Origin of the sequence: Thermanaerothrix solaris (genome assembly GCF_032334255.1) — a bacterium.
Lineage (GTDB): Bacteria > Chloroflexota > Anaerolineae > Anaerolineales > Anaerolineaceae > Thermanaerothrix > Thermanaerothrix solaris.
This window is the reverse complement of record NZ_JAUHMF010000002.1, coordinates 172219-286434: the sequence shown is the minus strand read 5'-3', so window position 1 is coordinate 286434 and position 114216 is coordinate 172219. Positions and strand designations below refer to the sequence as shown.

At 60.4% G+C, this 114216-nt stretch carries 109 protein-coding genes and 3 CRISPR repeat arrays (2 of these 112 cut by a window edge); of the genes, 58 read left to right on the top strand and 51 right to left on the bottom strand.

From position 1 onward, the window contains the following. The 3 genes in view from QYE77_RS09490 to QYE77_RS09480 are tightly spaced (at most 12 nt apart) and all read right to left on the bottom strand, a layout consistent with a single transcriptional unit that may run on beyond the window. Positions 1-976, bottom strand: partial view of an ABC transporter permease gene (locus tag QYE77_RS09490; RefSeq protein WP_315625161.1) — the start only. 1433 nt of this gene lie to the left of the window's left edge; 976 of the gene's 2409 nt are visible here — the first part of the coding sequence; it begins with the start codon at positions 974-976; its stop codon lies beyond the left edge, outside the window. Then, positions 973-2046 (bottom strand): ABC transporter ATP-binding protein, encoded by a 1074-nt coding sequence (locus tag QYE77_RS09485; protein ID WP_315625160.1) that lies wholly within the window; start codon positions 2044-2046, stop codon positions 973-975. The genes QYE77_RS09490 and QYE77_RS09485 overlap by 4 nt, the downstream gene beginning before the upstream one ends. 12 nt (positions 2047-2058) lie before the next feature. Continuing rightward, on the bottom strand, positions 2059-2802 hold the full coding sequence (locus QYE77_RS09480; RefSeq protein WP_315625159.1) for an ABC transporter ATP-binding protein: 744 nt from the start codon (positions 2800-2802) through the stop codon (positions 2059-2061). 89 nt (positions 2803-2891) lie between these two features. On the opposite strand from QYE77_RS09480, the gene QYE77_RS09475 reads away from it, so the two are divergent. Continuing rightward, positions 2892-3566 (top strand): TetR/AcrR family transcriptional regulator, encoded by a 675-nt coding sequence (locus QYE77_RS09475; protein ID WP_315625158.1) that lies wholly within the window; start codon positions 2892-2894, stop codon positions 3564-3566. A gap of 209 nt (positions 3567-3775) precedes the next feature. After that, the gene (locus tag QYE77_RS09470; RefSeq protein ID WP_315625157.1) at positions 3776-5173 is read left to right on the top strand and encodes an FAD-binding oxidoreductase; all 1398 of its coding nucleotides are present in this window, start codon (positions 3776-3778) and stop codon (positions 5171-5173) included. 75 nt (positions 5174-5248) lie between these two features. On the opposite strand, the gene QYE77_RS09465 is transcribed toward QYE77_RS09470, so the two are convergent. Then, positions 5249-6664 (bottom strand): DNRLRE domain-containing protein, encoded by a 1416-nt coding sequence (locus QYE77_RS09465; RefSeq protein WP_315625156.1) that lies wholly within the window; start codon positions 6662-6664, stop codon positions 5249-5251. 69 nt (positions 6665-6733) lie between these two features. Continuing rightward, entirely contained in the window at positions 6734-8659 is a 1926-nt protein-coding gene (locus tag QYE77_RS09460; RefSeq protein WP_315625154.1) for an outer membrane protein assembly factor BamB family protein, read from the bottom strand. A 366-nt stretch (positions 8660-9025) separates the two neighbouring features. On the opposite strand from QYE77_RS09460, the gene QYE77_RS09455 reads away from it, so the two are divergent. Further along, on the top strand, positions 9026-9622 hold the full coding sequence (locus QYE77_RS09455; protein ID WP_315625153.1) for a DoxX family protein: 597 nt from the start codon (positions 9026-9028) through the stop codon (positions 9620-9622). A gap of 78 nt (positions 9623-9700) precedes the next feature. Here QYE77_RS09455 and QYE77_RS09450 read toward each other — a convergent pair whose 3' ends face one another. The 3 genes from QYE77_RS09450 to QYE77_RS09440 form a co-directional block, all read right to left on the bottom strand. Then, the gene (locus QYE77_RS09450; RefSeq protein ID WP_315625152.1) at positions 9701-10597 is read right to left on the bottom strand and encodes a prenyltransferase; all 897 of its coding nucleotides are present in this window, start codon (positions 10595-10597) and stop codon (positions 9701-9703) included. Between the two features lie 86 nt (positions 10598-10683). Then, entirely contained in the window at positions 10684-11418 is a 735-nt protein-coding gene (locus QYE77_RS09445) for a hypothetical protein (protein WP_315625151.1), read from the bottom strand. Positions 11419-11442: 24 nt separating this feature from the next. Continuing rightward, a complete protein-coding gene (locus QYE77_RS09440) occupies positions 11443-11604 on the bottom strand; it encodes a hypothetical protein (RefSeq protein WP_315625150.1) in 162 nt (53 codons plus the stop codon). 76 nt (positions 11605-11680) lie between these two features. On the opposite strand from QYE77_RS09440, the gene QYE77_RS09435 reads away from it, so the two are divergent. Together QYE77_RS09435 and QYE77_RS09430 are read left to right on the top strand one after the other, a co-directional pair. After that, positions 11681-11833: a hypothetical protein gene (locus QYE77_RS09435; RefSeq protein WP_315625149.1), complete on the top strand. Its 153-nt coding sequence runs from the start codon at positions 11681-11683 to the stop codon at positions 11831-11833. 27 nt (positions 11834-11860) lie between these two features. Further along, positions 11861-12952 (top strand): pyridoxal-phosphate-dependent aminotransferase family protein, encoded by a 1092-nt coding sequence (locus QYE77_RS09430; protein WP_315625148.1) that lies wholly within the window; start codon positions 11861-11863, stop codon positions 12950-12952. On the opposite strand, the gene QYE77_RS09425 is transcribed toward QYE77_RS09430, so the two are convergent. The 5 genes from QYE77_RS09425 to QYE77_RS09405 all read right to left on the bottom strand — a co-directional run bounded on the left by QYE77_RS09425 (position 12949) and on the right by QYE77_RS09405 (position 18154). Then, positions 12949-13719 carry an HAD family hydrolase gene (locus tag QYE77_RS09425; RefSeq protein WP_315625147.1) on the bottom strand — a complete coding sequence of 257 codons (771 nt, stop codon included), beginning with the start codon at positions 13717-13719 and terminating at the stop codon, positions 12949-12951. The genes QYE77_RS09430 and QYE77_RS09425 overlap by 4 nt on opposite strands. 9 nt (positions 13720-13728) lie before the next feature. Further along, complete coding sequence (locus tag QYE77_RS09420) at positions 13729-14751, bottom strand: D-2-hydroxyacid dehydrogenase (protein ID WP_315625146.1); 1023 nt, start codon at positions 14749-14751, stop codon at positions 13729-13731. Between the two features lie 26 nt (positions 14752-14777). Continuing rightward, positions 14778-15539, bottom strand: coding sequence for a CoA-transferase subunit beta (locus QYE77_RS09415; RefSeq protein ID WP_315625145.1), 762 nt, complete (start codon positions 15537-15539; stop codon positions 14778-14780). 1 nt (position 15540) lies between these two features. Next, positions 15541-16449, bottom strand: a complete 909-nt coding sequence (locus QYE77_RS09410) for a CoA transferase subunit A (RefSeq protein WP_315625144.1) — start codon at positions 16447-16449, stop codon at positions 15541-15543. A gap of 118 nt (positions 16450-16567) precedes the next feature. Beyond that, complete coding sequence (locus QYE77_RS09405) at positions 16568-18154, bottom strand: aldehyde dehydrogenase family protein (protein ID WP_315625143.1); 1587 nt, start codon at positions 18152-18154, stop codon at positions 16568-16570. A gap of 334 nt (positions 18155-18488) precedes the next feature. Here QYE77_RS09405 and QYE77_RS09400 point away from each other — a divergent pair, with 334 nt between their 5' ends. From QYE77_RS09400 to QYE77_RS09350, 11 genes are all read left to right on the top strand, one after another. Further along, on the top strand, positions 18489-19535 hold the full coding sequence (locus tag QYE77_RS09400) for a LacI family DNA-binding transcriptional regulator (protein WP_315625142.1): 1047 nt from the start codon (positions 18489-18491) through the stop codon (positions 19533-19535). 118 nt (positions 19536-19653) lie between these two features. Continuing rightward, positions 19654-21024 (top strand): extracellular solute-binding protein, encoded by a 1371-nt coding sequence (locus QYE77_RS09395; RefSeq protein WP_315625141.1) that lies wholly within the window; start codon positions 19654-19656, stop codon positions 21022-21024. An 87-nt stretch (positions 21025-21111) separates the two neighbouring features. Beyond that, positions 21112-22047, top strand: a complete 936-nt coding sequence (locus QYE77_RS09390) for a carbohydrate ABC transporter permease (protein ID WP_315625140.1) — start codon at positions 21112-21114, stop codon at positions 22045-22047. A gap of 36 nt (positions 22048-22083) precedes the next feature. Further along, complete coding sequence (locus tag QYE77_RS09385; RefSeq protein ID WP_315625139.1) at positions 22084-22947, top strand: carbohydrate ABC transporter permease; 864 nt, start codon at positions 22084-22086, stop codon at positions 22945-22947. A 163-nt stretch (positions 22948-23110) separates the two neighbouring features. Further along, complete coding sequence (locus tag QYE77_RS09380; protein WP_315625138.1) at positions 23111-24274, top strand: glycosyl hydrolase family 8; 1164 nt, start codon at positions 23111-23113, stop codon at positions 24272-24274. 22 nt (positions 24275-24296) lie between these two features. After that, a complete protein-coding gene (locus QYE77_RS09375) occupies positions 24297-25544 on the top strand; it encodes an endo-1,4-beta-xylanase (RefSeq protein ID WP_315625136.1) in 1248 nt (415 codons plus the stop codon). Between the two features lie 17 nt (positions 25545-25561). After that, positions 25562-26728, top strand: a complete 1167-nt coding sequence (xylA, locus tag QYE77_RS09370) for a xylose isomerase (protein ID WP_315625134.1) — start codon at positions 25562-25564, stop codon at positions 26726-26728. A gap of 8 nt (positions 26729-26736) precedes the next feature. After that, positions 26737-29037: a glycoside hydrolase family 3 N-terminal domain-containing protein gene (locus QYE77_RS09365; protein WP_315625133.1), complete on the top strand. Its 2301-nt coding sequence runs from the start codon at positions 26737-26739 to the stop codon at positions 29035-29037. Positions 29038-29062: 25 nt separating this feature from the next. Continuing rightward, positions 29063-30556, top strand: coding sequence for a xylulokinase (gene xylB / locus QYE77_RS09360; protein WP_315625132.1), 1494 nt, complete (start codon positions 29063-29065; stop codon positions 30554-30556). Positions 30557-30839: 283 nt separating this feature from the next. Next, a complete protein-coding gene (gene lipA / locus QYE77_RS09355) occupies positions 30840-31787 on the top strand; it encodes a lipoyl synthase (RefSeq protein ID WP_315625131.1) in 948 nt (315 codons plus the stop codon). Between the two features lie 23 nt (positions 31788-31810). Continuing rightward, positions 31811-33208, top strand: a complete 1398-nt coding sequence (locus QYE77_RS09350; RefSeq protein WP_315625130.1) for a cryptochrome/photolyase family protein — start codon at positions 31811-31813, stop codon at positions 33206-33208. A gap of 3 nt (positions 33209-33211) precedes the next feature. On the opposite strand, the gene QYE77_RS09345 is transcribed toward QYE77_RS09350, so the two are convergent. Both QYE77_RS09345 and QYE77_RS09340 read right to left on the bottom strand, forming a co-directional pair. Continuing rightward, complete coding sequence (locus QYE77_RS09345; protein ID WP_315625129.1) at positions 33212-34162, bottom strand: CAP domain-containing protein; 951 nt, start codon at positions 34160-34162, stop codon at positions 33212-33214. A 115-nt stretch (positions 34163-34277) separates the two neighbouring features. After that, a complete protein-coding gene (locus QYE77_RS09340; protein ID WP_315625128.1) occupies positions 34278-34697 on the bottom strand; it encodes a CBS domain-containing protein in 420 nt (139 codons plus the stop codon). Positions 34698-34936: 239 nt separating this feature from the next. On the opposite strand from QYE77_RS09340, the gene QYE77_RS09335 reads away from it, so the two are divergent. From QYE77_RS09335 to glpX, 10 genes are all read left to right on the top strand, one after another. Beyond that, positions 34937-35353, top strand: a complete 417-nt coding sequence (locus tag QYE77_RS09335) for a hypothetical protein (RefSeq protein ID WP_315625127.1) — start codon at positions 34937-34939, stop codon at positions 35351-35353. Positions 35354-35453: 100 nt separating this feature from the next. Then, a complete protein-coding gene (locus QYE77_RS09330; RefSeq protein WP_315625126.1) occupies positions 35454-35777 on the top strand; it encodes an Asp-tRNA(Asn)/Glu-tRNA(Gln) amidotransferase subunit GatC in 324 nt (107 codons plus the stop codon). A gap of 9 nt (positions 35778-35786) precedes the next feature. After that, a complete protein-coding gene (locus QYE77_RS09325) occupies positions 35787-37388 on the top strand; it encodes an amidase (RefSeq protein WP_315625125.1) in 1602 nt (533 codons plus the stop codon). A 30-nt stretch (positions 37389-37418) separates the two neighbouring features. After that, on the top strand, positions 37419-38345 hold the full coding sequence (locus QYE77_RS09320) for a DUF4870 domain-containing protein (protein WP_315625124.1): 927 nt from the start codon (positions 37419-37421) through the stop codon (positions 38343-38345). After that, the gene (gene gatB / locus QYE77_RS09315; protein WP_315625123.1) at positions 38342-39796 is read left to right on the top strand and encodes an Asp-tRNA(Asn)/Glu-tRNA(Gln) amidotransferase subunit GatB; all 1455 of its coding nucleotides are present in this window, start codon (positions 38342-38344) and stop codon (positions 39794-39796) included. Before QYE77_RS09320 ends, gatB begins: the two co-directional genes overlap by 4 nt. Before the next feature lie 47 nt (positions 39797-39843). Beyond that, positions 39844-40332: a GNAT family N-acetyltransferase gene (locus QYE77_RS09310; RefSeq protein WP_315625122.1), complete on the top strand. Its 489-nt coding sequence runs from the start codon at positions 39844-39846 to the stop codon at positions 40330-40332. A gap of 201 nt (positions 40333-40533) precedes the next feature. Continuing rightward, on the top strand, positions 40534-41091 hold the full coding sequence (gene frr, locus QYE77_RS09305; RefSeq protein ID WP_299029301.1) for a ribosome recycling factor: 558 nt from the start codon (positions 40534-40536) through the stop codon (positions 41089-41091). Positions 41092-41095: 4 nt separating this feature from the next. Beyond that, the gene (locus QYE77_RS09300; RefSeq protein ID WP_315625121.1) at positions 41096-41848 is read left to right on the top strand and encodes an isoprenyl transferase; all 753 of its coding nucleotides are present in this window, start codon (positions 41096-41098) and stop codon (positions 41846-41848) included. 4 nt (positions 41849-41852) lie between these two features. Further along, positions 41853-42668, top strand: a complete 816-nt coding sequence (locus QYE77_RS09295; protein WP_315625120.1) for a phosphatidate cytidylyltransferase — start codon at positions 41853-41855, stop codon at positions 42666-42668. A 30-nt stretch (positions 42669-42698) separates the two neighbouring features. Next, positions 42699-43712: a class II fructose-bisphosphatase gene (gene glpX / locus QYE77_RS09290; protein WP_315625119.1), complete on the top strand. Its 1014-nt coding sequence runs from the start codon at positions 42699-42701 to the stop codon at positions 43710-43712. A gap of 66 nt (positions 43713-43778) precedes the next feature. On the opposite strand, the gene QYE77_RS09285 is transcribed toward glpX, so the two are convergent. From QYE77_RS09285 to QYE77_RS09260, 6 genes are all read right to left on the bottom strand, one after another. Continuing rightward, entirely contained in the window at positions 43779-44120 is a 342-nt protein-coding gene (locus tag QYE77_RS09285) for a nucleotidyltransferase domain-containing protein (RefSeq protein ID WP_315625118.1), read from the bottom strand. Next, positions 44084-44479 carry a HEPN domain-containing protein gene (locus tag QYE77_RS09280; RefSeq protein ID WP_315625117.1) on the bottom strand — a complete coding sequence of 132 codons (396 nt, stop codon included), beginning with the start codon at positions 44477-44479 and terminating at the stop codon, positions 44084-44086. Before QYE77_RS09280 ends, QYE77_RS09285 begins: the two co-directional genes overlap by 37 nt. A gap of 128 nt (positions 44480-44607) precedes the next feature. Continuing rightward, positions 44608-45324, bottom strand: coding sequence for an SIMPL domain-containing protein (locus QYE77_RS09275; protein WP_315625116.1), 717 nt, complete (start codon positions 45322-45324; stop codon positions 44608-44610). 83 nt (positions 45325-45407) lie between these two features. Next, the gene (locus QYE77_RS09270) at positions 45408-46463 is read right to left on the bottom strand and encodes a LiaI-LiaF-like domain-containing protein (RefSeq protein ID WP_315625115.1); all 1056 of its coding nucleotides are present in this window, start codon (positions 46461-46463) and stop codon (positions 45408-45410) included. A 13-nt stretch (positions 46464-46476) separates the two neighbouring features. Further along, positions 46477-47121, bottom strand: a complete 645-nt coding sequence (locus tag QYE77_RS09265) for a hypothetical protein (RefSeq protein WP_315625114.1) — start codon at positions 47119-47121, stop codon at positions 46477-46479. Positions 47122-47177: 56 nt separating this feature from the next. Continuing rightward, a complete protein-coding gene (locus QYE77_RS09260; RefSeq protein ID WP_315625113.1) occupies positions 47178-47966 on the bottom strand; it encodes a LiaI-LiaF-like domain-containing protein in 789 nt (262 codons plus the stop codon). Positions 47967-48212: 246 nt separating this feature from the next. Between QYE77_RS09260 and QYE77_RS09255 the strand changes: the two genes are divergently transcribed. From QYE77_RS09255 to QYE77_RS09240, 4 genes are all read left to right on the top strand, one after another. Beyond that, complete coding sequence (locus QYE77_RS09255) at positions 48213-48506, top strand: hypothetical protein (RefSeq protein ID WP_315625112.1); 294 nt, start codon at positions 48213-48215, stop codon at positions 48504-48506. A gap of 7 nt (positions 48507-48513) precedes the next feature. After that, positions 48514-49305: a hypothetical protein gene (locus QYE77_RS09250; protein ID WP_315625111.1), complete on the top strand. Its 792-nt coding sequence runs from the start codon at positions 48514-48516 to the stop codon at positions 49303-49305. Positions 49306-49642: 337 nt separating this feature from the next. Then, entirely contained in the window at positions 49643-49984 is a 342-nt protein-coding gene (locus tag QYE77_RS09245; RefSeq protein WP_315625110.1) for a hypothetical protein, read from the top strand. A 480-nt stretch (positions 49985-50464) separates the two neighbouring features. Next, positions 50465-51466, top strand: coding sequence for an aromatic ring-hydroxylating dioxygenase subunit alpha (locus QYE77_RS09240; RefSeq protein WP_315625109.1), 1002 nt, complete (start codon positions 50465-50467; stop codon positions 51464-51466). On the opposite strand, the gene QYE77_RS09235 is transcribed toward QYE77_RS09240, so the two are convergent. After that, on the bottom strand, positions 51463-51921 hold the full coding sequence (locus QYE77_RS09235) for a heme-binding domain-containing protein (RefSeq protein ID WP_315625108.1): 459 nt from the start codon (positions 51919-51921) through the stop codon (positions 51463-51465). The genes QYE77_RS09240 and QYE77_RS09235 overlap by 4 nt on opposite strands. Before the next feature lie 655 nt (positions 51922-52576). Between QYE77_RS09235 and QYE77_RS09230 the strand changes: the two genes are divergently transcribed. Next, the gene (locus tag QYE77_RS09230; RefSeq protein WP_315625107.1) at positions 52577-53215 is read left to right on the top strand and encodes a sulfite oxidase-like oxidoreductase; all 639 of its coding nucleotides are present in this window, start codon (positions 52577-52579) and stop codon (positions 53213-53215) included. A gap of 78 nt (positions 53216-53293) precedes the next feature. On the opposite strand, the gene QYE77_RS09225 is transcribed toward QYE77_RS09230, so the two are convergent. From QYE77_RS09225 to QYE77_RS09215, 3 genes are all read right to left on the bottom strand, one after another. Further along, a complete protein-coding gene (locus tag QYE77_RS09225) occupies positions 53294-53950 on the bottom strand; it encodes an ABC transporter permease (RefSeq protein WP_315625106.1) in 657 nt (218 codons plus the stop codon). A 10-nt stretch (positions 53951-53960) separates the two neighbouring features. Beyond that, a complete protein-coding gene (locus QYE77_RS09220; RefSeq protein WP_315625105.1) occupies positions 53961-54452 on the bottom strand; it encodes a DUF427 domain-containing protein in 492 nt (163 codons plus the stop codon). Positions 54453-54579: 127 nt separating this feature from the next. Next, positions 54580-55314, bottom strand: a complete 735-nt coding sequence (locus QYE77_RS09215; RefSeq protein WP_315625104.1) for a hypothetical protein — start codon at positions 55312-55314, stop codon at positions 54580-54582. A gap of 151 nt (positions 55315-55465) precedes the next feature. Between QYE77_RS09215 and QYE77_RS09210 the strand changes: the two genes are divergently transcribed. Continuing rightward, positions 55466-56158 (top strand): HAD family hydrolase, encoded by a 693-nt coding sequence (locus tag QYE77_RS09210; RefSeq protein WP_315625103.1) that lies wholly within the window; start codon positions 55466-55468, stop codon positions 56156-56158. On the opposite strand, the gene QYE77_RS09205 is transcribed toward QYE77_RS09210, so the two are convergent. Further along, positions 56140-57000 (bottom strand): DegV family protein, encoded by an 861-nt coding sequence (locus QYE77_RS09205; RefSeq protein ID WP_315625102.1) that lies wholly within the window; start codon positions 56998-57000, stop codon positions 56140-56142. The two genes, QYE77_RS09210 and QYE77_RS09205, sit on opposite strands and share 19 nt — an antisense overlap. Positions 57001-57149: 149 nt before the next feature. Between QYE77_RS09205 and tatC the strand changes: the two genes are divergently transcribed. Beyond that, the gene (gene tatC / locus QYE77_RS09200; protein WP_315625101.1) at positions 57150-57905 is read left to right on the top strand and encodes a twin-arginine translocase subunit TatC; all 756 of its coding nucleotides are present in this window, start codon (positions 57150-57152) and stop codon (positions 57903-57905) included. A 30-nt stretch (positions 57906-57935) separates the two neighbouring features. Beyond that, positions 57936-58124, top strand: coding sequence for a twin-arginine translocase TatA/TatE family subunit (locus QYE77_RS09195; protein WP_315625100.1), 189 nt, complete (start codon positions 57936-57938; stop codon positions 58122-58124). 17 nt (positions 58125-58141) lie between these two features. Here the strand turns inward: QYE77_RS09195 and QYE77_RS09190 are convergent, their stop codons facing one another. Then, positions 58142-58495: a hypothetical protein gene (locus tag QYE77_RS09190; protein WP_315625099.1), complete on the bottom strand. Its 354-nt coding sequence runs from the start codon at positions 58493-58495 to the stop codon at positions 58142-58144. A 157-nt stretch (positions 58496-58652) separates the two neighbouring features. Between QYE77_RS09190 and QYE77_RS09185 the strand changes: the two genes are divergently transcribed. The 12 genes from QYE77_RS09185 (at position 58653) to QYE77_RS09130 (ending at position 71761) form a co-directional block, all read left to right on the top strand. Next, the gene (locus QYE77_RS09185; protein ID WP_315625098.1) at positions 58653-59828 is read left to right on the top strand and encodes a DNA double-strand break repair nuclease NurA; all 1176 of its coding nucleotides are present in this window, start codon (positions 58653-58655) and stop codon (positions 59826-59828) included. An 82-nt stretch (positions 59829-59910) separates the two neighbouring features. Further along, positions 59911-60543, top strand: coding sequence for a hypothetical protein (locus QYE77_RS09180; protein ID WP_315625097.1), 633 nt, complete (start codon positions 59911-59913; stop codon positions 60541-60543). 12 nt (positions 60544-60555) lie between these two features. Next, positions 60556-62271: an ATP-binding protein gene (locus QYE77_RS09175; RefSeq protein ID WP_315625096.1), complete on the top strand. Its 1716-nt coding sequence runs from the start codon at positions 60556-60558 to the stop codon at positions 62269-62271. Positions 62272-62551: 280 nt separating this feature from the next. Next, positions 62552-63601 carry an ATP phosphoribosyltransferase gene (hisG, locus tag QYE77_RS09170; RefSeq protein ID WP_315625095.1) on the top strand — a complete coding sequence of 350 codons (1050 nt, stop codon included), beginning with the start codon at positions 62552-62554 and terminating at the stop codon, positions 63599-63601. Further along, a complete protein-coding gene (gene hisC / locus QYE77_RS09165; RefSeq protein WP_315625094.1) occupies positions 63601-64716 on the top strand; it encodes a histidinol-phosphate transaminase in 1116 nt (371 codons plus the stop codon). Before hisG ends, hisC begins: the two co-directional genes overlap by 1 nt. Continuing rightward, on the top strand, positions 64697-65317 hold the full coding sequence (hisB, locus tag QYE77_RS09160) for an imidazoleglycerol-phosphate dehydratase HisB (RefSeq protein ID WP_315625093.1): 621 nt from the start codon (positions 64697-64699) through the stop codon (positions 65315-65317). Before hisC ends, hisB begins: the two co-directional genes overlap by 20 nt. Next, positions 65310-65930, top strand: coding sequence for an imidazole glycerol phosphate synthase subunit HisH (gene hisH, locus QYE77_RS09155; RefSeq protein ID WP_315625092.1), 621 nt, complete (start codon positions 65310-65312; stop codon positions 65928-65930). Before hisB ends, hisH begins: the two co-directional genes overlap by 8 nt. A 12-nt stretch (positions 65931-65942) precedes the next feature. Beyond that, a complete protein-coding gene (hisA, locus tag QYE77_RS09150; RefSeq protein WP_315625091.1) occupies positions 65943-66695 on the top strand; it encodes a 1-(5-phosphoribosyl)-5-[(5-phosphoribosylamino)methylideneamino]imidazole-4-carboxamide isomerase in 753 nt (250 codons plus the stop codon). Beyond that, complete coding sequence (hisF, locus tag QYE77_RS09145) at positions 66685-67467, top strand: imidazole glycerol phosphate synthase subunit HisF (RefSeq protein WP_315625090.1); 783 nt, start codon at positions 66685-66687, stop codon at positions 67465-67467. Before hisA ends, hisF begins: the two co-directional genes overlap by 11 nt. Further along, a complete protein-coding gene (gene hisI / locus QYE77_RS09140) occupies positions 67464-67826 on the top strand; it encodes a phosphoribosyl-AMP cyclohydrolase (protein ID WP_315625089.1) in 363 nt (120 codons plus the stop codon). Before hisF ends, hisI begins: the two co-directional genes overlap by 4 nt. Beyond that, entirely contained in the window at positions 67823-68146 is a 324-nt protein-coding gene (gene hisE, locus QYE77_RS09135; RefSeq protein ID WP_315625088.1) for a phosphoribosyl-ATP diphosphatase, read from the top strand. The genes hisI and hisE overlap by 4 nt, the downstream gene beginning before the upstream one ends. A gap of 84 nt (positions 68147-68230) precedes the next feature. Further along, complete coding sequence (locus QYE77_RS09130; RefSeq protein WP_315625087.1) at positions 68231-71761, top strand: ABC transporter permease subunit; 3531 nt, start codon at positions 68231-68233, stop codon at positions 71759-71761. Positions 71762-71824: 63 nt separating this feature from the next. Here QYE77_RS09130 and QYE77_RS09125 read toward each other — a convergent pair whose 3' ends face one another. The 8 genes from QYE77_RS09125 to QYE77_RS09090 form a co-directional block, all read right to left on the bottom strand. After that, complete coding sequence (locus QYE77_RS09125; RefSeq protein WP_315625086.1) at positions 71825-72382, bottom strand: hemerythrin domain-containing protein; 558 nt, start codon at positions 72380-72382, stop codon at positions 71825-71827. Further along, the gene (locus tag QYE77_RS09120; protein ID WP_315625085.1) at positions 72348-72596 is read right to left on the bottom strand and encodes a hypothetical protein; all 249 of its coding nucleotides are present in this window, start codon (positions 72594-72596) and stop codon (positions 72348-72350) included. The genes QYE77_RS09125 and QYE77_RS09120 overlap by 35 nt, the downstream gene beginning before the upstream one ends. Before the next feature lie 9 nt (positions 72597-72605). Further along, the gene (nirK, locus tag QYE77_RS09115; RefSeq protein WP_315625084.1) at positions 72606-74096 is read right to left on the bottom strand and encodes a copper-containing nitrite reductase; all 1491 of its coding nucleotides are present in this window, start codon (positions 74094-74096) and stop codon (positions 72606-72608) included. Between the two features lie 106 nt (positions 74097-74202). Then, a complete protein-coding gene (locus QYE77_RS09110) occupies positions 74203-74910 on the bottom strand; it encodes a Crp/Fnr family transcriptional regulator (RefSeq protein WP_315625083.1) in 708 nt (235 codons plus the stop codon). A 39-nt stretch (positions 74911-74949) separates the two neighbouring features. Further along, the gene (locus QYE77_RS09105; RefSeq protein ID WP_315625082.1) at positions 74950-75354 is read right to left on the bottom strand and encodes a hypothetical protein; all 405 of its coding nucleotides are present in this window, start codon (positions 75352-75354) and stop codon (positions 74950-74952) included. A 2-nt stretch (positions 75355-75356) separates the two neighbouring features. Beyond that, positions 75357-75761: a hypothetical protein gene (locus tag QYE77_RS09100; protein WP_315625081.1), complete on the bottom strand. Its 405-nt coding sequence runs from the start codon at positions 75759-75761 to the stop codon at positions 75357-75359. 8 nt (positions 75762-75769) lie between these two features. Next, positions 75770-76816 carry a hypothetical protein gene (locus QYE77_RS09095; protein ID WP_315625080.1) on the bottom strand — a complete coding sequence of 349 codons (1047 nt, stop codon included), beginning with the start codon at positions 76814-76816 and terminating at the stop codon, positions 75770-75772. 269 nt (positions 76817-77085) lie between these two features. Then, a CRISPR array of direct repeats spans positions 77086-78374; the repeat unit is 37 nt; unit sequence GTTTCAGTATCCACTAACGGATCGAAGTGACTGCAAC. A 212-nt stretch (positions 78375-78586) separates the two neighbouring features. Beyond that, a complete protein-coding gene (locus tag QYE77_RS09090) occupies positions 78587-80506 on the bottom strand; it encodes an ABC-F family ATP-binding cassette domain-containing protein (RefSeq protein WP_315625079.1) in 1920 nt (639 codons plus the stop codon). A gap of 99 nt (positions 80507-80605) precedes the next feature. Between QYE77_RS09090 and QYE77_RS09085 the strand changes: the two genes are divergently transcribed. After that, positions 80606-82249 (top strand): hypothetical protein, encoded by a 1644-nt coding sequence (locus QYE77_RS09085; RefSeq protein WP_315625078.1) that lies wholly within the window; start codon positions 80606-80608, stop codon positions 82247-82249. On the opposite strand, the gene QYE77_RS09080 is transcribed toward QYE77_RS09085, so the two are convergent. From QYE77_RS09080 to QYE77_RS09070, 3 genes are all read right to left on the bottom strand, one after another. Next, positions 82246-83247, bottom strand: a complete 1002-nt coding sequence (locus QYE77_RS09080) for a class I SAM-dependent methyltransferase (protein WP_315625077.1) — start codon at positions 83245-83247, stop codon at positions 82246-82248. The genes QYE77_RS09085 and QYE77_RS09080 overlap by 4 nt on opposite strands. A 71-nt stretch (positions 83248-83318) precedes the next feature. Further along, entirely contained in the window at positions 83319-84581 is a 1263-nt protein-coding gene (locus QYE77_RS09075; protein WP_315625076.1) for a cysteine desulfurase-like protein, read from the bottom strand. Beyond that, complete coding sequence (locus QYE77_RS09070) at positions 84565-85953, bottom strand: NAD(P)/FAD-dependent oxidoreductase (RefSeq protein ID WP_315625075.1); 1389 nt, start codon at positions 85951-85953, stop codon at positions 84565-84567. The genes QYE77_RS09075 and QYE77_RS09070 overlap by 17 nt, the downstream gene beginning before the upstream one ends. Positions 85954-86193: 240 nt before the next feature. Between QYE77_RS09070 and QYE77_RS09065 the strand changes: the two genes are divergently transcribed. The 4 genes from QYE77_RS09065 to QYE77_RS09050 all read left to right on the top strand — a co-directional run bounded on the left by QYE77_RS09065 (position 86194) and on the right by QYE77_RS09050 (position 93479). Continuing rightward, positions 86194-86556: a hypothetical protein gene (locus QYE77_RS09065; RefSeq protein WP_315625074.1), complete on the top strand. Its 363-nt coding sequence runs from the start codon at positions 86194-86196 to the stop codon at positions 86554-86556. A gap of 83 nt (positions 86557-86639) precedes the next feature. Then, entirely contained in the window at positions 86640-88982 is a 2343-nt protein-coding gene (locus QYE77_RS09060; protein WP_315625073.1) for an EAL domain-containing protein, read from the top strand. Between the two features lie 16 nt (positions 88983-88998). Further along, on the top strand, positions 88999-89460 hold the full coding sequence (locus QYE77_RS09055) for a calcium-binding protein (RefSeq protein WP_315625072.1): 462 nt from the start codon (positions 88999-89001) through the stop codon (positions 89458-89460). A 122-nt stretch (positions 89461-89582) separates the two neighbouring features. Continuing rightward, positions 89583-93479, top strand: coding sequence for a DNA polymerase III subunit alpha (locus QYE77_RS09050; RefSeq protein ID WP_315625071.1), 3897 nt, complete (start codon positions 89583-89585; stop codon positions 93477-93479). A gap of 665 nt (positions 93480-94144) precedes the next feature. Then, a CRISPR array of direct repeats spans positions 94145-95180; the repeat unit is 36 nt; unit sequence GTCTTAATGCCCTTTCGGGCATTTGATGATTCTGAC. 1025 nt (positions 95181-96205) lie between these two features. Here the strand turns inward: QYE77_RS09050 and QYE77_RS09045 are convergent. Next, complete coding sequence (locus QYE77_RS09045; RefSeq protein ID WP_315625070.1) at positions 96206-96718, bottom strand: flavodoxin domain-containing protein; 513 nt, start codon at positions 96716-96718, stop codon at positions 96206-96208. A gap of 122 nt (positions 96719-96840) precedes the next feature. On the opposite strand from QYE77_RS09045, the gene QYE77_RS09040 reads away from it, so the two are divergent. Both QYE77_RS09040 and QYE77_RS09035 read left to right on the top strand, forming a co-directional pair. Continuing rightward, positions 96841-97764 carry a DNA-methyltransferase gene (locus tag QYE77_RS09040; RefSeq protein WP_315625069.1) on the top strand — a complete coding sequence of 308 codons (924 nt, stop codon included), beginning with the start codon at positions 96841-96843 and terminating at the stop codon, positions 97762-97764. Beyond that, a complete protein-coding gene (locus QYE77_RS09035; protein ID WP_315625068.1) occupies positions 97761-98963 on the top strand; it encodes a hypothetical protein in 1203 nt (400 codons plus the stop codon). Before QYE77_RS09040 ends, QYE77_RS09035 begins: the two co-directional genes overlap by 4 nt. 6 nt (positions 98964-98969) lie before the next feature. Here QYE77_RS09035 and QYE77_RS09030 read toward each other — a convergent pair whose 3' ends face one another. Beyond that, positions 98970-99479, bottom strand: coding sequence for a DinB family protein (locus QYE77_RS09030; protein ID WP_315625067.1), 510 nt, complete (start codon positions 99477-99479; stop codon positions 98970-98972). A 186-nt stretch (positions 99480-99665) separates the two neighbouring features. On the opposite strand from QYE77_RS09030, the gene dnaN reads away from it, so the two are divergent. Both dnaN and QYE77_RS09020 read left to right on the top strand, forming a co-directional pair. Next, positions 99666-100790, top strand: a complete 1125-nt coding sequence (gene dnaN / locus QYE77_RS09025) for a DNA polymerase III subunit beta (RefSeq protein WP_315625066.1) — start codon at positions 99666-99668, stop codon at positions 100788-100790. Positions 100791-100792: 2 nt separating this feature from the next. After that, positions 100793-103210, top strand: a complete 2418-nt coding sequence (locus tag QYE77_RS09020) for a PEP/pyruvate-binding domain-containing protein (RefSeq protein ID WP_315625065.1) — start codon at positions 100793-100795, stop codon at positions 103208-103210. A gap of 148 nt (positions 103211-103358) precedes the next feature. On the opposite strand, the gene QYE77_RS09015 is transcribed toward QYE77_RS09020, so the two are convergent. Then, entirely contained in the window at positions 103359-103742 is a 384-nt protein-coding gene (locus tag QYE77_RS09015) for a NifB/NifX family molybdenum-iron cluster-binding protein (RefSeq protein ID WP_315625064.1), read from the bottom strand. Positions 103743-103919: 177 nt separating this feature from the next. Here QYE77_RS09015 and QYE77_RS15370 point away from each other — a divergent pair, with 177 nt between their 5' ends. The 3 genes from QYE77_RS15370 (at position 103920) to QYE77_RS09000 (ending at position 106100) form a co-directional block, all read left to right on the top strand. Then, entirely contained in the window at positions 103920-104150 is a 231-nt protein-coding gene (locus QYE77_RS15370; protein ID WP_399390580.1) for a PH domain-containing protein, read from the top strand. Positions 104151-104270: 120 nt separating this feature from the next. Beyond that, complete coding sequence (gene nrfH, locus QYE77_RS09005; protein WP_315625062.1) at positions 104271-104759, top strand: cytochrome c nitrite reductase small subunit; 489 nt, start codon at positions 104271-104273, stop codon at positions 104757-104759. Positions 104760-104786: 27 nt separating this feature from the next. Further along, positions 104787-106100 (top strand): ammonia-forming cytochrome c nitrite reductase subunit c552, encoded by a 1314-nt coding sequence (locus QYE77_RS09000; protein WP_315625061.1) that lies wholly within the window; start codon positions 104787-104789, stop codon positions 106098-106100. Positions 106101-106346: 246 nt separating this feature from the next. Here QYE77_RS09000 and QYE77_RS08995 read toward each other — a convergent pair whose 3' ends face one another. From QYE77_RS08995 to QYE77_RS08955, 10 genes are all read right to left on the bottom strand, one after another. Next, the gene (locus QYE77_RS08995) at positions 106347-106961 is read right to left on the bottom strand and encodes a TetR/AcrR family transcriptional regulator (protein ID WP_315625060.1); all 615 of its coding nucleotides are present in this window, start codon (positions 106959-106961) and stop codon (positions 106347-106349) included. After that, positions 106954-108369, bottom strand: a complete 1416-nt coding sequence (locus QYE77_RS08990) for an MFS transporter (RefSeq protein ID WP_315625059.1) — start codon at positions 108367-108369, stop codon at positions 106954-106956. Before QYE77_RS08990 ends, QYE77_RS08995 begins: the two co-directional genes overlap by 8 nt. Positions 108370-108954: 585 nt before the next feature. Then, positions 108955-109233, bottom strand: a complete 279-nt coding sequence (locus QYE77_RS08985; RefSeq protein ID WP_315625058.1) for a hypothetical protein — start codon at positions 109231-109233, stop codon at positions 108955-108957. A gap of 89 nt (positions 109234-109322) precedes the next feature. Continuing rightward, on the bottom strand, positions 109323-109736 hold the full coding sequence (locus QYE77_RS08980) for a hypothetical protein (RefSeq protein WP_315625057.1): 414 nt from the start codon (positions 109734-109736) through the stop codon (positions 109323-109325). Next, positions 109723-110139 (bottom strand): hypothetical protein, encoded by a 417-nt coding sequence (locus QYE77_RS08975; RefSeq protein WP_315625056.1) that lies wholly within the window; start codon positions 110137-110139, stop codon positions 109723-109725. Before QYE77_RS08975 ends, QYE77_RS08980 begins: the two co-directional genes overlap by 14 nt. Beyond that, the gene (locus QYE77_RS08970; RefSeq protein ID WP_315625055.1) at positions 110139-110405 is read right to left on the bottom strand and encodes a hypothetical protein; all 267 of its coding nucleotides are present in this window, start codon (positions 110403-110405) and stop codon (positions 110139-110141) included. Before QYE77_RS08970 ends, QYE77_RS08975 begins: the two co-directional genes overlap by 1 nt. Next, the gene (locus QYE77_RS15365; RefSeq protein WP_399390578.1) at positions 110396-110503 is read right to left on the bottom strand and encodes a helix-turn-helix domain-containing protein; all 108 of its coding nucleotides are present in this window, start codon (positions 110501-110503) and stop codon (positions 110396-110398) included. Before QYE77_RS15365 ends, QYE77_RS08970 begins: the two co-directional genes overlap by 10 nt. A gap of 27 nt (positions 110504-110530) precedes the next feature. After that, the gene (locus QYE77_RS08965) at positions 110531-110809 is read right to left on the bottom strand and encodes a hypothetical protein (protein ID WP_315625054.1); all 279 of its coding nucleotides are present in this window, start codon (positions 110807-110809) and stop codon (positions 110531-110533) included. 276 nt (positions 110810-111085) lie between these two features. After that, positions 111086-112424: direct repeats of the CRISPR family, unit length 36 nt; unit sequence GTCTTAATGCCCTTTCGGGCATTTGATGATTCTGAC. A 534-nt stretch (positions 112425-112958) separates the two neighbouring features. After that, on the bottom strand, positions 112959-113237 hold the full coding sequence (locus QYE77_RS08960; protein WP_315625053.1) for a hypothetical protein: 279 nt from the start codon (positions 113235-113237) through the stop codon (positions 112959-112961). A gap of 570 nt (positions 113238-113807) precedes the next feature. Next, on the bottom strand, positions 113808-114216 hold the 3' end of the coding sequence (locus tag QYE77_RS08955; RefSeq protein WP_315625052.1) for a hypothetical protein. 599 nt of this gene lie beyond the right edge of the window; the window shows 409 of its 1008 coding nt (coding positions 600-1008); its start codon lies beyond the right edge, outside the window — the gene reads right to left on this strand; its stop codon occupies positions 113808-113810.

Sequence of the window (114216 nt, the reverse complement as noted above, 5' to 3'; positions counted from 1 at the left end):
GGAGCAACGCCAGCACCCCATACACCAGGATCAGCACCTGGTAAATTCCCGCCACCTGCCAGCGCCGCGCGCCGATCAACTTCATCACCCCGATTTGCACCATTTGCTGTGCCAGCAGGGCGTTGAGGGTATTGGTGATCAGAAAACCGCTCAAAAAGACCACCAGCGCCCCCAGCACAAACAGCACGCCCACCACCGCATCCACGTAGATACGGTTGGGATGATTATCCGACGTGCGTACCGCCGAACTGAGGATCACCACGCCCTCACCTTCCACCTCACGGCGCACCTTTTGAGACACCTGGCGAATCGTCGCCTCGTTCTCACCCCCTTCGACCGTCACGTAGAGGGTGTTCCAGGTCTCGCTCTGTTCCAGCCAGGGCAAGGTGGCCGGGGTGATATAGCCCTGGGGTGCGGCCAAGAAGAACCCGCCGCCTCCAGCCGCGGCACCCAGCGTCAAATCCTTGACGATACCCACAATGCGCATGCGGCGGGTCTTACCCGAGGGTAACTCCACCGTGATCTCATCCCCCAGCCCCGCCCCGATCTCACTCAACTTGGATTGCTCAACGACCACCTCTTTATCGTCCGGTGGCCAGGTACCGGCTATGGGGTGCACGCGGTTGATGGGTTGCGTTTCCATATCGGGGATGGCGTTGAAATCCATCGGGATCCAATCCCCTGTGCGGGTTTGCACCCGCAGGCTGACCCGATACACCCCCAGCGCATCGGTCACCCCCTTGACCCCTTTGACCCGATCCACCAGGTCATCCCCGAACGGTGTGGTCACCAGCATGATATTGGCCGGATGGACGGCACGGTAACCGGTGACCATATCCTCGGCGATGACGCGGTGATTGGTGATCAGGATGCCGATCGCGAACAAGCCCACGGCGATCGAAAGCACCACCAGGATGGAGCGCCCTAAATTACCGACCAGATCGCTGATGACTTTACGCCAACGTGGTCGCATCATGCCTGCCCTCCCCGATGGGATTGCAACGTGGTCACAACGTCCGGGGCATCCTGGCGCAACCGTTCCCAGGCACTTTCATCCCAGCGAAGCACCCAAGCGCCCTCTGGCCCGGCCCGGAAATGCCCGGCCTCCTCCGGGCGCTCAAACAGGTGCCATGCCCCAGCGGCAAGCGGCTCTAGATGCAACCGCGGTCGCGGACGGGTGGTGCCCGGCTGCAAACTACCCTCCAACACCAGCACCCCACGGCTTGGGGGCAACTCTGCCCCCGGCGGCAGGCGCAGATCATGCAGGTGGCGGTTGAGGTGGCGCATGGCAGCGTGGCTCAGGTGCGGCCAGGTTGCCACAATGGCCGGATGGATCAATTCACCATCTGAAATGACCAGGACGCGGTGCGCTTGCTGCGCCAGGCTGAGGTCGTGGGTGACCATGACCAGGGTTTTGCCGTGCGCCACTAAATCGGTGAAAATCGCCATCACGTGGGCAGCCGTGCGCGAGTCGAGGTTGCCGGTGGGTTCATCCGCCACGAGAATGGGGGGATCATTTGCCAGAGCGCGCGCAATAGCCGCACATTGCTGTTGCCCCCCTGAAAGGGCAGCCGGCAGTTTGTGGGCCACCTTTTCCAGCCCCACCATTTTCAGCAAGTCCATGGCGCGGCTTTCACGTTCGGCGGGGTCGTAACGGTTGCAGAAATCCATCGGAAGCATCACATTTTCCAGCACCGAGAGCATCGGCAGCAATTGGAAGAACTGGAACACAATGCCCAAATTGTGCCCCCGCCACACCGAGAGCGCCCCTTCACTCAGGGTGTTGAGCAGTGTGCCGTTGACGCGCACCTCCCCCCGCGTGGGGCGGTCTATGCCGGTGATCATGTTAACCAGGGTGGATTTACCACTCCCGGATTTGCCGGTAACGCTGACAAACTCGCCGGCCCGAATACTCAGGTTGATGTTTTTCAGCGCCTCAAAGGTGCCCGAGGGCATCTTAAACACCTTCCAAACACCCTTGAGTAAGATAAGAGCCTCTTCGGCACCGGGTTGGATGAGAGCACGTGCAGGGGCAGCCAGGCTCATACCACCACCTCCCTACCCCAACGCCGCCTGACGGTCGGACACCAGCCGTCCATCCGCGATCCACACCACGCGCGAGAAGCGTCGTTCCAGGCTCAGGTCATGCGTGACCATCACAATGGTTTTGCCGGCAGCCGCCAGGCGCTCAAAGATGCGCAAAATCCCTTCGGCCGTGCCCGAGTCCAGTCGCCCGGTAGGTTCATCCGCCAGCAGGATGGGGGGATCGTTCGCCAGGGCCCGCGCAATGGCCACCCGTTGCTGCTGTCCGCCGGAGATGGCCGCCGGCAATTTGTGAATATGGTCTTCCAATTCCACCTGGCGCAGTAAATCTCGCGCCCGCTCCACCGACTTGCGTCCCTGCCACAGGCCACAGAAATCCATCGGAAGCAGAACGTTTTCCAAAAGGGTCAGTGTGGGCATCAGCAGGAAGTTCTGGGTGATCACGCCCAGCGTACGCCCACGCCACAACGCCAGGCGATCCTCATCCAGGTCGTGGACGCGCACACCGTTGACCACGACCTCACCGGCGGTGAGCGCATCAATGCCGCTGATCATGTTGAGGAGCGTGGTCTTGCCTGCGCCGGATTTGCCGATGATGCCGACAAACTCGCCGGGGTAAATGTCCAGATCAATGCCATGCAAGGCCCAGAAATCCCCCGCCGGCGTATGGTAAGCCTTTTTAACCCCGCGCAGGGTAATGATGGGCTGCGCGACGACTTCTACCGCTGAAGCAAAGGGATGGACGGACGGCGTAGCCATGATACCCCAATAATCAACCCACGAAAGACGATGTCATTCTATGATAAAATAGACAATGTGTAGAATTATAGACACAATGTCTATATTATATGCCGAAACCTCAGCCTGTCAATCACCCTCCCTCCGACCTGCCGCCGGAAGCGAGTGAACGGCGCCCCGACCGGCGGGCGCAGCGCACACGTCAGCAGTTGCGCGATGCCCTGATTGCGTTGATCCTGGAGCGTGGCTATGATGCCGTGCGCGTGGAGGACATCACCGCGCGGGCGAACCTGGGACGAGCCACTTTTTACCTCCACTACCGGGATAAAGAAGCACTGCTGTTGGATAGCATCCGGCAGACCGTGGATGACTTGATGGCCCAGGTGAGTGCGTTCGCCCCCCCTCATCTGGAGGCTGGTTCTGAGGCCGCTGCGGCCTGGTTACAACGCGCCATTGCCCTGGTGTTTGATCATGCCGCAGAAAATGCAACCCTGTACCGCGTGATCCTGCGCGGGGAAGGCACCGCCGCCATCTCCCAGCGCATCCACGCCATGATCTGCCAGGCGGTCATCACCTATCTGGACGCTCACCGCCCACAACAGGCGCCCCCCGTTCCGGCGGAAGTGCTCGCCAATTACTTCGCCGGGGCATTGCTGGGATTATTGACCTGGTGGTTGGAGCACGGCATGCCCTATCCGCCCCAAAGCATGGCGGAGATGTTTTACCGCTTGTTTTATGAAGGGATTGGTCACCTGACCCTGCCACCCATCTCGCCAGAGAGGTGAACCCGCGCCAACCGCGGTTTAATTAGGAACAACGCACCCCGGTTTGGGGTAAAAGGGGTAATTTTAATGTAATCACACAAATAAGGTGATATTATGAATAATATTCCCGATATCGCCTGTAGCGGACCGGCTCCACGGTCGTTTTATTTTTTTACCCGGCTGCCCCCTCAGGCCCACTGGCGCAAAATTTTCGAAAACAGGAGTAAACCATGGTCGTTTCTCGTTTTTCTTCCACCGCGGTGGGCCAATTGCAAGCAGGCCTTACCCCGGGTTGCCAGGTCATCACCCCAGGCCATGAGCGCTACGACGAGGCACGCCGCGCCTGGAACTTAGCGGTAGATCAATATCCCGCGTTGATCGTTAGACCCCAAACCACGCGCGACGTCGCCGAGACGATCCGCTTTGCCGAAGCGCAGAGCCTGCCGGTTGCGGTGACAGGCACCGGGCACGGGGTTATCCGTAATGCCGATAACGCATTGTTGCTCGACACCTCGCCCCTGGCGGGGGTACACCTGGATGCAGCCGCACAAACCGCGTGGATCGGCGCAGGCACCAAATGGGGGACCGTGCTTAGCGCTGCTCAGGCCGAAGGCCTGGCGCCTTTACTGGGTTCCTCGCCCGACGTCGGTGTGGTGGGCTACACCTTGGGCGGTGGCTTTGGCTGGTTGGCGCGCAAGTACGGCTTGGCGACTGATAGTGTAAATTATTTCGAGGTGGTCACGGCCAGCGGTGAGCACATCAAAGCCAGTGCCACCGAAAACGCGGATTTATTTTGGGGCTTGCGCGGTGGTGGCGGTAACTTCGGTGTTGTCACCGGATTGGAAATGCGCCTGTATCCGGTGCGACATGTCTATGCCGGAAACCTTTACTACCCGGTGGAGAATGCCAGAGAAGCCTTTACTCTATTTCGTCAATGGATTTCCGGCGTTCCCCACGAACTGACCGCCGCCTTTGTCCTGATGAATTTTCCGCCCATCCCAGAGGTGCCCGAGATCTTTCGGGGGCAGTCGTTTGTGATCCTGCGCGGGTGTTACTGCGGCCCGGCAGAACAGGGTGAAGCCCTGCTCCGGCCCTGGCGCGAATGGCGAACTCCCCAGGTGGATGACTTTAAACTCATGCCCTTTGCGCATGCGGCCGCGATCAGCAACGACCCCGTTGACCCCCTCCCAGCCCATACCAGCGGCGCTTGGCTCCGCGCGTTACACGACGAGGTCGTCGAGGCCCTGATCCAATACGTCCTCCCCAACCAGGCACCACCGTTGCTTATGTTCAGTGAGATCCGCCATGCGGGAGGCGCCATTTCGGCAGTGGATCCGAGCACAACGGCCTTCAGCCATCGCGAAGCACCCTACAGCCTGCAGATGGTCGGGGTCGTACCAACCCCAGAACTTCGTGCGCGGGTCGGTCACCATATGGCTTCCCTCAAGCAAGCGCTGACCCCGCATCTTCATCAAGGCGTTTATTTGAACTTCCTGGAAGGTGAAGAAGCGCGCGAACGCACCCCCCAGGGCTTCTCGGCGGAAGCCTATGCGCGCCTGCAGAGGCTCAAAGCCAAGTATGATCCGCAGAACCGGTTTGGGTATAGTTTCGCCATCCCACCGGCTTGAGTCAGGTTGGGCAGTACCGCCACCCCGAGGTGCCTGGGATCATGTAAAGGGAAAGTCTCATTTAGCGGGTCGGTTTCAGGGCTCACCCCATCGGACTTCCAGGCGGGGGCGTCCCTCTGCATTCCAATCGCCCGTATCGGATGAGACAAAATACTTGCCGCTGTGGTAATTCGAATCTGCCGAATAGAGGATTAACCGCAACGGTTCCCCGCGCGCATAGGCTTTGGCCACAGCATAACTGACATCCCAATGACGAGCCACACCGGGCCAACCCGGATGCGTCGTAAGCGGTTCCACCCAGTTGCCACCGATATTTTCATCCGCGAGCGGTGCGTTGTTCCAGGTGATATTGTTTTCTCCCCAGTCCTGCCGGGTGGTGAGCACCTGAATCCAGGATGAGCGAGCTTGCCCCGGCCCGCCCGAGTTGCCGAACTGATGCAACGTCAGCGTTGCGGAAACGATGATTTTATGGCGCGGCACATCGGATAGTGGAAAAGTGATGTAATACTTAGCAAAACACGGCCAATCGGCCACATCAGATTGATTCTGTACATTGAAATCTGGGGCTTTTCCGTAATTGCGATTGCCCCATTCATTCCAGATATGATACTCATCGCCAGGGCACTGGTTTTCGATGGCTGCGCCCACATCCGCATCCGGCACCAGCGGGCTGTTTTGGGTAGGGCGACGGATCGTCACACTCCCAACTACTGGTCGGTTAGATGTATAGGACGGCAGGCCAAAAGTCAAGAAACCCCAGCAAGCCGGGTTATGCGTGGCAGCAATCGGTGGCCAGGATTGATCGCCGACGGGCGGACCGATACGGGAGTCGCGGTCGTGGACAATAACGGCCATTCGCCAGGTTTGACCAGACGTGGGAGCCGAAGCCAGCCCCAAGCTGCTAAACGGAATGCTAAAGCCCATCGCCCAACCACGATCGGAGTCTGTATCATCATTAAGCGCATTCCCTCGCCAACCAGGTACGGCTTGAAACGAGGTGGTAATTTTTTGCCAACCGCTGGTGCTACCCCGATAGACCGCACGATAGGCAGGGCTTGGATCGCTACTGAGTTGGGCAACGAAACGCCAGGAAGACGTTGAAAGGAACGTTCCGCCACTCGTATCTAGTAGCAAGGTCACCGCATCCCATTCGGTTAAACGCTCGGCAGATGGGCTCATATCATACCAGAGCGAACGATCAAAGACTGCCAGATATACATATAAGAGATTGGAGTTGTAGCCCACACGGATATCGGCATAGTTTTTAGAGGGCGTTACTTGCCCAAACCAGGCAATCGCGGTCTGTCCGAAGTATTCTTCAGGAATATTGCTGTTAGCCGGAAACTCAGGGACATTGATGCGTGGCAGCGTTTCTTCTGCGCAAAAATCGCGCAGAATTAACGGCAAGTACACCGGTTGATTTTGCGGTTGTGGATTTTGTGCCGTAACCCATGAAGCCTGCAAAATCAGCGCGGCGAATAGTGTCACCACGATTATTCCTTTTAGCCATTGCGGCAAGGTAAACTGAGACCCAAACCGAAACATCAGATTACCCCAGCGTTATTGGTCACCGATCACGGTGATCTGCTCTGGTTCGCTAACATTGATGACCGGGCCACCTTGATACCATGCGACCAGGCCACGTATCTGCACTCGCTGACCGGCGCGGTAAAGAGTATCCGGTGGTTGACCGAATGCGTCCCAGTTATCTTTCATTATTCGCACCACAAACTGACGCTGATGGGGTTCAACGAAGGACAGGTACACGGCCTTGCCATTATTGAACACCCGTACCAGTTGTCCCTCGACTGTAACTACATGACCAGCGTACTGCGCCGCCTGTTCATAGGAAATTGGCTCATCTAGCGTTGGTGGTGACACGGGCAGATCAGATTGGGACGAGACAAAATCGCCCAAAAGGCTGGCGGTTGAGGGGACTCCGTGCTCCAACGCTACTACCGCTCCATCCGTGCTGACAAAGTAGATAGTATTATTGCTGACCACCCAGGTGGCATACTCGCTCCAATACTGATCATATACGGGGCCTTCTTTCCAGTAGATGTAGAAACCGCCCGGCCAGGTGCGTGTGTTGGACAATCCCACCGAGCAGTAGTGGCTGGCCAGAAACCCACTGTTGCAAACATCTTGATCTTGTGAGGTAGCAATGTGGGGCAGATCATTCACGAGAATGGGGTTGGTCGTGGTCGCTCCGCGGGAAGGCGAGCGGTCGGCAATCTGGTGGGCAATTCCGGCCTCCCAGTGTCCGGCCAAGATCATGTTACCCGCCACACTGATAAAGGCTTGCTCGTCGGTTGGGAAGAAAGTGTTTTCCATGAAGCGAACATCGCCAGCCTGAAAACCGCTGACAGTCTGATCATCCAACAGCAACTCGCCGAGGTGTGAATCCCAGCGCGAATCGCATGGATTTTGCGGGCATGGGCCTCCTCGCACCACGATATAGGCAATCTCTTTCCCATCCACACGAGCAATTGCCGGCAGCGGCCCCATCGGTAGATAACCGCCATCGCCGAAACCACCGTTGCCCACGTTGGGGATAAAAGCCTCAGATCCATCGCTTAAACGCAGGGCAAATAGGGGCTGATCGGCACGATTACTTAAGAAGAACTGGCGAATTTGGCTGTTGGTGGTTAAAACGTTGGGGTTGAAATTCCAAAGGGACTGCCAATCCAGCCGGTAGCGGATCAGCACCAGCCCGTGCTGTTCGGCAATCACGGGCCAGCCGTTTTTGGCCTCGGCATAATTGGTATCACCATTGGGGTCACCGGGTTGTAAAGGGGTGGGTTTAACCCGCCAGCGGCGGCTGCCGTTGTTGGCGTTGATGGCGTGGACGTACAAATCACGGCTAACAACCACAACCGTCTGGGCGGAGGGGGAATAGGCTGGCGGGGTTTCGACCGGTGAGCCAGCGTTGTACTGCCAACGTACGGCCAAACTCGTGCGGTCAAGCGCATAAACCTGCTGACCCATGCTGAAGTAAACTGTATCCTCCCACAAGGCCGGTGGAAGGGGGAGCTGGCTGCTACTACCACTGTTGAACTGGTTCAAGACTTGACCGTTAGCGGCACTCAAACGATACAGTCGCCCGTTACTGGAGACCACCAATAGCGCATCGCTACGCATGTCATAGGCTGGGGTGGAGTTGACCGTGCCAATCGCAACTTGATTCCATACCACTGCCCCGCTAGTGTTATTGAGCGCAAAGACGCCCCGTGAACCGGCTGAAATGTAGACCCGCCCGCCGCCCGTAATCGCCTGGCTGTTGCGCGGTAAGCCAAACTTGCCACTAGGGACCTTGCCCAAAGCGTCTGACCCGTTCCAGATCCACTTCAACCGCCACGGGGTTGCCACCATCTGCTCGGTGAAACTGGTGCGCTGGGGATCATGGGCAAACTGCGTCCATTCCGAAGGTGTACCGTTAGCGATCAACGGCAGATAAAGCGACGTTCCGCCAACTTGCAACCTCATCGCCGCCTGACTTGCGGAAACCAGAATTGAAAAGAGAAAAATGCCTAGAACGATGGCTGTTATTAGCCGAATGAAGGAAAAAGACTTGGGTGGGGAAATGGTCAGACTCCTTTTCGATTCGTCGCGAAGAAGTAAAACGTTTTAGGTTTGTTAAGATTATACATAAGGACGTTTGTTTTTATCTTAACCATTTCGTTAAGTAAAAATTACGTTCCCGCAGTCGCCTTTGTAAAGCCCTTCCTGTTTTTAGTCTAAAAAACGGCTTTATCCGGGAAGCCCTGCCGGGACCTCTATAACAGGGGTTTTAATGTAACTTTACAAATTTGGTGTTATTATGAAGAATAATCTTGTAAAAGGAGGTGTTAAATGTCCGAAAAAGGCCGTGTGATTGAAATCACCGACCCACCCTTCATCCAGCATCTATTCGGTAGCCCTTCCTGGGCTTGGCTGTGGCTAATTGTGCGCGTGTACGTCGGCTATACCTGGCTGACTTCCGGGCTGGGTAAACTGGGCAACCCGGCCTGGACCCAAACCGGCCTGGCGTTGAAAGGATTTTGGCAAAATGCCGTGGCCGTTCCACCACCCCCCGCCCGCCCTCCAATTGCCTTTGAGTGGTACCGGGCTTTCATTCAAAGCCTGCTGGATGGGGGGCATTACGTCTGGTTCGCTAAATTGATCATCGCCGGCGAATTGCTGGTGGGCGTTGCCCTCATCTTGGGCGCCTTCGTGGGCATTGCCGCTTTCTTCGGTGCGTTCATGAACTGGAATTTCATGATGGCCGGCACCGCCAGCATCAACCCGGTCTTGTTCACCCTCTCGATCTTCTTGATCCTGGCCTGGAAGACAGCCGGCTGGTGGGGATTGGATCGCTGGCTACTACCCCTGTTAGGCACGCCCTGGCGCCCCGGGCGGGTCTTTGCCACGAAGAGCGAGACGGCGCCGGCGGCAGGCCATACCTCCTGAGTCCTTCTTGTAATGCCTTCGTCAAAAAACGCCCCTGGGGATTGCCCAGGGGCGTTTTGATCTCAATTACGGTCTTCCTCACACCGCCAGGAAGAACCCCAATGCCACCAGCACCGGCGTCACCAGGTTGAGGAGGACGTTTAACCCCAAATAGGGCATCAGATGGGGCAGATCGTCGGCATAACGCAGGACACCCCGGATCACGGGCGGGAGTAACACCGCCGCCAGTAGCCCCAGCAAGCTGGTCGCGGGCAACACCCCACCCACTACCCCGGCCACCACAGCGAGGTAAGCTAAGCCGAGGAACAAGGCATAGATCACGGCACTGCGCCGGCGTCCCAGGGCAATGGGGTAGTGATGACGCCCCACACTGCGATCCGCTTCCACATCCGGGAACTGATTAAGCAGAAGCAGGTTATTGACCAGGAAGAACGGCACCAGTGAAGCCACCACCACCGCTGCCGAGAGGCTGCCCCCCAGCGCCAGGTGCGTGCCGATGACCATCAACGGACCGAAGCCCAGCCCCGGCGCGATCAGGCATAGCGCCGGCACGCGGGTGATGAGCGGGGTGTAGGTCACAATGACCAGCACGCCCAGCACACCGATCAGCGCCAACTGCCACCCACGTAAGGCGACAAAATAGACCCCAATCAAGCTGAGCACGGCCAGGCTGATCAGGCCAATCCGGAGCGCAGCCGGGGCGAGATTGGGCTGCTGCGGGAGGGTGCCGCTGCCTCCGCTGAACGGCGTGCGCTGGGTGCGCAGGTCGAGCCCGGTTTTGTAATCCACATACTCGTTCAGGGCATTAACGGCAATGTGCGCAGCCAGCGCTGCGATCAGCACCAGCAATACCTGCCCACCGCTCAGGTGGCCGGTTTGCCAGTAAGCCGTTGCCACGCCCAGCGCCACACAGGCCGGGGTGAGCAGTAGAAAGGGAACGCGCATCGGGCCAAGCAGGGATTTCAATGACGGCATATGTTATCTCTCCCAAGGTTGAGATAGATGAATGGTCGCAAGCGCCTAAATCCTAGCCAGTGGACGCGGATTCGTCAAGGTGGCGTTCAAGACGCCGCCGTCTGAGGGGCCGAGGCCGCTTCGGCGGGCTGAGGAAGCGGTGTTGTCGCCCGCAAGAAGCCGGCGAAGAGCAACACTGCGCCCAGGAATTCGCTGATGTAAAGCGCACCGGGGATGCCCAGGCGGCTGAAGGTGCCACCAAAAGCAGGCAGCAGGGCGCCGATGGCGATCAGCACATTGCCGATGGTGCGATGGAGCAGCACGCGCTTGCGCCAAAAGAGCCAGGCCGAATAGGCTGCTCCCCCCACCAGGAGCACCGTCCCATAAAGATTAAAGAAAGGCGTGAGTGTGCGTACGCCGGGGGTGACGATGGCGCGCCCACTCAATTCGCTCGCGGTGTGCAGCCCGCCCGACATGAGCGCCGGGTCGAGTTCGGCGCCAAAGACGCGCACCGCGCCGTAAATCGAACCCAGCAGGAGAAGCGCCATCAAGGCGTGCGCAACACCACGGCGGCGGATCAACAGATAGGCCGTCCCCTGCCCCAGCCAGGCTGCCACCAGCATCGCGCCGAAGAGATACCACAGACGGAAGATCAACGGGTTCCAACCCAGGGCGCCGTAGTAGCCCTCACAGAAGCCGCCGATGGCATAAAAAAGCATGCCAATCCCCCACAATAAATGATGCGCGCCGCGTTTGCGCCCAAAGCGACGCAAGACCAACAGGGCAAAGATCAGGCTGACCGCACTGGAAAGAAACGGTAACACGGTAGTGAAGACGTTCATACCAGCCTCCAGTAAAAATTTGATTTACAACCACCCCAGCACCACGGCCAGGATGACTCCCAGCAGAATCAGAATCGCCACGCCGATCAGAACAAGAAAGACCGGGATGGCTTTTTCCCAAAAGCGAGGATATGTGTGACGGCGCGAGGTCGGGCTTTGGGTAAAACGGCGTAAGCGGGTCTTCACAGCCCTAATTATGACGCAAGCGGATTAAGAGGATATGAAAACGAGGCAAAACAGAGCGCCGAAAGCGGGAGTTTCGTTGGTAAAATTACTGGAAACCACCAACCATCGGTTACCGCGCCAAGGCATTGGCATCGAGATTGACCCGGCCTATTGCGCATTGGCGCTCAAGCGTCTGCGCCTTGAAGCCCATTTAGACCAACCCGGTCTTATGGTAACACGTACCCCGTGACTACAATGAGCAACTCTGGAGGCAGTGATGGAGACGTATCCCATTCCTATGGTGCCGGGGCCGGTACGCGTGCCGCCCCAGGTGCTCGCCGCACTGCAAAAAGATTACGGTTCCGGCGATCTGGAGCGCGAGTTCCTCGATCTCTATAACCAGACCGAAGCCAACCTGCAGCAGGTGTGCGCCACCCGCAACCGCATCGTGATCCAAACCGGGGAGGGGATGCTGGCGCTGTGGGGGGCGCTCAAAAGCACCCTGCGCCCGGGTGACCGGGTGCTGGCCTTGGCGACCGGCGTCTTCGGTTATGGCATCGCCGAGATGGCGCAGGCCATCGGGGCTGAGGTTAAGATCATCGGTCTGCCCTATGACGCCACGCTGAATAACTGGGATGAAATCGAGGCCGCGATCATCGAATTCAAACCCAAGATGATCACCGCCGTGCACTGCGAGACGCCCTCGGGCACGCTCAACCCGCTGGCTGAAGTAGGACGCCTCAAAGCCAAATACGGCGTACCCCTCTTTTACGTAGATGCCGTTTCCAGCATCGGTGGGACCCCCGTGGAGGTGGATGCCTGGGGGATTGACCTGGCGTTGGGCGGTTCGCAGAAAGTGCTCTCCGCCCCACCGATGATGGCCTTTGTGGCTGTCAGCGAAACGGCTTGGGAGATCATTGACCAGGTGGATTACGCCGGCTACGATGCCCTGAAGCCTTTCCGCCACGCCCAAGCGCGCTTTGAGTTCCCTTATACCCCCAACTGGCATGGGGTGGCTACGCTTAAAATCGCTACGGATATGCTGCTCCAAGAGGGGCTGGCAAACGTCTTTGCCCGTCACGAACACGTGGCGGCCTACTGCCGCCAGCGCCTGCAAGACCTGGGCCTGCGCCTGCTGCCGCGACCGGAGGCTATACCGGCACCGACCGTGACGGCCGTGGTTGTGCCAGAGGGTATTTCCTGGCCGGAACTGGATGCGCGCTTCCGCCAGCGCGGACTGGTGGTGGGCGGTTCCTACGGGCCGCTGGCGGGTAAGGTCTTCCGCTTAGGGCACATGGGCAGCCAGGCCGATCTGGCGCTGGTCACCCAGGCGCTGGAGGTCATCGCGGACGTGGTGCGCGGGCTTTAGGCTGGCGGATCCTCGTCCCACTGCGCCAGCAGCGCCGGCAGTGCGCTCAGGCGCTCAAGACGGGCGTCGGGCTGGACCAACACCGGGGTGACCTGCACGACATCCGGCGCCAAGTGGCGGGTGAGCCAGACCCCGCGCATACCCACCTGCTGCGCCCCCCACACGTCCGCCCACAGCAGATCACCCACCATCACCGCCTGCGCCGCCTCAACCCCAAAGCAACGCAGGGCATGGGTGAAAATGTCCGGGTGTGGCTTGCGCCGCCCCACCTCAGCCGATACGATAACCTCGTCCAAATAGGGCTGCAGCCCGGCTTTTTCCACCAGATAATGCACATCCGCAGCATCCCCGGCATTGGAAATTACCCCCAGGCGATAACCAACCCGCCGCAAGTGCGCCAGCGTGGGCACGGCCTCCTCATCCGGCTGCCAACACGCCTCCGAAGGGGCATAGAATGCCGCCAGCGCCTCGCTCAGGTGCGCCGGCGCCGCCTCAATTCCCCATCCTCGGAGCACCTCGTCCAAAAGTCGGGCAGTGGGGATCTCGATCAGCACCTGGTCGCGCCAGCCATAATACTGATGCAGCCGTTCCAGGAACGTTCGCTCGAACATGGCAGGGGGCTCAAGCGTGTACCCGCGGGCGCGCAGGACATCCCCCATTGCCCGAGCACCGGCGCTCAAGGCGTCATTCAAATCGCCGCTATAGAACATGAGCGTATTACCCAGGTCAAAAAAGACCACCGCGATGCGTCGCACACCCGCACTCACACCACAACCTCAATACCCCCGTTGTCCCTGGTAACGATTGAGTAAAATACCGCCACCGAGGTAACGGTGCAGGTTTTCGGCAAACAATTCCACCGCCCGCTGCAGGTAATAGCGACTCACACCGGCAATGTGGGGGGTAATGATCACATTGGGCAGTTTCCAAAAGGGGCTATCGGCGGGCAGGGGTTCTTCCGGAAAGACATCCAGGGCGGCACCGGCGATGCGCCGTTCCTGCAACGCCTCCAACAACGCTGCAGTATCCACCACCCCACCGCGGCTGACATCTACCAGGTAGGCCGTGCGCTTCATTGCCGCCAGGGCTTCGGTATTGATGATGCCCCGCGTTGCCGGCGTCAACGGCAGGCAGATGACGACAAAGTCGCACCCGCGCAGCATCGAGGTCAAAGCCTGAATGGGATACAAGCGGGTGAAGAGATCGCCACCAGGGTCCCCCAGCCCGGGGCGGGTGTAACCCTCATCCTCGGGGTGCATCACATCACGCTTGGTAGCCAGGACGGTCACGCCAAAGGGATGGAGCAAGCGAGCGATCTCCCGTCCCACGCTGCCGTATCCCACAATCCCCACCGTGCTGTCGCGCAATTCCAAGGGAGCCAGGCGCTCCCAGCGGTCGCCGGGCCACTCGGCGCGGCGTTGCAGGTCAAACACCTCGGGCAGATGATGCCCCAAGGCCAGCATCATCATCACGGCGTGCTCGGCCACCTGTGAGGCTGCGGCGCCGCTGAGGGTGGTGAATTGCACCTCGGGCTTTTGCACCAACGGGGCATTGAGCAGATGATCCATGCCTGCGTAATGAACCTGTACCCAGCGCAGGTTAGGGGCCTGCTCCGGCGCAGGAAGCACCGAATCGGTATACAGCACTTCGGTCTGTGCCCACAAATCGGGTGGAATGTCCTCCGGACGACGCGCCGGATGCACCGTCAACCGCAACCGGGGGGAAACCTCGCGCAAAATGGTCACCAGAGGCTCCGGAAAGGCAACTGTGATCAACACGTTAACGGGCTGGGTGGCCATGGTTTCCTCCGCTCTGTCCGCCGGAATCAGCGTATGTAAATCCCCTGCGGATCCAGTTCCTCGCGCAAGATGCGTAGTTCCTCCGCAGTTGGCGGCTCGGTCTGGCGCAGATTGGCAGCCACCTTGAGCGGCCAACCGGTATTGGCCTGCACCTGCTCAACCGTAGCGCCGGGGTGCAGCGCGGTGAGCATCAATTCGCCGTTTTCATCCGGCTCCAGGATGCCCAAATCGGTCACCACGGCTTGCGGCCCGCCCCCGCGCACCCCACGGGCGAGGCGTTCTGTGCGCCCGCTCAAAAAGCCCGCCGAGGTGCAAAAATCCACCCGTTCCGGGAAGCGACGCTTCTGGTGCGGGGTAATGATATAGCACCGATTCGCCCAAGCCGCAATCTCCATCGAGCCGCCTGAACCGGGCAAGCGCACCTTGGGGTGAAAGTAATCCCCGATGACGGTGGCGTTGATATTCCCAAAACGGTCAATCTGCGCCCCGCCCAGGAAGCCCACATCAATCAGGCCGCGTTGCAGGTAAAGGCTGAAAATCTCGTACATGCTGCACACCAACGCCGCGCCGCTGACCAGGGTGGGATCACCGATGGAAAGGGGCAGGCGCGAGGGTCGTGCCCCGATCACCCCGGCCTCATAAATCATCACCAGATTGGGCGCATGGGTGCGTTGAGCCAGGTTGCAGGCTAAGTTGGGCAGCCCCACCCCGACGAAAACGACATCATGGTCGCGCAAGAGGCGCGCGGCGTTGATGGTCATCAGTTCAGCAGCGGTGTAGGGGCTCATCTCAGTAATCTCCGTAGTTGATCGGGGTAGACCAGCGCGGTTTCACTGCCAGGCGGCGGTGCGTTTCCTCACCCAATTTCTGCCAGTATTCCTGGCGATCCTTAACGCCAAAGACCCATTCGTCCAGCCAGGCTTGCACCGCCGCGCGCGACTCACTGAGTTGATCCCAAGCCAGGTAGAAGGCATTATCGCGGTCGTAGTAGCCCTGGGTGTACGAGGGATGGGCACAATAGGGGACGTGGCACACCGCATCCACCACAAACTCCGGGATCAAGGTGCGATTAGGATCGGAGCGGATAACCGCTTCATCCACAATTTCCTCCGCGGTGAGGATGACGTGGCGGGCGGCAAACGCGGCTTCCTTTTGTTCCCCCAGGATACCCCAGATGTGCGCATTGCCATGGCGGTCGGCGCGCTGGACATGGACGATGGCCACATCCGGGTTGAGCGGCGGCACGACCACCACCTCACGCCCGGTGTAAGGGTCTTGCAGGCGGCGATAGTTGGGGTTGACGCGCTCCAAGTCGCCTGCCGCGGTGGGATTCATCGGCATGAAAGGCAGCCCGGCAGCACCGGCGTGCAGGCGGGAAATCATCCCAAAGTGCGAGTATTCCTCCCATTCCAGGTTGCCGGCTTCAATCTCGGCGCGCACGATGCGCAGCGAGCCCACCCCGGGATTGCCCATGTAGGAAAAGATCAATTTGCGGGCGCATCCGGCAGCGACCATCTGCTCATAGATCAAATCGGGGGTGGCCCGAGCCAGCACCAGGTTACGCCGTCCCTGGCGGATGATCTCATGGGCAGCGGCAAAGGGAATGAGATGGGTAAAGCCGGCCGCATAAACGCAATCGCCGTCGTGGACGAATTCGGCAATGGCTTCAGAAAGCGAACACAGTTTATCGCGTGGCATGAGCAGATTCCATTCCCTCCCTAATTCTATCCGTAATAACCGCCGAAAAAAGGGCGACTTTTCACCAGTGGCGGGCAAAACGGGGGGCTGCCCTGCTGCGGACAGCCCCCGCATCATCTCAGAGCCGACGGATCAGGGTACGTGATTGCTCGTGCATGTAGAGTTGCAGGTAGTGCACACCGCCGGCGTTCTTGCCGGTGGAGCCGGAACCCTTCCACCCACCGAAGGGCTGGAAACCGGGCCAGGCGCCCGTGGTAGCACCCTGGGGACGGTTGGCGTACACCACGCCGGCCTCAATATGCTCAAAGAACCACTGCGCCTCCTCCTCGCTGCCGTAGAAGCCAGCGGTCAGGCCGTAATCCACGTCGTTGGCCAGGCGCATCGCCTCTTCCAGCGATTCGACCTTGGCAATGGTGCTGATCGGCAAGAACATCTCATACTTCCACAGGCGATGATTGAGCGGCAAGTCGGCCACCAGCGTCGGCGCGCAGAAGTAACCCTTGGCATACTCGCCCTCGGTGAGCACCTTGCCGCCGGTCAGGATGGTGCCAGCCTGGCTCAATTCCTCACAGAACGCCTGGTAATCGGCGTAGGATTTGCGGTTGATCACCGGGCCGAGGAAGTTCTTGCGCTCGGTCGGATCGCCGATGCTGAGTTTGTTGGTCAATTCCACCAGGCGGTTAACCAGTTGATCGTACACCGGGGCTTCAATGTAGATGCGGGAGCAGGCGGAACACTTCTGCCCCTGCAGCCCAAAGGCTGAGCGCACGATTCCCGCAGCAGCGTCTTCCAGGTTGGCGTGGCGGCTGACGATGGCCGGGTTCTTGCCGCCCATCTCCAGGATGGTCGGGCGTGGCCAACGCCCCTGGGCGAACGAGCGGTAGATGTGCATGCCCACATCATAGGAACCGGTGAAGGTAATACCGTCCACCTCGGGGCTGTCAATCAGCGCCTGTCCGAGGGTGCTGCCCGGGCCAGTGACGTAGTTGATCACCCCATCCGGCAGGCCGGCATCGCGCAGGCATTCGGCGATCAGGCGCACGCTCCAGGGCGTATCACTGGCCGGCTTCATCACCACCGTGTTGCCGGTCACCAGAGCCGCTGCCGCCGGACCACCGGTGAGCGCGCAGGGGAAGTTGAAGGGGCTGATCACCAGCCACACCCCGTAGGGGCGCAAGACCGAAACGTTGCGCGCCTCAAATCCCACCAACGGATCGCGCCCCATCTCAACGACAAAGCCGTTGTTGGCCTCCATGCGGTCGCAGGCGTAGCGGAAGAGATCCGCCGTCTCGGCCACATCGCCCAGCGCTTCCATGCGGTTCTTACCCACTTCCAACGAGACCACCGCCGCAATCTCGTAGATGCGCTGGTCAATCAGGTCGGCGGCTTTGCGGATCAGGGCAACGCGATCCTGCCACGGCATGCGGCTCCAGGCCGGAAAGGCGCGGCGGGCAGCAGCCAGGGCAGCCTGGGCATCTTCTGCGGTGCCCTGTTGAAAGATGCCTAACACCATATCGGTATTGGCGGGGTTGCGGTCTTCGAACTTCTTAGCAGCGAAGACCTCCTTACCGTCAATGATCATGCCGTGTTCTTGCCCCAATTTGGCCTTGACGCGCGCCAGTGCGTCTTCGAAGCGGGTATGCAGTTCTTCAGGGGGGTTGAACATTGTGGCATAGGTCAACTTAAAGGTGCTTTCAGCGGTCATAAACCAACGCCCTCCTTTTGTGAGACAGGGGAAATTTGGGGTGCGCCTGAACCGCTCAGGCAGTATTAAGTATAGCCAGGGCGATGGGGCAAGTCAAAGCCAGGGTGTCAGGCAGTTGGCAGGACGTTTGTCCCGAATCTGAGAAGGGCATGGGCGAAAGATTCTGGAATTTCAAGCCAGATATATTGACTTTTTTATTGTATTTGCTATAATTTTCTGTGAAAGCGCTTACAAAAACATTCATACCAAAACCGCTTTATTTTCCACATCAATCCCCTAATACAGGCAAAAATAATGGCTATTTCCCCCAACTTGCGGAGAAAAACCAGATTTTATGAAAACGCTTACAAATACATCCGTGCCGAATCATAAAGTTACTATCGTAGATGTGGCTAATGAAGCAGGGGTTTCGTTTGCCACCGTCTCGCGGGTTCTCAATAATAGCGCTCACGTGAAACCTGAAACCCGCGCACGGGTTTTGAGTGCTATGGAACGATTGGGATTTGTGGCCAATCGCCAGGCTCGTAGTTTGGCGGGGGGAAAAACAAATTGTATTGGTTTGCTGGTTCCTGATTTAGGTACAGGGTATATTGGGGAAATCATTCGTGGAATTGACGCCGAACTTACGTTGCGAGGCATTGATTTAATTCTTTATACCACCCATCGGACAGCAAGCAAAGAAGCCAATTATGTTGCGAATTTAGCCACAGGGATGGTAGATGGTCTCTTATTGGTCTTGCCGCGTAACCCGACCGATTACATTGGTACACTTACCCGACGAAATTTTCCTTTTGTGCTCATTGATCATCAGGGCACCGGGCAAGACTGTCCGGCCGTAGGGGCCACAAACTGGCAGGGAGCATATGAAGCAACTGAATACCTGATCAAATTGGGGCACCGACGCATTGGTTTTATCACGGGTTCCATGGACCTTGGGTGCGCCCAAGATCGTCTGGCTGGCTATCGCGCTGCGCTACGCACCTACCACATTCCTGAAGACCCCAATCTAGTCTATGAAGGTACCTTCTTCCAACCTGATGGCTACGCAGGGGCTTCAGCATTCTTGGATCTTCCCGACCCCCCTACCGCCATTTTTGCTTCTAATGATGTAATGGCAATGGGGGCAATGGATGCCATCCGTAATCGAGGATTGCGCATCCCCGATGATATTTCTGTCCTGGGATTCGACGACATTCCACAGGCTTCTCTTATCCGCCCCGCGTTAACCACCGTTCAGCAACCCCTTGAAAAAATGGGGCGATTAGCAGCCCAAATGCTGCTGGATTTACTGGAAAACCCTGCGCAAAAGGTAGAACGCATCGAGTTGCCCACTAAACTCATCATTCGAGAGTCGTGTCAGCCACCTCGGCAAGCCGATTGAACATCCCTTCATTTGTCCAGGAAAGGAGGTGAGTCTTATTGCAGAAGCGTTAAGGAGTTAAAGAAGAAGAGTGGAATCTCACGCCCCAATTTCCAAACGAACTCAGGAAGGAGAAACCATGAAACACAAGATCCTAATTTTGTCTTGCGTGTTGGTCTTGGTCGCGTTGGTGGTTTCAGCATGCGGGCCAACTACGACTGTGCAACCCGCCACACAAACACCCCAAAGTGCTCCAACCCAATCTCCACCCCAGGAAAGCACCAGTGGATCATCGGCGTCAACGTCGGGAAAGAAAGTCGTGATCACGTGGTGGCACATCACCACCGCCGAAGATCAGAAAGCGGTCTGGCAAAAACTAGCCGACGAATATATGGCCGCTCATCCCAACGTTGAGATTCAAATCACCGTGATGGAAAATGAGGCTTTTAAGACTAAGATGACCACCGTCATGCAATCCGGAAATCCACCTGACATTTTCCAGAGTTGGGGCGGTGGCGTCATGATCGAGTATGCTAAGGCGGGCCTTCTCCAAGACATTACCTCCTACTTAGATGCGGATAACGGTGCATGGCGCTCTACTTTCTCACCCGGCGCGCTGGCCGTGTATGCCTATGAAGGCAGGAATTACGGTGTACCCTGGGATATGGGGATGGTTGGGTTCTGGTACAACAAGACCCTCTTCTCTCAAGCCGGCATTGAGGCCCCACCGAAAACTTGGAGCGAATTACTTGAAGATGTGAAGAAGCTCAAAGCTGCGGGCATTACTCCAATCGCCCTAGGTGCTGGTGACAAATGGCCGGCTGCCTTTTGGTGGGAGTATCTTGCAGTGCGCCTTGGGGGTAAAGAAGCCTTTGATAAAGCATATTCCGGCCAGGGATCTTTTGCGGATGAACCATTTGTAGAAGCCGGGAGAAAACTTCAGGAACTGGCGGCCCTGCAACCTTTCCAGGACGGCTTTTTAGGCGCCACCTGGGGTGATGAAGCCACTCTGATGGGTAACGGAAAAGCCGCTATGGATTTAATGGGGCAATGGGCACCAGGAACCTTCCGAGATAACAGCCCAGACAAGAAAGGCATCGGCGATGCTTTGGGGTGGTTCCCCTTCCCAATGGTTGAAGGTGGTGCCGGAGATCCTTCCGACGCTCTGGGAGGTGGAAACGGATTTGCCATTGGTAAGAATGCTCCACCCGAGGCCATTGACTTTGTCAAATACCTAACTCGACCTGAATCGCAAATACAGTGCGCTCAGGTTGGATTCTGTCTCCCAGTTGTAAAAGGTGGCGAGGCCGGCCTCTCAGATCCGCTCCTTATTCAGGTCCAGAAAGGCGCGGCCAACGCCAAGTATTTCCAATTATACTATGATCAATTCCTGCCGCCCGCCACAGGATCTGTTGTCAATGACTCTGTTCAGGCGCTCTTAGCCAGTACAATGACGCCCGAACAAGCCGCCCAAGCCATTGCCGATTCCTTCACGCAGGAAATGAAGTAGCCAAGTTAGCTAGGTGGGAAGATGGGGTCTTTGTGAACCCCTACTTCCCACCTCCCGCTTATTGAGTTACCTTTAGGGAGAAATCTGATGCAGATTCCCATCAGCACTCGTTACCGGATATTGCGCACACCTTTTTCTTCCTATCGCCGCTCCCGGATAACGTTCACTGCGCTGCTTTTTCTTTTGCCTGCGTTTGTGTTCTTTACAATCCTTGTCGTGTATCCCGTTGGGCAATCCTTTTACTACAGCCTGTTCAACTGGAAAGGGTTTGGACCAGCGGTTGATTATGTTGGCTTCCAAAACTATCAACGTATTTTGACCGACAAAGCCTTTATCAAGGCTGTTTCAAACGGTCTTATCCTCGTCGGTCTATCGCTTGTTATTCAGTTACCTCTGGCTCTGGCCGTAGCCCTAATGGTAGGTCGAGAATTACCCGGACGCCGCCTTTTTCGCACCATCTTTTTTATGCCGTTCGTGTTTTCCGAAGTAATCACGGCGATTATGTGGATGGGGCTCTTTAACCCTGATCCCGATCGCGGGTTGTTCAATGCCTTGTTGGTATTAGTGGGGATAAAACCTCAAGGATGGTTGGGCGATCCCAACCAGGTCTTGGGCTGTATTTTCGCTGTCCTGACTTGGAAGTATTTCGGCTTTCACATGCTCCTTTACATGGCCGGCTTACAAAACATTCCCAAGGAAATAGAAGAGGCCGCCCTCATAGATGGAGCAAACGGTCGTCAAATGATCATGTTTGTTATTCTGCCCCTCCTGTGGGGAACAATACGCACATCAATCTATCTCTCTGTGTTGGGCGCACTACAACAGTTTGGCATTATATGGGTAATGACCAAAGGGGGCCCCGTCAATGCAAGTGAGGTCATGGCAACGTATATGTACCGATATGGGTTCGTGCGTTTCTGGTTGGGATATGGCTCTGCGGTTGCCATAGTAATGCTACTCATTTCTTTGGTATTCTCATTGGCCTATCTGAGGCTCGTCAAACAACAGGATTACCTGAGTTGATTCCCAGCCCCAAATATAGCTGAGGAGACCATTTCGATGAACACCTCTACTGTTCCCTTCTTCCAGAGAGCCTCGTTTAATCGAAAAATTTCCCTTCTGGTGCAATATCTCATTCTTTCCATACTAGTAATTGCCATCCTTACCCCTATCGTTATTTTAGTGTTTGGCAGCCTTAAGACGCGCGGCGAGATGTATTCTCGGCCCTATATCCCTCCCATTCCACCTTATTGGGAAAACTACATCAAAATATTGGGAACGCGCATTTTTTGGATCATGCTCTTGAACAGCCTCTATGTGTCGCTTTCAGTAACGATAGGGGTGCTTCTCATCTGTAGTTTAGCCGCATTCGCTTTCGCCCGTTTGAATTTCAGAGGGAAAGACTGGTTCTTCAATTATTTCACCTTGGGCTTAATGTTTCCTATCACCGTTGCCATCCTTCCTGTGTTTCTTGTAATTCGCCAAATTGGACTGACCAATACCTTAACCGGAATTATTTTGGTGCAAACCGCTTTTCAACTTTCGGGGAACATCATGATCCTGCGCAATTTTTTCTCCTCGATCCCCTTTGAACTCCAAGATGCGGCTTACATTGATGGATGTAACCCCTTTACTTTTCTTCTATACATTTTGCTTCCGTTGGCCCGCCCTGCGCTTTCAGCAGTAGCGGCATTAACGCTGGTTGCCAGTTGGAATGATCTGCTGGTGCCATTGGTGCTAGTAGACAAAGACACCTTGTGGACTCTGCCTTTGGGCACCATGCAATTTCAAGGACAATACGGTACCGATTTATCGCTTGTGGCCGCTTTTGTAGCCCTGTCGGCAATTCCTGCCGTTGTTTTCTATATCTTTGCCGAACGCCAAATTGTGACTGGTTTAACTGCTGGCGCTCTCAAAGGATGAAATGATGTACCTCATTAAGCGAATCTTAAAGTTTCAGGTTAGCAAGTCCTTTGTATTTGGGTTTCGATCTATCACCAGAGATCACTTTCTTGGGGTGCTTTCCCTCTTGTTGCTGTTCGCATCTTCAGGTTGTTCAGCCCTTCTATCTCCCCCGAGAGGTGACTTGATCACATCATCCCCAACTCACACATCCTTTCCTTATTACCAAACCAAGGCTTATCGCGATTACTTTCAAGAGTATCTTGGTAAGTCAGAGGAAGAAGTCGCATACAAAATCAATAAAGCCTGGCAACAGTTGTTTTACGGCGATGACTCGACGGAGCGCATTTACTATCCCGTGGGCACTGATATGGTCTACATCTTAGATGTGGGCAACGGGGATGTGCGCACGGAAGGAATGTCCTACGGAATGATGATCGCAGTTCAACTGAACCATAAAGAAGAGTTCGATCGTCTCTGGAAATGGACCAAAACGTATATGTATCAATCTGAGGGCCCATTCCGTGGTTACTTTGCTTGGCATTGCACCCCCGAAGGGCAAAAATTGGCTTCTAATCCCGCATCAGATGGCGAAGAATGGTTTGTAATGGCATTGCTATTCGCTGCTAATCGTTGGGGAAATGGTGAGGGGATTTTCAATTACCGCGAGGAAGCACAGCAAATTCTCAACACCATGCTCCACAAGAGTAAAGAAGATAACGGTATCGCTACAAGCATGTTCGATGCCGAATCAAAACAGGTTGTTTTTGTACCGAGCGGTCGTTATGCCACTTTCACCAACCCCTCCTACCATTTGCCTTTCTATTACGAGTTATGGGCACGGTGGGCAGCACAAGACAACGATTTTTGGCATAAGGCAGCTCAGACCAGCCGTAGTTTCTTTCATAAAGCAGCACATCCTCAGACAGGATTAATGCCCGATTATGCAAACTTTGATGGGTCACCGGTGAGTGATCCCGAACATGAGAACTTTCGGTTTGATGCGTGGCGAACTCTTGCTAACGTCGCCGTAGATTATGCCTGGTTTGGAGTAGATCCGTGGCAAATAGAGCAATCCAATCGAGTGTTGGATTTTCTAACCTCACACGGAATTCACACCTTTCCCAACCAATATACTCTGGATGGCATCCCCCTCTCATCTGAGCATTCTACAGGGTTGGTGGCGATGGCCGCAGTGGCAGGCATGATTGCCAATCCTCAAAAAGGAGAACCGTTTATTGAAGCGCTATGGAATGCCGACATTCCAACAGGGAAATGGCGCTATTACGATGGTATGCTCTATCTACTGGCTTTGTTGCATGTGAGTGGCAGTTTTCGCATTTATTAAGACGTTTGAAAGGAAATACACCGTGCATGAAGAATTAGACGCGGCGATTCAAAGCAACAGAGTTGTTACGGTAACGCTCACCCTTGTACATGATGGTGCACTTGTGGCGCATCAGAACGTTTTAGTACAGCAAAAGCGCCATGAATTGTTGTTTGGAGCCAACTGGGGTGATATTGCCTTAGCGTGGGTAAACGGTGAACTTGAGGGTCGAGAGAAAGAACTGGCCGAATTGCGCAACGAGTATTTTTTGCAAATTTTCAATCAAGTTACACTCCCATTCTATTGGGCTCAGATTGAACCCCAACGCAATCAGTACGCACATCAGACCCAACGTCTACTAAATCTGGTTCAATGGTATAAAGAGCACGGTTGTACGGTTAAGGGACACCCCTTATGCTGGCACACGTTATCTCCCAATTGGTTGCTGGAGTTGGATAATCGGGAGATTTTGCAAACCCTTTTAAGGCGCATCCAGCGCGAGATCACCAACTTTGCCGGCTTGATTGATGTCTGGGATGTCATCAACGAGCCGGTTATTATGCCCATCTATAACCGCTATGATAACGGCATCACGCGAATTTGCAAAGCGCTAGGGCGGATCAGCCTTATCCGCGCCACTTTCGACGCTGCGCGCGAGGCCAATCCTAAAGCCATTCTACTCATCAATGATTTTGATATCTCATCCGCTTATGAAATATTGATTGAAGAATGTTTGGCAGCAGGGATATCCATTGATGCGATAGGTATTCAATCCCATATGCATCAGGGTTACTGGGGGGTAAAGAAAACCTTGCAAATTCTGGACCGTTTCTCTCGCTTCGGATTACCAATCCACTTTACTGAGATCACCCTTGTTTCCGGTCACCTCATGCCACCGGAGATTGTTGATTTGAACGATTATCAAGTCAACAAATGGTCGACTACATCGGAAGGAGAAGAACGTCAAGCGTTAGAGGTTGTATTGCACTATAAGACGCTGGTTTCCAACCCTAATGTCCAGAGTATAACTTGGTGGGATTTCTCGGATGGAGGTTGGCTCAATGCGCCCGCCGGGCTGTTGCGCCGCGATATGTCTCCGAAGCCTGCCTATGAGGCCTTGCTCAAGTTGATAAAAGGGGAGTGGTGGTTATCACCCACCCAAATGACCACAGATGCCAAAGGGCAACTTGTCCTCATTGGCTTTCCGGGTGAGTATGAATTGGTAATTGGGAACCATAAAGTTCCTTTTTCCTTACGTAAGAATCTCGATTCACTGGTCATTCATCTGTAAAAACCAAGGAGGATACTATGAGCGACTATACTCCCAAACCCGAACACCTTTTCACCTTTGGTCTCTGGACAGTGGGCAATGTGGGGCGTGATCCGTTTGGACATCCGGTGCGTAACCCGCTATCTCCCGTAGAACTCGTCTATTTGCTTGCCGAAGTCGGTGCCTACGGCGTAAATTTCCATGACAATGATCTCATTCCCATTGATGCAACCCCTGCTGAGGCAGAAACAATCAAAAAGGAGTTTCGTAAAGCCCTTGAAGCGACAGGCCTCAAAGTACCAATGGCCACCACAAATCTATTTAGTGATCCCGCTTTTAAGGATGGTGCTTTCACCAGCAACGATCCAAAGGTGCGGGCTTATGCGCTTCAGAAAACGATGCGTGCTATTGATCTGGGGGTGGAATTCGGGGCAAAGATATATGTCTTTTGGGGTGGTCGTGAGGGCACCGAATCGGATGCAACAAAAAACCCATCTCTTGCCATCCAACGGATGCGGGATGCTCTCAATTTTCTTTGTGAGTATGTTCTGGATAAGAAATACACGATCAAATTTGCTCTTGAAGCCAAACCAAATGAGCCACGAGGCGATATCTATTTTCCCACCACAGGACACATGTTGGCTTTTATCAACACCTTGGACCATCCTGAAATGGTTGGGGTCAATCCCGAAGTTGCTCATGAGCACATGGCCGGGCTTAACTTTCTTCATGGAGTAGCCCAGGCATGGGAAGCCGGAAAACTCTTCCACATTGATTTGAATGATCAATACCCTGGCCGCTACGATCAGGATTACCGTTTTGGCTCAAGAGATCTAAAAGCAGCCTTTTTCCTGGTGAAATTCCTTGAAGACGTGGGATATTCCGGCCCCCGCCATTTTGATGCCCATGCCTATCGTACCGAAGATTACGAAGGCGTCAAAGATTTTGCCCGAGGATGCATGCGTACATATCTCATCCTCAAAGAAAAGGCCGAACTGTGGAATTCGGACCCCGAAATCCAGGCCCTGCTTGCTGAGATAAACGCTGAAGATGAGACATTAACGCCCTATCTGAAGAAATACACACCTCAAAATGCGGCCTTCCTTAGCAGTTTTGCTTTTGATCGCCAAGCTCTGGGTAAACGCGGATTAAAGTATGAGCGTCTCGATCAACTAACTATGGAAATTCTACTAGGCGTCCGCTAGGAGTTTATATGATTGCCTCTGCACAACAACGCATAGATGATCTTCTTGCACAAATGACGTTGGACGAGAAACTGGCACAACTCACTTCATGCTGGATGTATGAACTGATGAGCGGCGATCACCTTGATATGGTTAAGGTGAGTCGGCGCCTACAACATGGAATTGGACAAATCACTCGCCCAGGTGGTGCCTCGACGCTCTCGCCTCGTGAAATTGCTCAGGCCATTAATCGTTTACAACGTTTCTTGGTTGAACAAACACGTCTTGGCATCCCGGCTATTATGCATGAAGAAACTTGTTGTGGTGCCATGGTCTATGGCGGAACAATGTTCCCACAATCTATCGGGTTGGCCAGCACTTTTCAGCCTTCTCTAGTTGAGGAGATGGCTCGAGTTATTCGTCATCAATTACTTGCCATTGGTGCCCGTCAGGGCTTGGCACCCATGCTTGACTTAGCTCGTGATCCGCGTTGGGGGCGAGTAGAAGAAACTTTCGGTGAAGATCCAACACTGGTAGCCCATTTCGGCGTAGCCTACATTCGGGGTCTTCAGGGTGAGTCCCCTCGTGAGGGGGTGCTGGCTACGGGGAAACATTTTATCGGTCACAGCATGTCCCAAGGAGGGTTAAATTGCGCTCCCGTTCATATGGGGTGGTACGAGTTACACGATTCTTTCCTCATTCCCTTTCAGGCGGCTATAGAGGAAGCGCAATTGGGCTCTATCATGAACGCCTACCCCGAATTAGACGGAGAGGTTATCGCGACATCCAGGCGATTACTCACCGACCTGCTACGTAAAGAACTTGGCTTCAAGGGACTGGTGGTCTCCGATTATGAAGCCATTCAGATGATCCACACCTACCACAAAGCAGCATCCGACCTACGCCGGGCGGCAGTTTTGGCTATTAAAGCCGGCATTGATGTTGAGCTCCCAACTACCGTCTGCTATGGTGATCCCTTGCGCACGGCACTAGAACTTGGCGAGATTGATCAAGAGACCATTGATCAGGCAGTTCGCCGTCATTTGCAGGCCAAATTTGATTTAGGTCTTTTTGATAACCCCTACGTTGATGAAGATAAAGCGGAAGAGGTCTTCCTTAACCCGGAAAATCAAAATTTAGCCCGCCGTCTTGCGCGAAGCAGTTTAGTGCTTCTGAAGAATGACGGATTATTACCTCTAAATCGTTCTCTACATACCCTGGCTGTGATAGGGCCCAATGCCCATAGCGGACGAAATCTTCTCGGCGACTATTCTTATCGGGCTCAACGAGAATTGATCGAGGCCCGACAGGGCACGTTAGAAGCCACAGATGAAATCGGCCATCCCAAGATTCATACCATACTAGAAGGGTTGCAATCTTTGGTGTCACCAGATACTCGCATCATTTATGCGCAAGGCTGTGATAACCTGAGCCGAGATACAAGCGGATTTGAAGAGGCAATTTGCGCTGCCCGGCAAGCAGATGCGGTGGTCTTGGTTCTTGGAGACCGGTCCGGATTTTTACCAAATTGTACAACCGGGGAAACACGAGATAACGCCTGGCTCTCTTTACCGGGGGTGCAGAATGAGTTGGCCCGAGCCATTTTAGATACTGGCAAACCCGTTGTAGTTGTTTTAGTCACCGGGCGCCCCTATGTCATTTCAGAACTGGCCGAGCGGGCAAATGCCATCCTTCAGGCCTGGTTGCCCGGCGAGGAAGGAGGAATGGCAATTGCCGAAGCGCTGTTGGGTGACTATAACCCGGGTGGCAAGTTACCCATTACTTTCCCGCGCTCGGCTGGTCAAATACCTTTGTTTTATAATCGCAAGCCCTCTGCCCTAACTTCTCATTGGCATACGGATTATGTGGATGAAACGGTTAAACCGCTTTTTCCGTTTGGCCATGGATTGAGTTATACCACATTCACCTATGAGAATCTTAACATCCAGCCCACCCAAGTACTTCCAAATCAGGTCGTTGAGATCAGTCTGGATGTGATCAATCGCGGTTCAAAACCGGGTGATGAAGTGGTGCAACTTTACATTCGCGATGAGTACGCTAGCCTGCCACGACCAATAAAGGAACTCAAAGGTTACGCACGCATTAACCTTGAAGCAGGTGAGCGTAAACACGTTATATTCCACCTGCCAGTTAACCAACTGGCGTTTTATAACTCTGACCTGTGTTTGGTCCTGGAACCTGGCCGCATTGAGGTTATGGTGGGCAGTTCATCAGAAGATATTCGCCTACGCGGTGAATTTGAAATTATTGGAAACGAAGCGTGGAAGATTGAGCGACGTGAATATTTTTGCCCGGTCGAAGTAAAGTGAGGATCTGCTCTGAGGAGGAAGGGTCATGGGATACTATTTAGGGCTGGATATTTCTACGACAAGCAGCAAAGCCCTCATCATGGATGATCAAGGAGCCGTGGTTGGCACAGCTTCGTCTCCGCATACATTGCAATCCCCACATCCGCTTTGGTCAGAACAAGACCCCAGCGAATGGTGGCATGCTGTTTCAACAAGCATTCGACAGGTACTTCGGGAGAACGACATTGCTGGCCAAGAGGTTGACGCCATAGGACTCACCGGCCAAATGCACGGGTTAGTTCTTCTGAGCGAAAAAGGACAAGTGTTAAGACCGGCAATCCTGTGGAATGATCAACGCACCCAACCCCAGTGCGATGAGATTCACCAGCGTGTGGGTAAAGAGCGCTTCATCAAGATAACCGGAAATGTGGCGCTTACCGGCTTCACAGCTCCCAAGATCCTATGGGTACGAGAAAACGAACCCCACATATATAGCAATGCAAGGCACGTACTCTTGCCCAAAGATTACATTCGCTACCGATTGACCGGAGACTATGCCATGGATAAAGCAGATGGCTCTGGCACGGTTCTTTTCGACTTACCAAAACGCGATTGGTCGAGAGAAATTCTGGAATTACTGGATCTTCCCCCTGACTGGTTTCCCAACACTTATGAAGGTCCTGAAATTACCGGCGAGATCACCCAAGAAGCATCTGAAATCACGGGGTTGAGAGCCGGTACGCCGGTGGTGGCCGGTGGCGGCGATCAAGCAGCGCAAGCCGTGGGGGTTGGAGCCGTAGAACCGGGAATCATTGCGCTCACTGTCGGAACAAGTGGTGTGGTCTTTGCCTCCACACCTGCGGCTTTAATTGAACCCGAGGGGCGTCTCCATGCCTTTTGTCATGCAGTACCGGGAATGTGGCATCTCATGGGAGTAATGCTTTCGGCGGCCGGTAGTTTACAATGGTACCGAGATCATCTCGCTCCTCACATGAGCTTTGATGATCTCCTCACTGAAGCCACAAACATACCTGCTGGGAGTGAAGGATTGCAGTTCATGCCCTATTTAACAGGTGAGCGTACTCCATACCCTGATCCCTTGGCACGAGGCGCCTGGATCGGATTAACCGTGCGTCATGGTCGAGGTCACATGACACGCGCATTGCTTGAAGGCGTTGCTTTCGGTTTGAAAGATAATCTAACCCTGATTCAAAACTCTGGTTTGGGTGAGATCAATCAAGTGAGAGTCTCTGGAGGTGGGGCAAAGAGTGTTCTATGGCGCCAAATTTTGGCCAATGTTCTAGAGATTGAACTGGTAACGGTCAATACGACCGAGGGAGCTGCCTATGGCGCCGCACTACTCGCAGCCGTAGGTTGTGGCCATTGGTCGGATGTTCGTGCTGCTTGCACGGATGTGATAAAGATAACTGACCGGATCCAACCAATTGCGGAAGAGAGAGAAATTTATCGTCAGGCCTATGAGATCTACCACCAACTCTATCCAGCCCTAAAGCCAATTTTTCCAAAAATGTCAAAATAACTCGCTCTGTTGCAAAGAACAAAAGAATCCTGATCGGCGGGCACCTGATGAGACGGTGAGGGCAACTCAGACAGAACGATTCTTTCCCTGTTCATGTCTTGGAATTTCGTTTTATGACTTTCCATAATCATATGCAACAGGGCAATTTCAAAGGCATAACACAAAAGGGGTTGCCGTTATATTTGCCTCTTCTTTTTCCAACCTCATTGCTCCGAAAACAGGTGTGACAACGCCCGCCATCCCGGCGCGAATCATGTATAATCGGGGGCAAGGAGTGACGTTTATGCCAAACGAAGCCACCCGCCAACGCGTTGATCCCCAAACCCTGGATACCACGCCGCGCCGCCGCCCGGAATGGATCCGCGTGCGCGCCCCCAGCGGCGAGACGTATGAATGGTTGCAGAAACTGATGCGCCAGAAGGCGCTGCACACGGTGTGTGAAGAAGCCGCCTGCCCCAATATGGGTGAGTGCTGGGGGGCCGGCACCGCCACCTTCCTGATGATGGGCGATGTCTGCACCCGCACCTGCGGCTTTTGCGATATCAAACATGGCCGCCCAAGTGCCCTGGATTTTCTGGAGCCGGAGCGCGTCGCCCAGGCGGTCAAGGCGATGAACCTGCAGCACGCCGTCATCACCAGCGTCAACCGCGATGACCGCCGTGACGGCGGTGCCCCCATCTTCGCCATGGTCATCCGCCGCATCCGCGAGATTCACCCCGGCTGTTCCATCGAGGTGCTCATCCCCGATTTCAAGGGCAGTGCCGAGGCGCTGCGCATCGTCATGGAAGCCCGCCCCGAGATTCTCAACCACAACGTCGAGACCGTACCACGCCTGTTCAAATTGGTTCAGCCTCAGGATCGCTATGAATGGGCGCGGGCGACCCTCTCCAATGCCAAGGCCATGGATCCCGACGTGCTGACCAAATCGGGGATCATGGTCGGGCTGGGTGAGACCATGGATGAAGTGAAAGCGGTGATGGAAGATCTGCGTTCGTGGGGTGTGGATATTCTCACCATTGGCCAATACCTGCAACCCAGCCGTCACCACCTGCCGATTGCCCGCTACTACACCCCGGAGGAATTTGCCGAACTCAAAGCCTTTGGCCTGGCCATTGGCTTCAAGTGGGTGGAAAGCGGCCCGCTGGTGCGCTCGTCTTACCATGCCGCCGAGCAGGTGCGCGCGTTGAGCGTGGTGCACCGCAAACTTTACGGCAGCCCCTTGCCCACCTAAAGCCGCCCCCAACGGAGGTCTGGATGCCTCTCGCCATCTGGTGGATCCGGCGCGACCTACGTCTCCACGCGAATGCCGCGCTGAATGCCGCCCTGCGCGATGGCTTTGCGCCTCTGCCCCTGTTCATCCTTGACCCCCACCTGCTGCACAACCGCTTCACCGCGCCCCAACGCGGGGGCTTTTTGAGCGCCAGCCTGCACGACCTGGCTGCAGCCCTGGAAGCGCGCGGGGCGTACCTGCTTGTGCGCCGCGGCGACCCCTTAGCCGTCCTGCGCCAGGTGCTGGCCGAGAGCGGTGCCACCCGCATCTACGCCGAGGAAGACTACACCCCCTATGCCCGCCGTCGCGATGCCCGTGTGGCCCGCGACCTGCCCCTGGTGCACGTCCTGGGGTTGACGGTGCACCACCCGGATAGTGTGCGCAAGCCCGACGGCACCCCCTATACCGTCTTCACCCCGTTCAGCCGGGCCTGGAAGGCGCTCCCCTTGCCCTCGGCCGACGCAGGACTTTCCATTCCCACCCCCTGGCCGCCGGTGCCCCGCCTGCCGGGCGATCCCCTGCCGGAGATGCCTCCACCCCCGGCGTTCCCCGCCGGTGAGGCCGCCGCCCAGGCCCGCCTGCAAGAATTTCTCGCCGCCGCCGTGTATGACTATGCCGTGGCGCGCAATCGCCTTGACCTGGACGGCACCTCGCGCCTCTCACCCTACCTGCGCTTCGGCCTGCTCTCGGCGCGCCAGGTGGTACAGGCGGCGCGTAATGCCCTGACCCAAGCTGCCCATCCCGCGGCGCGGCGCGGCGTGGAGACCTTCATCAACGAACTGATCTGGCGCGAGTTCTACCACAGCATCCTCTATCACTTTCCCCAGGTGGTAAAAACGGCCTTCCGCCCGGCCTATCGCGACCTGCCCTGGCGCACTGCCCCCGAAGACTTGCGCGCCTGGCAGGAAGGGCGCACCGGCTACCCCATCGTGGATGCCTGCATGCGTCAGTTGCAGCACGAGGGCTGGATGCACAACCGCGGGCGCATGATCGTGGCATCATTCCTGGTCAAAGATCTGCTGATTAACTGGCAGGAGGGGGAGCGCTGGTTCATGCAGCACCTGGTGGATGGCGACATCGCCGCCAACAACGGCGGCTGGCAGTGGGCCGCCGGCACCGGCACCGATGCCGCGCCGTATTTTCGCATTTTCAATCCCGTCCTGCAAAGCCGCCAATTCGACCCTGAGGGGCACTTCATCCGCCGCTGGGTACCCGAACTGGCAGCGCTCCCGACCGAATATCTGCACGCCCCCTGGCAAATGCCGCTGGAGGTGCAACGCCGCTTTGGGGTGCGCATTGGGCACGACTACCCCGCCCCGCTGGTGGATCATGCGCTAGCGCGGGCGCGCGCCCTGGCTGTCTTCCGTCGGGTCAGTGGCTAGGCGCTACTTGCGCCCGCGAAAACCGGCCACCACCACGACCGTCAAACCCACCACGCTGAGGATCAATAAGCCCCAGCCGAGGTAACGGCGCTGTTCGGGGTCGCGCAGCACCTGTGCCGGCAGCCATGGGCGCGGAGTGACCGTAGGGGTGGGGGTGATGGTGCGGGTGGGAGTGGGTGTGCGTGGCGTGGGGGTGGGGGTCGGGGTGCGCGTGGGCGGCGGCACGGTTGGGGTGACCGTGGGCGAGAGGGTAGGCGTAAACGAGGGGCGCACGATCAAATCCTGCCCTGCCCACAGCACCGGCGTGGGCGCCAGATGGTTAAGCGCGATCAGATCCGCGATCTTCACCCCATAGGCAATGGCAATGCTCCACAAAGACTGCCCCGGCTGCACCTTGTGTACAATGGAGCCATCGCTCTGGGGGGTCGCCGTCTGCACCGGAATGATGATCTGGGGGGTGGTCACCGCCGCTGTGCCTGCCACGGGCGCGCGCGGGGTGTACCCCGCCGCCGCACCGGCAAAATAGGCCGCGTGGAGCACGTAGTAAACGCGCCCATCCCCGCTCTCGACCACCCCTGCCCCCACATGGACGTAGTTGGCCTGGGTCATTGGCAGCATGTGGGTGGCATCCGCCCAATCCTGATAAACGACTTGTTCCACGGTGCGGTTATAGCCGCACGCGATGTTCTCGGTGGCGAAGACGGTTGCCCCGCCGCCATAACCAGCTGCCGCTACCCGTCCGCTGACGTTGCCGATATGGGCACAGGTGCCGCTGCTGGCCATCGTTTCCGCGGTGGCTTGCGCCGTAGCCATCAGGATCGGATCCACGATGAGCGCGGGCAGGCCGTTGGCAGTGCGAATCTGGTTGACCAGGTCAATCAGCGCCTGGGCACTGCCGGCCTGGGCGTGGGCAGGAAATGGGGATGCCCACAACGCCCCCCATAATGTCATCATCAGGATTAAATAAAACCAATGGTTGTATCTCATTACGCCCGGATTATAAACGACGTGCCGGGGTTATGGCAATTCGCCCACCCCGGCCCAAATGGATTAGGCACCGCTGGTTGGTTCAAGAGAAAGACCGGTCGCCGCCGCCATGCCCCATCGTTTCAGCGATGAACAGGAAGTCGGTCGCCGAGATCATGCCCACGATGTTCCCGTGTTCGTCGGCCACCGGAAGATGATGGATGCGCTTTTCCAACATCAGTTTGGCGCATTCTTCGACCGTGGCGTCCTTCGGGACGGTGATCAGAGGGCTGCTCATGATCTCGCGCACCTTGAGTTCGGAGGGGTTGCGCCCGTGAGCGACGATTTTGTCGCAGACGTCAATCGAAGTCACAATGCCGTACTCGGGGTTGGTTTCGGTCTTGCGCACAATCAGGCTGTTGACGTAGCGGCGGCGCATCAGTTTAAGCGCCTCGGTGACGGTGGCGTCTGGATCCACAAAGACGACGAGGTCATTCATCCAGTCGCGGACGGTATTCTGCATGGTCGCTCCTCTCCATCTAGGTGATTCGGGGGGTTTCAAAAACGAGTATAGCATAGGCATTACCCGAATGCAAAGCGCCTCCGCGGGGAATTTTCAACACGAGCCACTTTTGTAGATCCCCCTGGCAGGCGCGGCTTTCATTGCTTGACAGGATCTCAATCTCGGATATACTGACATTGACCCTGCCGAGCACATTCCGCGCACGACTGTGACCCTGGCTGTGAGGGAGTCCCGCCACCATGCGCGATAATCTCTGGAATCTGCTTACCCTGCTCGCCCTGTTGGCGACCCTGGGGGTGGTTTTAATCTTCATCCTGATCTTCCTCAACCCCTACACGCCGCTGAACCCGTTTCCGCCGCCGACCCTGCCGCCGCGCCTGGAGCTCCCCACCAGCACCCCCACCCTGCGCCAGTTGCCCCCCACCTGGACGTCAACACCGCCGCTGGGCTTCGAAACGCCCACCCCGCGCCCGACCTCAACCCTTCCCCCCACCTATACCCCTTTTTTCATCCCCACGCCAACCCCTACCCTGACCCCCACCCGCACGCCGACCGTCACCCGCACCCCCACCCGCACGCCGACTATCACCCCCATTCCTACCGATACGCCCATTCCCTCGGCCACCCCTATTCCTACCGAAGAAATGACCCCATGAGCCCGATTCTTGTTTTGGGGTGAAACAAAGCGCCAACCCGGGCATTAAGGTAGAATTGTGCCTGTGAACATCCTAGACCCGAAGATTGACGAGGAATCCTATGCCGGCAGAAGAGATTGATCGCGACACCTTTGCCCATCTGGTGCACTTGGCAGCGCTGGAGTTGGACGAAGCCCAGGCTGACTACCTGCGCCGCGAACTCAACCATCAGTTAGGCGCCATTCACGAACTGGAAGCTATCCCCCTGGATGCCGACGTGCCGATCACCTCGCACGGCGTGCCTTACCCCCCCGAAATCTGCCCGCCCTTGCGCGCGGACGACTGGCAGCCCTTCCCCAATACCGCCGATATCCTCAACCAGGCGCCACAGGTCGAGGAAGGCTACGTCGTCGTCCCTGATATCCCCCACACCACGCTGGAATAATGAGGACCCATGGAACTGTGCGACTTATCGGCTCATGAACTCAGCCTGTTGCTGCGCCAGGGGCGCGTTTCTGCCGTGGAGATTCTCGAATCCTGCCTGCAGCGCATTGCCCGGGTGGATGGACGCCCCGGCGCGTTGGAGCCAGGCGACCCCCTGCCCGAGGACGCCGAGCGCGTACATGCTTTCATCACCCTGACCGCCGAACGCGCCCGCGCCCAGGCCGAGGCGGTGGATCGCCGCCTGGCTGCCGGCGAGGCCCTCGGGCCCCTGGCTGGCATCCCCTTCACCGTCAAGGATATCTTCTGTGTCCAGGGCACGCCCTCGACCGCCGCTTCGCGCATCCTGGCCAATTTCGTGGCCCCCTACACCGCCACCCCCGTGGCGCGGATGGAAGCCGCCGGCGCGATCATGCTGGGTAAGGTCAACCTGGATGAATTCACCTACGGCTCATCGAACGAATCATCAGCCTTCCGCCCTACCCCGCGCAACCCGTGGAAACTGGACCGCGTGCCGGGCGGCTCGTCCGGTGGGAGCACGGCCAGCGTCGCCGCCGGCGAGGCTCCACTCTCGCTTGGCACCGATACCGCCGGCTCCATCCGCCAGCCGGCGGCCTTCTGCGGTGTGGTGGGGGTCAAGCCCACCTACGGGCGCGTTTCGCGCTACGGGCTGATCGCCTTCGGTTCCTCGCTGGACTGTCCCGGCCCCATCGCCCGCAACGTCACCGACGCCGCGCTGATGCTCCAAGCCATCGCCGGCCCCGATCCCCACGACAGCACCGCCGCCAACCTGCCCGTCCCGGATTATCTGGCCGCGTTGGAAGAGGGCGTGAAGGGACTGCGCATTGGCCTATCGCCGGATTACTTCCGCATCACCTTCCCTGATCCCGAGCGCGGGGAATACGACCAGCAGCCTATTCCGGCCGAGATCGCCGATGCGGTGCGCCGTGCTGCCGACGTCCTGGCCGACCTGGGCGCCGAAATCATCGAAGACGTGCCCATGCCCAACACCCGCTACGGCATTCCGGCTTACTTCGTCATCAGCCGCGTCGAAGCCGCCTCGAACCTGCACCGTTACGATGGCGTCAAATACGGCTACCGCACCCCGCAACCGGTGCAGGACCTGCACGAGATGTATCGCAAGACGCGCAACGAGGGCTTCGGCCTGCAGCCCAAACTGCGCATTCTGATGGGCATGTACGTCAGCGCCGCTCAATACAGCGCGCAGTATTACCAGCGCGCCCTGCGCGTGCGCACGCTCATCCGCCGCGATTTTGAGCAAGCCTTTGACCCCCACGGTAAGTATCGCCTGCACGCCCTGCTCACCCCGACGACACCGACCACGGCCTTCCCCCTGGGCGCCGTGTACGGTGATTCGGTGCTGATGCAGTACGCCGATCAGCTGACCGTCCCGGCCAACCACGCCGGAATCCCCGGCATCTCCATCCCGGCCGGGCTGGATCATGAGGGGCTGCCCATCGGCATTCAATTCCTCGGCCCCGATTTCAGCGAGGCGCTGCTCTTACGCATTGCTCGCGCCTTCGAGCGCGCCACCGAAGACGCCCCCTGGCGGCAAGCGCGCCCCGAGGTGCTGCAGCACCTGGCAGCGTCCTAGTGTCTCGGGGGGGAGTTGCGGAAAATCTCCATGAAGCGCCTATCCCTTGCCCCAACCACCGGTCCTGACCGCCTTTTAGCCGCCCTGGCCCATGCTGCCGTCCTGCTCCCAGGCTGGGGACTGCTGGTGCCCACGGCGCTGTGGGCGGCACACCCGCGCCGCGGGGATTACCTCTCGTTCCAGTCCCTGCAAGCGCTCACCTACCAGGTGCTGCAACTGTTGATCCTGGGGGTGGTAGGGCTGGGGGTGGGTGTGCTTTACGTCGGCGAGGCCGTAGTTCTGCTCTTGCTCTCATCCCTCATCTCTCAGGACGTCAGCAGCGTGCTCTTCGTGCTCGCCTCGGCGTTCGGCCTGGTCAGTTTGGCCGCCGTCTGGGGGCTGCTGACGCTGGGCGGAGTGATCGCCGCCATCCTGTGCCTGAGCGGGCAGGACGTGCGTTATCCATTGCTTGGCGCGCATATGGAGCGCGCCTTGCGCGCCGAAGGTGAGTCCGCGGCGCTCGACCCCGAACGCGAGGCACGCTGGATGGCCGCGCTGACGTACGGCGGCGTGCTGATCAACCTCTGCGGCTGGCTGCTGCCGCTCATCGTCTGGCTGACCCAGAAAGACCGCTCGCCGCTGCTGCACTTCCACGCCCTGCAATCGCTCATCTATCAGGGCGTTGGCGACCTGCTGTTGTTTCTGGCCAGCCTGATGATCATGGTGACCGTATTCCCGCTGATGCTCATCCTGGCGCTGGTGGAGCGCGCCGCCGCGCCCCTGGCGCCTTTTTTCCTCCTCCCTTTGGGAGTGCTAGGGCTCGCTGGGTTGGGATTTTCTTTCATCTACGTGATTTTGGGACTGTGGGCCGGCCTGCGCCTGGCGCAAGGGCATGAGGTCACCCTGCCCGGCCTGGGGCGCTGGCTGCGTCAACGCCTGACCATTTCCCCGTCTGCATCCGGAGGTTCGCACGCATGACCGACTACGAGGCGATTATCGGCCTGGAGACCCACATCCAACTGAACACGCTGACCAAGATTTTTTGTGCTTGCAAGGCGGATTCGTGGAACGACCCGCCCAATACCAACATCTGCCCGGTGTGCACCGGCCTACCCGGCGTGCTCCCGGTGCTCAACCGTGCCGCAGTGGAGAAGGCCGCCTTGCTCGCCCTGGCCATGCACGCCGAGATCAACGAGGTCTCTTTCTTCGACCGCAAGAACTACTTTTACCCCGACCTGCCCAAGGGGTATCAGATCTCGCAGTATGACCGTCCCCTGGCGTCCGGAGGCTACATAGATATCCCCATGCCGGCCACCCCTGAGCGCCCGGCCTACGTGCGCCGCGTCAACATCATCAAACTGCATATCGAGGAAGATGCCGGCAAGACCAAAAACGTCAACGGGCGGCGCTGGATTGATTTCAACCGCTGCGGCGTGCCGCTGGTGGAGATGGTAACCGGGCCGGATTTACGCTCCGCGGATGAGGCCGCGCAGTACCTCATCCGCCTGCGCCAGTTGCTGCGCTGGCTGGGCATCTCCGAAGCAGATATGGAGAAGGGGCACCTGCGCTGCGATGCCAACGTCTCCATCCGTCCTAAAGGCGCGGATTATTTCAACCCCAAGACCGAGATCAAGAACGTCAATTCGATTGAGAACGTGCGCGATGCCATCCAGCACGAGATCGAACGCCAGATCCGCGAAGTGGAGGCCGGGCGCACCATCGAAGCCTGGACGCTGGAATGGGATGAGGACGCCGGCGTCCTGCGCAAGATGCGGTCCAAAGAGACCGAAGCCGATTACCGCTACTTCAAAGAACCCGACCTGCTCCCCCTGCGCATTGATGCAGAGTGGAAAGCGGCTATCCTGGCCCAGCGGGTGGAACTCCCGCTCGAACGCCGCCAGCGCTTCATCGAAGCCTACGGCCTGCCCGAGTACGATGCCGAAATCCTGACCGGCGAACGGGCGCTCTCGGATTACTTTGAGCAGGCGGTGCAGGCTTACGGCGGCGACCCCAAGAAGGTCTCGAACTACCTGATGAACGACATCCTGCGCATGCTCAACGAGAGTGGTAAGAGCGCCGCCGACCTGCGCCTCACCCCGGCTTACCTGGCCGAGATCCTCAAACTGGCCGACGCCGGCACCATCAACACCTCAACCGCCAAAGCCCTCTTGCAGAAAGTGGAAGAGAGCGGGCGCCCACCGCGCGAGATCGTCGCAGCCGAAGGGTTGGCCAAGGTCAGCGATGCCGAGGCCATCCGCGCCGTATGCCGCGAGGTGATCGCCGAGAACCCCACCGAGGTGGAGACCTACCGCAAGGGCAAGGTTACGCTGATCGCCTGGTTTGTCGGCCAGGTGATGAAGAAGATGCGTGGCAAAGCCGACCCTACCCTGGCACGCCAGATCCTGGAAGAATTGCTCCGCCAGGGGTGAGCCGGAATTCTGGGCCCCTTTCAGGCTCTCAGCGCCGGGCTGAGAAAATGAACTTTCGGATTCGTCCTATTCAACCTCAGGATCGGACCACTCTGGCCGATTTTATGCGCACCTATTGGGGGGCAGATCTTATTGTGGTCCACGGGACCCCTTTCCAGCCCTCGACGCTACCGGGTTTCCTGGCTCTCGAAGGGGATATGTGGGTGGGGGTGATCACATATCACCTCGTCGGTGACCAATGCGAAATTGTGACACTGGATAGCCTGCGTCCCGGGCACGGGATTGGCACTGCACTGCTCGCCGCGGTGCAGGAGATGGCTCAAAACCTCGGTTGTCGCCGATTATGGCTCATCACCACGAACGATAACCTCGCTGCACTGCATTTCTACCAAAAACGCGGTTTTAGGCTCAGAGCCGTCTATCCCGACGCAGTTACCCGCGCACGGCACATTAAACCCCAGATTCCTTTAGTAGGAGAAAACGGCATCCCTATCCGGGATGAGATTGAACTAGAATGGATTCTTCCCGCGCCTTGATTCTAAAGACGAGACTTTTTCCAGTAGCCTCATAAGGCGTGACTGAATCATGGCGCAATTCGCAATTTTAAGGTATGCTTTAATCACGCCTCTGCCTTTGGCGGAGCGATGGGCGTTGTGTCCCTCGCCCCAGGGCAGAGCGACGACCGTGCCCGTCCAGGGCATATGACCCTACGTTGCCAACGGAAGGAGGCCTGGCCTATGATAAAGGACGCACTCAAAGAAGCCGAGACCCGCATGAAGGGCGCCTTGCAAACGCTGGAAGAAGACCTCGCCGGCATTCGCACCGGTCGCGCCACCCCTGCGCTGATCGAGAAGATCCCCGTGGAGTACTACGGCGTGCCCACCCCCCTGATGCAACTGGCCGCCATCAGTGTCCCCGACCCGCGCACCCTGCTGATCAAGCCCTTCGATCCTTCCACCCTGCGCGCCATTGAAAAGGCCATCATCGCCTCGCCGCTCGGGCTGACCCCTTCCAACGATGGCAAAACGATGCGCCTGGTGCTCCCCCCGCTAACCGAGGAGCGGCGGCGCGAATTGGTCAAAATGGTGCATGCCCGCCTGGAAGAAGCCCGCGTGGCCATCCGCAACATCCGCCGCGACGTGATGAAAGACCTGCGCGAATTTGAAAAGGAAAAACTGATCTCGGAAGATGACCTCAAAAAAGGCGAAGAGGAATTACAGAAACTAACCGACCGAATGATTGGAGAAGTAGATACCATTGGTGCGCGAAAAGAGAAAGAAATCCTGGAATTCTGAGCCTATGACCGCCACCCCCGCCCCGGCTACGGTTGCAGAACTGACCAAAGTTCCCACCCACATCGCCATTATCATGGACGGTAACGGACGCTGGGCACGTCAGCGCGGCTTGCCCCGCCTGGCCGGCCATCGCGCCGGCACCGAAAATCTGCGCCGCATCATCCGGGCCTGCGTCGAATTTAACATCAAGTACCTGACCATCTACGCCTTTTCCACCGAGAACTGGGGCCGCCCGCAGGAAGAGGTCAACGGGCTGATGGCCATCCTCGAAGAGGTGATTGATAAAGAACTGGATGAACTCCACCGCGAGGGGGTGCGCCTGCAACACATTGGCCGCCTGGAGCGCCTCAACCCCACCCTGGTCGAGAAGGTCAAATACGCGGTGGAGTTGACCAAACACAACGACCGTCTCATCCTTAACATCGCCTGGAACTACGGCGGGCGCGATGAGATCGTCTGCGCCATCCGCAAGATGATCCAGGATGGCGTCAAGCCGGAAGAGGTCACTGATGAACTGGTCAGCCGCTACCTTTTCACCGCCGGCATCCCCGATCCCGACCTGATCATCCGCACCTCGGGCGAGATGCGCATCAGCAACTTCCTGATCTGGCAGGCCGCCTACGCGGAATGGTACGTTACCCCCACCCTGTGGCCAGATTTTGACCGTGAGGAACTGCTCAAAGCCCTGATGGATTACAGCCGCCGCGAACGTCGTTTCGGGCGCCTTTCACCGAATGAATGCTGCACCGAGGTCTGATGGCATGCTCGCCCAGCGCCTCCTGGTCATCATCGTCCTGATCCCCGTTGGCGTGACCTTTGCCGTGCTGGGCGGCTGGGCGTATGCTGCCTTCATTACGCTGATCCTGGTGGTGGCAGCCTGGGAATACTGGCGCATCTTTCGCCGCGGCGGGTTCGCCCCCCTGGCCGGCGTGCTCCTGCCGGGCGTGGCCATCCTCGTCCTCAGCCGCGCCGCCTGGGGGTTCGATCACAGCCACCTCATCCTCTCGGCATTGATCCTGGTGACCATGCTGGCGCACATGGGGGCAATGGCCGCCACGCGCACCGCCCAGGGCGTTGATTTCGCCATCACCCTGGGGGGGTTGCTGTATATCGGCTGGCTGGGCAGTTACCTCATCTCGCTGCGCGCCCTACCCCAGGGCTTATGGTGGTTGCTCCTGGTCATCCCCATCATCGGGATTGCCGACTCGGCGGCGTTCCTCATCGGACGGCGCTTCGGCCAACACAAACTTGCCCCCGCCATCAGCCCCAACAAGACCTGGGAGGGCTACCTGGCAGGGGTGGTGTTTGCCATTTTGAGCGGGCTGCTCCTGGCCTGGCTGTGGCGCCTGCGCTACCCCGAATTACACCTTTCGCAGGGGCTGGTGCTGGGGGTGATGATCGGGGTGTTTGCGCCCTTGGGCGACCTGGGGGAAAGCATGTTCAAGCGCCAGTTCGGCGTCAAGGAAGCCAGCCATCTTCTGCCGGGGCATGGGGGGGTGCTCGATCGCATTGATTCGTGGATTTGGGCCGCCGTGATCGGGTATTACCTGATCACCGGCTTGTGGTTATCCGTATAACCCCAACTTCCCATTTAGCGGAGGAACGCGATGAGCCAAATCCCCTTACACAGCGAGATCGGAGATACCCGACCGACGCGCAACCTGGCCTTGGAACTGGTGCGGGTGACCGAAGCCGCAGCGCTGGCTGCCGGGCGCTTCGTGGGTCGCGGCGATAAAGAAGCCGCCGACCGCGCCGCCGTGGATGCCATGCGCCTGATGCTCAACACCATCCAGATGGACGGTGTGGTCGTGATCGGCGAGGGCGAGAAAGATCAAGCCCCCATGCTCTACAATGGCGAACGCCTGGGCACCGGCGATCCCCCGCGGGTGGATATTGCAGTGGATCCGATTGACGGCACCCGCCCCACCGCCCACGGCTTGCCCAACGCCATCTCGGTGGTGGCGCTGGCGCCGCGCGGGACGATGTTCAACCCCGGCCCGGCGGTGTATATGCATAAAATCGCGGTCGGTCCGGCGGCGCGGGACGTCATTGATATCGAGGCGCCGGTGGAAGAGAACCTGCGGCGCATTGCCAAAGCCAAGGGCGTGCCGGTGGAAAACCTGACCGTGGTGGTGCTGGATCGCCCGCGCCATGCCGCGCTTATCGCCGAGATCCGGCGCGTCGGCGCGCGCATCTCGCTCATCCCGGATGGGGATGTGGCGGGGGCGCTGATGACCTGCATCCCCTCCTCGGGCATTGATGTGATGATGGGCATCGGTGGCACGCCTGAGGGGGTCATCGCTGCCGCCGCTCTGCGCGCCGCCGGGGGCAACCTGCAGGGTAAACTTTATGCCCGCACCCCCGAGGAACGCGCCCGCTGTGAGGAACTGGGGTATGACTTTGACAAAGTCTTGACGCTGGATGACCTGATCGCTTCGGACGATGTTTTCTTCGCCGCCACTGGCGTGACCAACGGCGACCTACTGCGCGGGGTGCAGTACTTCCCCGATGGCGCCGTCACCGAGAGCCTAAGCATGCGCGGCTTGACCGGCACGGTGCGGCGCATCATCGCCACCCATCGCCTGAGTAAACTGGCGCGCATCAGCGCCATTCCCTACTGAGACCCCAAAACCCCCTGCCCCGGTGTGGACGGCGCCGGGGCAGGGGTTATGCTCCACGGGTGCACCTCAAGATGCCAGGGGGTAAACTTCAACCGCCTGGTCGTGCAGAATTTGGCGCCAGAAAAGCGGAACCTGCGCTTGCTCGATCTCGTTCGGGGTGAACCCCTGGGCTTGAATCGGCTCCAGGATGCGTGCCGCAGCCACACCTAGAATTTCGAGACGCTCACGCAGGGAATAACCGGCCCAATCGGGAGAAACAACGATGAGGTCAATATCACTGCCAATACGGGCCTCACCCCGCGCCTGTGAGCCGTAAAGATAAACGCGCTCGACCCGAATCCCCATTTGATTCAGCGTTTCGAGGTAACGCGTTAGGATGTGGTTAAGGCCGGATGCTGTTTGAGCCATTGAAAAACCTGAACGGTTTGGGAATAATAGGCTTCGGCGACCGGACGTGGGTAATCCCGCAAAGATTGGTGTAAATCCACCGGATAACGGGCCAGGATACTTACAGCGTTAATTTTTCCGATAAATTCAAGATGATTGGGCGGTAATGATAGATTTGCCAAGCGCGCCAGGTATATCAGATCATGAGTCCTTGGTGGCATGCTTTGAGTTGCTTCACAGACATGCGCCTTGAGCAATTTTTCCAATGCAAGGTGACAAAGGAAAATGACATAGAGATACCGCCCGGAATCCAGCATATAACGCGCTGTTTCCAAATCATATTCAGCCATTGCGATCCAGTTGCGGGTATCTTCGCGCATAATGGACGGTGCCTTAAGGAAATTATACCCATGAATCGCCGCTCCAGGCGCGAACCTTAAAACCCCCTGCCCCGGTGTGGACGGCGCCGGGGCAGGGGTTATGGAGACAGTCGTTTAGAAGGTGAGGGCTAGCGGATGAGGTAGGTGATATTGGCATCGGCGCTGATCACCAGTTGCCCCGCGGCGATCGGCGCGTTACCCCCACCGCCAATCCCCATGCCCTTGGCTTCGTATACCGGGATGGGGCTACCCGAGGAGTAGACGCTCACGTTCTGCACCTCGCCCAGGGTCACCCCCACCGCCGCCGCCAGTTCCTGCGCGCGGGCTTTGGCATCTTCCACCGCCAGGCGACGGGCCTCGGCCTCGGCTTTAGCCCGATCGGCGACATCGAACGAGATACCGTAGATGGTATTGGCCCCAACGCGCACCACCGCATCCAGCAAGCTGCCCAATTGGCTCAGGTCGCGCGCGGTAATGAACACAGTGTTCTCTACGACAAACTTGGTGCCCAGCACCTCGCCATCCGGACCAATATTTTGCTGGGGGTAGACGTTGAAGGCACTGGTCTGGATGTCCTTTTCAGCCACACCGCGTTCCTTGAGCAGGTTGACAATCGCCTGGGCCTGCTCGTTGTTTTTACTCAACGCCGAAGCCACGTCTTCTGCCTCGGTGCGCACCCCAACGTAAATATAAGCCAGATCCGGCACGACATAAACTTTGCCGTTGCCCCCAACATTAAGCGTGCGCAATTGTTCCGGCGTTGAAGCCGCCGGCACCTGAATACAGCCAGCCAGCAAGCCCACCATGGCCAATGCGAGCAGGGCAAACCATAACGGTTTCTTCATGATCTCCTCCTTGTGAGGCTAAGATAAGGTGATTTTTTTCAAGCACTTTAAAGACGCCCTGCGCGCCAGAAAGTTCCAGCCGGTCAGGGGAGATATTCCACCTGCACCCCGCCCATGGGTTGCTCAAGACTCAGACGCAGGTCGGCGTTGGCGGCGGTGGTGCCAGGCGTGTAGCACACCTGGTCCGTACAGGTTACATCGGGGGGTAGGCTCAGCGTCGCTAACGCCCGGTCAATGCGCAATTCCAGCCGCGCCTGACGCGGCACATAGAGCGTGGTAAAGCCGATGGGGTTACGCAGGTTGGCCTGCAGATCACCCGTCGCAGGTAGGGTGACGGTCAAACTGCCCAAGGCGACCTCGCTGGTCAATTGCCGCACCCGCACCTCGCGCAGATCCAGCACCTGACTACCCAGGCCGCTCTTAAGGTTGAGCACCAGCTCCACCTGAGGGTTGAAACGCAACCGCCACTGCGACTGACTCGGCCCCAGGCTCCACGGGAAGACCACCGAGGAACCCTCGGCGCCCAGACGCACCTGAACCACACTCCCGCGCGTTTGGACGTCCTCGGTCAGCGTCAGCGCCCGCGGCAGGGTGATCTCACCTTCCACCAAGTTGCGGCCACGGGTAGCCCCGACGATCTCCAACTGCCCCAGGGGCTGTTCGATCGTCACGTCTGCCGTGCGCACCCCCGCTGGCAAGGCATAGGTGAGGGATTGAGCCTGGACCGGACGGCGCACCTGCCCCACGGCAAACCAGGTGATTCCAACCACCAATCCCAAGGTAATGAAAAGCGCCAAGGCTGACGCCCAGGCCGGCCGTTCACGCAGCACCAGGTCCAGCCCCAGCGCGATCAAGAAAATCGGCCACAGGCGCAAGAACAACTCCCAGCCTCCCAGGGGCAGGTAGCCCAGGTTGGCCAGCAAAAAGATCCCACCTAAAAGGATGGAGAACACCCCCCAGGTCCAGCCCTTGCCCTGGTAGATGTGATCCAGGCCGCCGATGATGAACAACAGCGGCCAGTAGCGCAGGAAGATCTCCACGCCGTTAACGTGGATCACCCCCAGGTTGTTGAGCAGAAAGATCACGCCAATGGCGATCAGCAATAACGGGAAAAACAGACTTGGGCGTTTTGCGTCCATCGCTTATCCTCCCTTAAACCCGTCGCGGGCGCAGGGCACGATAGACCAGGAACAACCCGATCAAGATCAGCGCCGCTGGCCAGAAGTAACGTCCCAGCGCGGTAGCGCCCAAGAAGAGCAACCCCGCAAACACCAACAGAATCACCGCCGGATAGAGCGGCCAGGTCATGCGCGTGCCCCCGGGGCCGGGCAGGAGATATAGCGCCAAAAAGGTCAGCCCCAGCCCGGCCAAGAAGATCCACCCGCCACTATCGGCGGGGAGCACCGAATCGGCCAGGGAGACCACGGCCAGGGTAAACATGGTACCGGCAGGGATGAGCGCCCACCAGAACTCGCGCCGTTGCAGGTAGACCACCAAAAAGCCTACGCCGATGCTCCCCAGCACCAGAACACCGCCCAGGTAACGCGTGACTTGCGGGGCCAGACTGCCCAGCAAGACCAGGGCCCCGATTCCCAAGAGCGGGAACGCCGGAAACGCCGCCCACCACGCCTCACGCCGTGAGAGCATCACACCCAAGAAGGCCACTCCGCCCAGGGTGAGCAATAAGCCCCAGAAAAGCCCGGCCAGGGGCACCTCAAACCACAGGCTCGCCAGGGCCAGCAGGCCGGCCAGGATCAACCCGATCCCGCCGATTAGCCGCCAACGTGATTCAGACATCCCTTCCTCCAATTCCAAAAAGATGGGGTCATTCCCTTATATCTACGCAAAAAGGGCTAAAAGATTTCGACCGAACCCAGGCCGGTTTCCAGGCGCAGGTCAAAGCGGTGGGGAGCGTTGGCGTAATCCGGTGACTCATATACCTGGCCGTTGAAAGGGAAGCGCTGAGGATCAATCTTAACCCCGGCCAGGCCGCTTTGCACCTGAATGCGGAGGGCCATGGTCTCAGGCACCTGGATTTTGAGCGCCGCTGCCCCGCTCTTGAGCACGGCACTGCCCTGACCTTGCGCCGGCAGCACCACCGTGGTCTCGCTGGCGCCGGTTTCTAATTCCAGGCGGCGCACCTGCAAACGGCTCAGGTCGAGGTGGGTTTGATTGGCGCCGAGGTGGCATTCCAGATCGAGCGGCAGGTTTGGGGTGACCTCCAACGCCCAGCGGTACCCCTCCCCCCCTTCTACCCAGGGCAGGAGCATCGCATCGGCTTCCAGGTGCAGGTGCACCTCCAGGCGTTCACCTTCGCGGCGCACCTCCGGCGTGACCCCACCGCAAACACCGCGCAAGAAGAGCGTCCGCTCGCCCTCCAGCGCGCCCAGGGTGAGCCGCCCTGCGCCGTGATCCAGGCGCAGGTGGGCTTCCCGTGCGTCGTCTAACGGAATGGTGATTTCGCGGGCCTGGGTGGCGTGTCTCGGGCGAGGGCGCAAAAGGAGCCACGCCCCGAACAGGATCAGCGCCAGCGGCCAGAAGAGCGCCCAGGCGCTGAAGGGCAGTAGGCCGAGGTTTTCCAGCAACAGCAAGACCCCCAGCAGGAGCAAAATACCGCCCCAAAATAACCGTCGTGGATTCATCGAATATCTCACTTTCTCGGGGAAATCCCCCTGGGGATTAAAATGTGCCCACCCACCTGCGAGGCAGCAACCTGGGCATAACAGTTGTATAAACAATTTTATCATAACATTGAAAAACGTTATTGTGGGAGCAATTTCAAACCCGCCCTGAGTGCGCTTCCAGGGCAGATTTGTCTGGTCTGGACAAATTTTGTATAATGAAAATGGGCACGCACCCTGCGGGTGGGGCTGGCCCAGGAGGTCACCATGTTTGTCACGGTATTGATGGGATATGTCTCCCGCGAGAACTGGAGCACCCTCCAAAAGGCGTTTGCCGAGGCCGTGCGTCACCCCCCCAAGGATCTGCTGCACTCGGTGCTGGTGCAGTCGGTAGATGACCCCATGCAATGGCAGATCATCTCGTTCTGGACATCTTATGAAGCCTATAAAGAAGCCGAGGCTAAAAAAGAGACCGATAACTGCGTTCAACTCTTTTGCGCCGCGGGGAGCACACCGACGCGCCGCGGCTACCGCGTGAGCGAACGCTTCAGCCGCATCTAGGGGGCTCATGGACGCGTGGTTAGAGCGCCTGGTGGCGCTAGAGAGTGACGTTGCCTACAAAACCCCACCGGCGCCGGGGGAGCGCTATTTTCGCTACCAGCCGGGGCGATTGCCGATTTTGCTCTCTGCGCCACACGGCGCCGCCCATATGCGGGAGGGGCGGCTGAAAGACGAAGAGGATTACACCGCTGCTCTGGCGCGCCTGGTGGCTGAATTGAGCGGCGCGCACGCTCTCTTCACCTATCGCCTGGCCGACCCCGACCCCGGTTTTTACCCCGAGACCCCTTACAAGCGCGCCCTGCGCCAGATTGTGCGCCGCTACCAGATACGCTTCATCGTGGATCTGCATGGCTGTGCGGCCTACCGCGATTTCGGGCTGGCGTTGGGCACCTTGCACGGCCAGAGTTGCCCGGCCGAGCGCGGCCGCATCCTCTCCCTCTTGCATCAGTTCGGGTTCCGCCCCAACGGGCCATGGCTCTCGGTGGTGGACGTGGACCGCACCTTCACCGCCAACGGGCGCCAGGGGCAGGAAACAATCACCCGTTTTGCCTGGCAGCGGCTGGGGGTGGCGGCGGCGCAGTTCGAACTCCATCCGCACCTGCGGGTGGTGCGGCGGCTGGGGGAGGCTTCGGAACGTGAACCCTATCAGGCCCAGCCAGCCCAAATTATGCGCACGGTGGCGTTTTTCCTGGCACTGGTGACCCAGTTAGCCGAGGGTTATCATGAAAACGCCACCCCTGCTGAAACCTGGACGCCCACCCCCGAGAGCGAGGAGGATGGGCCCAGGCACGAGGACTGAGGCCGTTTTCATCCCGGGTCGTAAGTGGATCGCAGCCACCGTGACCGTTCCGGGGGATTTACCGCACCTTGCTCCAACCCATTAGCACCATAACAAACCTGAGCCGTTCTACGACGGCTCAGCGCATCCGTTCCATCCGCGCCCGGGGGCACGAATGGAGGAACGATTAAACGGCTTGCCATCTTCCATCGAATTCATTTATAATAAAATCAACCTGGGGGAAAGATGCTGCGAAAACTTCCTGTTATCCCAACTCCATCCAATCTCCACATCCGCGCGCACCGCACCGGCGCCGTCCGGTCGCGTAAGCCGATATCTTTGCATCAGGGAGGATAGCATGGATCTTGTTTTTGGCATCGGCATTGCCATCCTGATTATCATCAGCGTGGTTTGGGCTATTTCAGAACGCCGGGCGGAGAAAGAAGAGGCTTCTTTTTATCTCGGGAGTGAGGACGATACACCGATTTATCTCTGGATTGAAGACGATACACCGACTCTGTCCTCATCCTCAGGCGCGATCTATACCCAGATCATCCGGCCGGAGCACTACCGCCACAACCCGCGCAATTTTGACGGCAACCCGCGCAACGATGCCCTGGGGGCTTCGCGCTACCCCGGCACCGATTCATACTACGCCTCGCGCGGGTTCACGTCCCCCCAAAAGCCTAACCGTCCCTAGTCGGTCATTGTCATCCGGGGGAGGAATTACCATGGAGGATTGGGTTTTGTTCTTTCTCATAGTGTTGGGTAGCCTTAGTCTGATCGCTAGCGCTGATAAAGACAAGGCGTCTTCTCACAACCGCCGCGATATAAAAAATAGATATAAAGAATAATAAAGAGGAAGCGCAGCGTTCCCTGGAACGCCTGCGGCGCACCGCGCGGGATTGGTACGGCTACACCCAACTACCCCCGGCCAATCACGACGGCAACCCCTTTAACGACACCTTTGGCGCCAGCATGCTCCCCGGCACGGATTCTTGGAACTTCCGCCACCGCCGCTGATGGGATCAAGGCCCGGCAGAGAGCCGGCCGGGGGCCGGAAGAATCAGAGCCCCTCGGTCCGGTGTATAATCCACCCAATGAGATCGGCTGGCGCCTCCCGTAAAAAGAGCCGGGCACGGCCGATGGCAAAACGAGAGGATTCCCGAGGAGATAAGACGTGATTCGTGATCACTGGTACGTAGTTCTGGAATCCAAGGATGTGCCCGCCGGGAAAGCGGTGGGGGTGAAACGGCTGGGTGAGGACCTGGTCTTCTGGCGAACTCGCGCGGGCCAGGTCGTCTGTATGTACGACCGTTGTCCTCATCTCAGTGCTCGCCTCAGTCAGGGCCATATCCAGCCCCAGGATTATCTGGCCTGTCCCTTTCACGGCTTTGAATTCGATCCCGGTGGGCGCTGTCGCTATGTGCCGGCCCTGGGGCGCAACACTGACCCGCCTAAAATCTTACAGGTGCCGACTTATCCCACCTATGAGGCGCACGGCCTGATCTGGATCTGGTGGGGCGAGCCGCGCGAAAATCTCACGCCTCCCGCCTGGTTCGATATCGGCCCCGAGTTTTCTTACTGCGGCTATCAAGACGTATGGCCGGTGCATTACTCACGCATGATCGAAAATCAACTCGATGTCATGCACCTCCCCTTTGTGCATTACAACACCATCGGGCGAGGGCAGCGTGTCGTCGTGGATGGCCCGTTGGTTCGCGAGGAAGGCGACAAACTCCAGGTATGGGTGTTCAATCGCCGTGATGATGGCACGCCTCCACGCCGCGCCGCTGAACTTCCCGCCCCTACCCGTCCGCCGTTCCTTGAATTTCTCTTTCCCAATCTGTGGCAGAATCGCATCAGCGAGGACGTGCGTATTGTGGTGGCTTTCGTCCCGGTGGATGAGGAAAACGCCCGGATGATCCTGCGCTTTTACCAGCGTTTTGTGCGCCTACCGTTCCTGCGCGACCTGGTTAACCGACTGGGTTGTTGGTCCAGCCGCTATATCGCCAACCAGGATAAACGCGTGGTCAGCCAGCAGCGCCCCAAGCGTTCAGCCTTGCGCAGTGATGAGCACCTGTTGCGGGGGGACGGGGCTGTGCTAGCCTACCGCCGGCTGCGCGATGAACGCCTGGCACAGGTCGCAAGCCGCTCAACCCCATCGCGGCGAGAGGTCTAATCCTCGTCCCCTTCCGCACCCCCTTCCGCCCCGCCACGGCCAAAGGTGCGCACCAGCCCCTGGATCAGGGCGTCCTTTTCCGCCGCGCTCAGCCGCGCCTGGGGATGCAGGGGCAGATAAAGCGCCGGGGGCATGGTGCCGTTTCGGATCACCTCGGCGACATCATCGGCTTCCTGTTCGCGCTGGCCCCATTCGGAAACGTTGAGTTTCTCCCGCCCTTCCTGCACGTCGCGTTGGATCAGCGTGGCGACGACGGGCAGGCGGCTGTACCACGGCCAGACCGTCTCATTGCTGTGGCAATCGCTGCACGCGCGGAAGAACAGCGCCCGCGTCTGGGGGCTATCCCAGGCGGGCTCGGCGACCACCGGCGGGTTGGCCGGCACGGCACACCCGGCCAGAGCCAGCACAATCAGCAAGCCCAACCCCCACCGAATCCACCTAAATCCAGGAATCATGCGCTTTTCTCCTCAACCTTTGGAATGCTGGTTACACCGCTAACGTCATTTTAGCACAACGAAAAAAAACACGCCGGGCGCGTCTCTGCTCAGCCGAACCGAAAAATGCGCGGCATCTGCGCCAGCAGAGGAAAGTTCCCCGTGGCCAGGAAATGGCGCTCCATCATCTCGAAACACGTTTAAACCGTATTAAAATGTGACAATCTGATCCATTGGTACACCGTTGCCGGTATCAGAACATTGTCAGACAAAAATTGTAATTTTTTTACCTCGATTTTTAATGTATTTCTAACAATCTCATGTATAATAATAAATGCCACAGGCCGAGGTGCCCCCCTCACCCCGGCCTGTGGCGCTTTAATCGCCCCATCTGCGTAAACGCGGGTGGCCAGAGCCCACCCGGGCACAAAAAGCCCAGACCCGCACTGCCGCCCCCACCCGGCCCACCCTTCCACCCCACAACGACCCTCATCAGCCGTCAGGCCAGCGCCTGTCCCCTCAGGAGGAAACCTTTTTTCACGCCGGGCAACACCGGTCGTGATCGTGTTAGCCCGGTGGTAACACCCACCGCGCGAAGAGGGCTCGCCCCCAACCTTCGGCAACCACTCGCCTAAATCCGACCCATCCGCTATAATTTAGCGCAGGAGAGTGATCTATGTTCGATGATATCCTGCGCCGAAAAGAAGACGAACAAAAATTCCGCGCCGAACGCCGCCTGCCCCCCGGCCAGGCGTTGACCAACCGCTTCCCGGTGCTTCACTATGGCCCCGTCCCGCGCGTGGATTTGAGCACCTGGGATTTCCGCATTTGGGGCGAGGTTGAACAACCCCTGCGCTTCACCTGGGAAGAGTTCAGCCGTCTGCCCCGCACCCGCCTTACCCTCGATATCCACTGCGTTACCCGCTGGAGCAAACTGGATACGGTGTGGGAAGGCGTCAGTCTGCGCACGCTGATAGATCTCGGCTTGCTTAAACTCAAGCCCACCGCGCGCTTCGTCATCCAGCATGCCGAATACGGCTTCACCGCCAATCTGCCGCTTGAGGTGGTGCTGGCAGAGAATTTCCTGCTTGCCACCCACTACAACGGTGAGCCGCTCACCCCCGAGCACGGTTTCCCCCTGCGCGGCGTGGTCGGCGCCATCCCCGGCCGGGACGACCTCAAGGTGCCCTATTTCTGGAAAGGGGCTAAGTGGCTGCGCGGCCTGGAATTCAGCGCCGAAGACCGCCCCGGCTTCTGGGAACAGGCCGGCTACCACAACGAAGCCGACGTGTGGAAGGAACAGCGTTACGCCTGAGGGGATAAACAGGCCGTCAGGGCCCAAGTTTATTCCTGCCGCCGCCATTGACCGGGTGGGCTGCGCCTGGTTCGGGCTTTAGGTGGTTTCCACGGCGCGGTAGGGGGTTAACTGTCGCTCTAGCCAGAGCAAACCGTAGTTAAATGCCAGGGCCAGCGTCGCCACCCCCAGCGCCCCCGCCCATACTTTATCCATTCGGCCTGCCTGGGCGATGCCTTCAAAGAGCAACGTCCCCAACCCCCCGGCCCCGAATTTACTCCCAATGGTGGCAATGGCAATCGCCAGAATCGCCGCCGTGCGCACCCCGGTCAAAATCACGGGCAGAGCCAGCGGGAACTCAACCCGCCTCAAAATCTGAAGCGATGACATCCCCATCCCCCGCGCCGCTTCGATCAACCCGGGCTCCAGGGAGCGGAAAGCGGCATCTGTGTTCAGCAGGATGGGCGGGATGGCGAGCAGGGTCAGTGCCACCACGGCGGCAGTAGCGCTCAGGCCAAAATAGGGAATCACCAGGAACAACACCGCCAGGCTGGGGATGACCCGGAGGGCATTGACCGTGTTGATCACGGTCAGGCTCATCCAGCGCGAGCGAGCCGTGCCGACCCCCAGCGGCAGCGCAATCATCAGCGCGATGAGCACTGCGCTGATCGTCAAGAGCACATGTTGGCCTACCGCCTGCCAGAACTCCGTCGGCCGGCTGAGGGCATAGAGCAGGGCACGTTCAAACACACCCATGGCCAACTGCCTACCCGCGAACACCCGGCTCGCCCTTAAACGGACCGCGGATCTCAGCGGTGATCCAACCGCCGTAAAAGTGCCCCGGCTGCGGGCGCACCACCTCACCATCCACCCAACAACGCGTCATCTTTTGGGGATAAAACGCCAGGTAGTTGGCCAGCGCCCGAAAGGCCGACGTGGGGTCTGGATATGCCCAGGCCGCATTTTCGACCCACGCATCGCCGACGCGCACATGGTAATAGACCGCAACCCCTTTCCACTCGTACACACTGCGCTGCGGTGAAGGCACCAAAAATTCGCGGCGCACATCCTCGGGGGGAAAGTAATACACCGGCGGATGACCGGTTTCCAGCACCCGCAAGCCACGCTGGGTGGCGGCGATGCAGATATCGCCAAAGTAAACTTCCAGCCGTCGCGCGGTAGGTTCAAGCCGCGGCGGGCGGGGATAGTCCCACACCGATTCAATCGGGCGGGAGGACGATGATACGTCACTCATCATAGACCTGACCCTCAACCATTCTAACCACAATTCATCCCAATCCAATTATAGAGGGTCAGGTTAGTCAACAAAAATGTTTGTATAGCCTTTGGATAAGGTTCATAACGGACTGCTGGCGCGTAACGTTCTACGAGAAGAACAGCCCCGAGCTCTGCGCCACATCGCGCAGTTCACGCGCGCGTTGTTCTAATTCGGAATAGATCTCGACCCGCCGCTCGGCCACGTAGTGATCCAGCCAGCGCTCCTGCTCCAGGGTGGGGAAAAGGCGCGCCCCCGTCTGCCAGAGGTGCTCCTGATACCGCCGCACATGCACGAGTTCCGCCGCCACCGTGATGGCGTGCTGGCTGGCCAGCGGCAGGGTCACATCGAACTTCAGCCCGCGCGCCAGGTTGGCCGGTGGCGTCTCCACCCAACTATCGAAAAGCAGCCCCACCCCGTGGATGCCTAGGTCGGTCAGCAGGGCCTGGAAGGGGATCCGGTTGACCCACACCGTCACCGCCAGGTGCTCCTCCGGCTGCACCCGCTGTTCGCGGCGTGGGCGCCAGGGCGTGGCGAGGAAGCGTAAATTCGAGAGGTGCAGTTCACAGCGCTCGGTGGTCAGCCACTGGGCGTAGCCGCGCACCGTGGCTGGCAAAAAACGGCTGTGCAGGTAAGCCGTCTGATAAATCGCTGCACATAACAGGAGTTTAGGTGGCGGAAAAATCACCCCATCGTCCCCCACCACACGCGGCTGGAGCGTCTGTTCCAGAATCAGCCCCTTGTAAGGTACTGCCAGCGTCAACGGAAGTTGTTGAATGGCGAGCGCCCGCAACGCCAACACGGGCTCCCGTTGCCTGGGTTGGCCGCTCTCTTCCGTCACCATAACCCTTTTTTCCTCCTACCTTATCATTTTACTAATTTTCGCCCCTAAAAGATTAAAAAACGATGAGAAATCGGTTAGGTCTGCTGTCACCCTGCCCGTTGAGCCCCCAAAGCGGGTATAATCCCCCCAGTTTGATGCTGCGGAGAAACGGATGTCGGTAACGGCGTTGATCTTCGACCTGGACGGCCTGCTGGTGGATTCCGAGCCGCTCTCACGGCGCTCGTGGGCTGAGGTCATTGCCCAGGTCGGTTATACCCTGACCGATGAGATTTTTGTGCAGATGATCGGGCGCTCCGAGACCGAGGTGCGGACGCTGTTCGAGCAGGTCTTCGGGCGTGATTTTCCGTTTGAAACGGCTTACCGCCTGCGCCAGGCGCACTTTCTCGCGGCGTTGGCACGCGAAGGTGTGCCGCCCAAGCCGGGCGCGCACGACCTGTTGACCTATGCCATCCGCGCCGGCTTGCCGCGGGCAGTAGCGTCCTCCACCTCGCGCGCCATGGCCGAGGGCAAACTGCGCAGCGCCGGCTTGCGCGAGTACTTTGAAATCATCGTGACCGGTGAAGATGTGCCGCGCGCCAAACCCGCCCCCGACCTGTTCCTGGAAGCGGCGCGCCGCCTGGCCCAGCCCCCGGCGTCCTGCGTGGTGCTGGAAGATTCGGTGGCCGGGGTACAGGCCGCCCACGCCGCCGGTATGCGCTGTATCCTCATCCCCGATGTACAGCCGATCCCGCCGGAGATCGCCCGCCTGGCGACCTGGCGCTTGCGCTCCCTGGCCGAAGTGCCGGCCTTGCTTGAAGCCCTGCGCGCCAACGGCAACGCCCCGCATCAGGCCGGCTCGGCGTAGCCACACAGGGCAATCGCGCGCGGGCCGGTGTGCACACCCAGCGTTGGGCTGGCCGGGCGGATGATCAACTCTTGGGGGTGATAGGTCGCCTGGACGCGCTGCGCCAACGCCTCGGCATCGGCCAGGCAGGCGTTGTGTAAGACGGCGATGTGGAGCGGGCGGGTGGTATCCACGTGTTTGAAGAACTCGCGAAAGAGGTTCTCGATCACGCCGGCGCGCGAACGGGCCGGGATCGAGGCCGCCACCGTGCCATCGCTGGGCTTGACGTAAACCAGCGGCTTGATCTGGATGATGGAACCCAGCAAGCGGGCAGCTGCACCGATCCGCCCACCCTGGTGCAGGTAAGCCAGGGTATCCAGCGCCACGTAGTACACCATCACCTCGCGCACCTTGCGCGCCGCTTCGAGCATGGCTGCCACATCCCCTCCCCGCTCGCGGGCGCGGGCGGCGGCCATGACCTGCCAGCCCATGCCCATGGAATTGTTGCAACTATCCACCACGTGCACCGGGATGGGAGACTCGGCTGCGGCGCGCAGGGCGGATTGGTAGGTGCCGCTCATGTGACTGCTGACCACAAAGGTGATCGCCTCCCGTGCGCCCTGCTCCGCGGCAGTTTGAAACGCGCGCAGGAACGCCTCCGGGGGCGGCTGAGACGAAGTGGGATGTTCACCGCTCCGCTCCAACCGCGCGTAGAACGCCTCGGCGGTCATGTCAATGCCGTCCAGGAACACCTCTTGCCCGAAGATAATCGTCTGGGGCACGATCAGAATGCCATAACGTTCCACCCACTCCGGGGGCAGGTCACAGGTGCTATCGGCAATCAAGGCAATGGGCTGGGACATCGGCACCTCCATCCGGTGAGGTTTGATCTACATGAATTCTACTCCCATCGGCATTCCTGTGACCGTGACCGCCGTCACATTTCATGGCCAAGCCGGGTACCGCGAACCGTGGCTAATTCCGACCAAGCGTGTGGTAAAATCGAATCGTCATGGCCACGCGGCAAGAAACCCTTCCGCCCGGGACAGAAACCGAGTCGTCCCCGGCGGCAATGAGCCTGTGGGAGCACCTGGAAGAACTGCGCGGGCGTTTGCTCAAGGGGTTGATCGCGCTGGGGCTGACCACCACGGTCAGTTTTGCCTTCGGCGAACGGCTGATCGCCATCCTGGCGCGCCCGATCGGCGGGGTAGATAAACTGGTCTCCATTGAGGTCACCGAAAATATCGGCGTCTTTATGCGCGTCAGCCTGTTGGCCGGGTTCATCCTCGCCCTGCCCTTTATCCTCTACCAGGTGGTGGCGTTTATCCTGCCCGGGCTGACCCCCCGCGAGCGACGCGGGTTGTTCACCGCCATCCCAGCCGCCACGGTGCTGTTCGTCCTCGGCGTCCTCTTCGCCTACTTCGTCATGCTGCCGGCGGCGCTGCCCTTCCTGATCAGTTTCATCGGTATTCGCACCACGCCGCGCCTGGCCAATTATTACGCTTTTGTCACCAACCTGCTCTTCTGGATCGGGGTGGCGTTTGAGACCCCCCTGGTGGTCTATGTGCTGGCGCGTTTGCGCCTGGTCTCGCCGCGGGCGCTGGCGCAGCAGTGGCGCATCGCCGTCATCCTCATCGCCATCCTGGCCGCGGTGATCACCCCCACCCCCGATCCGGTCAACATGACCCTGCTCATGCTGCCCTTGCTGGTGCTCTACGGCTTGAGCGTCTTGCTGGCCTTCGTGGCCGTGCGTCCATCTAAATCGTAGTGTGGAAAGAAAAATGGAGGTAGCAAACTCATGTGGCGACCCGGTTTACCCGAACTGCTGATTATCCTGGTGCTGATTCTGCTCCTCTTCGGCCCGGGACGGATTACTAAGATTGCTGGTGAACTCGGCAGCGGCATCCGTGCCTTTCGCGAGGGACTGACCAAGAAGGGCGAGGATGAAACGGCCGAAAAAGATGAGACCACCCCGCCGTCGCCGTGAGCCGCGCCGCAAGGCGATCAGGTGGCGGTTTTGCCGTTGCCGCGGGATGAGGGGGGCTCGTCCGCCGGCGGTGGCGGCGGTGTCACCGGTGGCGCAGGGCGGGGGGCGGTGGGGGGAAGGATGCTCTCGCTGGGGCGCTGGAGTTCCTGTTCCAACTCTTCCAGGCCGGCCTCGCGGATCAGGCGGGTCGGCACCTCGCGTACCTCGCGCTCGACCTGGCGCAGGGAAGCCCACAGCGGGGAGTGCAGGATTTTCCGCATCAGCCGCCCCAGGTCGCGCGCGGTTTTGATCATCCCCTGCGGGCCGAGCAGGATGAACGCCAGCAGCAGGATCAGGGTTAATTCCAGGATGCCTACATTGAAAATTTCCATACAGCCCTACGCGTGTCGGCTTCATTATAGCACGCGCCGGATAGGGAAAGAAAGGGCGATTTTTTAAGGTTATCGCGCTTTTCATTTTCTCAACGAGCGATTAAAATTAGTACAAATGTTCAAGGGGTGAGATGGCATGACCATCAATTTCGTCGAAGTGCATCGGCAAATTCAGCAAGCCGCCGGGGAGGCGCAGCGCGAGCAAGCCCGTCTGCGCGATGAGTTCAACCGCGCCTGGGAGACGCTCCAAACCTGGGCCGACCGTCTGCCCGACCTGGGCCGACGCGTGGAGCAGGCCTTGCGCTACAACCCCTCTCTGCGGTGCGCCCGCCCCGGGCAAGAGGCGCTGACCACCCGCGTCCCCGCCCCGCCCGCCCCCACCCAGGGGCTGCTGCTGGCGGCAGATGGCTCCAACGCCAACCCCAACCACCACGATCGCATCCCCTTCGGGCTGATCAACATCGGCCTCTTCGGCTACGACCTGGGGCACCACCGCCCGCCCCAGGAACTCATCCAGAGCGAGGTGCTGCTCAACCAGGATCTCTACGACGACCTGGGCACGATTGGCGAGGAACGCATTGCCCTGGAGCGCGACCTGCGCGAACGCCGCGCCCTGCTCGAGCGCCTGCGCGATGAAACCGTCACCCCGCTGGTCACGCTCACCGATGGGCCGCTCGAACTCTACCGCCAGCCGCGCGAAGATCCCGAATTCCACGCCCGCTTTCAGGACTACCTGCGCGTGCTGACCGCCCTGGCCGCCCAGGGCGTGATCACGGCCGGCTACGTGGATAAGCCCCAGGCCGACCTGGTGGTGCGCCTGCTGGAACTGGCCCTGTTAGATGAGGACGAGTTAGCCCAGGCCGGGCAACTGCGCCCGCTCCGTGGCATCACCGATCGCGCTCTTTTCGGCCAGTTGCTCCAGCCTGGTGAACGCTCGGCCCTCTTTGGCCTGCAGTCCACCACCGCCGAGCGCTTCCGCCAGGCCGCGCAGGGGCAGTTGGAACTGCACTTCTTTTACCTCAACGTCGGGCTCGCAGGCCAACCTAAGGTCGTGCGGGTGGAAATCCCGCATTGGGTGGCCGTGGATACGACCGCGGTAACCATCCTGCACGGTGTCCTGCTCCAGCAGACCCAGATCACCCCCAACCGCCGCTACCCCTATGCCCTCATCCGCGCCCACGAATTGGCGGTGGTCACCTACCAGGATCGCCAGGCGGTGGCGGCCATGATCGAGCAGGAATGGCTGAACCAGGGCGTGGTGGTGGGCGAGGAATCGGAAAAGCAACGCGCCAAGCAGGATTTGCAATCCTCCAGCCGGCGCAGTGCGCGGTAAGGCTCCCGCCCTCTCGATGGATCCATCGTCCTGTGTTCTGTCCCTGTTTTGAACGAACCTTGGTGCGAATTGGAGTGCACGCATGACGGATCAACCCCTTACCTCCTCAACCCCCCTTGAAATCGGGCGCATGCTGCGCGCCGACACCACCCGCTGCGTGGTCGGCTGCCGCGCCGGCCAGCCCCACCTGCCGCCGCTGGGCAGCCTGGTGCGCCTGCCCGTGGATGATACCTACCAGGTTTACGGCGTGGTCGCCGACATCCAGGTCTTCGATGATGGGCTGACGCGCCAGGTGGTGATCAGTCCCAACCTCGACCCCAGCGTGATCCTGGATAATCAATACAACCGCAACCTGCCGTTGGAGATCGGCGTGCTTTTTGTCGGTTACGAGCACAACGGCCGCCTCAGCCACCTCTTGCCGCCGCGCCCGCCGCTGGTGCTACACGTGCTTTATACCTGCACCCCCGCCGAAGTGCGCCGTTTCACCGCTCACGGGCGCTTTGGCTACTTCCGCCATCTGCTGCGCGCCACAGATCAGCCCCTGGCCGAGGTGGTGGCGGCGCACCTGCAGCAAGCGCAGGCCTGCCACGCCCAGGGTGGCAACCCCCATTGGGCGCGCGAGGCAGCGCGCGAACTGATCACCCTGCTGCGCGACGATTACGCCACCCTGGCCACCGTGCTCAGCGCCCTCGCCGATACCGAACTGGATTTATAGGGAGGACCCACCATGGCAACCCAACCGCTGACCGTTTCAGACCCCGAAGGCCAACCCATCGGCTACGTGGTGGGCGGGAGTTTGCAGAGCACCCTGCGCGTGCGCCTGACCGTCCCGCCGCAAACCATCCAGGAGGGCAGTTTCGTCACCATCCGCTCCGGCAACTGGCAGTTCTACGGCACCGTCGTGGATCTGCAACTCGGCGCCACCGATCCGCGTTTTGCCGATGAGCCCTCAGAAGCACGCCTGCCGCGCGGACTGGTGGATCTGCTCCACGGCCAAACCCTCTATACCAACTTGGAGGTTCTGCCCAAACTCATGGCTGAGATCGGCCCGGAGCCGGGCACGCCCGACTACGAGGCCTGGAGGAGCGAACACCCCGAGGGCGGGCGCATCATGAGCGTGCGCACCGTCCCCCTGCACCACGCCACGGTGCGCCTGGCCGGCGCCGGCGACGTGGCCGAGATCTTCGGGGAGCCAAGCGAACGCAACTTCGTCCTCGGCTACACCCGCGAGCAGGGACACCCCATCCCGATTGACCTGGAGAAGTTCGTCCAGCGTTCGGCGGGCATCTTCGGCGCCACCGGCACCGGCAAATCCTTCCTCACCCGCATGATCCTGGCTGGCCTGATCAAATACGATCAGGCGTCGGTGCTCGTCTTCGACATGCATAACGAATACGGCTACGACGATATTGCCTCGGATACGCGCGAGCCGGTGATCGGCCTGCGCACCAAGTTCCCGGCCAAGGTGCGCGTGGTCGGCTTGGGCCAGGATACCCGCATCCATGGTCGTACGCCCGACTTCAACCTCGTCCTGGCCGAGCGCGACCTGGAGCCCGAGGACATCGAGATGCTGACGCGCGAACTCAACCTCAAAGAGACCACTCCCACCACCCTGGCAGCGCTGGTGCAGTCCTTCGGTGATCGCTGGTTCCACGAGTTCCGTCAGATGGAAGTCGGCGCCGAAGAAACCGATGAGAACGGCAAAAAGGTGCCGGCACCTAACAGCGTGGCCTATTGGGCCAATTCGGTCGGCACCAACGTGATGGCCGCCGAGGGCCTGCATAACAAACTGCGCCGCCTCTTCGAAAAGCCCTATATCCTCCCCGATCCGCCCGAAGGCGCGACCATCCAGCAGGTCATCAAATCCCTGGAAGCCGGTCAGCATGTGGTGCTCTCGTTCGGTAAGTTCGAGAGCGACCTGGATTACCTGCTGGTGACCAACGTGCTCACCCGCCATATCCGCGAGGCATGGGTGAGGAAGACCGAGGCCTACCGCGCGGATAAAAGCAAGAACCCGCCCCCGCGCCCGCTGGTGATCGTGCTGGAAGAGGCGCACAAACTGCTCAACCGCGATTTGGCGGCGCAGACGACGTTCAGCACCATCGCCCGCGAGATGCGCAAGTACTTCGTCACCCTGCTGGTGGTGGATCAGCGCCCCTCGCAGATTTACGATGAGGTGATGTCGCAGTTGGGCACGCGCATCAGCGGCTGGCTGGGGGATGAGAGCGACATCCACGCCGTGCTCTCCGGCCTGGCCGATCGCGACCAACTGCGTGGGATGCTCACCCACCTCCAGCCGCGCGAAGAGGTGCTAGTGATGGGTTGGGGCATGCCGATGGCCATCCCCATCCGCAGCCGCCGCTACGATGAGCGCTTCTGGAACGAGGTGTTGGGCAAAACCGACCTCAGCATCGAGGAAGGTTTGCAGAAGTTGGGGTTTTAAGGCCATGCCCATCGCGATACATGCACCCCGACCGGAGGACGTTTTTAACGTTGCACAAAGGGGACTTTACTACGTTGCGCTAACAATAGAACGCGCCAACCTTGACAAATTCGCCTCATTTACGTAAACTAGGGCCAATCATGACCCTGCGAACGGCCCGCTTCCATCATCATTTCCACCCACCTTCCTCCGCCTGATCGGCAGCGAGGTCCGTTCCACCTATCCCCTCCCCGTTACCCCCTCCCTCCGCCGATCGGCGGAGGGAGTTTTCTATTTCTGTGTGGAGTGTCCGTGTATGGCTTCGTTTCGTATCTCCCTCCCCTCCAAAGGCCGCCTGGCTGAAGATGCCCTGGCCTTCCTCGCCGCCTGCGGCCTGCCGGTCTACAAACCCAACCCGCGCCAGTATGAAGCTCTGCTCCCCGCCCTGCCCGACCTCAAAGTCCTCTTCCAGCGCCCCGGCGATATCGTCGCCAGCGTGGCCGATGGCAGCGTGGATTTCGGTATCACCGGGCTGGATATGGTGCTGGAAAAGACACCCCTGCCCACGCCCCTGCTGATCCTGCATGATGCCCTGCGCTTCGGCGGTTGCAGCCTCTACCTTGCCATTCCCGAGGCGTGGGACGACGTCTGGACGCTGGACGACCTGGCGCGCAAAGCCACCACCCTGGGCCGCCCCCTGCGGGTAGCAACCAAATTCCCGCGCCTGAGCGGCGCCTTTCTCCAGCGCCACGGCATCCCGCATGCGCTGATCTCAGCGGAAGGGACGCTCGAAACCGCTCCCGCCATTGGCTATGCCGACCTGATCAGCGACCTGGTCGCTTCGGGCCAGACCTTGCGCGATAACCGCCTCCGCCCCCTGGAAGCCGGGCGCATCCTCGATTCGCAGGCCGTGCTCATCGCCAATTTCGCCACCCTCAAGCGCAACCCCGCCGCGCGCAGCCTGGCGCGCCACCTGCTCGAATTCATCGAAGCCCACCTGCGCGCCAGCGATAACTACTCCGTCTTCGCCAACATGCGCGGCAAATCGCCCCACGACGTCGCCCAGCGCATCTTCGATCATTGCACCATCCGCGGCTTGCAAGGCCCCACCCTGTCCCCGGTGATAACCCCCGGCGGCAACGGCGATTGGTACGCCGTGCACGTGGTGGTGCGCAAGGATGAGATCTTTCAGGCTGTCAATCAACTGCGCGCCATCGGCGGCAGTGGCGTGGTGGTGACCCCGGTGACCTATATCTTCGATGAAGAACCCCCGCGCTACATGGCTCTGCTGCGCGCCCTGGAGGGCGAAACCCCGCCTCCGCTGCCCGAGATACTGCCCGGGAGGTCGTGATGCAAACGGCACCGCATCTGGAAAACCTGCCCCCCTACACCCCCATCGAGCCGTTTGAGGTGCTCTCGGCCCGCTACGGACGGGCGCCCCACGAGATCATCAAACTGGATGCCAACGAGAACCCCTACGGCCCCTCACCGCGCGCGCTGAGCGCCCTGGCGCGCCTGGAATGGGCGCACATCTATCCCGACCCCGAGAGCCGTGCCCTGCGCGCCGCCCTGGCCGAGTTCCTCGGCGTGCCCATGGCCCACATCCTGGCCGGCGCCGGTGCGGACGAACTGATTGATCTGCTGCTACGCGTCCTGCTGCGCCCAGGCGAGCGCGTCCTGATCGCCCCACCCACCTTTGGCATGTACGCCTTCGATGCCCGTCTCAACGGCGGCGAGGTGATCGAAATTCCGCGCCGCCCCGATTTCAGCCTCGACCTGGAGGCCATGGCGCAGGCCGTGAGCACCTACCGCCCCAAGGCGGTGCTGCTCGCCAGCCCCAACAACCCCGATGGCGGTCTGCTCGACCCCGACACCCTGGCGCGGCTCTTCACCTGGCCGACCCTGATCGTCCTGGACGAGGCCTATATCGAATTTGCGGAGGGCGGCGGGCGGTTGGGCGAGGCGCTCAGTAATGTGCGCGTCCCCCTGGAGCGCGAGAACGTCGTCGTCCTGCGCACGTTCAGCAAATGGGCCGGGCTGGCGGGTTTGCGCGTGGGCTACGGCGTCTTCCCGGCGTGGCTGCTGCCCGTCCTGTGGAAAGCCAAGCAGCCCTACAACGTCAACGTCGCCGCCAGTGCCGCCGCCATCGCGTCGTTGGAGGATCTTGACCGGCTCGCCGAGCGGGTAGACCGCCTGCGCCGCGAGCGAGAACGCCTTTTCACCCTGCTTCAGACCATCCCTTACCTGGAACCCCTGCCCTCGCAGGCCAATTTCATCCTCTGCCGCGTCCTCGACCGCCCGGCCCGAGCGCTCAAAGAGGCCCTGGCCGCAGCGGGCATCTTCGTGCGCTACTTCGATACCCCTTATCTCAAAAATTACCTTCGCATCAGCGTCGGGCGCCCCGAGCACAGCGACGCGCTGATCGCTACCCTGAGGAGGCTTGGCGATGACCCTCAATCCGCTTGAACCGCTTCCCCGCCGCGCCGAGGTGCGCCGCGAGACCGCCGAAACGCGCATCCGGGTGGCGCTGAACCTGGATGGCCGTGGCCAGCACCGCATTCAGACCGGCCTCGGCTTTCTGGATCACATGCTGGCACAAGTAGCCTATCACGGGCTGTTCGACCTGGACATCGAAGCCCAGGGTGACCTGCATATTGACGTCCACCACACCCTGGAGGACGTGGCGCTAACGCTGGGGGATGCTTTTGACCGCGCCCTGGGCGAGCGCGCCGGCCTGACCCGCATGGGCTTCTTCTACGCCCCGCTGGACGAGAGCCTGGCCCGGGTGGTGGTGGATTTCTCCGGCCGTCCCTACGCCGTGGTGCAGGTGCGCTGGCACGCCCCCCTGCTCGGCAACATCCCCACCAGCCTGTTCGCCCATTTTCTGGAAAGTTTTGCCCAGCGCGCCCGCTGTGCCTTGCACGCCCGCGTCTTCTACGGGCGCGATGACCATCACCAGGCCGAAGCCCTCTTCAAAGCCCTGGGGCGCGCCCTGTGCGCCGCTACCCGCCTCGAACCGCGCCGCCAGGGGGAAATTCCTTCGACCAAGGGGGCGCTGGATGTCTGAGGCGGTAGCGGTCACGGTTGTAGACGCCGGCACCGGCAACCTGCGCTCGGTGGTGGCAGCCCTGCGCAAGACCGGTGCCGATGTCACCCTGACCCCCGATCCCGAGGTGGTGCGGCGGGCGTCGCGCGTGATCCTGCCGGGGGTGGGTGCGTTCGGTGAATTCATGCGTGGCCTGCGCGAACGCAACCTGGTGGAAGCCCTTCATGAGGTCATCGCCGCCGGCCGCCCCCTGCTGGGCATTTGCGTGGGTATGCAGGCGCTGCTGGAGGTGAGCGAAGAAATGGGCGTGCATGCCGGGCTGGGCATCCTGCCCGGGCGGGTGGTGCGCTTCGATTTACCCCCCGCTTACAAAGTGCCCCACACCGGCTGGAATCAACTCTGGCCGCAGCGCGATTCCCCCCTCTTCGCTGGGCTGCGCCCGGGCGACTACGTGTATTTCAACCATGGGTATTACTGTCAGGTGGATGACCCGCGCGCCGTACTGGCGCTGACCGATTACGGTGTGGATTTTGCCAGCGCAGTGGCGTGGGAGAACGTCTGCGGTGTGCAGTTCCACCCCGAAAAGAGCCAGGCCGTGGGTGAGCGCCTGCTGCGCAATTTTTTGACCTTGTGAGCGAGGTGTCGGATGGACGACTTTATCATTTTTCCTGCTATTGACTTGCGCCAGGGGCGGGTGGTGCGCCTGCAGGAGGGCGACCCCAACCGCGAAACGGTCTTCAGCACCGACCCGGCCGAGGTAGCCTACCGCTTCCTCTCCGCCGGCGCGCGCTGGCTGCACGTGATTAACCTGGATGGCGCCCTGGGCGAGGAAAAGGCGGCCCGCGCCAATGAGACTGCCATCGCCCAGATCCTGGAAATCACGTCTGAGTTCAACGCCCACATTCAGGTCGGGGGCGGCGTGCGTTCGATGGAAGCCATCGCGCACCTGCTGCGGATGGGCGTCCACCGCGTCATCCTGGGCACGCTGGCCATCCAGCAGCCACAGACCCTGGCAGCGGCGATCGCCCGCTGGGGTGCCGAGCGCATCGCCTATAGCCTGGATTTGCGCCAGGGCGAGGTGCAGATTCACGGCTGGCAGCGCAGCGCCCCCTACGATCCCGCCGAGGTGCTGGCGCGCCTGGCCGATTATGGCCTGCGCTGGGTCATTTTTACCGATGTGCAACGCGACGGCATGCTCACCGGCGCCAACCTGGATAGCGCCGCAGCGCTGGCGCGTGACCCGCGCCTGCGGGTGATCCTGGCCGGCGGAGTGACCCACATCGAAGAAGTGCGCCAGGCCCGCGCGCGCGGGCTGGCCGGGGTGATCGTCGGACGCGCGCTCTACACCGGCGAACTCGACCTGGCAACCCTGCTGGCGGAGGCCGATCATGCTGGCTAAGCGCATCATCCCCTGCCTGGATGTCAAGGGCGGGCGCGTGGTCAAGGGGGTCAACTTTGTCAACCTGCGCGATGCCGGCGACCCGGTGGCACAAGCCGCGCTCTACGATGCCCTCGGTGCGGACGAACTGGTCTTCTTAGATATCGAAGCCACCCCCGCCGGGCGCGCCACCGTGGTCAACCTGGTGGCGCAGGTAGCCGAGCAGGTACGCATGCCGCTGACGGTGGGTGGCGGGGTGCGGTCGCTCGAAGATATGCGCCGCTTGCTGCTGGCCGGCGCGGATAAGATCAGCCTCAATTCGGCCGCGGTGCGCCAGCCGCACCTGCTCAGCGAGGGCGCCTTGCGCTTTGGCAGTCAGTGCATTGTCCTGGCGATTGACGCCCGTCGCGTGCCGGGCAGTTCTCCCCCGCGCTGGGAGGTGCTGATTGACGGCGGGCGCACCCCCACCGGCCTGGATGCGCTGGAATGGGGGCAGCGCGGGGTGGCCCTGGGCGCGGGTGAAATCCTGCTCACCAGCCTCGATCGCGACGGCACCCGCGCCGGCTACGATCTGGAATTGACCGCGGCGTTTGCCACTGCCCTGCCGGTGCCGATCATCGCCTCGGGCGGGGCCGGCTGCGAGGAGCACTTTGCCGCAGTGCTCACCCGCGGCGGCGCGGATGCCGCCCTGGCCGCCACCCTCTTTCACGACGGCCTGGTGCACATCCCCCACCTCAAAGCCACCCTGGCCGAACGCGGTATCCCCGTGCGACCCTACCGGGAGGCGCTATGAACACGTTACCTCCTCTAACCTACGACGCCAACGGCCTCATCCCGGCGGTGGTGCAGGATGCGGAGAGCGGCGCGGTGCTGATGCTGGGATGGATGAACGCCACGGCCGTGGCGCGCACGCTGGAAAGCGGGCAGGTGCACTTCTGGTCGCGCCGCCGCCAGGCGCTCTGGCGCAAAGGTGAGACCTCGGGGCACACCCTGACGGTCGTGGACGTGCACGTGGACTGCGACGCCGACGCCCTCCTCATCCGCGCCCGCCCCGCCGGCCCGACGTGCCATACCGGCCATGCCACCTGTTTCTACCGCCGCCTGGAAGACTTGACGGCACATCCCCCTACCATAACGGAGATGGAGCCATGAACATGCTGGAACGCCTGTATCAGATCATTTGCGAGCGCCGCGATGCCCCGCGCCTCGATTCGTACACCAGCCACCTGCTGGCGCGCGGCGAAGATCAGATTCTGAAGAAGATCGGTGAAGAGGCCATCGAGATCATCGTCGCCGCCAAGGGCCAGGGCGATCAACGCCTGGTGGAAGAGATCGCCGACCTGACCTATCACCTGTTGGTCTTGTTGGCTCTGCGCGGCCTGCGCCCGGCGGATATCGAAGCCGAACTGGCACGGCGGCACCTGCAGCGCCAAAAAGAGGACGAGGCGCCTACCTCGGGGGTGGCCGATTAGGGGTAAAATAAACTTCGGCCGCCGCCCTTATGATAAGGGTGAGGTGAGGCCGACGAACGTCACCCCCAACGTTGAGCCCACCCCGTGAATTCCCAATCGAACGCCTCCTACTTGGGTCGTAACTTGCTGCGCCGCCTCGGTGAGGCCGCGTTAACGTTGCTGGTCATTGCCTATCTCACCATCTTCGGCTTGTTGCTGGCCGAGCGCGGGCGCAGCGGTTTGCCCGCCCAGCCGCTGCAAACCGCCGCCGAGGCGCTGGTAAATCTGGTCAACTACCTCCTCCATCACCCCACCTCTTACGTCTGGAGCCGCCAGGACATCCCCGCCGCCCATCTGGTTCTGAGCCTCTTTGCTCGCAGTGCCGGGTTATTGGGGGTGGCGTTGGGCGTGGCGTTGCTGCTCGGCCTGCCACTGGGTGTGGTCATGGCCAGCCGGCGCGGCTTGGGGCGGATGGCGATGCTTGTGCTCTCGATTCTGGGCATTTCCACCCCCAGTTTCTTGCTGGCGATGCTGTTGTGGGTGCTCAACATCACCCTCTACCGCCGCCTCGGGTTGCCGCCCCTGCCACCGACCGGCTTCGGCTGGGATGCGCACCTGCTCATGCCGGCGCTGGTACTGGCGATGCGCCCCCTGGCCCAAATCGCTCAGGTCACCAGTGTGGCACTCACCGAGGTCATGGGGCAGGACTTCATCCGCCTGGCGCAGGCCAAGGGCGTGCCCACACGGACGATTCGCACCCGCCATGCACTGCGGAGCATTTTGGTGCCGGTGTTCACCACGGCGGCGACTTCGTTGCGCTTCTCATTGGCCACCCTGCCGGTGGTGGAGTTCTTCTTTGTCTGGCCCGGCGTGGGTCTGACCTTGATTGAAGCCATTCGTGCCGCCCAGATCCCCCTGGTCACCGATTTCATCCTGCTGCTGGGGCTGTTCTTCCTGCTGGTCAACCTGATGGTGGAATTCCTCTATCCCTGGCTCGACCCGCGCCTGCGCCAAAACGGCTTGCCGCCAGAAGAAGAGCGCTCCACCTGGTCGCAGCAATGGGCCGAAGTTAAAGCGACCCTGCGCGACCTACTGCGGCGCCTGAACCCGCGGCGTGAACGCGGTGAACGCCCCACCCTGCCGCCACTGCCCACCCGCTCTATCCAGACCTGGGCGCGCCTGGAAGCCCCCTACGCCACCACCCGCCAGGCGCGGCGGCGTTGGTGGCTGCAGCGCCTGGCAGGCAATCCTGCCCTCATCCTGGGCACGGTGCTCGTGCTCGGCTGGCTGGGAATCATGCTGTGGGGGCCACAGTTAACCCCCGCCAGCCCGTATCAGATCCACGGGGTGATGATGATTGAGGGCAAAATCGGGGCCCCGCCCTACCCGCCTTCCGCGGTCTTCCCCTGGGGCACCGATCACATCGGGCGCGATATCCAGGCCCTGGTGCTTTACGGCGCCCGCACCACCCTGATGCTGGCATTTTGGGGCATGCTGGCACGTTTAGGCCTGGGCACCGGGCTGGGGCTGTTGGCCGGGTGGTGGCAGAACTCGTGGCTGGATCGCCTGGTCCGCCGCGCGGTGGGGGTGTGGGCAGCGTTTCCCCTGACGCTCTTCGCCATGATTATCATCCAGGCGCTGGGCATTCAACAGGGCACCTGGGTGTTCATCGCCGCGATTTGCCTGGTGGGCTGGGGCGAAATTGCCCAGGCGGTGCGCAGCCAGGTGCTCAGCCTGAAACCGCGCCCCTTCATCGAGGCAGCGCGGGTGCTCGGCGCCGGCAGCGGGCGCATTTTGCTTTATCACATCCTGCCGCAACTTTTCCCCACCCTGATCGTGATGGCGGTGCTGGAAATGGGCGGGGTGCTCATGCTGCTGGCCGAGTTGGGGTTCCTCAACATCTTCCTGGGCGGGGGATTTCAACTGACCATCGCCGAAGCCGGGCGGATGATGCCGGTGATCGCGCGCTTTTCGGATGTGCCGGAGTGGGCCGCTCTGTTAGCCAACATCCGCGATTGGTGGCGCAGTTACCCCTGGATGGCGTGGTACCCCGGTGCAGCATTCTTCCTGGCTATTGTGGCCTTCAACCTGTGGGGCGAGGGACTGCGCCGCCTGCTCGAAGAAACCCACCTCAACCTGGCCCGCCTTTTCAACCGCTACGTGGTGGCAGGGGTGGCGGTGATCGCGGTGCTTCTGGGCTGGGCGCTGAATACCACCACCCCGCTCAGCCAGTACCGCAGTGTGGCCGTCCAATTTGACCCCCAGCGGGCACTGGCGCACATCCGCGCCCTCACCGCGCCCCAGATGGGCGGGCGCGAGACCGGCACCCCCGGCGCCGAATTTGCCGCCCGCTACATCGCCGACCAGATGGCCGCCATCGGCCTGCTGCCGGCGGGCGAGAACGATACCTACATCCAGACCCTGGTCAACCCGCGTCCGCACCTGGAACAGCCCCCGACGCTGGAGATCCTGGACGCCAACGGCCGCAGTGTGCTCTCATTCGTCTATCATCAGGACTTCAACGAGCGGGTGGTGCCCTTCCCCTGCGCGGGGGTGGCGGAAGGGCCGGTGGTGGGATTGGTGACTGCCGCCGAACCTGGCACGGGCGATGACCCTTACGGGCTGGGACAGCACCACCTGCGTGATCGCATCATCCTGGTGCGCGCGGCCGATTTTGAGCACCTCTCGCCCGAGGTGGACGCGGGCATCTTGGTGGTGGCCGAGGATGCCGCCGACCTCCAACGGCGCGATTTGTTCCCCCAGGTCATGCGCGGCCTGTGCCGTCACCCGGTGATGTGGATCAGCCCCCAAACGGCCGAGACCCTGCTGGCAACGGCGGGGAGCAGTCTGGCCCAATTAGAGGCCCTGGCTGCCGACCTGAAGGCCGGCCAATCGGCCGTGACCGCGGCGGGGGCGACGGTGCGCATGCTTATTCTGCCGCGGTACAGCGATGACACTAGCGAGGCCTATTACAACGTCATCGGCTACCTCCCCGGTAGCGGCGCAGATGTCGCGCTCCCCGGTGGGAAGAATCTGGATCACTACGTGGTCATGGTCGGTGCCTATTACGACGGCCTGGGGATTGCCCCGGATGGCACGCGCTATCCCGGCGCCAACGACAACGCCAGTGGGGTGGCCACCCTGCTGGAACTGGCGCGCCTGCTGAAGGAAAGCCCTTACCAGCCCAAGCGCACGGTCGTCTTCGTGGCCTGGGCGGGGGGCGAGCGCCGCGAGGGGTTGAGCGTGGTCAACGTGATGAACGCCAAAACGGGCTTTAGTTCGCTCACGGTGGAAACGGTGCTGGAGTTGAGCGGCGTGGCCGCCGGCACGGGGAAGCGCATCGCCCTGGGCGAGGGCAGCAGTTACCGCCTGGTCAAACTGATCGAGCGTGCCGCCGCTCGCGTGGGGGTGGGGGTGACCACGCGAGGGCGCGGGCCACATACCGGCCTGCCCATTGAAGCCGGCTTTGGCGGGCGCTCTGCCCTCAGCGCCTATATCAGTTGGGATGGGTCGGATGCCCTCGCCCACACGCCGCAGGACGATATGAGCCACCTGGATCCGGAACGCCTGCGCAAGGTCGGTCAGACGATGGCGCTGACCCTGCTCATGCTCAGCCGCGAGGTCGGCGGGTGGTGAAAAAAAAACACCGCTACCGCCCCTGGCGGCGGTAGCGGTTGGGGGTGAGGATTGAGAACGGGCCTATCCCTGCGACACTGCGGCGCACAGCCGCTCGGCCAGGGCGAGGTATTTTTCATGAATCCCCGCGCCGGTCTCTTCGTGTTCCAAATGGTCAAAGCGCTCCACCAGGTGGGCCTGGGTTTCGGGGGGAAGAATATCCTCGGCCAGGGGGAAGAGGACATGATTCTCCTTCTCGATGTGCTGGCGGAGCAGGGCAGCGTAGGCACGCGCCTGCTGGGCGACCTCGGTGCGGGCGCTTAAATCGCCCTGGGCCCAGCGTTCCGCAGCGGCGACCAGAGCGCGGATCGTCCGCCGTCCCTGGTCGTGTTCGGCCAGCATGACCCCAATCGGACCGCCTTCAATCGCCATACCGTGAGCAACCAGGGCCGGGAAGAAGACGTTTTCCTCCTTCTTGTGGTGGCAGCCGTCGGCAAAGCCGCGCACGAATTGAGCCGCATCCAGGAAGAACTGGGGCGAGATATCCCCGCCACGTTCTACCACCCCGGCCGCCTCCTCCAGCGCGTTGATCACCCGGGTAATCACCTCATGTTCCTCGCGAAGAAGATGCGTGGCTTCCATTGGTTTCCATCCTTTCTTGAATTTGGTTAAGCATGTCATCGAGATCCAAGCCGTAGTAACGGCTGACATCTTCCAGGGTGCAGAAACGCACCAGTGAACAGCCCACACACTCGGTACGCCAGTCCAGAAACAGCAGCGCGATCTCCGACCCGCGCGCCAGAACATCGGCCACCAGGCTCTGCGCGGTCAGGGATAGGCGTTCACCGGTGCTCATTTCATCCTCCTAGTGGCCGCTCCCGGCGACCGGCGTGGCACTGAAGATATCGGGGTTGGGTGCACCATCCACAATCAGGTAACCCGCCAGGCCGCGCTGCAGGCGCGAGAGGGCGTGATCCACCAGGATGTAGCGGCCCGGCACCTCGACCTTGAACTCGACCATCACGGCGCCGCCGGGCGGCACCAGCGTGGTCTGCACGTTGGTGAGGGGCGCCGAGGTGAGCGATGCCTGGTCATAGACGCGGTCGAAGATCTCGCCGATGACGTGGAAGGACGACGTCGCGTTCGGCCCACCGACGCCGAAGAAGATGCGCACGGTCTCGCCCACCCGCGCATGCATCTGGTGGGCTTCACTGGTCAGGGCCAGGCTGGCGCCGTTGAAGACGAAGTATTCCGGCTGTTCCGCCAGCAGTTTTTGGATATCCTCGGTCAGGTGGCCGGGCGTGCCGAAGGGCTGGGCGGTGTAAAGTTCGCCCTGCATGACGTAGAACTCTCGATCCACCGGCGGTAAGCCGCCCTCGGGCTCGACCAGGATCAGCCCATACATGCCGTTGGCGATGTGCTCGGCCACCATGGGAGTGGCGCAGTGATAGACAAACAGGCCGGGGTTCAGGGCTTTGAACGTGAACATGGTCTCCCCGCCGGGCTGGGTTTGGGTGGCTACCGCGCCCCCACCCGGCCCGGTGACGGCATGAAAGTCTACCGAGTGCGCCATCTGGCTATCGGCATGGTTCTTGAGGTGAACCTCGACCGTATCTCCCACCCGCACACGCAAGAAGGGCCCCGGTACCTTGCCGTTGAAGGTCCAGTAGCGGTAGGTGGTGCCATCCGCCAGGCGCCCGTTGACCTCCACGGTTTCCAGGTTCACCACCACCTTCTGCGGATCGCGCGGGGGCAGGGGAGCAGGTAGATCGGTCGGATCGCGGACGATATCCACCGCCTGAGGATCGGCCGGGGCAACCTGGGGCGTAGCGAGGTTGGGCGCAGCGGCCTGCCGTGGTGAAGTTACCGCTGTCGCCGGGGCGTTGCTACCGACCACGATGAGTTTGCCTTCCATGCCGGCCTGGCGGTGGCCGGGAATGGCACAGTAATAGGCAAAGGTGCCGGGCTGGTCGGCCACGAAGGTTACCGTGGTGCGGCTGCCCTGCCCGGTTATATCGGCGGAGTGGACGCCCAGTTCGTCAATGCTGAGATTATGCAGGGCACCGTCGCCGTTGACCAGGGTGAGCGTAACGTGCGCCCCTTGCGGTACGTGCAGGTCGGGGTTGACCTGGCCATCTATCGCACCACCCTGGCCGATGAAGACCATGCGTCCCTCGGCAAAGCCGGTGACCAGGGTGAAAGTAACGTCATTCCCGGCACCGGCGGGGGCATCCATGTTCACCGCGGCAACCGGTGTGGTGGGCGTGGGTGCGCTGGCCGCGGCAGGCTGGCACGCGCCTAACCCAAGCGCTACCAGAATGAGCGTGAACACCAAGAAGCGTGAAAGACGAAACATAACCGTTAACTCCTGTGCGTGCGATGTTGTTTCGTGTCCCATCCTACGCCTAAGGGGTTAACGTGTCTTTGTGTTAGCGCAAATTCGGAGTCTAAAAGGGGGATTTTTACGTCGGGACGCTGCCCTCGGCCACCTGCATCAGGGCGTGGGGCTGGGTGATCACCAGGCGTTCGCGCCCGGTGAGGACGAGACCGCGCTTCTCCCACCCGCTCAGGACGCGGCTGACGGTGTAGAGCGTGGTGCCGGCCATCTCGGCCAGGTCCTGGCGCGAGAAGATCAATTCAATGCCCGCGGGGGTGCGCCGCCCCAACTGCCCGGCCAGGCGCACCACCACCCGCGCGATGCGCTGTTCGACCTGCTCGGTGACCATTTCGCGGTAGCGATCCTGCATCTCGCGGATGTAATCCGTCATCATCGTCATCAGGTCGAACATCAGAGCCGGGTTAGCGGAAAGGATGCGCTGGAAATCGGCACTGGGGATGACCAGCGCAACGCTTTCCTCCAGCGCCTGGGCACAGGCGGGGTAGGTGGCATCGGGCCGCACCGCGCCCACCGCGCCGAAGACCTGATAGGGGGCGATGGTGCGCAGGTTGACCTGCTGCCCTTCCGGGGTGATCTGGCACAATTTAACCCGTCCCTGGAGCAGGATAAAAACCTGCTCGGCGGGGTCATCCTGAAAGAAGAAAAAACCGTCCTCTTCGACCGCCCGCGGCAGGCCCAACCGTGCCAGAGCGCGCACTTCGGCGGCGGTGGCATGGCGCAAAACGTCCACCCGGCGCAGGGCCGCCTCAATCTCGGCCGATGAAAATGTCATGCCCTAACTATACCTTAAAAGGGCAAATTGGAGCAGATTTTAAGGCTTGAGAGCGCGAATGCGCGGCCAGATGGCCAGCCCAAACAGCAGCAGTCCCAGGACTTCCAGCAGGCGGGCGAGGACCAACCCCCACGGCCAGGGCCGGAAGGGCGCCAGCAGGGCCAAGAGCAGCCCCAGGTTGAGCAAGATGAAAGCCAGGCCCGCCAGAATCGGATTGCCGCGCGGTGCCATCCCCGGCAGGCGCGGCAGAATCCAGTAGGCAATGCCCAGGGCAAACTGGGTCATCCACCCGATCAGCATCAATTCCACGTGTGCCCCCAGACCGCTCCAGGCCCAGGGCAGGGTACCCAGCCCTTTCTGGATCAAGATCAGCGCACCCAGGGTGCTCCCCACCCCCAAGGCAATGAGTGCCAAACGCACCGCCCACCGACTGAGTAACGGCATGGTCAGCGTCCTTTCACCCGCGGCCAGGCCTGCCTGATGAACAGCAGCGCGGCCAGCCATTGTAAAACGGCAGCGGCGACCAACCCCACCCCGCGCCAGGGAGATAGTGCCGTCGGCGGAAGTGGCTCAAAGAGCGCCCGCATCACCAGCCCCAGGTTGAGGCAGAGGTAGATCAGCCAATTCAGTCGCTCATCGCCGCGCGGTCGTTCCAGGGTGTATTTGGGCAGCATCCACAGCGCAATGCCGATGATCAACTGCGTCAGCCAGCCAAAGGTGAGCAGATGCAGGTAGAGCGGAAACAAACCACCGCTGGAAATCCCGGGTAGATGCAGGTAAACTCCCAGGGCCAGTCCCGCCACCAGCATGACCAACGAGGTTTTCACCAGCCAGCGTGTGATGGTCGGCATCCGTCACCTCACTTGTGCCTCAGGCTACGCAGAATCAGGACAAAAAAGAGCAGGACGGCGAGCCCGTTGACCAGGCCACCCCAGCGCCGCAGGACGTGATCCAGGGCAAGATCACCCGCCAATCGCAGCACCAACGAGAAGTGCAACAACCCCAAAGGAACGTAGTAACCGGGATGATAGCCCACGGGGCGGCCGAGCAGCGCCGGCAGGATGACCGGGGCATGCCCGAAGATCATCACCAGCACAAAACCGACCAGGATGGCATGCAGGGCGGCATCGTAATACGGCCCGGCATAAAGCGCCCCCAGGCTCAAAAACAGCCCACCCCCGATCACCAGCCAGAGAAAGCCGCCAAATAAACAGATTGCCATGTAGCGGGTGAGCGGGTTGGGATGGCGCAGGTTGGGACGGGCGATATCGGCGACGAGGAACCACAGTCCCAGTGCCACCAGCGCCAGGCCCAAAAGGCGCGCTCCCAGCACCGGGTTAACCCAAACCCCACCTACCCCCAGCAACAAGAGGCCCACAGCGGCGAGAAAGAGGCGCACTTGGGAGGGTGAAGGGCGGCGGACCCGATTGAGTTCGAGGCGTTCACCGCCAATGGTGAGCACCAGAAAGGCTATCCAGGCATAGACAACGCGGTAAAGCGGCTGCCCGGCCAACCAAAGCCCGTTCCCCACAACCAGCGCCAGGGCGCCCAACGCCATGGTGAAGGTGTGCAGGCTTGGCTCACGTTTTACCATGACCCCCAGGATGCCGAGGGTGAACAGGCTGCTGAGGACAAACAGAACGCGGCCGGCGCCGGGCTGTATCAGCAAGACCGGGACACCCAGGCCGGCCAGCAGCGGCGCGATGAACATCCAGCGTTGTCGTAGCGCCACGGCGCGCTCCAGGGGGATGAGCGCACCCAGGAAGCCCATGATCATGAGAGGGCCATGGGCCAGGGCCAGCGCCGGCGTCCCGGGTAGCACCCAGCCCAGGCGCAGCCACCCTGCCCACAAGGCGGTGAGCAAGGCGAGCAGTGCCAGCAACAGCAACGGGCGGGTAATGTGCATCGCGGTTAATTCTGACCCATTTAGGGGTATTTCTCTTTGCGCCATCGCAAAGATTGGGGTGGGTGCGACCTGAAGAGACCCCCAAGCCACGGCCACAAAAGGAAGGGGAGCGCAATCGTTCGGGCGACGCCGGCCGGGTCAATCCGGGGTGATGGCCCGCCCGGGAATGCCTGAGGGCAACCCCGCTCCATGCCGGGGTCCTCAGGAACGGCCCTACATCCGATGCGGGGTAAGAAAAAAGCCCCGCTGGGGGCTTTACAGGCTACGCTGCTTCAGGTTCCACTAACGGATCGAAGTGACTGCAACTAGACGACACCTTTATTTGAAAGCCGCTCGCGCGCGATGTTTCAGTATCCACTAACGGATCGAAGTGACTGCAACCTATTACGGTTTCAAGCCGAATGATTCTATTAGTCGTTGTTTCAGTATCCACTAACGGATCGAAGTGACTGCAACCGTGGCCGCGTTCGAGGTCAGCGGTGGTATCGCGTGTTTCAGTATCCACTAACGGATCGAAGTGACTGCAACAATAAGTATCCGTCATTTGCTGTGCTCAATAAGGAAGTTTCAGTATCCACTAACGGATCGAAGTGACTGCAACACGCCGTCTCAGCAATAAAATCAGCTGGAGTGACGTTTCAGTATCCACTAACGGATCGAAGTGACTGCAACCGCTTTTGCCTCGCGCGATGTCTGTGCGATCATGGTTGCGTTTCAGTATCCACTAACGGATCGAGGCGACTGCAACATGCTCAGTGCGGCCTCGATGTTTCGTAGCAGTGACGGCATTTCAGTATCCACTAACGGATCGAGGCGACTGCAACAAAATATAGGAGTTTGAAACATACGTATTCGAGTATTTCAGTATCCACTAACGGATCGAGGCGACTGCAACTATATCCTCCACGATCTGCTGATCAATTTTTTGCGTGAATTTCAGTATCCACTAACGGATCGAGGCGACTGCAACTTTGACTTGGTCACTTACAGACAAAAATGCTCTAGTGATTTCAGTATCCACTAACGGATCGAGGCGACTGCAACTACCCTTTGATGTCGTCCCCTCCCTCGAAGTCTGTGCTATTTCAGTATCCACTAACGGATCGAGGCGACTGCAACAAACTAATGACGTTGACGTGTATATCGTTTTCCATAATTTCAGTATCCACTAACGGATCGAGGCGACTGCAACAACATTGATAGTGTTTGCTATAATCATCATAAGCGATTTCAGTATCCACTAACGGATCGAGGCGACTGCAACGCCATGGCCACCGCAATGGCAGAATACTTGGCGAGCATTTCAGTATCCACTAACGGATCGAGGCGACTGCAACTGCTCCGCTCACGCTCCGCAGCGTTGATGACATCCTATTTCAGTATCCACTAACGGATCGAGGCGACTGCAACTGACGAAACTCGGGCCGCGGCGTGCAAGAGCCCCCAGTATTTCAGTATCCACTAACGGATCGAGGCGACTGCAACCAAAAGCGGCAACCCAATCACATACACCGACAGCAAATTTCAGTATCCACTAACGGATCGAGGCGACTGCAACAGCGGATTTTGACCCTATTATAGCGCACTTTAAACAAAAATCAAGCCTCTACGTGCGTCTAGAGGGCTGTTTTAACCCTTTCGCCTCCCCTTGCGTCGCCTGCGCTTCGCAAATCGTCTTTTGCTTAAAAACGGGGGGGGATTTGCGAAAAATTTGCTTCCGCGCGGGATTCCGTCCGCTTGGCAACGAACCTCTTCCTGGAGCAAACCAGGCTACGCAGACGCATTGAACGCCCCGCCGTCGCCCTCTTCGGCCAGTTCGGCCCAACGCTGCCAGCGTTCTTCGAGTTGGCGCTGCAGGCGCTCATACTCGCGCCCCAGTTCGGCCACTTTGAGCGGGTCGCTGGGGGGATGTTCCAACCTCCGCGTCACCCGTGCCAGGTCGGCTTCCAATGCCGCGATCTCAGCCTCCAATGCCTCCAGGGCCTGCCGGGTACGGCGCTGGGCTTTGGTGCTGGCGTTCTCGCGGTGCGGGCGCGAAGACGCAGCGGCCGGTGCAGCCTTGGCGGCGGCAGCAGCGGCTTCTTGGGCTTCACGGTAGGCGCTGTAAGTGCCTGCAAAAACCTGCAAGCGGCGTTCCTCGGGCTGCACATGCCAGATTTGGGTCGCCAGGGTGTCAATCAGATAGCGGTCGTGCGAGACAAGAAGGATGGTGCCCTCGTAAGCGGCCAGAACGGTTTGCAACACTTCCTGAGCAAATACATCCAAGTGGTTCGTCGGTTCGTCGAGAAGCAGGAAATTAGCCCCGGCCAACGCCAGGCAGGCCAGCGCCAGCCGACCGCGTTCTCCGCCGGAGAGGGCGGCGATGGGCTTGAACACGTCATCCCCGCTGAAGAGAAAACGCGCCAGATAATCCCGTGCCTGGGCCGGAAGCCAGGTGGGACAGGCATCCAGAATCGTAGCCAGAGGCGTCTTGTGCGGATCAAGGCCCTCATGGGCCTGGGCGAAGTAGCCAATGTTGAGACCGGCACCGAGGATGACCTCGCCGGCGTAGGGTGGCACCTCGCCCAGTAGGGTTTTGAGAAACGTGGTCTTGCCGGCGCCGTTGGGACCGAGGATGGCCGCGCACTCGCCGCGTTTGAGCAGCAGATCTGGGACGTGAAAGAGCGGCCGTCCCTCATCACGGTAGCCGATGGCTAGCCCCTGCGTGCGCAGGACTAAATCGCCGGAGCGCGCTACCTCGCCAAAATTGAGGCGGATGCGCCGCGGCTCGGGGGGTGGTGGACGGCGCACCTGCTCCAGCAGGCGTTCCAGGCGTTTGCGTCGCCCAAGTGCCTGGCGCGCGTTCTGCCCGGCCAGGTTGCGGCGGATATAGGCGTCTTCTTTTTCGATGCGCGCCAGTTGCGCTTCGTACTCTTCCAACCGGCGCTGATAGCGTTCCCGGCGCTGCTGCCAGTAGGCGGAGTAATTGCCGCGATAGACCTCCAGCCCCTCGGGCGTCAACTCCCAAACGGTGGATACCACATGATCTAAAAAGTAGCGGTCGTGCGAGACCACAACCACGGCGCCGGGCCAATCGCGCAGGGTCTTCTCCAGCCATTCCAGCGCCTGGATATCGAGATGATTGGTGGGTTCGTCCAGGAGCAGCAGGTCGGGGGTTTCCAACAGCAGACGGGCGAGGTAGGCCCGCGTGCGCTGGCCGCCCGAGAGTTGCCCCAGCGGACGCTGCCACTCCGGTTCGGTGAAACCCAAGCCGATCAGGGTCTGGCGCAGGTGGTGTTCATAAGTGTAACCGCCCTGGTGCTCATAGGCCGTTTGCAGTCGGCTGTAAGCAATCAGCGCGGCCTCACCTTGCGCCGGATCACCCATGGCGGCGGCAAGGCGGGCTAACTCCTCTTCCATGGCGATCAGGTGGGCGAACGCCTGGCGGCAGAACGCCCAGACGTTGAGGCTCGGGTCGGGCACGGGGACTTCCTGGGGCAGGTAACCCAGGCGCAGGCCCTTGGCGCGCTGTACCTCGCCCCGGGTTGGTTCTTCCAGGCCGGCTAGGATGCGCAAGAGCGTGGTCTTGCCCACGCCGTTGGCACCGACCAGCCCAATGCGCCCATCGCGCGGGATGCTGAGGGTCACGGCGATGAAGACATCCTGCGCGCCGAAGGATTTGGCAAGGTCAGTGGCAGTGATTAAGGACATAGGAATAACGCCTTTGTGGGGAAAAGTATAACATGCTTGAGGCGAGCCTACGGTTATAATGAGGAAGATAACCTTCTTAAGACGTCAGGGCGCATCGGCATGACCTTACCCCTCGTTTGGTTTCAGCGGCCTAAGGTGCACGTTGGCATCTTGCTCTTGCTCAGCCTGCTCCTCCTCTTGCCCCGCCTGCTGCAGCCCGATTTCGGCTTGCTCGACGATGGGCGCACCCTGAGCGTTACGCGCCAAATCCTGCAGGGGGATTGGCAAGTCGAGTTTGACCGCGAGGCTGGACGTTTTCGACCCGTCTATTGGGCTTACAACACCTTGCTCTACCGGCTGGCGGGCACAAACCCGCGTGGGTGGTTCCTGGGCAACCTCGCCTTGCTGTGCGCTGCCACCCTGCTTCTTTACCGCTGGGTGAGCCTCCGTTCCGACCAACCCCTGGTGGGGTTGGGGGCGGGGCTGCTCTTCCTCTTCTCCGGGCCGGTGGTGGAGAGTTTTTACACCCTCTCCAAAAGCGAACCGCTACAGGTGGTGTTGATCCTGGGCGCGCTTAACCTGCTCTACACCGTGCCGGCGCGTGGGGCGCAGTGGTGGAGCTGGCGCACGGTGGTTGCCGCCCTGTTGCTGTTCTTGGCCGCTGGGGTCAAAGAGACCACACTGGTGATGCTCCCGATTGGGCTGGGGTGGGCCGGGCTGGCCTGGAGCTTGCGCCGTACTGCCCCGGCGCGCACGGAGGTGCGGTCGGCGCTGGCACTGGGGGTGATCAGCCTGCTGGCGGGCGGGCTGTTTTACATCTTGCGCCGCCAAGTCATCCCCACGGCACTGACCGCCGGCACCTATACCGATGCCTATGCATTAAGCGCCGCGGCGATCAAGGCTTCGCTTATCCGCTGGGTCGGTTGGCTGCTGCGCGATGATCTCTACCTGCTACCGTTGGGACTCTGGCTGCTCTACCGTTGGCTCTGTCAGCGCACATGGACGTTCGGGCTGCTGGCTCTGGAAGCCCTGCTCTGGATGGCGGGGTGGATGGCAATCTTCCTGCCCTGGGTGTACATGGTGGAGTACTACATGCTGCCGTTCAGCGTGGGCGCGGCAATGTTCGGGGCGGTCGGTTTTTACGAGGCCATTCAAGCCCGGCGCGATGGCCGCGGGCGCACCTGGGCGGCGCTGGGGTTGGGGCTGGGCTTAGCCCTTTTTCTGACCACCCTGCCCACGAACCTCACCAATGCCCGCTTGCAAATGGTGGTGGATCGTGCCAACCGCCAGGCCCTGGCGTACGTTGCGGCACATTTGCCTCACAACGCCACGCTGCTGGTTAACATTCAGGATCCGAATGAGTATTACGAGCAAATCGGGCTGCACCTGCGAGTGCAGTATGATCGTGCCGACCTCAACCTGCAGGTCTTTCACCCCGGTGCGACCTGCACGGCGCCCTGTTACGTGCTCAGCCCGTTCATCACCCACCAACCTCGCCTGAGCGTGCGCCTGGGGGTGTATGAGCCGACCCAGGCACAATGGAACGCGAGCCTGGACGCATTTCTGGCGGCACAGGGAGAGACAACGGGCCGCACTCAGGTCAGGTTTGAACAGCATTTGCGCCTCTTCAACCTCAACTGGCCGCGGGCGCTCTGCGCCGCCCTGCCACACCTGAACTATTGCACCCAACCGGAGCCATTTCTCGATCGGCGCAGGTTGGCCTATGGGTGGTGGCTTTATGGCATCCAAGAGATGGGTAACTAAGTTTCCCGTCGCACGCGCAACACGGCGATTTTGGTGGGGTGGTTGAAGGGTGCAGGATCAGCCGGTGGCGCGCTCACCTGCGTCTCGGGGTAGCCGGTGACATCCTCCGGCACAGGGATAAGCGCCTCCAGGCGCAGGTAGGTTTCCTCAGCCAGTGATTGGAGCATCTCCAGATAGGCCTGCCCGCTGAGGAAGAGGGCGTTGTTGACCGCTACCAGGTAGCCTTCATGAGCGACCAGGGGGCGCACCTTGTTGATCAGGCGGTGATAGGCATTCTGCAGATCCACCCGCCCGCTGCGCTCCTCCGCAAAGAAGGGGGGATCGAGGATCACGCCATCGAAGCACACACCCTGCCGTCGCCAGGCCGCCGTCTGGCGGTAGAAATCGGCGACCACAAAATCATGCGGGGCGACCGGCCAACCGTTGAGGCGGTAGGTTTGCCGGGCCATGGCCAGGAACCGGGCGCTGCGGTCGGTCTGCACCACCCGCCGAGCACCCCCGGCCAACGCGGCGGCACCCAGGCTGCCGGTGTGAGCAAAGGTGTTCAACACGGTCTTGTCGCGGAGGTTTTCCTTCAGCCAGGCGCGCAGGTGGCGGGTATCGAGGTAAAAACTGGCATCCTGATTCAGGCGCAGGTCGAGGGCGTACCACACGCCGTGCTCGCGGATGCGCGTAGCCGGCTGATCGCCCCAGGTCAGCACGCCGCGGCGCCGGGCGGGATCAGTAGCGAAGCGCGTTTTGAGCACCACCGCGGTCACCCAGGGGAAGCGCGCCAACAGCCATGCTTGCACCTCGGGGATGAGGGCATCTAAGGTAGAGGGCGGTTCGGCGTAGTTGAACAGCACCAGCGTGCGGGCATAGAGGTCAATCACCAGGTCGGGAAAGCCCTCGTAAAACCCGGCGAAGAGGCGGTAGGCCCCGCTGTGCTCGGCATCCAGGTGGGGTTCGCGGCAGGCTACCGCGCGCTCTAAAGCCGACCAGGGGAAGGAGAGCGCCATCAGAGGAAGGATACGCAGATTCAGCCGGCGCGGTTTGTCGCCGTTACCCGCGCCGGCCGGCGGGTTGCGGCTCAGGCCTGGCGCACCAGGCGCGCTAGCGCGTCACCCAGGCGTTGCACCTCGTCCGGCGTGTTGTAATGCACCGGGCCAACTCGCACCAGCCCGCCCTTGCCCTCCAGCCCCAAGCGTTCGGTCACCGCCAGGGCATAGAAGTTGCCGTCCCAGACGTAGATGCCGGCCTGATCCAGCGCCGTTGCCACGGCCTGTGGCAGCCACCCAGCCAGGGTGAAACTGACCGTTGGCACGCGTTCGGCCAGGCGGGCCCGATCGCGCAGCCCGTAAACAGTGACCCCCGGGATGGCTTCCAGCACGTCCAGCAAGGCACGGCTGAGGTTGGCCTCGTAGGCCTGGATCGCCAGCATGGCCTGCTTGAAGGTGCGCCGTCGTCCACTATAAACCGCCAGCGTCGGCTGATCTACTGCGGCGCCAAAGGTGCGGCCCACCCATTCCAGGTACTCCAGCGCGCCCAGCACACCGGCAATGCCCTCATGGTTTTGGGTGCCGGTCTCGAACTTGCCTGGTGGGTCGTTGGGCGCCGGGCGCACCTTGTAGGCGCTCAGGGCTTGCAAATGGTCGTAGCGCCCGTAGAGCACGCCCACGTGGGGCCCAAAGAACTTATATGCCGAGCAGACCAGAAAATCACATTCCAGCGCCTGCACGTCCATCGGGCCGTGCGCGGCATATTGCACCGCATCCACGTACACCCACGCCCCGACGGCATGCGCCATGCTGACTATTTTTGCCACCGGGTTGATCGTACCCAAGGCGTTGGAGGCATAGCCCACCGCCACCAGGCGCGGCTTTTCTTCCAACGCCCGTGCCAGGTCGTCCAGATCGAGCGTGCCGTCTTCGGGGTGAAAGTCCACCCAGCGCACGCGGCAGCCGCGATCCTGCGCCGCCAACACCCAAGGCGAGATATTGGCATCGTGATCCAGGCGGGTAACCACAATGGTATCGCCGGGCTGCCAGGTGCGGGCGATGGAGCGGCTGAGGTGCAGGGTGAGTGTCGTCATGTTGGCGCCGAAAACAATCTCATCCGGCCGCGCTGCGTTGAGCCAATCGGCGACGGCCTGGTGCGCCATCTCCAATACCGCATCCGACTCGCGGCTGGTGGCAAAGGCACCGCCGTGGTTGGCGTTGTGCAGAGTGAGGTAGTGGACCATGCGGTCCAGCGCCATCTGGGTGATTTGCGTGCCGCCGGGGTTATCGAAGTAAATCACCGGCCGGCGTAAGGCGGGAAAGTGGGATCGAATCAGGTTAAGGTCTAACGTCATCGCTGTGCCTCCGTGAAGATGAGGATGAAAAAGAGGAGGGTCCGCGTTCGCAAGCCCAATCCTCCAACTGCAGGTAGGTGCGCAAGCCGGCAGCCAGCGCAATGCGCAGTGGCTCCGGTGGCCAGGGCAGGATGCGGCGGTTGACGAAGGGGCACGTCTCCAGCCAGGGGTTAGGGCGCTCCAGGATCAGGTCGGCCAGCAGGCGCGCGTTGAGGTGGCTCATCGAGACACCGTGCCCAATACAGCCCAGGCTGTAAACGGCGCGCCGGTCACCTAAGTAACCCAGGGCCGGGGTGAGGTCGAGGGTGACCGAGAACGGCCCGCCCCAGCGGTGGGTGATGGCTACCCCGTGCAGATGAGGGAAGAGGTACGTCACGTGCGCTTCCAGGTGGCGCCAGGCGGCGTCGCTCTGATCGCCATCCAGGCGGTTCGCCCAGGTCAGCCCCACCGGACCCCCACCCAGCACTAAACGCCGCTCGGGGGTGAGGCGGTAGTAGTGGATCAGGTTGCGTGCGTCCTCGATGCCCTCTAACCCTTGCCAGCCGATGGGCGCCAGTTGCTCCGGGGTGAGCGGCTCGGTGGCGATCATATAGGTGAAGGCGGGGATCTGGTGGCGGCGTAAGGGTGGGAAGAGGTGCGAATAGGCATTGGTGGCGAAGACCAGTTTCTCGCATTCCACCTCCCCCTGCGGGGTGCGCAGGCGGAAGCGGGGGCGGGAGGTGATTTCCAGCACGGGCGAATGTTCGTACACTGCGGCGCCCAGGCGCAGGACGAGGTCGCGCTCGGCGCGCACCAGTTTGGCCGGATGAAGCAAGAGCAGGCGCGGCTCCCACAGCGCGCCCAGGTAGCGCGGCGAAGCCACCCGTTCGCGCACTGCGGCTTGATCCAGCCAGTAAATATCCTCAAAGCCGAGGCGGTTCATGAGCGCCACTTCACTTTGCAGGCGGCGCACGTAGGCCGGGGTGGTTGCCACGCGCAAGAAGCCCGGGCGCAGGCGCTCACAGGCGATGCCCTCGCGCTGGATGAAGGCATCCAGGGTCTCCACGGCTTCCATCATGTAGCGGTGGGCGGCGATAAAGCGCTCACGCCCAAGCAAGGTCGGCATGACCCCAAAACCCAGCCCGACCACGGTCATGGCGAACGAGCCGTTGCGCCCGCTGGCGCCATAGCCGATGGTTTGAGCTTCCAGCACGACCACCTCCAATGCGGGGTCGGCGTGCTTGAGTTCATACGCCGTCATCAGCCCGGTGAAGCCCCCGCCGATGATGGCCACATCGGCGCGCACCCGCCCTTGCAACGAGGGCTGGGGGGTGTAGGGACCGGCGGTATCCAACCACAGCGAACGTGGGAGCGGGGGGAAGATAGAGACCATGGACGGTACCTCAAGGGAAGGTGGAGATATGCTCTATTTTAGTCCAAAAAGGCGCCTATCGTGGTCCTACCCGGGATCATGGGGACGAGGACCCTCATACAGATAGCGGGACGTTTGTCCCTGGTCAGCAACCTTACATTAGCCTTACAATTTCGTGACATGACTTGTAAAGTAAGGTCAAAATTCTTAAAATACGCTGTAATCCCCTCTTTATCCCGATACCGAAAGGAGTCATTCATCATGAGACCCCGGTTGCGTTGGTTGTACCCCTTGTTAATTGCCTTGGTGCTGGCGGCGGTGACCTTCGCTTACGCCGCGGCAAACACGGTGCCGCCCTCCTCGGCGGGCGATGGCAGCAACGCGATCAGCGGTTACACCGTCAGCAACGTGCATTACGTGCTGGATAGTACCAATCCGGCGGTGATCAGCGCGGTGGAGTTCACCCTCAGCGGGAGTAACCCGGCTCAGACCGTCAAAGTTCAATTGACGGCGAGCGGCGCGTGGTATACCTGCACCCTCAGCGGCTCCACCTACTCCTGCAATGTGGGGGGTGGGGTGAGCGTTTACGACGCCAGCATCCTGCGCGTGGTTGCGGCCCAGTAAGCGCGATTTTTGAGTATACTCAACACAGGGCGCGATGGATGGGCATGACTCGCGCCCTGTTTGGTATCTTATGAGGTGATCACATGCGGTGGTGGTGGCGCGGTACGCGGGCGCGGGTGGCGGCAGCGGTGAGCGCGCTGGTGGCAGCGTGGGCGCTTTTTGCCCCGCGCGCCTTCGGCGGAGGGGTGGATTACCTCATCCTCAACGGGGATAGCATGGCGCCGCGCTTCGTTCGCGGCGACCTGGTGCTGGTGCGCCCGGCGCCGTTTTACCGGGTCGGCGATATCGTCGCCTACCGCCACCCCGAGATCGGGCCGGTGTTTCACCGCATTATCGCCCAAAGCGGTGAGCGCTTCATTCTCCAAGGCGATCATAACACCTGGGTGGATGGTTACCAGCCCACCGCTGCCGAGATTTTAGGTAAACTATGGTGGCACCTGCCCGGGTTCGGCCGGGTGATCCTGACCCTGCGCACCCCGCCGGCCCTGGCTGCCCTGAGCGGCTTATTGGTCTTTGTGGTTGGAGTGACGCTGATGACCCCTTCTTCTCCCGCATCCTCCCGCGCGCGCCTGCGCCGGCACGCTCGTCAGGCTCTCACCACCCTGAGCGGCAGTGTGGCGGCCCACGCCGAGGCGTACCTGATCGCACTTTATATCACAGGCTTTCTGGCCCTGATCCTGGGTGCGTTTGCCTTCACCCGCCCGCGCCTGCTTCAAGTCCCCGCGGCGGTGGCTTACACCCAGCGCGGCAGCTTTGCCTATACCGCCCCCCTCCGCGCCAGCGGGGTCTATGATGCCGACCACGTGCCCAGCGGTGGCGCCATCTTTCCACGTCTTTCCTGCACGGTGACCCTGACCTTTGCTTATCATCTGGAGAGCGCGGCGCCGTTTGAAGGCGGTGGCAGTTACCGCTTGCAGGCCGAGGTGGCTGCGCCGAATGGCTGGAAGCGTGTTTTTCCCCTCCAACCGGAAGAACGCTTTAGCGGCAATGCCTTCCAAACCCGGGCCGACCTCAACGTGTGCCTGGTGGAGCAACTGCTGCGCCAGACCGAAGCCATCACCGGGGTGCAGCCTTACCAGTATACGCTCACGATTAATCCCAACGTGCAGGTGCTGGGCGCACTGGACGGCGCACCCCTGCAGACCACGTTTGCCCCCGCGCTGGCCTTTACCGTGGAGAAGCAACAGATCTACCTGCGCCGCGAGGGCGGGAGCGAACAGGACCCTCTGGCGCCGGTCAGTGCCGGGACCCTCACCCGCACGGTGACCATCCCCAACACGTTACCTATCTTCGGGTGGGCGCTCCCGGTTGACCTGGCGCGCGGGATCGCGGGGGTGGGCCTGGGGATAGCCCTGCTCGGCCTGCTCGTGCTCTATGGGGTGGAAGCCTGGACGACGCGCCGGGCGCCGGCGCTGGCGGCCCGCCTGCGCGCCGGGGGGCAGGTGGTGGAAATTGACCGCCCGCTCACGCTGATGCCCACGGCGCAGGTGGTGCGGGTGAAGCAGTATGCGGATCTGCTGCGCCTGGCCGAGAAGACGACGCAGCCCCTCTTCCTCTACGCCGACCCCGCCTATCTGGAATATTACCTGCGCGCCGATGGCACGCTTTACGTCTACCGCGAAGCGCCGCTCTCCGCGCTTACCGCTGCCGAAATCCGGTCCGCCCTGGAGGAGGGGCAATTTGCGCTCTACTATCAACCGGGGATCGCGCTGGACGATGGCCGCATCACCCATTTGGAAGCCCTGCTCCGCTGGCATCACCCCGTCCGCGGGCTGCTCACTGCGGCGGCGTTCTGGCCGCAGATCGAAGCGGCCGGGCTGGCAGTTGAGGTGGATCGCTGGGTGCTCCATCAGGTGGCGGCCCATCTGCGGGTCTGGGATCCCGCGGGCAGCCCACCTTTCGCCGTAGCGATTAACCTGGCGCTGGCGACCCTGCAAATCCCCGGCTGGGCGGAGGAAGCCCACCAGCGCGTGCTCGCCGCCGGCATTTCCCCGGCCCGCCTGATCTTCGAGATCCCGCCGGATGCGCCGCTGGAAGACCCCCAGGTGGCGCAGACCCTGCGCGCCCTGCACCAAGCCGGCTTCAGCATCGCGCTCAACACCGTCAGCGATGTGGACGCGCCGGCCTGGCAGGCCCTGCCGGCGGTGGATGTGGTGAAATTGGGCTACCCGCTGCTGCAGCGCCTGGTCCAAACGGCCAACGCCACCGAGGCGCTCGGGCGCTGGATTGCCGCCGCGCACCAGGCCCAAACGCACGTGGCAGCGGTGGGCGTGGAGACGCTCCAGCAGTTGCGCCTCTTCCGCGCCCAGGCGTGTGACCGCGCCCAGGGCTATCTGATCAGCCCGCCTCTGGCTGCCGAGGATGTGCCGCTCTTCCTGGCCCGCCGCGAACGGCTGCTCGACCCGCTCTGGCTCGCGGGAGCGTGAGGGAGACCCCATGCGCATGCGCTATTGGCTCCTGGGGTTGATCCTGCTGGTGGTGCTCGGCGTGATCACCGCCTCCGCCGCTGCCAATATCGTCCCGGTGACCTGGCTGGGCGCCACCAACCTGCCCATCACCGCCAATGATCTCAAACCCGCCGCGTGTGCCGCGCTGAACCTGACCAACCTGGTGGTGGGCAGTGGCACCTTCAACGGCAGCAACGGGAACGACCTGATCCTGGGTAGCCCGGGCAATGATACGATCAATGCCCGCAACGGAGCCGATTGTGTTTTAGGTGGAGGAGGCAACGATAGCATTCAAGGTCGTGGAGGCAACGACGTGCTGCTGGGTGGCCCGGGCAACGATATTCTCTACGGCAACCAGGGCAACGATACGCTGATCGGCGGGGAGGGCTACGACATCTGCTACGGTGGGGGTGGAAGCGATAACTTTGACCTCTCGTGTGAAGAACAATACCCCTGAGGCATCTCCCTTAAAATCCCCTATTTTTTAAGTCCGCCGGGGGCAAGGCGGCAGACGTGCCATGCTATAATCCTTAGCGTCCCCCGTGTTCATTCCCTTTTCCGCATCGCTTAGGGGTAAGGATGTCATTTGTCCACCTGCATGTTCACACCCAATACTCGCTGCTGGATGGCTTCAGCGATATCAAGAAATTGGTCCAGCGGGTTAAAGAATTGGGGATGCCCGCCGTGGCGATCACCGACCACGGCGCGATGTACGGCGTGATTGATTTCTTCAACGCCGCCCAGGCCGCGGGGGTCAAGCCGATCATCGGATTGGAAGCCTACCTGGCCCCGCGCCGCATGCAGGACCGCGACCCCAAGATTGACCGCGCCGCCTACCACCTGCTCTTGCTGGCCGAGAACGAGACCGGCTACCGCAACCTGCTGCGCATCGCCTCGGCGGCGCAACTGGAGGGGTTTTACCAGTACCCGCGCATTGACCGCGAGTTCCTGGCCGCGCATGCCGAGGGGCTGATCGCCACCTCGGGTTGCCTGGCGGCTGAGGTGCCTCAAACCCTGCTCAAGCACGGGCCGGAAGCCGCTCAGCGCGTCCTGGACTGGTACTTCGAGGTCTTCGGACGCGAGCGTTTCTTCATCGAATTGCAGCACCATAACATTGAGGACCTGCACACCGTCAACCGCGGCTTGCTGGCGTTGCGCCAGCGCTATCAGGCGCACCTGCTCGCGACCAACGACGTGCACTACATCAATCCCGAGGACTGGCGCCTGCAGGACATCCTGCTGGCGATTCAAACCGGGGCGCTGCTCAGCGACCCCAATCGCTTCCGCATGACCGATCCCACCTACTACCTGCGCCCGCCGGACGAGATGGCGACGCTGTTTCACGAGGTGCCGGAAGCCCTGCAAAACACGCTCTGGATCGCCGAACGCGCCAACGTAGACCTTTCGCCCCAGGGCTATCACCTGCCGGTCTTTGAGGTGCCCGCGGGCTACGACACCCAGACCTATCTGCGCAACCTGTGCGAAGAGGGCTTGCAGCGGCGCTATGGCCCGCGCGCCCACGACCCAGCCGTGCGCGAGCGCCTGGAATACGAACTCAAGGTCATCCACGAGATGGGCTTCGATGCCTACTTCCTCATCGTGTGGGATCTGTGCCGCTATGCTCGCAGCCAGGGCATCTGGTACAACGCGCGCGGCTCTGCTGCCGGCTCGATGGTGGCTTACGTCCTGGATATCACCAACGTCGAGCCGCTGGAACACGGCCTGATTTTTGAGCGCTTCCTCAACCCCGGGCGCATCTCCATGCCCGATATTGACCTGGACTTTCAGGATGACCGCCGCAACGAGATGCTGGCCTACTGCGCCCGCCGCTATGGGGATGACCGCGTTGCCCAGATCATCACCTTCGGCACCCTGGGCGCCCGCGCCGCCATCCGCGACGTGGGCCGGGTGATGGACATCCCGCTTAGCGAGGTGGATCGCGTCTCGAAACTGATCCCCAACATCCCCGGCAAGCCGGTTTCGATCCCCGAGGCGCTGGAGCAATCCCCCGAACTCAAGGCGCTCTACGAGGAGACGCCTTATCTCAAAGAACTGATTGACACCGCGGCGCAGATGGAAGGCTCCATCCGTAACGCCGGCACCCACGCGGCGGGGGTTATCATCACCGACCGCCCGGCGATTGAGTACGTACCCCTGCACCGTCCCACCGGCGGGGATGAGGATAACCCCATCAAGACGGTCACCCAATTTGAAATGTCGGTGCTCGAATCGCTGGGCTTGCTCAAGGTGGACTTCCTCGGGCTGGCCACGCTGACCATCATGCAACGCGCCTGCCGCCTGATCGAACAGCGCCACGGCGTGCACCTGGATTTGAGCAACATCCCCACCGATGACCCCGCCACCTACGAGTTCCTGAGCGAGGGGCACACGGCGGGCGTCTTCCAGTTAGAAGGCGCGGGGATGACGCGCTACCTGATGCAGATGCGCCCCAAGACGCTGGCCAACGTGATCGCCATGGTGGCGCTCTATCGGCCCGGCCCGCTCGAGTTTATCCCCGCCTATATCCGTCGCATGCACGGTGAAGAGCCGGTGACCTACCGCCACCCGGCGATGCAGCCGATCTTCGAAGAGACCTACGGCATCCCGATTTATCAGGAACAGATCATGCGCGCGGCGGTGGAACTGGCGGGGTATTCGCTTTCGGAAGCGGACGACCTGCGCAAAGCCATCGCCAAAAAGCAGAAGGACAAACTGGAGAAGCACCGCGATAAGTTCGTCAAGGGCGCGGTCGCGCGCGGCATGGATGAAGCCACCGCGCAGGCGATCTTTGCCGATTGGGAAGAGTTTGCCCGCTACGGCTTCAACAAAGCCCATGCCGCCGATTACGGCATCATCGCCGTGCAGACGGCTTACCTCAAAGCCCATTACCCGGTCGAATATATGACCGCCCTGCTCTCGGCCTCGATGAACGACAGCGACAAGGTCGCTTTCTACGTCGCCGACTGCCGCAGCATGGGCATCGAGGTCCTACCGCCGGACGTCAATGCCAGCGAGTACGATTTCACCATCGAGGACCGCCCCGATGGGCAAGCCGCCATCCGCTTTGGGCTGGGGGCGGTGAAGAACGTGGGGCAAGGCCCGGTGGCGCTGATCCTGGCCGGGCGGCGCGCGGGCGGCCCCTTCCGCGATCTGAACGACTTCGCCCGCCGTGTGGATCTGCACCAGGTGGGACGGCGCGCCCTGGAGTGCCTGGTGCGGGTGGGAGCGCTCGACAGCCTCGGCCCGCGCAAGGCGATCTTAGAGGTGCTCGATCGCCTGATCGCGCTCAGCCACAGCCACTTCCGCGCCCTGGCCAGCGGGCAACTCTCGTTCTTCGGCGCGGTGCAGGGGGTGGAAGAGCCGGTGACCCTGCCGCCTGTGAACAACGTCAACCCGCGCGAATACCTGGAGTGGGAGCGGGAACTGCTCGGCTTATACGTCTCGGCGCATCCCCTGACCCCCTACCTGGACCGCCTGCGCCGCGAGGTGACCCACTTCTCCGCCGACCTGCCCAACGGCGCCCACCGTCAGCGGGTGCGCGTGGCGGGCCTGATCACCCAGTGGCGCACCACCCAGACCAAGGCGGGCAAGATAATGGGGTTTGTGACCCTGGAAGACCTGCAGGGAACGATTGAACTGGTGCTGTTCCCCAAAGCCTGGGAACAATTCCGCGGCTTGCTGGCACGCGATCAGGTGGTGCTGGTGAACGGCACGCTCGATCTGAGTAAGGACGAACCCACCGTGCTGGTTGAAACCATGGCGGTGCTGACGCCCGAGGCGGCGGCGCGCCCGGCCGCGACCTACGAGCCGGGCCAGATGCCCCCGCCACCGCCCCGCGCCGATCCTCCCGCGGAAAACCATCTCCCGCCCGCGGAGATCCAGGCGGCGCGCGCGGAGGTCACCCTCCCGCCCCCGCCGCCCGAGCCGGACGATTGGCATCTGCTCCCATCGGAGGGCGGTGGCGAGGAGGACGCGTCGCTCTTTGCGGATGACTTTCTGCCCAAGGCGCTGCTGGACGTGCGCGCGGGGCAGGGGATAGATGAGGCCGTGGAGGATTTGTACCTCGCGCCTGCGAACGGGGACGCCGCGGTCGCCGCGGCTCCGGGCGGGCAGGGTGCGCCGGCCCCCTTTGAGCCACCCCCACCGCCGTGGATGGGCGAGGTGGACTACATCCTGCCCCCGGCACCGCGCGCTGCTGACGGCACGACCATCCCGCTGGAACTGCGCATGCTCACGCTGGTCTTCCGCTCCAGCGGGGATAAGGTGCGCGATGTGCGCCGCATCAAGCACGCCTATTTCTTACTGCGTTCTTCGCCCGGGCCGGATCGCTTTGCGTTTTGGATCTTCGAGGGCGGCGGGCGCTACCTACTGGAGTTCCCCAACGAGACCACCGGCATCACCCCGGAACTGCTCCAGAGCCTGGCGCGCCTGATCGGCCAGCACAACCTCTTCATCGAGACGATCCGGGTGCAGTGAGAGCGGGTGCTTTGCGGGCGGGCGCGTGCTCCCGCCTGGTGGGCGCTAGGGCGCCTTCACGGCCCGGCTGGCTGCGGGGACGTAGGCGCGCGTTGTGGTGATCCGGGGGGGAGGTCAGAGCGCGCAGCGGGATCGGCGGCCCGGTTTGTCCGCTGGCGAAACCGGACGGAGAGCATTTTCGCCCGTCCCGGCTCCGGATGGGACGGAACGCGACCCGGTGCGGCGAGGTGAGGGCGCGGTCGAACCCCACCGCGCTCGGGAGTGGGGGGATGAGCGCGCGGAAAAAAAAACCAGGGCTGCGCCGTTTTCACGCAGCCCTGATCTTGAAGGTGGGGGAGGCTCACCCGAACACCCCTAACCCGATTTTTGTTTTCGCCAGGCTTGAACCGCCTCCTCAAGGGTCAAACCGCTTCGTTCGAGAATTGCGCTGATCTTATCGAAAAGCAAATACATAATTTTCATCCCAGTTTCTTGACCGCCCTCTGGTGGCATTGCATCGTCCGGAGGGACTGCACCCGCAGGGGGAACGGATTCGTCGGGCTGATCGGGTAGTGGTGGAACAGGCCTATCTGGTACCATCTCAACTATACGCCTTCAAATCTGGGGGGATTTCATGCTCGGGAACCGCAAACCGTTCTGGCGTTATTTTAGCACAGATTGGCCGGGTCTTAATGCCCTTTCGGGCATTTGATGATTCTGACGGAAACGCCCGCGCCCACCACTCCACCTCACCAAAGGAGGGTCTTAATGCCCTTTCGGGCATTTGATGATTCTGACGTAATGCGTGTCTTGATCCGTCTCGTAAACAACTGCGCTGGTGTCTTAATGCCCTTTCGGGCATTTGATGATTCTGACTCTACAATGATCCTGCTCTCAGAGAGCGGGAGCACTCTTCTGTCTTAATGCCCTTTCGGGCATTTGATGATTCTGACCGACGACTATCGTGCGTCGGCGTGCATCGAGCATAGTCTTGACGGGTCTTAATGCCCTTTCGGGCATTTGATGATTCTGACGTTGGCGAGCAGCGAGACCAGCATCAACACAAGGCTGCTGTCTTAATGCCCTTTCGGGCATTTGATGATTCTGACGTCTTGCTATTCTGGATTTGGGTGTTTTAGAGAGCACGAGAGTCTTAATGCCCTTTCGGGCATTTGATGATTCTGACTTGAGAATTTGGACACGGAAGCCCGCAAGTTTCTGTTGTGTCTTAATGCCCTTTCGGGCATTTGATGATTCTGACACAGGAGGACAAAATGATTACAAGCACAAAAGTTGTAAACTGTCTTAATGCCCTTTCGGGCATTTGATGATTCTGACGCTTGAGTACTGTACTGATTTGGATGAGATCTGGAGTGTCTTAATGCCCTTTCGGGCATTTGATGATTCTGACGCTTTTACCTTGAGGATCTTCCATGATGACGATGATTCTTGAGTCTTAATGCCCTTTCGGGCATTTGATGATTCTGACCGCGCGCTGTATGTGTTCGATCTGTATGCCTATATCCATGGGTCTTAATGCCCTTTCGGGCATTTGATGATTCTGACGGACGATCTGATGAGGTAACGCTGCTAGGATTGCATGTTGAGAAGTCTTAATGCCCTTTCGGGCATTTGATGATTCTGACCAAGTTGGTGCGGTTCCCCGTCGGGCGTAATTTCTTCGCAGTCTTAATGCCCTTTCGGGCATTTGATGATTCTGACTGCAGACATCTAGACAACTAAAAGTGGGAGAAACTGCGCTTCTCCAAGCCCATTTCACGGGCTAAAGTGGGAGAAAACGCCCATGCGGCGGGCTGTTTTTAGCCCTCAAGTGGGAGTTTAATGTTCAACCCTTGAATTTTGCGTACCCCCCTTCCATTTTGAGCCTTTTTGGCCTCATTTTCGAGGGGGGGTACGCAAAAGTGATAAGTTTCACAAATTGACCCTGGCGGGCATTGAAATCATGTCTTGCGGGGTGTCCCCGCATGCTCTGGCCCTCCTCTCAACCTATGCACTTGTTAAGGTGCAGCGCGGGTTGTCTCTATTATAGGGATTTTCCCGCATAAAATCAAGCGCCCGGCGGGGGGATTTTTGGAAAAATCGCCCGGTTTTCTGCCGCCGGGTGGGGTGAAGCAGGTTGGCCCCGCACACCGGCCGGGCTACCCAAGCGGCAGGGACACCGCCTCGCTCCCCATCCCGGTGGTGCTCACCACCGGAGGGGCACAGCCGTCAGCCCGCTTTCCCGCGCGCGGACGGTGAGGGAGGTAGATCGGCAGCGCGCAGAACCCCTCCCCGCCGTCGCACACCACCAGCCCTCGGCGCGCATAGCAAGCACCCCCCGCCGGGGGCAGGGTTTACAGCCGCCAGAAAGCCACCTCGGCTCACCCCCCGCGGCCCGGGCCGAGCGCCTGCCTCGGGCGTCCTCGGCATCCCCGCCGATACCCGATCCTCCTCAATCGCGCCCCCGGCCTGAGATGCCCTCAGCGCAGACCCCATTGCCGCATCTACCCGCGCTGCAGGCACCGCCTCCCCCGCGCCAAAAACCCGCTTTGCGTCCGCCGCCCCGGTCTGCCCAACCCAACCGCGGGCACATCCTGGAGGCACAGGGCCGGGGCGTGGGAGAGACCATGGGCGCGCCCTGAAACGCTGGCCCACCCCATCCACTGCAAAGGGCGTGCCGAGCGAAGAGCGCACCCACCGTTTGGTTTCGCCAAACGGGCCTAAAGCGTCAACGCCACCGGCTCTTTTTAAACCGCCTGAAGCGCCGCCGCGATCGCGCGCGCCCAGTCCTCAATGTGCGCCCAATCGCGAAAATCCCCCGTCGGGGCTTTGAGCGCCTTGAGGATGAGGCGCTCGGCGAAATTGAGTTTCTGCGGCCAGATCGCGCCGTGGAAGAACGCCACATCCCGCGGGTGGATCAGATCGGCCAGCGGCTGCAGATCCGCGGGGAAACGCCAGCCCTGCATCAGCGTCACCGGGTCGCCGCGGCCGGTCGGCCCGGAGGAAAAGAGCCACGTGGGACGCGCGGCGAGGGCGGCGGCATGGGTCTTGAGGTACGCCGCGGCCGGAGCCAGCCAGCGCCCGGCATAGACCGCGCTGCCCAGCACCACGCCGGCGTAAGCCGTCGGGGGATCGGCCTGCGCGGCCGGCTGCAGGGTGACCTCCAGCCCGCTGTGGGTTAGCGTCGCCGCCACCCGTTCGGCGATCTCGCGCGTGGCGCCGTATTTGGTGGCATACGCCACCAGGACATGAGGAGACATGAGGTTACCTTTCGTACGGAATTAAGACCATTATAACCCATGCCAACTTGACACACCCTCAACCTGCAGGTAAGCTGAGAACAAACCCGGGCCAGAGGACTACCGCTGAAAGGATGGTTGTTGTGGATACGATTTTCGCCCACTCATGCGAACAGATGCCCGAATTGGCCGCTGACAGCGTGGCTTTGACGGTCACCTCACCCCCCTATTGGAACGCCATTGATTACGACATTCACGCCACCGATAGCCGCCAGTATTACCGCACGCGGCGATATGCCAATGGGTATAACGACTATCAAGACTATCTGGAATGGTTAACGCGTATCTTTCGTGAGGTCTATCGGGTGACGCGGCCGGGCGGTTTCTGCGCCATCGTCATCGGCACCGTGCTGCTGGAGGGGCGACTCTATCCGGTGCCGTTTGATACCGTCTCACGCCTGGTTGGCGAGGGTTGGCAATTCCACCAGGACATCATCTGGCATAAATGCACCGCCGGGGTCAAACGCGCCGGGGTAACCATTCAAAATCCCTATCCCGGCTATTACTACCCCAATATCATGAATGAGTACATCCTGATCTTTCAGAAGCCCGGCCCCAAACCTTACGTGGGACGCACCGAGGCAGAAAAGGATGCCGCCCGTTACCCGATTGATCGCCTGTTCACCCTGGACATCGCCAATAATATCTGGCACATCGCGCCGGTGCCGCCGGGCGTGATTGATCATCCGGCGCCCTTTCCAGAGGAGATTCCCTATCGCCTGATCACGCTCTATTCTTACCCCGGTGATCTGATCTTGGATCCCTTTACCGGCTCCGGCCAAACGCTCAAAGTGGCCCGTCATCTTGGCCGTCACTACATCGGCTACGAGATCATCGAAAAATATGTGCATCTCGCCGAAACGCGCATCAATGAGCCGCTTGCCCTGCGCGCCCAACAGCTGGTGGCCGTCTTCGAGAAGATTGACCTCAACGAACCACTGCCTAACGCCTCAAACCCCGCTCCAACCTCGGTCCAAATGCCACTCTTTGAAGAAGAGACGCCATGAACGAAGCCGACCCCATTGCCAATCTTGTGCTGCGCCTGGCCGAGCTGGGCCGCGCGCATCCCTCGGCACCGGACTTAACGCGTATCGAGCCTTTTGAGCCATTCTTTCACCACGGGAATCTGGATGCCCTTCATCTTGATAAGCGTGATGGGGCCCTAACCCGTCGCGAGGTCTTGACCCGCTTGCTGCTGCTGAGCGCGGTGCTGGATCAAGGGCCGGACATCCTCGGTTTGCGCGAGATGGTCACCCGTTTCACCAATGAGCTCTACCGCCGCGAAATTCGTTTCCTGCATAAACCGATCCTGTTTTTTGAGGAATTGGGCATTGCAATCGAGCAGTTGCTAGAACAACATGAAGCCGTCCGTAAGTTGCGAGCCGGAGACTGGGCAGCTGCCAATCGCACTAACCCTCGCCGTTATAACTTGTTCATGGATAATGCACACCAGGCATTGGGATATGCAGTGTTTCGCTGGGGAGTGCCACTGGCTCTCATCTATCTTTTAGAGCGCGAATCGGACGGACGAGAAACGGTAACGGCCCTGCTGGATTACCTGGAAAGTTACCCTTCGACCGAGATCATGACCCAGCAACTTAAGGATCATACCCGCTACGGGCTGGGCAAAGCCATCGGGGATAAAGCGGCCCATCTATTCGGCAAGTGGCTGGTCACTTCGTATCCGCTCACCCGGCGCACCGATGATCTGGCCTGGCAGGGGTTATCGTATGAAGTGCCCTATGACTCAAACGCCGGGCGTGTGTTGTGGCGGACCGGTTATTTGCTTCATTGGGCTAGCGAGGAAGACTACTTGCACTACCAGGTGCTTCAACCCCGACGTGGCAAGGGTGGAATGACCTATATTCGCGTGACCAACCTTCGGGGCAAACCCCTGGGGAAGGATCGGCTATTTACCGCCGCGCTGAAGGACGCCTACGACGACGTCTGTCGCCGTCACCTTAAGACCCATCGCCGTGCCCCGGCCAAGGTGGAAATTCAGCGCATTCAACATGCCTACTTATTAAGATTGAACCAACAGCACCAGCCACCCTTCGCTGCGGGCCATTTTGACGATGGACTGATTTACGTTGGCACAACCTTTTGTTTCAACCACGCCCAACCCGACTGCAGCCGCTGCCCCCTGCGCGATCTCTGCCGCGGTTATAACGAAACGCCGGCGCTGATCACCGCCTACCGCACCTAGGGCCTGCTACCACTCGCCGGCGTAATCCACGCGGTAGGGCTCGGCCATCCGGCGCACACGAGCATAGCGCAGTTCCACCAACTGGCGCAGGTGCAGTGTATCGTGCGCCACCCACGCCGCCAGCAGATCCCCCGCCCGTATCGGCCCGAATGAGGCCGGGTAGGTCGCCTCCCAGTTCACCTCACCCAACCCGTTCAGCCACACCACCGAGCGCTGGCGCTCGTTCATGAACTCCCGCAAGGCATCTTCCAGATCGCGCGCGTTGTACTGGCGGTCGGCGGGCGCGTGAGCCGGGTCAATCGGCGTCCAGGCTTGCTCGGGGTGGAAGAGCACCTTCTCCAGGCGCGGGCGGAAGTCCTCGCGTTCTTCGTCAATCAGATGCCCCAACACCTCCAGCGCCGACCAGGCCTCGGGGGCGGGGCGCTGGCGGGCTTCCTCGGGCGAAAACTCCATCAGCAGATGATAAAAAATCTCTCCGGCGTGAGCTAAATCCTGGATCAAGGCTTTGGCATTCATCGCACCACCTCCCTCGGCATGGGGTATCTCATCCTCTGGATACCTTCATTATACAGCCTGTCTTGACAAGGGGGTCTTTTCGGAAGCAGGAATTTTGCGCACCGCCGAGACTGGTCATTTAGGCGCTCTCGTTGTATACTTTTGGCAAGGTTTCTCATGCCAATACTGCGGGAGGGCGGCATCACCATGAAACTCACCGTTCAGCAACCCCATCTTGCGCACGGGCTCAGCCTGGTCTCCCGGGCTGTGGCCACACGCAGCACCCTGCCGGTGCTGGCCAACGTTCTGCTTGCCACCGATGAGGGGCGCCTGCGTCTTTCAGCGACCAACCTGGAATTGGGTATCTCGTGCTGGATCCCGGCCCAAATTGCCGAAGACGGCGCACTGACCGTGCCGGCGCGCACCTTGAGCGACATGGTCAGCGTTTTCCCCACCGAAGCCATTGCGCTCAGCCTCAAGGGCGGTACCACCCTCACCCTGCACTGCGGGAGCAGCCAGGCCGAGATTCGCGGCATCTCGGCGGATGAATTTCCGCCCATGCCCACCGCCGATAGCGCCGATGGCCTGGTCTTCAAAGCGGCCGAACTGAAAGAGATGATCCAGCAGGTGGTCTTCGCTGCCTCCACCGATGAGAACCGCCCGGTGCTGCAGGGGGTATTGGTTGAGGTGGCCGAGGGCGAGGTCACCTTTGCCGCGACGGATGGCTTCCGCATTTCGGTGCGCAAGATGGCGCTGGATACCCCCGCATCCCAGCCCCTGCGCCTGATCGTGCCGGCGCGGGCGCTCAACGAACTGGCGCGCATCCTCAGCGATGGCGAACAAACGGTGACCATGCTCACCCCGCCCGGGCGCGGCCAGGTGATCTTCCGTCAGCGCGAGGTGGAACTGGTCTCGCAACTGATCGAGGGCAACTTCCCCGATTACAAGGTCATCATCCCGCGCGCGGCCAAGACGCACGCCGTGCTTTCCACCAGCGCCTTCGCCAAAGCCTGCCGCCAGGCCGAGATCATCGCCCGCGAGGGCAACAACGTCGTCCGCCTCAACCTGCAACCGCGCACCGATGCCCCCGGGCAGGTGGAAGTCTCGGCGCAGTCCGAGCAGACCGGCGCCACCCAGGTCAGCCTGGATGCCAACATTGACGGCCCGGGTCTGCTGATTGCATTCAACGTGCGCTTCCTGCGCGAGGTGCTGGATGTGATCAAGACCCCCAGTTTTGCCCTCGAAATGAACGCCAACAACGCGCCGGTCACCATCCGCCCGATTGGCGATGAATCGTTTATTCACGTCCTGATGCCGATGCATTTGGGTTAGGCATGGGGTTTCCGTCCAGTCAGACCGACCGCCTGATCGAGATCTACCTCACCCTTGGGCAGTACCCGATCCTCAGCAGCCGCATCCGCGAACGGATGCGGCGCGAATTATTTGCCCGCGGCCTGATCACGCCGGCGGCGTTTGAGGCCGAGGTGCGCGAGATGGCGGTGCGGTCACAGGCGCGCGAAGGTCTGCGCGATCCCTTCAGCGAAGAGCCGGCGGACGTGTGGGAAATGCGTCTCTCCCGCGTCCGCGATCAACTCACCGACCTTAAATTCAGCCAATACCTCACCCTGGACGATCTGGAGCGCCTGATCGCGGAGGTGCTCAGCGAGCGCGGGGTTGATGCGGCCGGGTTGATGCTCTCGATCAACCCCGAACTGGCCCCGATTGATCTGGTCTTCGAGCAGGCCCTGACCATCGAGCGCCTGCCCCCGGCGAAGCGCACCCGCTACGAGGCGCGCCTGCAAGAGACCAAGGTGGTGCTCATCCGTCACCTGATCAGCGATCAACTGCCCTACGTGACCATTGCGCGGCGCTGGTTCACCGTGAGCGACCTCTTGCACATCCGCCGCCGCAAGATCGGCCCGGGGCGCATTGGCGGCAAAGCGGCCGGGATGATCCTGGCCTACCGCATCCTGCAAGCGGTAGCCGACCTGGGGGCGAACGTCACGCTTACCATCCCCGAATCCTACTTCCTCGGCGCCGATGTGCATTATGCCTTCATGGCCATCAACAACCTCTATCATTGGAACGACCAGAAATACAAGACCGAAGCCGAGATGCGCGCCGAGTACCCCCAGATTGTGCGCGATTGCGAGGCGGGCGAGTTCCCGCCCGATGTGCTGCAAAAACTGGAGATCCTGCTCAGCAACGTGGGCAAACAGCCGCTGATCGTGCGCTCCTCCAGCCTGCTGGAAGACAACTTCGGCACCGCCTTCGCCGGCAAGTACGAGAGCATCTTCCTGCCCAACCAGGGCACGCCGGAAGAGAACCTGCGCGCGCTGACGCGGGCGATTGCGCGCGTCTATGCCTCGACCTTCAACCCAAATGCCCTGCTTTACCGCCGCGAGCGCGGTTTGCTGGATTATGACGAGCGCATGGCGATCCTGATTCAGGTGGTGCAGGGCGAGCGCTACGGGCGCTACTTCCTGCCCCAGGCGGCAGGGGTGGCCTTCAGCCGCAACCTTTATCGCTGGGCGCCGCAGATCCGGCGCGAGGACGGCTTCGTGCGCCTGGTGTGGGGGTTGGGGACGCGCGCGGTGGAACGGGTGGGCAACGACTTTCCGCGCCTGGTGGCGCTCAGCCATCCCCTGCTGCATCCCTCCAAGGATGTGCGCATGATCCGCCGCTATTCCCAGCAGTACGTGGATGTGATTGACCTGGAGGACAACGCGTTCAAGACGTTGCCGGTGCCGGAGGTGCTCAAAGCGGATTACCCCGCCCTGCGCTACCTGGCACAGGTGGAAGAGGAGGGCTTCCTGACCTCGCTACGCACCCGCTACCTGGCCGGGGATTCGCGCCGCTTGGTGCTGACCTTTGACGATTTCCTGCGCCGCACCCCCTTTGCCGAGGCGATGCGCCGCCTGCTGCGCACGCTGGAGACGCACTACGGGGTTCCGGTGGATGTGGAGTTCACCGCCCAGGTGCAGGAGACCGGGGGTGGGCCGCATCTGTACCTGACCCTGCTGCAGTGCCGCCCGCAGAGCCAGTTGCAACCGCGCGCTGCCGCCGCCCTGCCCTCCACCCTGCCCGAAGAGGACGTGATCTTCCGCACCCAATTCGTGGTTCCCGAGGGGACGGTGGAGCGCATTGCCTACGTGGTATTCATCCCGCCCGAGGCCTATTTTGCCCTTTCGGCCTACCTGCTGCGGCAGGAACTGGCGCGCGCCATCGGGCGGCTCAACACCGCCCTGGCCGGCGAGTGTTTCATCATGGTTGGGCCGGGGCGCTGGGGCAGTTCCAACCCCGATTTGGGGGTGCCGGTGGGTTATGGGGATGTTTACCACGCCCGCGCGCTGGTGGAACTGACCGGCCAGCACTTCGGGCTGCCGCCGGAGCCCTCGCTGGGGACGCATTTCTTCCAGGATTTGCTCGAATCGCAGATCTACCCGTTGGCGATTGACCTCGACGACCGCACCACCCACTTTGCGCGCGCCTTCTTCTACGAAACGCCCAACCGCTTGAACGAGTTCCTGCCCAACCACCATCATCTGGGCGAGGCGCTGCGGCTGATCCGCGTCAGCGATTACCGCCCCGAGCACCACCTGGATCTGGTGATGAGCGATGAAAAAGGGGTAGCAGTGGCTTTCCTGCACGCGGATGCCGAGCACAACGGGCGCCTGACCGCCACTGCGCGGGCCGTGACGGTAGCGCTTGAATCCGAACCCGAGCCCCCCTTGCCGGAGATTTTGGAATAAGCGTGTTTCACGTGAAACCCGGCCGCAGTCTGAGACTGCCGCCGGGCTTGGTTCAGGCGCCTGGCACGGGCGGGAGCCCCGCAGGGCACGTTTCACGTGAAACCCAGGCCAGGCGCACGAAGCGTGTTTCACGTGAAACGCTGGCGGTCTAGGGCCGGTGCACCCGCCGCGGGTCGGAGCGCAGGGATCCGGCGCGGTAGGCGGCCAGCGCCGCTTCGATGGTGGGCTCGGCGACCAGATAAACCTCCAGCCCCTGCGCCTGGGCCCGCTGATAGGCCGGCTCGCCCATCCCGCGCGCGATCAGCACCTGACAATCGGCGATCACGGCGAACATGGCGGCCGCATGCCCGCCGGGGGCATGGTCTGAGGGATCATGCCCTGCGTGCTGACCGTGCTCATGGGCCGGCTTGGGACGCAGTTCGCGGGTGGTGTGGCCATCCTCGTGCAGGGTGACCACGGCAAAATAAGGGGCAGACCCGAGATGGGCGCTGATCGTCTCGCCGTCGGTAGTTGGAAAAGCCAGTTTTAGCATGGGTTGCGTCTCCCGAATAACGAGATGGGTATGGAATGCTCATTAATTTAGATGCGGGGAATTCAGAGAAGGTTACGGAGGGGTGGGGGCAGAGGCTAACTCGTGCAAGCCGTCGTGCGCTGGAAGGGGTGGGACGTATCACAAAGGTTCGTTTACAGTTTAGCATAAAAGGGATGGATTCAGCGCCGCACGCTGGAACTCCCCCTCCCGCAGATCGAAAGCATCGGGGTCACCCAGGGGTTGGGTGGCCGCATCTTCAACTACGGCACCCTGGTCGTGGTGGGCACGGGCGGCACCCGCGAGATCTTCCCGGCCATTCGCGCGCCCTTCAATTTTCGCACGCACATCATGCTCGAAATCCAGGCCCACACCCAAGCAGGGGGCGAGGGGAAGCCTCCCCTCTCGTGACCTTTGTCACAAAAAAATGAGGATGGTTATCATTTTGACTTACAATATCGGATATGGTAAATTAAAGCCAGGTTAAGAGACAGACCTGCTCTCTATATCCCCGACACCTGAGGAGTGACCATGCGCTTACCCCTCATCATCGGCCTGGTGGCTCTGGTGCTCGTGTTGGCCGTCGGCGCGGTCGTCACCGATTTCACCGCCTACCTCGGCGATGATCCGGTGGCGTGCAATAACTGCCACGTCATGGACGCCGCTTACGAGGGCTGGTACCACGCCAGCCATCAGCGTTGGGCCACCTGCAACGATTGCCATACCCCGCATGCCCTCATTCCTAAATATTTCGTCAAGGCGCGCTCCGGCTTCAACCACGTCACCGCCTTCGTCAGCGGGCACATCCCCGAACCCATCCGCGCCAAGGAATCCACCCGCCGCATCATCCAGGCTAACTGCTTGCGCTGCCACGCTGAGACCGTTTCCATGGTCGCCGATGGGCAGATGGATGCCGGGCGCTACTGCTTCGAGTGTCACCGCGAGGTGGCGCACGGCCCGCGCGGCGTCAGCATCCTGCCTTTTCAGGATACGGGCATCTATCGCCCGCCTCAACCCTAACCTCTTCGCCAGGACAAGGAGTTTTCTATGAGTCAACCCTCTAAATCGGCTAAACTTCTTCCCATTGCCCTGACGGTCATCATCCTTATTTTGGCTGCCACCACGGTGGGCGTGTTGCTCTTCCTGGCCAACCAGCCGGTGCAGACCCGCGGTATCCCCACCCTGGTGGCGATTGATCCGCTGGAACCCGATAGCAGCAAGTGGGGGCTGAACTTTCCCAACCAATACACCTCGTTCCTGAAGATGCGCGAAAACGTCACCCGCACCCAGTACGGCGGCTCCGAACCCTATCAGAAGGTCGAGGCCGACCCGCGCCTCAAGCGCCTCTTCGCCGGCAACCCCTTCAGCAAGGACTATAAAGAGGATCGCGGGCACGTCTATTCGCTCCAGGACGTGCGGGAGACCCAGCGCGTCAACGAAAAGACCCCCGGCACCTGTTACTCGTGCAAGACCGCCAACGCGCCCAAGTTGTGGGTGGAAATGGGGCCGGTGGAATTCGCCAAAACGCCCTTCAAAGACCTCGGCCAGCATATTGATCAGCCCATCGGCTGTGCCAATTGCCACGAGGCCGGTACCATGCGCCTGATCGTCACCAACCCCGCGCTGGAAGCCGCGCTCAAAGAGCAGGGCAAGGACTGGCGCACCTTCACGCGCCAGGAAATGCGCACCGTGGTCTGCGCCAACTGCCACGTCGAATACTACTTCGCCGGCCCTGAGAAGGTGCTCACCTTCCCCTGGGATCACGGCACCACCATTGAGGCCATCGAGCAGTATTACGAGGAACTGGGCTTCAGCGATTGGCAGCACGCCGAGAGCGGCGCCGCGATGATCAAGATACAGCATCCCGAATACGAACTTTACACCGCCGACAGCACCCACTACAAGGCCGGGGTGGCCTGCGCCGACTGCCACATGCCGTACGTGCGCGAAGGCGCGGTCAAATACAGCAGCCACAACGTGCGCAGCCCGTTGCTCAACCCGGCCCAATCCTGCGGCGCCTGCCACACCGATGTGGATTACGTGGTGGCGCGGGTGGGCCAGATTCAGCGCCAGGTGGCAACGACGATGAGCGCCAGCGAGGACGCCCTGGTGGCGGCCATTGATGCCATCGCCGCCGCGGCCGCCAACCCCAACGCCGACCCGGCCCTGCTGGATGAGGCACGGCGCCTGCACCGTGCCGCCCAGATGCGCTGGGACTTCATCGCCGCCGAGAACAGCATGGGCTTCCACAACCCCGAAGAGGCGCTGCGCATCCTGGCCGCGTCCATTGACCTGGCCCGCCAGGCACAGTTGAAGGCGCTCCAGGCCGTGGGTGGAGGCACGATCCAGGCCCGGCGCTAGGGTTCATCGCAGATAAAAGTTATGGCGGGGCGCCCATGTGGGCGCCCCGTTTTGTGTGGATTGCCGGCGCAACCCGCGGGCATGGGGGTGCGTATTAACCCATGGCATCTTGCTTCCACGGAGGTTAACCATGGCGACTACGTCACATTTCATCCTGCCCCCCGCTCGCCCCCAGGTGGGGCTGTTTATCCTCTTGGTGCTGGCCCTGGGGGTGGGCCTGGCCATTTTCCCCGCCCTGACCCCTTTCTACATGTTTTCCCCCGCGTTGGCCGTTCTGTTGACGCTGATCCCCTCCCAGAAAATCTGCACCAGTACCTCTAACTGCTCCGGGCTTACCTCCGAGTGCAGCAAAGAGGCCTCGTCTAAAAAGGGGTAAAGCATCCCCAGAAAGGCCCACACCATCATCTCCACCGCCAGCGGACGCACCTCCCCCCGTTGCTGACCGGTGGCAAAGATGGATGCCAACGGCCTCAGAAACGCCTCGCGGTAACGCCGCAGGATCTCTTCCCGCCACTCGGGCCGAATCTTCCCCACCTCTTGAATCGCCAGGCGGATCAGCGCGCGCTGTTCCGCCGGCAGGCGCGTAAACAAGTCCTGCACCAGGCGGTGGAGGCGCGCGCGGGTGCCTTGCTCCTGGCTCAGGACGTCCTCCACCAGACGCCCCAACGTCTCCAGCCCCGAAACCAAAACCGCAGCCAGCAGATGCTCTTTGTCTTCAAAATGGTAATACAGCGCCGCTTTGGTCATCTGGCAGGCTTCGGCAATGTCGCGGATGGACACCCCGTCATAACCTCGCCGGACGAAGAGACGGGTGCTTTCGTTCAGGATCTTCTGCCGCATCGAGATGGCGGTTCTATCCATGGGCAGCCACTTCACCCAGCGGGATCATTTGCCGTTCCTGCTGGCGCGATTTGAGTTGCGTGCTCAAGGCAAACAGCACCAGGCTGATGACGGCGACCACCCCAAACGCCATCTGATACCCATAGGCGGGATTGGTGCGCCCCAGTGAGGTGGTCAACGCGCCCATGATCGCACTGCCGACCAGTTGCCCCACGCTGGTAAAAATGGAGATCAAGCCCTGCGCCAGGGAGCGCTCTTCAGCCCGGGCTTCACCTAACATGATATACCGAATCGGCGCCCCGAGCAAGGACGACATCCCAATGCCGATCAGCACCCCCGCGCTCAGAAACAGCGCCAACTGACCACCGCCCAGGCTGAGCAAAACGAACCCAACCGTCATGAGCAGTGTCCCGCCCAGGATCACCAGCCGTGAGCCGATGCGATCCAGCAAGCGCCCGATCAGCGGGGAGCCGACCGCCATGGCAAGGATGGCCGGGATCAGGAGCCAGGTGGCGTTGCGTTCGTTGATCCCATAGCGCCCCAACACCGTCACCGCCATCAGCGGGACGAAAACCAGGGTGGCTTCGCCAAACCCCGCGCCGCCCGAAAGCAGGTAAGCCAGGCGCAACTGGCGGCGGTCGAAAAGATACCCCGGCAGCAACGGGGCCGGCGCGCGGCGCTCCCATGCGACCAACCCGATCAGAAAGAGCACCGATGCGCCGAGAAAGCCACCCACCTCCAGGCGCAACACACCCAGCCCGGGCTGGTGGACATCCAACCGGTTCAAGCCCAGCGCCAGCGCGAGCAGGGTTAACGAGAGCAGAACCAGGCCCACCGCGTCGAACGCCACCCGCCGGGTGGCGCGTTGTGCGGGCAGGAGGCGCAGGCTGAAGACGATCAGCACCATCGCCAGCGGCACGTTGATCAGAAAGAGCCAGTGCCAACTGGCCACGGCCAGGATGACCCCGCCCAGCAGGGGGCCGATCAAAAAAGCCAACCCGAACACCGCGCCGATCATACCCAGCGCCCGACCGCGCCGCTCCGGGGGATAAACATCCCCGATCACCGCGCTGGCAACCGGGAAAATGCCGCCCGCGCCGAGGCCTTGCACGGCCCGCCCGAGGACCACCCATTCAAACCGGGGGGCAATCACGACCAGCAAAGAACCCAGGGCAAACAACCCCACATCGGCCGCGTAAATCCAGCGCCGTCCGAAGAGATCGGAGAGTTTCGCCATCAGGGTCGTGCTGATCAAACTGGCCAGGACGTAGGCGCTGAACATCCAGGACAGGGTGCGCTCCTCCACGGCGAACTCGGCCCGGATGGAGGGGAGGGCCGGGCCGAGGATGGCGATATCCAGCGCCCCCATCAGCACGCCGACGAACAGCACAAACAGGATGGCGTTGAGACGAGTTTTCGGATTTTGCATTGCGGTCACCTCTTAAAGAATACTTACCGAACGTTCGTTTAGTATCTTAACCGAGATGACCCTTTTCGTCAAGTTTATGGTTGCGTCCAACGGTGTTATTCACCCCCGCCGTTGCCCGCGGTTCTGCCCATTTCAGGAGCCACCGCCGCGGCGGCGCCGGGCAGGTGAGGCCCGGTCGGCCCCCCTGGGCGCGGGTTCGGGCTAACGTGCGCCCGGGCGCAAAAAACCCGGGCTGCGCTGCATTCGCGCCGTCCTGATCCTGCCCGTCGGCGCGGTTCACCGCGCGGCCCGTACACCCGCCCCGGCCAGGAAGGGACGATTCCGAGCCTGCCACCAGGCGTGCGGTGTCGCACCCCGCCTGTCCCACCATCCCCTAGCGGGCGCAATGGCGGTTTCGATCCAGTGGGGGTGGTCAAAAGAGGATCTGAAATAAGCCTCTAATTGCCTCTGTCCCCCTCTGCGTGGCTATTACCTCGCTCCCCCCTTTCCGCGCTCTGGCAGAGGTCGAGCAGGTCTCCCCGGTTGACCCCACGCACACGCCCGGGCGGAATGCGCGTCAGCGTATCCACAACCCGCAGGTTGCGTTCAACCTGCTCGCCCGGTTCCTCGTGCCGGTTCGTTCGCTTCGTCCTCAAGGGCTTTCATCGCGCGCTGATAACTGTCTCTCACCATGGCCTCGTTCTCTGCGTCGCTGAAGAGTTCATCCCATAACACCTCACGGACGAACTCCAGCCCGCGCGCCTTGAGGTTCTTGACCACCTCCGCCCGGCTCATGTCCGTACATTCCATCAGTTCCGCGATGGGGTCAAGGATAATTTCGCTGATAGGTTGGCCTTCTTCTTTGCGTTTCCGGTAGAAGCACATACAGCACCCCCTGGTGTGGAATTTTGGTTGGTTAGGCGTTGAACACTGGACGCTTCTGACGGGCTTCTCGAAGTTCCGCGTCACTCAGATCAGAAAAAATAGCGTCCTTCCCGTGCATACATCATTTCCTCCAGAAACTTTACCATTTCTTCGTCGTCGCAAAATCGGCTCAGGGCTTTCTCGAAGACCTCTTCGCTCTCCGTGTTGAGCGCAAGTTCCTGGATCACGGCGGGCTCGCCCGTTTCGATGAGGCGCAACTGGTTGCCGCTGCTCAGATTGGGATTGCTGGCCAGGTTGAACAGCCCGAGGAGGCGCAGGGAAGGTTCTTCGATCTCCATGATGGCATCCACCACCAGGTCGGCGATCTCGCTTCTGGCGAGGATGACGATGCGACCATAGCGCTCCTGCTCGACGGCTTCGCGGAGGTAGTCCCGCACGGCCTGCAGGACCTCGTCTTCATATTCCAGGCTTTGGACAAATTCGATGAATTCATAGGTTTCCATAACTCACCTCCATGCAAAGTTTTCCATCTTCCGTGAAGGGCCAGAGTGGCCAGGTTGCCCGCTCACGGAAGAACTCTTCGTTCGGATTTCGTGGACGTCGCGATCCATGACGCTCCCCCGAAAGGCGCTGCGGTCGAACAACGCCGCTAGGCAAGGATAGCCTTGGCGCAAGCACGCGCTGAGGTGTGCAGAAAGGCGTTGGCGTAGCCCCAGCCCGGGACGGCAGAATCAGACCTTCCCCCTTGCGGCGAATGTTTTGTCTCAATGACCCTGCGGGCGTTGGAGGATTCTGACGACCGCGGTGCGGGCAGTACATCACGTCGCGCCACTTCTGCAGATGGGCCTCAGGGAACCATTCTCTGACTAACGTTCGCAGGCGTTCTTCGGATTGTTTGCGGTGCATCACGGCCCCCAATGATGGTGATGAAAATAGCTATCCGTGCCATAAATATGGCTGGCGCCTGGCAGATCGTTGAACGGATTGCCGTCGTGGTTATACGGGTGCGTTCGCTGGTAGAAGTAGTAGTTGGCGTTGAGTTCCTGTCGGCGCTCGAGTTCCTCTTTTCTACGCTCCGCATCCTCCTTGGCCTTTTTCTCTGCGCGGATCAAGCAGGAGGTATAGTAACCCATGAGAATGAAAATCACGAGCACGAAGAACGCTACGTCCATATGCCACCTCCTTCTTTATGGCTTTGAATGTATTTCTCAAGGTCTTCACGGCGGACGCGCCTGGAGCGCCCAATCCTGACATGGGGAAGCGTCTTAATGCCTTTGCGGGGAAGGGGCGGTTCCGTTCAACCTGCTCGCCCAGTTTCGCGTGCCGGTTCGTTCGCTTCGTCCTCAAGGGCTTTCATCGCGCGCTGATAACTGTCTCTCACCATGGCCTCATTCTCTGCGTCGCTGAAGAGTTCATCCCATAACACCTCACGGACGAACTCCAGCCCGCGCGCCTTGAGGTTCTTGACCACCTCCGCCCGGCTCATGTCCGTGGCTTCCATCAGTTCCGCGATGGGGTCAAGGATAATTTCGCTGATAGGTTGGCCTTCTTCTTTGCGTTTCCGGTAGAAGCACATACAGCACCCCCTGGTGTGGAATTTTGGTTGGTTAGGCGTTGAACAAAAGAGTTTTTTTGCTCACCACCCTCTTGCTTATATTACATCATGTGCTGCGTTTCATTAAGTGTTCATGTATGCAGCACGCCCTCCTGCGCTGCGGTAGGTGAGAGGAAGGAAGGTCACGGAAGCCGGCTATTACCTCATCGGCCACTGGCCGGCTTACCCGGTTGGTGCGGTGACACATGCCTCAGATTTTAAGAAGCCACGGTTTCTTTTCGCGCGTCCCATCTGCGGGTTTGAATGCCCTTTCGGGCATTTGATGATTCTGACTGAATATCCGCACAATCGGTGGCCACTCACTCGAGACCAGTCTTAATGCCCTTTCGGGCATTTGATGATTCTGACTATGAAGCGCAACTTGCAAACCCTCACCGTCCAAGAGGTTATCGGTCTTAATGCCCTTTCGGGCATTTGATGATTCTGACGTGAAGTTGCTCGCTGGCTTCGCGACAATGCTTCAACCCACAGTCTTAATGCCCTTTCGGGCATTTGATGATTCTGACAATGAGTGTCACGAACACTGGAGCCGCAGGCAGCGGCCCCGTGTGTCTTAATGCCCTTTCGGGCATTTGATGATTCTGACTTCCAAGGGTTTTATGAGTGTGGATATAGCGCAAATAAGGCGTCTTAATGCCCTTTCGGGCATTTGATGATTCTGACGCTATTCGGTGGGACAGGTCGTAACCGTATCGTGACAAGGCTATGGTCTTAATGCCCTTTCGGGCATTTGATGATTCTGACGCTACCACTAGCATGCTACCACTAGCATGCTACCACTGTCTTAATGCCCTTTCGGGCATTTGATGATTCTGACTGCCGAGCAATGATCACCCAAGAAATCTACAACGGTCAGTCTTAATGCCCTTTCGGGCATTTGATGATTCTGACCTACAAAATCCTTGCACCTTGCACCCTTGCACCGAAGTGCGTGATGAGTCTTAATGCCCTTTCGGGCATTTGATGATTCTGACACAGTTTTTCAAAACTCCATTACGGAGGTCTGGAAGTCATTTGTCTTAATGCCCTTTCGGGCATTTGATGATTCTGACGTAAACGTTCCTCGTTGTAATTTTGTTTCATGTCGTTGAGGTCTTAATGCCCTTTCGGGCATTTGATGATTCTGACCACTCATCGACGTTCGTATACCACTTCTTCTTCTCCGTCTTAATGCCCTTTCGGGCATTTGATGATTCTGACGCACTCGATGAGATTTGTGCGAACGGTACGCCTAAAATGGGTCTTAATGCCCTTTCGGGCATTTGATGATTCTGACGTAGGTTTTCTGGGCGTTCTGAAACTTCTCGGCATTATGTCAGTCTTAATGCCCTTTCGGGCATTTGATGATTCTGACAAAAATAAAGAGGTGACGGATGAAAACAATACGTTGTTGTCTTAATGCCCTTTCGGGCATTTGATGATTCTGACGGAGGCGCCCCACCGTCGAGCAACTCAAACAAGCGTTGGTCTTAATGCCCTTTCGGGCATTTGATGATTCTGACGTGGAGGTCTAAAATGCCAGAAAAACCTAAATTATTATGTCTTAATGCCCTTTCGGGCATTTGATGATTCTGACTGCAGACATCTAGACAACTGAAAGTGGGAGAAACTGCGCTTCTCCAAGCCCATTTCAGGGGCTAAAGTGGGAGAAATTGCCCATGCTGCAGGCTGTTTTTCACCCTCAAGTGGGAGTTTAATGTTCAACCCTTGAATTTTGCGCACCCCCCTCCCGTTTTGAGCCTTTTTGACCTCATTTTCGAGGGGGGGTACGCAAAAGTGATTATTTTCACAAATTGACCCTGGCGGGCATTGAAATGGCGTCTTGCGGGGTGTCCCCGCACGCTCTGGCCCTCCTCTCAACCTATGCACTTGTTAAGGTGCAGCGCAGGTTGTCTCTATTATAGGGATTTTTCCGCATTAAATCAAGCGCCCGGCGGGGGGATTTTTTGCCTCATTCCCCATCCGCGCGCCGTTCGTCTTTCTCCCGCGCCCACGGTTTTCCTCCTCACCGCAACGAGCCATCCCAACCCGTTTTCTCTCCCCGCGTTAAAGCGCATTTTGCACCGGTGGGCGGCGGAGCAACTTCCGCCCGGGGCGTTACCGCGCTGGCTCAAACGATGCTCCCCGCGCGACCCGGGCGCGCACACCCCCAGCCGGGCCCTACCGCTACCAGCCCGCATCCGGGGAGCGGCGTCTGCACCGCACCATCGGCGGATTCCCGGCGGTCATCCGAGCGCGCCAACCCGCGGATGGGGGCGGGAAAACACACCCCCTGGCGAAACCCGGTGGCCACACCCCAACCCCCCGAACGAACCCGCGCTCCGCCAGGCTTCACTCCCTCCGCCGCCACCCACCCTGCTCCCCACAACCGGCTCCATGGCAACCACAAGCCTACCTCAGCCTCGCGTAGGCGCCCGAGTTCAGGCCTTTATCCCCACTTCCGGCGGGATAATTCTTCACCTTACATCTTTCCCCAGGGAAGAATCTGTAAGATCGTCGTAGTCGTAGGGGCTGGGGATATGTGGATAACCCGCCGGACTCCCCCAGCAATGGGGGTGTGAAGCATGCACTGTCCATCCCTGCGGTCAATGCCGCGATTTTTATCCCCAGGCGGGTGGGGATAATGCAGGCATAACCCCGCCGCGCCAATGTGGGTAAAAAGCGGGTCTAACGTGCGTAGAGTCATTGGCGTGCGGATATGGCGCAGGTCGCAACCCACCCCCCATATCTGGGGGTGAGGGCAAGACGAGGGCAAGCCTCTTTTTTCCCCAATTTGGGGCATTTTTCCACAGGTCTCCCCATTTATCCACAGATTTTGCCCAGTTATCCACAGGGGGCGGAGAAAATCCGTCTTGTGCCTGCCCCCCAGGGATGGTGTGCGGCGTGCGCCCCGATCCGAAAAGGCGCATCAGCCGCTCTCCATGGGCGGCCGGTTGAGCACGGTTGGGCAGGCGGTGCGCTAGATGCGGACGCCGTTTGCGGTGGCCCACTGATCGAGCGTTTCTTCGACCGTATCCAGGTAGGCATCCAGGGCGGCCAGGTGGCGCTCGCGCTGGCTCAAGCCCAGGCCGAGCGCTTCGCTTGCCTCGTGCCAGTCGGCGTAGGCGGGCGAGGTTTCACCCAGGTGGCGCATGGCGCGCGTCCAGGTACGCCATTGGATCCACCAGGCGGCCAGGGGCTGCTCGGCGGCGAGGGCTTCGACCGGGCGCTGGTAGTAGGCGCGGCGGGCGGCGTTCAGGCGCGGTGGGGCATCCTCGCGCGAGGCCACGGCCTCCAGCGCTTCCAGCCAGGCGTTGCGCCAGGTTTGCAGACCCTCGCGGGCGGCAGCCTCGCCCCCGATGAGGTCGGAGAAGCCGGCGGCCAAGCCG

Bases quoted from the DNA above. Each gene is read 5' to 3' on its own strand.
- QYE77_RS09485 (WP_315625160.1), bottom strand. From the start codon at position 2,046: ATGAGCCTGGCTGCCCCTGCACGTGCTCTCATCCAACCCGGTGCCGAA.
- QYE77_RS09480 (WP_315625159.1), bottom strand. From the start codon at position 2,802: ATGGCTACGCCGTCCGTCCATCCCTTTGCTTCAGCGGTAGAAGTCGTC.
- QYE77_RS09475 (WP_315625158.1), top strand. From the start codon at position 2,892: ATGCCGAAACCTCAGCCTGTCAATCACCCTCCCTCCGACCTGCCGCCG.
- QYE77_RS09470 (WP_315625157.1), top strand. From the start codon at position 3,776: ATGGTCGTTTCTCGTTTTTCTTCCACCGCGGTGGGCCAATTGCAAGCA.
- QYE77_RS09460 (WP_315625154.1), bottom strand. From the start codon at position 8,659: ATGAGGTTGCAAGTTGGCGGAACGTCGCTTTATCTGCCGTTGATCGCT.
- QYE77_RS09455 (WP_315625153.1), top strand. From the start codon at position 9,026: ATGTCCGAAAAAGGCCGTGTGATTGAAATCACCGACCCACCCTTCATC.
- QYE77_RS09450 (WP_315625152.1), bottom strand. From the start codon at position 10,597: ATGCCGTCATTGAAATCCCTGCTTGGCCCGATGCGCGTTCCCTTTCTA.
- QYE77_RS09445 (WP_315625151.1), bottom strand. From the start codon at position 11,418: ATGAACGTCTTCACTACCGTGTTACCGTTTCTTTCCAGTGCGGTCAGC.
- QYE77_RS09430 (WP_315625148.1), top strand. From the start codon at position 11,861: ATGGAGACGTATCCCATTCCTATGGTGCCGGGGCCGGTACGCGTGCCG.
- QYE77_RS09420 (WP_315625146.1), bottom strand. From the start codon at position 14,751: ATGGCCACCCAGCCCGTTAACGTGTTGATCACAGTTGCCTTTCCGGAG.
- QYE77_RS09415 (WP_315625145.1), bottom strand. From the start codon at position 15,539: ATGAGCCCCTACACCGCTGCTGAACTGATGACCATCAACGCCGCGCGC.
- QYE77_RS09410 (WP_315625144.1), bottom strand. From the start codon at position 16,449: ATGCCACGCGATAAACTGTGTTCGCTTTCTGAAGCCATTGCCGAATTC.
- QYE77_RS09405 (WP_315625143.1), bottom strand. From the start codon at position 18,154: ATGACCGCTGAAAGCACCTTTAAGTTGACCTATGCCACAATGTTCAAC.
- QYE77_RS09400 (WP_315625142.1), top strand. From the start codon at position 18,489: ATGAAAACGCTTACAAATACATCCGTGCCGAATCATAAAGTTACTATC.
- QYE77_RS09395 (WP_315625141.1), top strand. From the start codon at position 19,654: ATGAAACACAAGATCCTAATTTTGTCTTGCGTGTTGGTCTTGGTCGCG.
- QYE77_RS09390 (WP_315625140.1), top strand. From the start codon at position 21,112: ATGCAGATTCCCATCAGCACTCGTTACCGGATATTGCGCACACCTTTT.
- QYE77_RS09385 (WP_315625139.1), top strand. From the start codon at position 22,084: ATGAACACCTCTACTGTTCCCTTCTTCCAGAGAGCCTCGTTTAATCGA.
- xylA (WP_315625134.1), top strand. From the start codon at position 25,562: ATGAGCGACTATACTCCCAAACCCGAACACCTTTTCACCTTTGGTCTC.
- QYE77_RS09365 (WP_315625133.1), top strand. From the start codon at position 26,737: ATGATTGCCTCTGCACAACAACGCATAGATGATCTTCTTGCACAAATG.
- xylB (WP_315625132.1), top strand. From the start codon at position 29,063: ATGGGATACTATTTAGGGCTGGATATTTCTACGACAAGCAGCAAAGCC.
- lipA (WP_315625131.1), top strand. From the start codon at position 30,840: ATGCCAAACGAAGCCACCCGCCAACGCGTTGATCCCCAAACCCTGGAT.
- QYE77_RS09350 (WP_315625130.1), top strand. From the start codon at position 31,811: ATGCCTCTCGCCATCTGGTGGATCCGGCGCGACCTACGTCTCCACGCG.
- QYE77_RS09345 (WP_315625129.1), bottom strand. From the start codon at position 34,162: ATGATGACATTATGGGGGGCGTTGTGGGCATCCCCATTTCCTGCCCAC.
- QYE77_RS09340 (WP_315625128.1), bottom strand. From the start codon at position 34,697: ATGCAGAATACCGTCCGCGACTGGATGAATGACCTCGTCGTCTTTGTG.
- QYE77_RS09335 (WP_315625127.1), top strand. From the start codon at position 34,937: ATGCGCGATAATCTCTGGAATCTGCTTACCCTGCTCGCCCTGTTGGCG.
- QYE77_RS09330 (WP_315625126.1), top strand. From the start codon at position 35,454: ATGCCGGCAGAAGAGATTGATCGCGACACCTTTGCCCATCTGGTGCAC.
- QYE77_RS09325 (WP_315625125.1), top strand. From the start codon at position 35,787: ATGGAACTGTGCGACTTATCGGCTCATGAACTCAGCCTGTTGCTGCGC.
- QYE77_RS09320 (WP_315625124.1), top strand. From the start codon at position 37,419: ATGAAGCGCCTATCCCTTGCCCCAACCACCGGTCCTGACCGCCTTTTA.
- gatB (WP_315625123.1), top strand. From the start codon at position 38,342: ATGACCGACTACGAGGCGATTATCGGCCTGGAGACCCACATCCAACTG.
- QYE77_RS09310 (WP_315625122.1), top strand. From the start codon at position 39,844: ATGAACTTTCGGATTCGTCCTATTCAACCTCAGGATCGGACCACTCTG.
- frr (WP_299029301.1), top strand. From the start codon at position 40,534: ATGATAAAGGACGCACTCAAAGAAGCCGAGACCCGCATGAAGGGCGCC.
- QYE77_RS09300 (WP_315625121.1), top strand. From the start codon at position 41,096: ATGACCGCCACCCCCGCCCCGGCTACGGTTGCAGAACTGACCAAAGTT.
- QYE77_RS09295 (WP_315625120.1), top strand. From the start codon at position 41,853: ATGCTCGCCCAGCGCCTCCTGGTCATCATCGTCCTGATCCCCGTTGGC.
- glpX (WP_315625119.1), top strand. From the start codon at position 42,699: ATGAGCCAAATCCCCTTACACAGCGAGATCGGAGATACCCGACCGACG.
- QYE77_RS09285 (WP_315625118.1), bottom strand. From the start codon at position 44,120: ATGGCTCAAACAGCATCCGGCCTTAACCACATCCTAACGCGTTACCTC.
- QYE77_RS09280 (WP_315625117.1), bottom strand. From the start codon at position 44,479: ATGCGCGAAGATACCCGCAACTGGATCGCAATGGCTGAATATGATTTG.
- QYE77_RS09275 (WP_315625116.1), bottom strand. From the start codon at position 45,324: ATGAAGAAACCGTTATGGTTTGCCCTGCTCGCATTGGCCATGGTGGGC.
- QYE77_RS09270 (WP_315625115.1), bottom strand. From the start codon at position 46,463: ATGGACGCAAAACGCCCAAGTCTGTTTTTCCCGTTATTGCTGATCGCC.
- QYE77_RS09265 (WP_315625114.1), bottom strand. From the start codon at position 47,121: ATGTCTGAATCACGTTGGCGGCTAATCGGCGGGATCGGGTTGATCCTG.
- QYE77_RS09260 (WP_315625113.1), bottom strand. From the start codon at position 47,966: ATGAATCCACGACGGTTATTTTGGGGCGGTATTTTGCTCCTGCTGGGG.
- QYE77_RS09255 (WP_315625112.1), top strand. From the start codon at position 48,213: ATGTTTGTCACGGTATTGATGGGATATGTCTCCCGCGAGAACTGGAGC.
- QYE77_RS09250 (WP_315625111.1), top strand. From the start codon at position 48,514: ATGGACGCGTGGTTAGAGCGCCTGGTGGCGCTAGAGAGTGACGTTGCC.
- QYE77_RS09245 (WP_315625110.1), top strand. From the start codon at position 49,643: ATGGATCTTGTTTTTGGCATCGGCATTGCCATCCTGATTATCATCAGC.
- QYE77_RS09235 (WP_315625108.1), bottom strand. From the start codon at position 51,921: ATGATTCCTGGATTTAGGTGGATTCGGTGGGGGTTGGGCTTGCTGATT.
- QYE77_RS09230 (WP_315625107.1), top strand. From the start codon at position 52,577: ATGTTCGATGATATCCTGCGCCGAAAAGAAGACGAACAAAAATTCCGC.
- QYE77_RS09225 (WP_315625106.1), bottom strand. From the start codon at position 53,950: ATGGGTGTGTTTGAACGTGCCCTGCTCTATGCCCTCAGCCGGCCGACG.
- QYE77_RS09220 (WP_315625105.1), bottom strand. From the start codon at position 54,452: ATGATGAGTGACGTATCATCGTCCTCCCGCCCGATTGAATCGGTGTGG.
- QYE77_RS09215 (WP_315625104.1), bottom strand. From the start codon at position 55,314: ATGGTGACGGAAGAGAGCGGCCAACCCAGGCAACGGGAGCCCGTGTTG.
- QYE77_RS09210 (WP_315625103.1), top strand. From the start codon at position 55,466: ATGTCGGTAACGGCGTTGATCTTCGACCTGGACGGCCTGCTGGTGGAT.
- QYE77_RS09205 (WP_315625102.1), bottom strand. From the start codon at position 57,000: ATGTCCCAGCCCATTGCCTTGATTGCCGATAGCACCTGTGACCTGCCC.
- tatC (WP_315625101.1), top strand. From the start codon at position 57,150: ATGGCCACGCGGCAAGAAACCCTTCCGCCCGGGACAGAAACCGAGTCG.
- QYE77_RS09195 (WP_315625100.1), top strand. From the start codon at position 57,936: ATGTGGCGACCCGGTTTACCCGAACTGCTGATTATCCTGGTGCTGATT.
- QYE77_RS09190 (WP_315625099.1), bottom strand. From the start codon at position 58,495: ATGGAAATTTTCAATGTAGGCATCCTGGAATTAACCCTGATCCTGCTG.
- QYE77_RS09180 (WP_315625097.1), top strand. From the start codon at position 59,911: ATGACGGATCAACCCCTTACCTCCTCAACCCCCCTTGAAATCGGGCGC.
- QYE77_RS09175 (WP_315625096.1), top strand. From the start codon at position 60,556: ATGGCAACCCAACCGCTGACCGTTTCAGACCCCGAAGGCCAACCCATC.
- hisC (WP_315625094.1), top strand. From the start codon at position 63,601: ATGCAAACGGCACCGCATCTGGAAAACCTGCCCCCCTACACCCCCATC.
- hisB (WP_315625093.1), top strand. From the start codon at position 64,697: ATGACCCTCAATCCGCTTGAACCGCTTCCCCGCCGCGCCGAGGTGCGC.
- hisH (WP_315625092.1), top strand. From the start codon at position 65,310: ATGTCTGAGGCGGTAGCGGTCACGGTTGTAGACGCCGGCACCGGCAAC.
- hisA (WP_315625091.1), top strand. From the start codon at position 65,943: ATGGACGACTTTATCATTTTTCCTGCTATTGACTTGCGCCAGGGGCGG.
- hisF (WP_315625090.1), top strand. From the start codon at position 66,685: ATGCTGGCTAAGCGCATCATCCCCTGCCTGGATGTCAAGGGCGGGCGC.
- hisI (WP_315625089.1), top strand. From the start codon at position 67,464: ATGAACACGTTACCTCCTCTAACCTACGACGCCAACGGCCTCATCCCG.
- hisE (WP_315625088.1), top strand. From the start codon at position 67,823: ATGAACATGCTGGAACGCCTGTATCAGATCATTTGCGAGCGCCGCGAT.
- QYE77_RS09125 (WP_315625086.1), bottom strand. From the start codon at position 72,382: ATGGAAGCCACGCATCTTCTTCGCGAGGAACATGAGGTGATTACCCGG.
- QYE77_RS09120 (WP_315625085.1), bottom strand. From the start codon at position 72,596: ATGAGCACCGGTGAACGCCTATCCCTGACCGCGCAGAGCCTGGTGGCC.
- nirK (WP_315625084.1), bottom strand. From the start codon at position 74,096: ATGTTTCGTCTTTCACGCTTCTTGGTGTTCACGCTCATTCTGGTAGCG.
- QYE77_RS09110 (WP_315625083.1), bottom strand. From the start codon at position 74,910: ATGACATTTTCATCGGCCGAGATTGAGGCGGCCCTGCGCCGGGTGGAC.
- QYE77_RS09105 (WP_315625082.1), bottom strand. From the start codon at position 75,354: ATGCCGTTACTCAGTCGGTGGGCGGTGCGTTTGGCACTCATTGCCTTG.
- QYE77_RS09100 (WP_315625081.1), bottom strand. From the start codon at position 75,761: ATGCCGACCATCACACGCTGGCTGGTGAAAACCTCGTTGGTCATGCTG.
- QYE77_RS09095 (WP_315625080.1), bottom strand. From the start codon at position 76,816: ATGCACATTACCCGCCCGTTGCTGTTGCTGGCACTGCTCGCCTTGCTC.
- QYE77_RS09090 (WP_315625079.1), bottom strand. From the start codon at position 80,506: ATGTCCTTAATCACTGCCACTGACCTTGCCAAATCCTTCGGCGCGCAG.
- QYE77_RS09085 (WP_315625078.1), top strand. From the start codon at position 80,606: ATGACCTTACCCCTCGTTTGGTTTCAGCGGCCTAAGGTGCACGTTGGC.
- QYE77_RS09080 (WP_315625077.1), bottom strand. From the start codon at position 83,247: ATGGCGCTCTCCTTCCCCTGGTCGGCTTTAGAGCGCGCGGTAGCCTGC.
- QYE77_RS09075 (WP_315625076.1), bottom strand. From the start codon at position 84,581: ATGACGTTAGACCTTAACCTGATTCGATCCCACTTTCCCGCCTTACGC.
- QYE77_RS09070 (WP_315625075.1), bottom strand. From the start codon at position 85,953: ATGGTCTCTATCTTCCCCCCGCTCCCACGTTCGCTGTGGTTGGATACC.
- QYE77_RS09065 (WP_315625074.1), top strand. From the start codon at position 86,194: ATGAGACCCCGGTTGCGTTGGTTGTACCCCTTGTTAATTGCCTTGGTG.
- QYE77_RS09060 (WP_315625073.1), top strand. From the start codon at position 86,640: ATGCGGTGGTGGTGGCGCGGTACGCGGGCGCGGGTGGCGGCAGCGGTG.
- QYE77_RS09055 (WP_315625072.1), top strand. From the start codon at position 88,999: ATGCGCTATTGGCTCCTGGGGTTGATCCTGCTGGTGGTGCTCGGCGTG.
- QYE77_RS09050 (WP_315625071.1), top strand. From the start codon at position 89,583: ATGTCATTTGTCCACCTGCATGTTCACACCCAATACTCGCTGCTGGAT.
- QYE77_RS09045 (WP_315625070.1), bottom strand. From the start codon at position 96,718: ATGTCTCCTCATGTCCTGGTGGCGTATGCCACCAAATACGGCGCCACG.
- QYE77_RS09035 (WP_315625068.1), top strand. From the start codon at position 97,761: ATGAACGAAGCCGACCCCATTGCCAATCTTGTGCTGCGCCTGGCCGAG.
- QYE77_RS09030 (WP_315625067.1), bottom strand. From the start codon at position 99,479: ATGAATGCCAAAGCCTTGATCCAGGATTTAGCTCACGCCGGAGAGATT.
- dnaN (WP_315625066.1), top strand. From the start codon at position 99,666: ATGAAACTCACCGTTCAGCAACCCCATCTTGCGCACGGGCTCAGCCTG.
- QYE77_RS09020 (WP_315625065.1), top strand. From the start codon at position 100,793: ATGGGGTTTCCGTCCAGTCAGACCGACCGCCTGATCGAGATCTACCTC.
- QYE77_RS09015 (WP_315625064.1), bottom strand. From the start codon at position 103,742: ATGCTAAAACTGGCTTTTCCAACTACCGACGGCGAGACGATCAGCGCC.
- nrfH (WP_315625062.1), top strand. From the start codon at position 104,271: ATGCGCTTACCCCTCATCATCGGCCTGGTGGCTCTGGTGCTCGTGTTG.
- QYE77_RS09000 (WP_315625061.1), top strand. From the start codon at position 104,787: ATGAGTCAACCCTCTAAATCGGCTAAACTTCTTCCCATTGCCCTGACG.
- QYE77_RS08995 (WP_315625060.1), bottom strand. From the start codon at position 106,961: ATGGATAGAACCGCCATCTCGATGCGGCAGAAGATCCTGAACGAAAGC.
- QYE77_RS08990 (WP_315625059.1), bottom strand. From the start codon at position 108,369: ATGCAAAATCCGAAAACTCGTCTCAACGCCATCCTGTTTGTGCTGTTC.
- QYE77_RS08985 (WP_315625058.1), bottom strand. From the start codon at position 109,233: ATGTGCTTCTACCGGAAACGCAAAGAAGAAGGCCAACCTATCAGCGAA.
- QYE77_RS08980 (WP_315625057.1), bottom strand. From the start codon at position 109,736: ATGGAAACCTATGAATTCATCGAATTTGTCCAAAGCCTGGAATATGAA.
- QYE77_RS08975 (WP_315625056.1), bottom strand. From the start codon at position 110,139: ATGCACCGCAAACAATCCGAAGAACGCCTGCGAACGTTAGTCAGAGAA.
- QYE77_RS08970 (WP_315625055.1), bottom strand. From the start codon at position 110,405: ATGGACGTAGCGTTCTTCGTGCTCGTGATTTTCATTCTCATGGGTTAC.
- QYE77_RS08965 (WP_315625054.1), bottom strand. From the start codon at position 110,809: ATGTGCTTCTACCGGAAACGCAAAGAAGAAGGCCAACCTATCAGCGAA.